We start from the raw sequence: 110,324 nt of genomic DNA, 5'->3' as shown, positions 1-110,324 counted from the left end.
GACTGGCCGGATCTTGATCCCGAGAGGCGAGAACATCTTGCTGCAATCGCGGATTTCGAGCGGATCGGAGCCAGTTTCGTTTCGCATGACCATAACGATCTCGACAATCCGGCTGTGGCCGCCCTGAAAAATCGCGGCATTCCGGTTCTGACCTGGACGATACGCACGACCGAAGAAGAGAAGGCTGCCCGCCGGGTTGCCGACAATATCACGTTCGAGGGCTACTTGCCGGAGGGAAGATGAACGGTGTGAAGACGATGATCGTCACGGGGGGCTCGCGCGGGATTGGCCGGGCAGTCGCCCTGCTGGCTGCCGAGCGCGGCTGGAACGTCGCCATCAGCTGGCGCAACGATACCGAGGCGGCGCAGGACGTGCTGGCCCAGATCCGCGCCAAGGGGCGCAGGGCAACTGGCGTACAAGGTGATGTCGCGAACGAGGCCGATGTCCTTGCGCTTTTCGACGCGGCCGAAGCCGAGCTTGGCCGCATCGATTCCGTGGTCGTGAATGCGGGGATGCTTTCGCAGGCGATGCCGCTTGCCGAAATGAGCCTTGATCGGATGCAGCGTGTGATCGACGTGAACGTGATCGGCGCGCTGCTGACCGCACGCGAGGCGGCGCGACGGCTGAAGCGCGGCAAGGATGAACCTTCCGGCTCGATCGTCCTGATCAGCTCGGCCGCAGCGCGGTTGGGGGGCGCGGGCGAATATGTCGACTATGCCGCAAGCAAGGGCGCCATCGACAGCCTGAATATCGGGCTCGCCAAGGAACTCGCCCCTGACAATATTCGCGTGAACGCCATCCGGCCCGGGCTGATCGAGACCGAAATCCACGCATCGGGTGGAAACCCGGACCGCGCCCGGACATTGTCGTCGGGCGTGCCGATGGGCAGGCCGGGCAGCGCCGAGGAAGTTGCAGAGGCAATTCTGTGGCTGGCTGATGAGCAGGCTAGCTATGTCACGGGAACTAACCTGGAAGTGACTGGCGGTCGCTGACAAAGCCGAATACCGGGGCTATCGTCTGCCCATGAGCGAACTCAGCGTTTCCGTCCTGTCCGGCATATCCGGAATCGAAGCCGGCATCTGGGATGGGTGCGGGGCGGGGGAAAACCCGTTCACCACCCACCGCTTCCTTTTGGCGCTCGAGGATTCGGGGTCGGTCGGGACGGGAACGGGATGGCATCCGAGCCACCTTGTCGCACGGCTGGACGGTGCTGTCTCGGGCGTGGCGCCCTGTTATCTCAAGACCCATAGCCAGGGCGAATACATCTTCGACCATGCCTGGGCGCAGGCCTATTCGCGGGCGGGCGGGGAATACTATCCCAAGCTGCAATGCGCCGTGCCCTTTACCCCGGTCACGGGGCCTCGGCTTATATCGGACAATACCGCCGTCCAGGGCGCGTTGCTGCAGGCGATGGCACAGGTGGCGAAACAGTCGCATCTGTCGGGTGTCCATGTCACATTCTGCACCGAGGCCGAAGCCGAACTGGGGCGCGAGGTCGGCTATCTTGTCCGCGCAAGCGAACAGTTTCACTGGCAGAACAGGGGCTATGGCAGCTTCGAGGACTTTCTGGCCGATCTTTCATCGCGCAAGCGTAAGGCGATCCGCAAGGAACGGGAACGGGCCCAATCCTTTGGCGGCACGATCCGAAGCCTGCGCGGCGACGACATCCTGCCGGCGCATTGGGACGCCTTCTGGCGCTTTTACCAGGACACGGGCGGCCGCAAATGGGGGCAGCCCTATCTGACACGTGCGTTTTTCGAACGGCTTCACGAAACGATGCGCGACGATTGTGTGCTGATCATGGCCGAACGGGACGGCAGGCCGGTCGCCGGGGCGCTGAACCTGCTGGGCCCGGACGCGATTTATGGCCGCTATTGGGGCTGCATCGAGGACCATCCCTTCCTGCATTTCGAACTGTGCTACCATCGCGCCATCGACTGGGCGATCGAAAACGGAATCTCTCGGGTCGAGGCGGGTGCGCAGGGCGAACACAAGCTGGCCCGAGGCTATCTGCCCAGCCAGACCCATTCCCTGCACTGGCTGGCCGATCAGGGCTTCCACGCAGCAATTGACGATTACCTTCTGCGCGAACGCAACGCCGTCAGCCAGGAAATGGCCTTGCTGACCGAACTGGGGCCATTCCGCAGGGGAGAGCGCAGCCGCTAGCGGCGCTGCAAGGCACGGAAAGCTGCGGATGCGGCCCATCCCGCCGCCATGGCAAGGGCAAGGGACATCAGCCCGTAGACAAATGGTTGTTCCCAGGCCAGCCGATAAAGCCAGCGTTCCAGACCGACCTTGCGGACCTCGATCGGTGCCCGGAACGTGTCGATGACCTTCCCTTCGCGCAGAAGAAAGATCCTGGTCGCGTAAAGCCCCTCGGTCAGGTTTGCTGGCAGCCTGACATCGGCGCGAAAAAGCGTCTGCTCGGCAAGCACAACGGCGCCGTTGTCCAGCCGGTATTGATCATGGGATTCGCGAAGGCGAACCAGCGCCTCGGTATAGGGCACGACGTCATCCACATCGGACACGCCGGCAAAAGCACGGATCGCCAGCGGCACCGAGATTCGGAAGCGATTGTCCTGATCCCGGTCCAGGATCTGGTCCAGCGGGCCTGTCGTGGCCACGACGTAGAAATTCGGCGCCGCGGCAACGCTGACCTTGCCGGTGTTCATCCAGATGCCAAAGCGGCGCTCCTTGTGACGGACTGTGACCGAGCGGGCGGGACCCTCGACGGTGACGATCACATCGAGCCCGGAAGTGGGGATCGGCTGTTCACGCTTGATCGCGCCGTAGATGATGATGTCAGACCCGTCGAAGCTCGTGGTGATGTCCACGTCCTCGCGCGAGAGACCGGCGACGATCGTTTCCGCCGGCTCGGCTGGTTCCTGCGCGCCAAGCGGCAGCGCAATGGCCATGAGCATGATGAACGCGCGCAGGATCATCTGAGTATCCCCGGCGTCAGTGAATAAAGCTCATCCGGGCGCAGGAAGAGATCAAGCGCCAGCCTTCCGCAAACCGCGAGCACGAGCAGCGCAAGCAGGATCCGCAATTGCTCAGCCCGCAACTTCGCCCCGAGCGAGGTTCCGATCTGCGCACCGATCACGCCGCCGACGATCAGCAGGACTGCCAGCATGATATCGACGGTGTTCGACGACACCGCATGCATCAGCGTGGTGTAGGCGGAAAGGAAAGTGATCTGGAACAGGGATGTCCCGATGACGACCTTGGTCGGCATTCCAAGCAGGTAAATCATCGCCGGCACCATGATGAAGCCGCCGCCCACACCCATGATCGCGCCGAGCACGCCGACGGCCGCGCCGACCATCAGGACGGGGATCACGCTGATATAAAGCCCCGAGGCCCGGAATTTCGTCTTCAGCGGCCAGCGATGAACCCAACCATGCTGATGCCGACGCATCGGCTTGATCGGTCCGCTCTGTCTCGTTCGCCTGAGGGAGCGCAGACTTTCCTGCAGCATCATCGCGCCGATCAGACCCAGAAACAGCACATAGCAAAGCTGCACGACCAGATCGACCTGACCGAGGCGCGACAGCATGTTGAACAGCAGGACACCAACCGTTGAGCCGACAAGCCCGCCGGCCAACAGAACCCAACCCATCCGGAAGTCCACGGTCTTGCGTTTCACATGCGCAAGCACACCCGAGAACGAGGACGCCACGACCTGGTTCGCCCCGGTCGCCACTGCGATCGCCGGCGGTATGCCGATGAAGAACAGAAGGGGCGTAATCAGAAAGCCGCCGCCGACGCCGAAAAGTCCGGACATGAGTCCGACGACTCCACCAAGTCCGACAAGGGTGAAGGCATTGACCGCCACCTCGGCAATGGGAAGAAAAATCTGCATGACCTGCCCGGCTTTTGCCCGATCTGATCCTGCCCTCCCCACTGGCTCGCGTCAAACATTCGTCTTGCTCGCGCAGCGGGTTGTCGCAAGGCTGTGGCGCAGATAAGCATGCTGCTGACAGGGATGTGAAGACGACTGCAACGAACTGACAGGCCCGTCGCGCATGGGTCAGGTCGGGCGAGTTGTGGTATCTGTAGAATATGGGGGAAAAATGCGGATCCTGATCACCAATGATGACGGCATCAATGCGCCGGGACTGGTGACCCTTGCCGAGATCGCGGCCGAAATCGCTGGCCCCGAAGGCGAGGTCTGGACCGTGGCTCCTGCCTTCGAGCAATCTAGTGTCGCCCATTGCATCAGCTATGTCCACCCGACGCTGATTGCGGAACTGGGGCCGCGGCGGTTTGCCGCCGAAGGCTCGCCCGCCGATTGCGTCCTTGCGGCGCTTGGCGACGTGATGCGGGACAATCCGCCGGATCTCGTGCTTTCAGGCGTCAATCGCGGCAACAATTCGGGCGAGAACGTGATGTATTCCGGCACGGTCGGCGGAGCGATGGAAGCCGCGCTGCAAGGGCTTCCCGCGATCGCGCTGTCGCAATACATGGGGCAGAGAACGCATGGCTTGTCCGATCCGTTCGAGGCGGCGCGCAAACATGGGCCACGCCTGATCCGCCAGCTTCTCGATCACGGAGACTGGACTTCGGACGCCGATTTCCGACTTTTCTACAATATCAATTTTCCACCTTGCGACGCGTCCTCGGTCCGGGGGGTACGGGTTGCACCTCAGGGGCGCCGCGAGGGTTTGCGTTTTGAATCCGAGCCCTATCATGCGCCGAACGGCCGACGCTTCCTGTGGGTTCTGGGTGGCTCGCAAACCTCGCCCGCGACGCCTGGAAGCGATGTCGATGCGAATATGCGGGACTACATTTCGCTGACGCCGATGCGCCCAGATCTGACCTGCCATGCCAGCCTCGAGGCATTGCGGGCGATGGAAGAGGGCTGATCACGGCGATGAGCGAAGAGCCCGAGATCGCTGAACGGAAAATGCGCTTTCTCTTCGCGTTGCGACAGCGTGGCGTGACCGATCCGCGCGTGCTCGAGGCGATGGAGCGCATCGACCGGGGCGAGTTTGTCCGTGGTCATTTTGAAGATCGCGCCTATGACGACACGCCGCTGCCGATACCTTGCGGACAGACTATCAGCCAGCCGTCGGTCGTGGGCTTGATGACCCAGGCCCTGGATGTCGGTCCGCGCGACAAGGTGCTCGAGATCGGAACCGGATCGGGATACCAGGCCGCGATCCTGTCGCTTCTGTGCCGCAGGGTCTACACGCTTGATCGCCATCGCCGGCTCGTCACAGAGGCCGAGGCAATCTTCCGGCATTTCGGCCTGTCGAACATCACCGCCATGGTGGCGGACGGCTCGCGCGGTTTACCCGAACAGGCCCCCTTTGATCGCATCATGGTGACTGCAGCCGCCGAAGACCCGCCGGGCCCGCTCTTGGCGCAACTCAAGATCGGCGGTATCATGGTCGTGCCGGTGGGCCAGTCGGATGCGGTTCAGACCTTGATCCGTGTCCGTCGGACAGAAACCGCCTTTGAATACGACGAATTGCGGCAGGTGCGCTTCGTGCCGCTGGTCGAGGGGTTGGGACATACATGACCCCCTTCCGCGCAGAGTGAGGAACGGGCAGATGGCGAGACTGACGAGACCGGCCATGGCGGCTGGGTTTCTTTCAATCCTTTCAGCATGCAGTCCACAGGGCGGCATAAACCTGAGCAGTTTCGATCCCGATCTGCGCAGCTTCGGGGGGGGCGGGTTGGACACCGCCTCGGCTGCGTCGACCGCGGCGGCCCGACCCACGCCTGACAGTCGCGGGATCATTTCCTATCCCGGCTACCAGGTCGCGATCGCCCAGCCCGGCGACACGGTATCGACCATTGCCGGCCGGCTGGGGCTGAACGCGGCAGAGCTTGGCCGTTACAACGCGGTCGACGCCGGAGCGCCGCTCAATCCCGGAGCGGTCGTGGCCCTGCCGCGGCGCGTCGCAACGGGAACCGCAGTGGCTGCCGCGACGACCTCCACGACAGGTCAGGTCAGCGATCCCTTTGCCGGGCAGGGGATCAAGAGCCCGAATGTCACCCTGCCCGCTGGACAGGGCAAGGCAGTCGCCTCGACCACCCTTCCGGCTTCTAGCCAGCCGCGCCAGCATGTCGTGGCCTCGGGTGAAACCGCATGGTCGATTGCGCGAAAATACCAGGTTTCGGTCAATGATCTTGCATCGTGGAACGGCTTGCCTTCCAACATGTCGGTTCGTGTCGGGCAACGGTTGCTGATCCCGGTCGCCGGACAACCCGCAAGAACCGCAGCGCAGACCGTCACGGCACCAGGGGTCGGAAGCCCGACTCCGGAGCCGCCTTCCTCAACCGAGCCGCTGCCAGCCGAAAAGACGCAGCCTGCAAATGCCCCGGTGGCCAAGCCCGAAGGCAATGATCTGGGCAAGACCCGCACGGCGGCATCCGGCAACAGCCGCTTCCGCATGCCGGCGAATGGCGCGATCATGAGGGTCTATGAAAAGGGCAAGAACGAGGGGATCGATATCTCGGCTGCCCCCGGCAGCGCGGTTGTTGCGGCCGGATCGGGGACGGTCGCGGCGGTCACCCGAGATGTGGACCAGGTTCCCATCATCGTGATCCGCCATGATGGCAACCTGATGACCGTCTATGCCGGTCTCGACAATGTCGCGGTCACGAAGGGCCAGACCGTCAGCAGCGGGGCGACGCTTGGCAAGGTTCGCAGCCAGGGCGTCGTCCATTTCGAGGTCCGCAACGGTTTCGACAGCGTAGACCCCGAGAAGTATTTGAATTGAACCAAAGCGGCCTCCGAGCAGTCGGGAGCCGCTTTCCTGCTGGTTCGGGCGCCTAGAGTTCGGCCCGATCTTCGGCGCAAAGATCTCTGACGACCTCTTCGATTTCCTGACGGACGAGACGGCGGAGGTTGCGGCTGAGAATGTCGCCCATATCCCCCGTCAGTTCGTGGCGCACCGCTTCTCGGACGAGGTGGCGAAGGTCGAGGGTGGCGGGGCCCGCGGCGGTGAACAGGTTGACGAGCCCGGCTTCAGCGAGATCGGGCGTCAGGGGTGGCGGCGCGCGGTCGACGTCGGGCGGAGCCGATCCTTGGTCAAGCTGAGACAGCTCACGCCTATCGACGGTCGGGGCCGGATCGGCGCGTGACTGGCCGATCATGCGCGCAAGGGCCGCTTCGGCCTCAAGCAACTCGGCTTCGTCTTCGGGTGACAGCGGCAGATCGTGGAATTCTTCGGCCCGAGGGGTCGCGGGCAAATCCAGCCTCGCAGATCGCATGTCGGACGATGCGGTTTCACCGCCCTGCCGGTCAGGACTTGGCGCGCCGTTTCGCTTGGCGGATATGCTGGCCAATTTCAGGCGCGGCTCTGCATCTGGCTCGGCTTGAAGGGAGCTTGGTGAAAAAGCGGCGGATCTGGCGTTCTCGACGGCAGGAATGCGCGAATTGGTCTCGTGGGGGACCGCGCTGTCGAGGGCGATCAGTCGGCGGATCGAGGCGAGGACATTGTTGACGTCAACGGCCGCGCCGGGGTGGTGCACGGCGTCATGCGACATCGCACCCACCCTTCATTTCCGGTGCCGCTGGGGTCTTCTTATTCCTTGCCGATGGCGCGAAGCACGCGGTCCAGGCTTTGGCCCTGCCTGCTGGTGAAGGGCGCGTCGCGAACCGCATTGTAGTAGGCCGATGGGTCATAGGTCGGGATTCCCAGTTTCAGGTTTTCTACCGTCAACAGACCCATAGCGGACAAAAGTTGATAATGAGCTAACTGCAGATTGGCTTCAGCGGTAATCTTGTTCGCGCTCGCCTCGAGAACCACCTGCTCGGCATCCAGAACATCCAGCGTCGTCCGCGCGCCAAGCGTCGCTTCTTCGCGAACGCCATTATAGGCCTGCCTTGCGGCCACGATCTGTCGGTCGATAGAGCGGATCTGGGCCCGGGCCACGTCGATGCCCGCCCAGGCCGTCCCGACCGCCTGATCCACCTGGCGTGCGACGTTGAGAAGTGAAGACCGTGCCGCGTCGCGTTGCGCCATCGCCTGACGGTGGCGTGCCGGAAGGCGACCGCCGGAATAGATTGTCTGCGACATGCTGAGCGACAGGCTGCCGACATCAGTGGTCGACGACACGCCGCCCGAACTGATCGACTTGCTGCGCGAGGTGGAAAGCCCGGCGCTTCCAGTCAGTTCCGGATTGCGTTCGGCGGCTGCCGCCGCAACGCCTAGTTCGGAGGCCGCAGCTTCGCGCTTGGCTTGCTGGATAAGCGGATGCGTGCGTTGGGCGATCTCGCGGGCCGAAGGCAGCGAGGCGGGTAGTTTCGGCGAAGGCGGCGGGGGCGCAAGCTGGCCGGGGGCCCTGCCGGTTGCGGCGCGGTAATTTTCGCGGGCGATGGCCAGATCACCTTCAGCCGTGGCAAGGCTGGCATTGGCTTCTGCCAGGGCGGCATCGGCCTGTGACACGTCGGTCTGGGTGATCTCACCAACCTCGAACCGGTCTGCGGCCGCCCGGCGTTCTTCGCCGATCACGCGGACCGAGTTGTTCTGCAGCTCGACCTGCTCGGTCGCGCTTCGCACGTCGAGATAGGCCTGCACCGCACCCAGCAGCACATCCTGTTCGACGCCGACGAGCGCAGCGCGGGTCGCAAGAACGGATTCCTTGGCGATATCAATCGCGATCGCGCTGCGACCCCAATCGTAAAGCGTCATCTGCGCTTGAAGCGACAGGCTGGCCGAGTTCGCGTCGAAACCCTCGATGTTCTGGTAGGTATAATCCGCCACCCATTGAATGATGGGTCGAAGCGCCGACAGCGCGATCGCGGCATCTTCATCGGCGGCGCGCAAGACGGCGCGATTCTGTTCGAGAAGCGCCGAATGGCGATAGGCCGCCACCATGGCATCGGCCAATGTCTCGGCCTTGGCAGGCAGGGCCACGGCCCCTGCGAGCAACAGCGCGATCACCGGTTGACGGAGAAACTTGAGCGTGCTGCGAAACATGGACCTGCCCCTGCCTTGTTATGACGTGCTTATAGCACGAATCCGCGGGTCTTGGCGAAGCCCGGCAATACCGGAGCACCCGCATTGAAAGCAAAGCGCCAGTTGATGCTCCCGTCAACCTTTCGTCCAATTCGGACGACGCCCAAGTTGCCTTCGCGAAACACCGCGACGATCCGCCCGCCATCGCGAAGCTGATCGGCAATCGCCTCTGGCAGCACCTCGATGGCGCCCTCGATCAGGATCGCGTCATACGGGGCTTGGCTCGCGTAACCAGCGGCAAGGGTGCCCGGCACGACGACGACATTATAGATTTCCTCGGCCGAAAGGCGCGACTGAGCCTCGGCTGCCGTTGTCTCATCTTCTTCGACGGCGACCACGGCTTCGGCGATCCGGGCGATCAGCGCGGCGGTGTAGCCATAGGCGGCGGCGATGTTCAGGACGAGGTCGCTGGTCTGCAGATCGAGCACTTCGAGCATCTTGCCCAGCGTCCGCGGCTCGAGAAGGACGCGGTCGGCAGACAGATCGATGTTCTCGCCGGCATAGGCGACATCACGGCGTCCCTCGGGCACGAACTGCTCACGCGGGACATGAAGCATCGCCTCGATGACGGGATAGCTGGTCACATCGTTCGGGCGGACCTGGCTATCAACCATCTGGGTACGGCGCTGCGCGAAATTGTTCATTTGGCGAACCCTGCTTGCGGTTGGCGGTGAGTGCCTATTGCCATGAAAGATTGCCATGGGCAACGCCGCGCGGCGCAAGGCGGCACAACAAGCGGCGGGAAGTTTCGGATTTGCCCCTCGGCGGGGCGACAATGGGGCGATCATCTAATCACGCGCCTGCCACTCCATCACCATCTGGGTCTGGGTGACGATCGCTGCGACCTTGCCGTCGCCTCGTGAGATCGTCGTCTGCCAGATCATGGTCTTGCGCCCCTTGTGTAGCGCCACGCATCGGCCAATCGCGACATCGCCGATCCGGATGGGACGCAGGAAATTCGTCTTGCTTTCCAGTGTCGTCGTCGCCTGACCCTGCCCCAGGTTGATCGTCGCCGCCGTGCCGCCCAGATTGTCGGCGAAACCCATGATCGCCCCGCCGTGCAGGACGCCATTGCGGTTCGACAGCTCTCTTGTGGCGGTCATTTCTGCCCGGACCTCATCACGATCCGCCGAAATCATCCGGATGCCTAGAAACCGTGAAAATTCTGGCTGATCGGCTGCCAGATGCGCCCTGCCCTGTTCATCCATGCCCTGTCTCTTTTCGGTGACATGCTGGGACAGGGCCGCGCAAGGGTCAAGCCAGCTCAGAATTGATCTGGCATAGCTTGAAGAGCTATCTGGGGCTGAGCCTCGCGTGCAGGCAACAGCGTCGCGCCCTGCGAAAGCCAGCGATGGGCAAAAGAAAGCTTGCTTCGGGTCATGTCCGTCAGGACAAAGGGATAAACGTCAGGGTTGTCCAGAGCGCGATTGATCTCGTTCACAGCCAGGGCGACCGCTGTCGCGGTGGTCAGCAAGCGGTCCGCGTCGGTATCGGCATAGGCATCATAGCCCTGCGCCGGGATGTCCGGTCCGCTGAGCCCGGTCGCCATCAGGCTGTCGGTCATGTCCACAAGGTGCAGGATATGCGCCGCGGTTTCCGCCCAGTCCTCGTGCGGATGCATTGTGGCGTATTCGCTGATATGCGTTTCCCCGGGATCCTTGGGATTGGCGTAATGCGCCTGAAGGGCTTCGCCGTAATCCGCTCGTTCATCCCCGAAAAGGGGCCGGAACTCGTCCAGGAATCCTGGCAAGACAGCGAGTCGCTCGAACAGGAAATGTGCGATCTCGTGGCGCATGTGCCCGATCATCGACCGGTAAAGCTCACCCAGTTGCTGCTGGCGTTCGGCCCGGATGGCATCGTCCGCCTCGACGACATTGATCGTGATGACGCCGTCAGCATGGCCCATGGTCACGCCGACTTCGCTTTGGCCGGCGTGTTCCGACAGCATTCGGAAAACGGGGCGTGGCCCGTCATCGGACGTGGTGAACCAGTTCCAGCGCGCCAGATTGGCCAGTACCCAGCGCTTGGCCGCCTCGCTTCTGGACAGAAGGTCCAGGTTGCCCTGGACAGAAAGATCGGGAATCGTGCTTGTCATGGCGCAGGAGCGACACAGCCCGCCTTCACTATCCGCACGCCAGTTGCAGGCGATGTCCTGATGCCGCGAGCAGATCTGCACATTCGTCGTGAAACGCCCGGTGTCGGGATCGAAAGCCAAAGGGGTTCCGCATGAACACAGGGTGTTGTGAAAGTAGACACGTTGTCCGCAACCGGGGCAATCAAGATGTTGCATGATGCACTAGCTCTTTGTTTTCAGCCGGGATTGGGAAAACTCCATTGTTCCGCGATACCGGTCGTGCTTGCCTGAACCTGTAGCCGGAACCAGGATTTCGGAATGATCCCACGCACAAACCTTCCTGATGGTGAGATGGTTCCCGCGCTTGGGCAAGGGACCTGGATGATGGCCGAGCATCCGGCCCGGCGCGCCTCCGAAATCGCGGCGTTGCGCAGGGGGCTGGATCTGGGCATGTCCCTGATCGATACGGCCGAGATGTATGCCGAAGGCGCAGCCGAAACACTGGTCGCCGAGGCGATCGGAGATCGGCGCGACGAGGTGTTCCTTGTCACCAAGGTCTATCCCTGGAACGCGTCAGAGGGTGAATTGCCCTTGGCTTGCGCGCGAAGTCTCAGGCGGCTGGGAACGGACCGGATCGACCTATATCTTTTGCACTGGCGAGGCGATGTGCCGCTGGCCGAAACGGTCGAGGCAATGGAAAGGCTGCGCGACGCCGGTCATATCCGACACTGGGGCGTCAGCAACTTCACGGTCGCGGATATGGACGAACTGCTCGCGGCCGGTGGCGGGCGCTGCGCGACGAACCAGATCCTCTACAATCTTGGCCGAAGGGGACCTGAACTGGACCTGCTGCCATGGCTGGGCAGCCGCGGTATCCCGGCGATGGCCTATAGCCCGATCGAGCAGGGCCGATTGGCGGGTCACGCCGAGCTGGCGCGGCTTGGGGCGGGGCTTGGGCTGACGGCTGGCCAGATCGCTTTGGCATGGGTTCTGAACCGACAGGGGATAATCGCCATTCCCAGATCGGGCAGTCCAGAACATGTGTCGCAGAACCAGCAGGCGGCCGCCCTTGGCCTGACCCGAGACGTGGTTTCCGAGCTGGACAGGATTTTTGCCGCCCCGGCATCGCCGGTGCCACTTGAGATGATCTGACTGCGCGCCATTGACCTTGGGCACGAGAAGGCTTTTCTTGCCGGGAAATTTGCCCCAGCGGGGGCCGTGACGTCGGAGGTGTCTTCATGCTCAAGGGAATCGATCAACGGATTTCGCCCGAGCTACTTTATGTGCTGGCCCAGATGGGTCATGGAGACGATCTGGCGATCGTGGACATGAACTTCCCTGCAGCTGCAATCGCTCGAAACCTTCCTTACAGCCAGGTGCTCACGATCGGGGCGCGCATGCCGCAGGCCGCCGGGCTCGTCATGGGGCTGATGCCGCTCGATACCTTCGTGCCCGCGGCGGCGACCACCATGCAGGTCGTGGACGACCCGGATTCCGTTCCCGAGGCGGTGGCGGAATTGATCCCGTTCGTCGAACGTGCGGGATCAGCCCTTCAATCGGTGGATCGTTTCGGGTTCTACGAGTTCGCCCGAAACAGCTTCGCCATCCTGCAGACGCAGGACGCGCGGCTTTATGCGAATGTCATTCTCAAGAAAGGCGTCCTGCCGGGCAAGTGACGGGTGCCGAAGTTTGCGCTTTAGCAGGCCGGAACCGGTTCTGGCCTGCCCTTCAGGTCCAGTCCGCGTGCGGTAGGGGCGTGCCATGTCTTGGTATGCATGACCGCGCCCGAGGGATTTGTCCCGATATGAGAGCCGCCGGTGCCGCCACTCCACCCGGTCGAGCCGGAATTCGAAGGGGCGGTTCCGTCGGCGGTTGCGGCCTCTTGCGTCGCGGGCTCGGCCATCGAGGCGGCGGAGGGGCAATCGACGGTGGTTTCCGCGCGCATCGGCGTGTCGGCAGGTGTCGTCGGAACGGTCTGCGCCATCAGGGGCAGGGCGGTCGCGCCGCACAGGAAAGCGGTCAGGAAGAGATGGGACAGTCGTTGGCTGGTCATTGGAAATCCTCCTGCCATGCCAACGACCGCCATTCGACTCGGGTTCCCGCGCGGGCTCTCAGATAACGGTGATCCCGGCGCTTCCCTCTGCGGCAGAACCGACGATCGCGGCCAGCGGGAAGCCTGCGGCGCGGATGTCGGCAAGCACGGACTTGGCGGCTTCGGGAGCGCAGGCGACCAGAAGTCCCCCAGAAGTTTGCGGATCGGTGAGGATCGCCTTTTGCCAGTCGTCCAGACCTTCGGGCAGCGTGACTTCGGACCCGTAGGCTGCCCAGTTCCGTGTCGAGGCGCCGGTGAAAAACCCAGCCTTTGCAAGCTCGGCTGTGCGGCTGAGCAGAGGCAGGCTGCCCAGATCGATCTGCAGGCGCAACCCTGCGCCTCGAGCGATCTCAAGCCCATGTCCAAGAATGCCGAAACCGGTCACGTCGGTGATCGCATGAACATCGGCGCGCTTGGCCAACTCCACCCCGACCCTGTTCAAGGTTGTCGCGCTGGCGACCATCTCGGCCAGTCCAGAGGTATCCAGCGCCTCTTTCTTGATCGCGGCGGAATAGATCCCGACACCCAGCCCCTTGGTCAGGATCAGCGCATCGCCCGGCTTGGCATCGGCATTGCGGCGCAATTCCGACGGGTGGCACAGGCCGATCACGGCAAGCCCATAGATCGGCTCGGGCGCGTCGATCGAATGGCCTCCTGCGACCGGAATGCCTGCCTCGTCACAGATTTCCCGGCCGCCTTCCAGGATCTTGCGGATCTGCTCGGGGGCGAGCTTGTCGATCGGCATGCCGAGGATCGCCAAGGCCATGATCGGGCGTCCGCCCATGGCATAGATGTCCGAAATGGCGTTTGTCGCGGCGATCCGACCGAAATCGCGCGGGTCATCCACCATGGGCATGAAGAAATCTGTCGTGGCGATCACGCAGGTATTGTCGTCCACCTGCCAGACAGCCGCATCGTCCGAGGTTTCGGTTCCGACCAGAAGCTGAGGGAAGGCGTGGGCAACCGGCTGGCCCGCCAGCAAATCGCGCAGGACCGAAGGCGCAAGCTTGCAGCCGCAGCCACCACCATGGGCAAGCGAGGTCAGTCTGGGGTGTTCGTTCATGTCGTCACTTCCTTGTTGCGCCGCCGATCCGTCAGCCTGCGCACGGTAACGTAGAAGGCCGGTACCATGAAGATGCCAAGGAACGTGGCCGAGATCATCCCGCCCATGACCCCGATCCCGATGGAGTTCTGCGCCCCTGCGCCTGCGCCCTTGGCGATGGCCAAGGGCAGAACGCCGAGAATGAAGGCCAGGGATGTCATCAGGATAGGCCGCAAGCGCTGGCGTGCGGCTTCGATGGCCGCCTCGATTGCGCTCCGGCCGGCGTCCTGTAGCTCGCGGGCGAATTCGACGATCAGGATGGCGTTCTTGGCTGCCAACCCGATCGTGGTGAGGATGCCGACCTTGAAATAGACGTCATTGGCCTGACCAAGGCTCAGCGCGGCGACGACAGCGCCAAATACGCCGACAGGCACGGCCAGCATTACCGAAAACGGGATCGACCAGCTTTCGTAAAGCGCGGCCAATGACAGGAAGACCACCAGGGCCGAAAGTGCGAAAAGGAAGGGTGCCTGGTTTCCGGCCTGCCGTTCCTGATAGGACAGATCGGTCCAGGCCAGGCCGTAGCCGCCCGGCAGATCGGCCACGAGTTCCTCCATCGCGTCCATGGCCGATCCCGAACTGACGCCCGGCGCGGGCTGTCCCTCGACCGAGATCGCGTCGATGCCGTCTATGCGCGACAGGCGCGGTTCGACCGGTTCCCAGCGCGTCGACATGAAGGCGCTGAACGGGACCATGTCACCGTCCGAATTTCGGGCATACCAGCGGTCCACGTCCTCGGGCTGCATCCGGTTGTCGGCACGCGCCTGCACGACGACAGGGCGCAATTGCGCGCCTAGCGCGAAGTCATTGACCTCCTTGCCGGCGAAGATGGTGGAAAGCATCGAGTTCACCGCCGGCACCGAAACCCCGAAGCTTTCCGCTTTTTGCTGGTCGATGTCGATGCGCAGCGCAGCTTCGTCTTCCGAGCCGCCGCCTTCGGTATTCTGAACGCGACCATCGGCAGCGGCGTTCTGCTCAAGCAGTTCGGCCGCGGCGGTCAGGGCCTCGATCCCGCCCCCCGACTGGTCAAGCAGGTAGAAGGTGAAGCCGGACGAGTTCCCCAACCTTGGGATCGCTGGCGGTTGCATGAAGACGATCCGACCGGCGCGATGAGCCGCGAAACGGGCATTCGCACGCTGCGCGACGGCCGAAGCGGAAAGCCTGCTGTCGCCGCGCAATGCAAAATCGCGCAACTTCACGAAGATCATCGCCTGGTTCTGCGCCGTGCCGGAATAGCCGAATCCCATGGCCACGAAGACGGATTCCACCGCATCCCTCTCTTCGTTGAGCATGTATTCCTCGATTTGCTCGACCACGGCGGCAGTCTGTTGCGCCGTCGAGCCCTCGGTCAGGGTGATGCGCGATTGCAGAACGCCCTGGTCTTCGGTGGGGATGAAGGTCGTGGTCATCCGGTTGAACAGATCGAAGGCTCCGTAGCCGATACCCGCGAGCACGAGCAGCATCAGAAAGGGGCGCCGCAGCGTGCGACGCACCGTGGATGAATAGCCGCGCGTGATCCGATCGAAGCCCGCATTGAACCAGCGGGCCGGCGCGAAGCGTGCCGTGCCGTGACCGGGGCGCAAAAGGCTTGCGCACATCGCGGGCGTCAGGATCAGCGCGACCAGAAGCGACAGGACCATCGCGGTGATGATCGTGACCGAAAACTGGCGATAGATGACCCCTGTCGAGCCGGCCATGAAGCCCATCGGCAGGAAAACCGCCGACAGCACAAGTGCAATCCCGACGAGCGCCCCGCTGATCTGGCCCATACTCTTTTCCGTCGCCTCTACGGGGCCAAGACCTTCCTCGGACATGACCCGTTCGACGTTTTCGACCACGACAATGGCGTCATCGACCAACAGTCCGATCGCGAGCACCATCGCGAACATCGTCAGCGTGTTCACCGAGTATCCCAAGGCAGCCAGCATGCCGAACGTGCCCAAAAGAACCACCGGGATGGCGATGATCGGGATCAGCGTCGCGCGCCAGTTCTGCAGGAACAGCAGGATCACCAGGAAGACCAGGGCGATGGCTTCCAGAAGGGTGTGATAAACCTTTTCGATCGAAAGCTCGACGAAGGGGGCGGTGTCATAGGCGATGTGGATTTCGACCCCTTCGGGCAGGGCGTTCCTCAGCGCCTCGAGCGTCGCGCGCACGCCATTCGCCGTTTCGACCGCATTCGCGCCCGTGGCGAGGTTCACCGCGAAGCCCGAGGCATTCATTCCGTTATAGCGCGAATCCCTGCCATAGCTGGTCTGGCCGATCTCGATTTCCGCCACATCGCCCAATCGGACAGCGGCACCGTCCGACCCTGTCTTGAGCAGGATGTTGCGGAAGTCGTCGACCGAGCTCAACTGGCTTTGCGCAGTGACGGTCGCGGTGAATTGCTGCCCCGGAACGACCGGTTGGCTTCCCAGATCGCCAACCGAGACGGTGCTGTTCTGTTCTGCAACGGCTGTCGTGATATCTGTCGGGGTCAGCTGGAACTGCGCCAGCCTCAGCGGGTCCATCCAGATCCGCATGGCGTAGCCCGAGCCGAAGACGTTGACGCCGCCGACGCCGTCGGTCCTCTTGACCGGACCTTCCACCACCTGCTCAAGCAGGTTGCCAAGCTCGATCGTGGAATGCTCGCCCCTGGTCGACACGAGCGAGCCGACCATCAGGATCGACGAGGACGAGCGCGAGACGGTCACCCCGTCCGACTGCACCGGCGAGGGCAGGCGCCCTTCGACAGACCGAACCTTGGACTGGACCTCGTTCAGGGCGTCGACCGGATCGACGCTGTCGTCGAAGGTGAGCGTGATGGATGCGCGGCCTTGGGACGATGTGGAAACTGCGTAGATAAGGCCGTCCAGCCCCGTCAGCGCGTCCTCGATCGGCGTCGTGACGGAATTCTGCACCGCGCGCGCCGTGGCGCCGGAATAATTGGCCGTGATGCGGATCGTGGTCGGGGCGATGTCGGGATATTGCGAGACAGGCAGCCCAAGCAGCGACCACCCTCCGATCAACATGGTCACGATCGCGAGAACCCAGGCGAAGACCGGGCGATGAATGAAGAAATGCGCCATCAGTTGGTGCCCGCGTCCTGTGCGCCTGATCTGGCGGCCGGGTTGTTTTCGTCATCACCTGCGGCATTCTCGGCAGACTTGGCATCCCGCACGACGCCCTGATCGTCGATGACGACCGGGACGGTGGTCACCTCGGCGCCGGCGCGCAGGTTGTTCAGCCCATCCAGCACCAATTCTTCGCCGGGCGTGAGCCCCTGGGTCACGATCCAGCTGTTGCGATAGGTGCCCTGCTCGCTCAGGGTGATTTGCTGGGCCTTGCCCTCGCGCACGACAAAGGCGGTCAGCGTCCCGTCGGACGACCGTCGCGTTGCCCGCTGCGGAACGAGAACGGCGCGCGTGGAGCCCAGTGTCATTTCGACCCGCAGGAACTGGCCAGGCAAAATCAGGCGGTCGGGATTGTCGAATTGCAGCCTGATCGGGACTGTTCCCGTCGTTGGCGAAACCAGGATGCCGGGGCTGACGATCCTTCCGGCCCCCTGGAACTCCTCGCCGGTTTCCAGTGTCAGGTGCGCTTGCACCTCGCGATTGCGAACCAACTCGCCCGCGTTGAATTTTGCGCGGTTGCGCAGAATGCTCGCGCTTGATTGCGAGACGTCGACATAGACCGGGTCAAGCTGGGTAATGGTGGTCAGAGCCTCCGACTGGTTGGCCGTCACCAGATCGCCAACGGAAACCTCGGCGACATCCGCCATGCCGTCGATGGGGCTGACGATCTGGGTTCGGTCAAGGGAGAGCTGGGCCGAATCGCGGGCGGCCTCAGCCGATTTCAGATCGGCTTCGGCCTGTTTCAGGGCCACTTCCGCCGCTGCGCGGTCCACGGCCGAGACCCCCGATCCTTCGAGCCGGCGATAGCGTGTGACGGTGTTTTGGGCTTCAGTGAGCTTTGCTTCCGCGCCGGCGACCCCGGCCTCTGCTGCCGTCAGCGCGGCGGCGAGCGTTTCGGGATCGATGCGAAACAGCACGTCACCGGTCTTGACCGGCTTGGCCGGATCATACGTGACTTCGAGAATTTCGCCGCCAACCTGAGGGCGGATGGTGGTCTGCTGAAATGCGATGGCGCGGCCCGGCAGGGTGATCGTATAAGGCACCTCTTCCTCGGCTGCCGTCATGACGCCCACGGCACTGGGGCCTTGGCTGCCCCTGCGGCCCTGCTGGGCCCATGCTGGCGTCATCACCAATCCCGAAATGAGCAGCAATGCTGCGCATTTCGGCATCATCTTGCCGAATATCATCTGCCGTTCCCTGCGCTTAGGTTTATCTGGACTGTCTAGCCGCAGAACCCCAATGGCAAGTAAACGACGTACTTCGCGGCGATCACGGATTCGCCAGCAAGATGCGCGGCAGGTCAGAAATCGACGCAGATGCCCTTTTTCTCGTAATCGCCATAGCGCACGGGCTCGGGGCCATCGCGGCCACCCAGCTCGACGGGAAGGTCCAGGGCCTTGGCGTTGCGGCGGCGTTCCTCGGCCTCGGCCAGGGCGCGTTGCGCAGCGGGCGGCAGTTCCTTGCGGTCGGTCATGGCGGTTTTCCCTGCATCACGCTAGATCTGAGCAATCTAGGCAAGGGGATGCATTTGGACAAGACGCGCAAGAATCAACGCGGCGACGCGGCCCGGTTGGGCGCGCTGAAACTTCTGGCGGCGGTCGAAGATGGCGCGACCCTGGACGAGGCCGCGGATCTGCTTGAAGAGATGAGCCCGGCCGAGCTTGCACGGGCGCGCCGGCTTGCGCGCGCGGCGCTGCGTCACGGGTCGCGGGTGGATGCGCTTCTGGCCCCGATGCTGGCACGACGCCCCCGGCCCGAGATCAGGCGGGTGCTTCGTCTTGCCTCGACCGAGCTCCTGGTTCTTGGCGAGGCCCCGCACGGCGTGGTGAACGAAGCGGTCAAGATCTGTCGCGGCCTGGGTGGCAAGGGTCAGGCAGCGTCAGGGATGGTGAATGCGGTGCTGCGCAAGGTCGCGTCGTCGGCGGAAGCCTGGGCCGGTTTACAGCCGCAGCCCATGCCTGACTGGCTTCGCGCGCCCGTGGTTGCGCGCTGGGGCGACGATGTGGCGCGTGCCATCGAGGCGGCACATGAGGCAGGCGCGCCGCTGGATCTGACGGCCAAGTCCGGAACAGCCCCCGGTGAGAAGTTGCCGACCGGCTCGTTTCGCCTGCCTTCGGGTACTCAGATCAGTGCGCTTGAGGGCTATGCGGACGGCAACTGGTGGGTCCAGGATGCCGCGGCCGCCATGGCGGTCCGCATTCTCGATCCGAAACCCGGCGAGAGGATCGCGGACCTTTGCGCGGCTCCGGGTGGCAAGACCCTTCAGCTCGCGGCCGCGGGGGCCGATGTGACGGCGCTGGACATTTCAGAATCGCGCCTGGGCCGCGTCGCTGAAAACCTTGAGCGCTGTGGTCTTTCTGCCCGTCTGATCGCCGGCGACGCCTTGGACTGGCGGCCTGACGCGCCGCTGGATGGGATCTTGCTGGATGCACCCTGTTCGGCAACCGGAACCATTCGACGTCATCCCGAACTGCCATTGATCCGCGACGGATCCGCCGTCGCAGGCCTGGCCGCGCTGCAGTCGAAGCTGATCGATCATGCGCTTGATCTGTTGAGCCCGGGCGGCAGGCTGGTCTTTGCCACCTGCTCGCTCCTTCCGCAGGAAGGCGAGGATCAACTCGAAGCGGTTCTGGCCCGCCATCCCGAAGTAACCGTCGAGCCGGTCAGGGCCGAAGGGATCGAGCCGGGTTGGCTGAGCGAGCGCGGTGCCTTGCGGCTACGACCCGACCTGTGGCCGGAACGCGGCGGCATGGATGGGTTCTTCATCGCGTGCTTGCGGAAATCCGATTAGAAGTCCTAAGCTTGTCGGGTTCCAGCGAATGCGACGACCATGAATGACACGCCTTCTCCCCGGGGATTCCTGCGCCGGCCCGAGCCCAAGGCCATCGGCCATTCCGGCCGCGGTGAGCAGATTGTCGGAGGAAAGCTGCATCTTGGCGGTATCACGCTGACCGGCGAGTTCTTCGAGAATGAAATGCCCGCATCGGTTGCGGCCGAATTGCAGGGTTTCGGCTGGCTTGATGACCTGGCGGCGGTGGGGTCGCCCAAGGCGCGATCGGTTGCCCAGCACCATGTGCTGACCTGGCTTCGCCGTCACCGCGTCCCGCATGCGGATGCCCCCGAATGGGCGCCCGCCATCGCTGGGCGGCGGCTTCTGCATTGGATTTTCCACGCCGGAATGATCCTGCCCGGACTTGATCGCGATGGGGCCGAGCCGTTCTTCCGGTCGCTTGACCAGCACCTGACCCATTTGCGGGCCACGTGGTACGAATGTCCCGATGGATTGCCGCGGCTCGAGGCGCTGGCGGGGCTCGCGGTTGGCGCCATGTCGTTGCGCGACCGCCAGACCGTCGCGGCGCCTGCGCTGATTGCGCTTGCCGAAGAAGCCGATGCCATGGGCGTAGAGACGCTGTCGGAATCGCGTGCGCCCGAAACCCTGCTCGAGGCGATGGCGCTTTTGGTCTGGGCACAGGAAGTCGCCGATGAAGCCGGGATCGAATCGCCCCCAGAACTTCGCGCAATCATAGCCGAGATCGCGCCGATCCTGCGCGCCCTGCGCCATGCCGACGGCAGCTTGCCGCGTTTTCACGGCGGGGGCAGGGGCGCCGCCGGGCGGCTGGATCGCTGCCTGCGTGCAGCCGAGGGGCCGGCCCTGCCGGCGCATGGATTGGCGATGGGGTTTGCCCGGATGGCGCGGGGGCGAACCACCCTGATCCTTGACGCCGCCTCGCCCCCCGGCGGCCCGGCTGCCGTGCGCGCGCATGCCTCGACCCTCGCCTTCGAACTGACCGTGGCGCGCCAGCCATTGATCGTGAATTGCGGGCCCGGCGACGGTTTCGGAGCGCTCTGGTCGAAGGCGAGCCGTGCGACCCCCTGCCATTCGGCGCTATGTCTCGAAGGGCTGTCGTCTTCGCGGTTGAACCCAAACCGCCAGGAGGGGGAGCCGGACATCCTGACCGAGCGCCCGTCGCTGGTCTGGGCGGGAGACTGCGATTCCCTTGGTAACCTGACCGCACCGGATTGCGGTCCTGCGCATTCCCCCGAACCCGCGCATCTGCTTTCTGGTCACGACGGCTGGCTCGACAGCCATGGCCTGACTTGCCTGCGCGAGCTTTGGCTCGCGCCCGATGGTGGCAGCCTGCAGGGCGAGGATTCGCTTGCCGCGCTTGATGCGACGGCACAGGCCAAGCTTGAGCATGGCAGGACCGAAGAGGGTCTCGCCTTCGACATCCGCTTCCATGTTCACCCGGATATCGAGCTGCGCCAGCAGGGCGAGGAGATCCACCTGAACCTGCTCGGAGGCGAGCATTGGCTGTTCAGCCATGACGGTGTCGGGAAGGTCCGGCTTGAGGCGAGCTGCCTGCTCGACCGCAGTCTGGCCGACCCCCGCCCGGCGCGCCAGATCGTGCTTTCGGCACGTTTACACGGCCGCGCGATCCAGATCGGCTGGACCTTGGCGCGTTCCGGCGCTAGGTGACGGTCAAAATCCGCGATCCATTACGGGGCCCCGACCGATGACCGACCGCATTCCGCTGAAGCGCGCGCTGATTTCCGTTTCCGACAAGACCGGCCTGATCGACTTTGCCCGCGCGCTTGCCTCGCGCGGCGTCGAACTGCTTTCGACCGGCGGTACCGCCAAGGCGCTGCGCGAAGCCGGCCTGTCGGTGGTCGACGTGGCGCACGTCACCGGCTTTCCCGAAATGATGGACGGCCGGGTGAAGACGCTGCATCCGGTCGTGCATGGCGGTCTGCTGGCGCTGCGCGACAACGCCGAACACATGGCCGCAGCCGATGCGCATGGCATCGGCATGATCGACCTCTTGGTCGTGAACCTTTACCCCTTCGAAGAGACCGTCGCGAAGGGTGCCGATTACGACGATTGCATCGAGAATATCGATATCGGCGGCCCGGCAATGATCCGCGCCGCGTCCAAGAACCACGCCTTCGTCACCGTCGTCGTCGATGTCCAGGACTATGCCGCCGTGCTGGCCGAACTCGATGCCAATGATGGCACCACCCGCTATGCCTTCCGCCAGCGCCAGGCGCAGATCGCCTATGCCCGCACCGCGGCCTATGACGCGGCGGTCTCGGCCTGGATGGCCCAGGCCATCGGCGAGGAAAACCCGCGCCGCCGCAGCTTCTCGGGCGAGCTGGCGCAGGGCCTGCGCTATGGCGAGAACCCGCACCAGTCCGCCGCCTTCTACAAGGATGGCTCGGAGCGTCCGGGCGTTGCCACCGCCAAGCAATGGCAGGGCAAGGAGCTTTCCTACAACAATATCAACGACACCGACGCCGCTTTCGAACTGGTCGCGGAATTCGACCCGGCCGAAGGCCCGGCCGTCGCGATCATCAAGCACGCCAATCCCTGCGGCGTCGCCCGTGGCGCGACCGCCGTCGAGGCCTATCGTCGCGCCTATGACTGCGACCGCACCTCGGCCTTTGGCGGCATCGTCGCGCTGAACTGCACGCTGGACGCCGACACCGCCCGCGCCATCACCGAGATCTTCACCGAGGTCGTCATCGCCCCCGATGCGACCGACGAGGCGCGCGAGATCTTTGCCGCCAAGAAGAACCTGCGCCTGCTGACCACCGGCGGCCTGCCCGATGCGGCGGCGGCGGGGACGTCCTTCCGCCAGGTGGCGGGCGGCTTCCTTGTGCAGGGCCGCGACAATGGCCGCGTCAAGCGCGAAGACCTGAAGGTCGTGACCCAGCGCCAGCCCTCGGCCGAGGAGCTGGACGACCTGCTCTTCGCCTGGACCGTCGCCAAGCACGTCAAGTCGAACGCCATCGTCTATGTCAAGGACGGCGCGACCGTGGGCGTCGGCGCGGGCCAGATGAGCCGCGTCGATTCGACCCGCATCGGCAAGCGCAAGTCCGAGGACATGGCCGAGGCCCTGGGCCGGACCGAGGCGCTGACGACCGGTTCGGCGGTGTCGTCCGATGCCTTCTTCCCCTTTGCCGACGGAATCGAGGCGCTGGCTGAAGCGGGCGCCAAGGCGGTGATCCAACCCGGCGGCTCGATGCGTGACGCCGAGGTGATCGAGGCGGCAGACCGTCTGGGTCTGGCCATGGTCTTCACCGGCCAGCGACATTTCCGCCACTGATGACCGGGACACCCGCGACCCCCAAGCCGCGGAAGTCTCCGGCGGCGACGCGCAAGTCCGGTGCTCGCAAGCGGGCACCGGAGCCTCCGGTCTGGCGCAAGGTTGCCGTTACGGCTGGGCTTATCTTTGTTCTGGACCAGGCGCTGAAATACCTGGTCGTGCACGTCCTCCGGCTGGACCAGATCCGCGAATTGGACGTCATCGACCCCTGGCTGAACCTGCGCATGGCCTGGAACCAGGGCATGAATTTCGGGCTCTTTTCCAGCGAAGTGGACCTGACCCGCTGGATCCTGATCGCCATTGCGCTTGCCGTTTGCCTTTGGGTCGGCGTCTGGGTCATGCGCGCGAAGCCATCGCGGCTGGCACAGATTTCCGCAGGCTTCCTGATTGGCGGCGCCTTGGGAAATGTCGTCGATCGGATGGTCTATGGGGCGGTGGCCGATTTCCTGAACATGTCGCTGCCGGGCTGGCGAAACCCCTACAGCTTCAACGTCGCGGATATCGCGATCTTCATCGGTGCGCTGGGTCTGGTGCTTCAGCCGCCCGAGAAGAAGTCCGAGCGGGACAAGCGAAAGGTCAGCCCCAGGCCGCCCACGACGCCGAAGGCACAGAAAGCCCCCGCTAAGTCGCGCGCGACCTCGCCGACAGGGGACCGCGATGAGACGTCTTCAGCCCGACAGGTTGCCTCATCGGATCAGCTGTCCCTGGATCTGTCGCCAACGCAACCGCAGACAGGTGACAAGCCCCGTGACGAGGGCGGCAATTCACGCTAAGAACGGCGGGATAAGAAGGTGAGGGACGGAATATGCGGGCGATCGCGGTGACATTGACAATGCTGGGGCTGGCCGCCTGCAGCACTGACCCGCACCTGATGAACACGTCCGCGGGACGATCCAGCCCGGATGAATTCGCGATCCTGCCGACCAAGCCGCTTTCCATGCCGCCGGATCTGAACGTGCTGCCATCCCCCACTCCGGGTGGAAGCAATATCACCGATCCGACACCCGAGTCGGATGCGGTTGCGGCGCTTGGCGGAAACCCGGCAGCCTTGTCGGCTCAGGGGATCGGTTCGGCAGATGCCGCCTTGGTCAACCAAGCCTCGCGATTTGGACGCGATCCCGCCATCCGCATCACGACTGCGCGCGAGGATCTGGAATGGCGCAGCCGCCATTCCCGCCGCCTGCTTGAGATCCTGGCCCGGACCGACGTCTATTACCGTGCCTATGAGCCGATGACGCTTGACAGCTGGGCAGAACAGGAACGCTGGCGTCCGACAGGTGTGCAGCTGCCGGCCGCACCGCCGCTGATCCAGAAGGGCGGGCTTCCGCCCGATGCGCAAGAGGCTGCCGACAACCTCCTGAAGTGATCGTGACTGACTGATCACGGTGAGATGACGGGCTGCTGACTTGCGCGGCAGTCCTGCTCGGGGCAGGGTCTTGCAGCGACCCGGAACCGGAGCCTGCCCATGAATATCCTCAAGTGCCTTTCGCCCCTTGCGCTGGTGCTGGCCACGACACCTGCACTGGCCGAAATGCCAAAGGGAATCAGTCATTTCAAACTGGACAATGGCCTCGAGGCCGTGGTGATCGAGGATCATCGCGCGCCTGTGGTCGTCCAGATGGTCTGGTACAAGATCGGCTCTGCCGATGAAAAGGCGGGAAAATCCGGGATCGCGCATTATCTCGAACACCTGATGTTCAAGGGAACGGACAAGCTGGGGCCGGGTGAGCTGTCCAAGACGGTGACCGCGAATGGCGGCATGGACAATGCCTTCACAAGCTATGACTACACCGCCTATTTCCAGCGGATCGCGGCCGATCGCCTGCCGCTGATCATGGAAATGGAATCCGATCGGATGGAGAACCTCAGGATCGGCGAGGATGACTGGCAAGCCGAGCGGATGGTGGTTCTCGAGGAACGCTCGCAGCGCACGGACAGCGATCCGGGGGCGCAATTCGCCGAGGAACGCAGCGCTGTCCAGTTCTACAATCACCCCTATGGTCGCCCCGTCATCGGCTGGCGACAGGAAATGGAGGGCCTGACCCGCGATGACGCCATCGCCTGGTATGATGCTCATTACGCGCCCAATGACGCGGTGCTGATCATCGCGGGCGATGTGACCGCCGAGAAGGCGCGCGAACTGGCCGAGAAATATTACGGTCCGATCCCGCCCAAGGCTGGTTCGACCCGCACTGCCCGCCCGCAGGAGCCTGAACACAGGTCTGCACGCCGGATGGAACGCAGCGACCCGCGCGTCGCCCAGCCCGTCATGATCCGCTCGACCCTTGCGCCCGAGCGCAATCCTGGCGAACAGAAGCAAGCGGCGGCTTTGGATGTGTTGTCCGAACTGCTTGCCGGTTCGTCGCAGACCTCGTTTCTGGCCCGCGAACTGGTTCTGACCGGAAAGGCGCTTTACGTGAACGCCTCCTATGACGGGCTGACGGTCGATCCGACCACCTTCGCCCTGTCCCTGATCCCGGCACCCGGCGTGAGCAATGCCGATGCCGAGGCCGCGCTGGATGCAGCGCTCGGGAAATTCCTGCAGGAAGGTCCCGATCCCACCCAACTGGAAAGGGTCAAGACTCAGATCCGGGCCTCGCGCATCTATGCTCAGGATTCCGCGCATGGCCGCGCCTATGATTATGGTCAGGGCCTGTCGATCGGCCTTTCGGTTGAAGATGTGAACGAATGGCCCGACATCCTGGCCGAGGTCAGCGTGGAGGATGTCCGCGCTGCCGCCAAGCTGGTGCTCGATGATCCGGCGACCCTCACGGCCTGGCTGCTTCCCGAAAAGCCTGCCACCGCCAATGCCGCAACCGCCATTCCTGCTGCCGCCCATGCCGAGGAAGTCCAATGATCCGCGCGATTGCCACTTTCGTCTTTGTCGCGCTCGCGTCGCTTCCGGCTCGTGCCATCGAGATTCAGCAGATCACCTCTCCGGGCGGGATCAAGGCGTGGCTGGTCGAGGATCATTCCATTCCCTTCACCGCGCTGTCGATGATGTTCAAGGGAGGCGCGAGCCTCGATGCCCCGGACAAGCGCGGCGCGATCGCTCTGATGACGGCGCTGCTCGAGGAAGGCTCGGGCGAGATGGACTCGGTCCAATATGCCGAGGCGGTCGAGGCTCTGGGCGCCATCAGTCGCTTCGATGTGGGCGACGATGCGTTGACCGTCAATGCGCGAGCTTTGACCGAGAATCGCGATGACGCCGCCGAGCTGCTGCGCCAGGCGCTGGCCGATCCCCGTTTCGATGCGGATGCCGTCGAGCGGGTGCGCTCACAGATGCAATCCGTCATCCGCAGCGAGGCAACGGACCCGAATGCGATTGCGAACAAGGAGCTCGCGCGTCAGGCTTGGGGCGAACACCCCTATGGCAGTTCGGTGAACGGGACCGAAGAATCGGTTGCCGGTTTGACCCGTGACGATCTGGTGGATGCAAAAAACCGCGTCCTTGCGCGTGACCGGGTGGTCGTGGCGGCCGCCGGCGACATAACGGCCGAGGATCTCGGCGAACTGATCGACCACATCCTGGGCGGTTTGCCGGAAAAGGGTTCGGCCCCCCTGCCCGAACCGGCGAAACTGCTTCTGACCGGCGGGACCACTGTCATCGACTGGGACAGCCCACAGACCGTGGTCACCTTTGCCCAGCCGGGTATTCCCATGTCGGACCCGGATTACTTCGCGGCGCATGTGGCGGATCACATTCTGGGCGGCGGGGGGTTCTCGTCCCGGCTCATGGAGGAGATCCGGGAAAAGCGCGGCCTGACCTATGGCGTGGGAACCGGCCTTTCGAACGGCGTCTATGGCGAAACCTGGATGGGTGGCATGGCCAGTGCGAATGGCAAGGTCGCCGAGGCCGTGTCATTGATCCGAACGGAATGGGATCGCCTGGCCGAGGGCGGCGTCACAGATGGTGAATTGAATGACGCCAAGACCTATCTGACCGGGGAATATCCGCTGCGGTTCAATGGCAATACGAAGATCGCGAGCATCCTTGCCGGGATGCAGCTGATCGGCCTGCCGGCGGATTACGTCAACACCCGCAATTCGAAGATCGAGGCGGTGACCGCCGAGGATGTCGAGCGCGTCTCGAAGCGGTTGCTGCATTCCGATCAAATTCGCTTCGTGCTTGTCGGAAGACCCGACGGCATGGACGTCGGAAATTGACGAATCCTTCCCCCCACGGGTCGGAGGTGCTAGATCTGGGGGTATGAACAGCCAGCCCCCCAACATGCATCAGGAAGCGCGCCCGGTCATCCGTCAACTCGACGAAGCTGCAGCCAACCGCATCGCGGCGGGCGAAGTCGTCGAACGTCCCGCCTCGGCGGTCAAGGAACTGGTCGAAAACGCTTTGGATGCCGGGGCAAGCCGGGTCGAGATCGCCATTTCCAAGGGCGGCAAGGCCCTGATCCGGGTCACGGATGATGGCTGCGGCATGACGGCCGAAGACCTGCCCCTGGCCCTGTCGCGCCATGCCACGTCAAAAATCGACGGAAGCGATCTTCTGGACATCCGCAGCTTTGGCTTTCGGGGCGAGGCGCTGCCCAGCCTTGGCGCGGTGGGGCGGTTGACCGTCACGAGCCGGGCGGCTGGCTTCGACGGAGCCGAAATCGGCGTTTCTGGCGGGCGGATCAGCCCCGTCAAGCCTGCTGCGGGCAATCGAGGAACGGCGGTCGAACTGCGTGACCTGTTCTTTGCCACGCCCGCGCGCTTGAAGTTCCTGCGAACGGATCGCGCTGAAACTCAGGCCGTGGTCGAGGTCGTGCGCCGGCTTGCGATGGCAGAGCCCTATGTCGGCTTCACCCTGATCGACGAGGATGAAGGTCGCACCCTGTTCCGCGCCGATGCGGAGCAGGGTGAGCTTTTCGGCGCGCTTCAGACCCGTCTTACGCGGATCATGGGTCGGGATTTCATCGAGAATGCATTGCCGATCGACGCCAGCCGCGACGGCATCACGCTGACCGGATTCGCCGCGCTGCCGACCTATTCTCGTGGTGCGGCGGTTGCCCAGCATCTTTTTGTCAACGGCCGCCCGGTCAGGGACAAGCTGCTGACCGGAGCGCTTCGGGCCGGTTACATGGATGTGCTGCCGTCCGGCCGTTACCCGGCTGTCGTACTGTTCGTTTCCTGCGAGCCGCATCAGGTCGACGTAAACGTGCATCCGGCCAAGGCCGAGGTTCGTTTTCGCGAACCCGACATGGCGCGCGGTCTGGTCGTCTCGGCCCTGCGCCATGCCTTGGCGCGGGCGGGGCATCGCTCTTCCACGACGGTCGCGACCGCCGCATTGGGTGTGGCCCGGACTGAACCGACCCTTGGGAATTTGACCGTATCGGGCGCGTATCAGGGCGACTACCGGCCTGTCTTCGATCGTCCATCGCCTCAGGCCATCGCCGCGAGCCTTTCATTCCAGGCCCCCGGTTTTGCCGAAATGCCCGCGGCCCGGGTCGAACCCGATGAGGCCGCGCCGTCGGTCGATGCCCCGCTGGGGGCCGCACGCGCGCAACTGCACGAGAACTGGATCATCGCCCAGACGGGCGAAGGCATCGTGATCGTAGATCAACATGCCGCGCATGAGCGGCTGGTCTATGAACGGCTGAAGGCTCAGGCCGAAATGAACGGCATTGCCCGCCAGGCCCTTCTGATCCCCGAGATTGTCGAGCTTGCCGAAGGGGACGCCGCCCGCATCCTGGGCGTCGCGGACGAACTGGCCGAGCTTGGACTTGTCATCGAGCCCTTCGGCGGCGGGGCCGTCGCCGTGCGCGAAGTACCTGCGCTGATCAAGCGTATCAACGCACCGGCCCTGATCCGCGACATTCTCGATGATCTCGCCGACCAGGGAAGCTCGGAACGGCTACGTGCGCGCGTTGACGCCGTTCTTTCGTCTATGGCCTGCCACGGCTCGGTCCGGTCTGGCCGCAGGATGAACGCGGATGAGATGAACGCACTTTTGCGGGAAATGGAGAGGACCCCGAAATCCGGCCAGTGCAATCACGGCCGGCCCACCTGGATCGAACTCAAGCTCACGGATATCGAACGGCTCTTCGGTCGCTAGTTGACGTGGCACACGGCTGGCGCGACACTTGCGCAGAGGAGATCCCGTCATGCTGGAAATCAGTCCCGAAAAGATCGCCCATGTCATTATCCGCGCCCGCGAATACGACAGCGGCGTGAATGCTTGGGCCCATAATGGCCAGCGCGCCGGTCATGGAACCAGAGCCGAGCTTGCCGAGTTCATCGCTGGCCTGAATGACGACGAAAAGGCAAGCCTTGTTGCCGTCATGTGGATCGGGCGGGATACGTTCACCGCAGATGATCTTGCCGAGGCGATCGAGACTGCCAAGCTCGAGAAACGCTCTCCGACCGAAAGCTACCTGATGGGCGAACCGCAACTGGCCGACTATCTCGAAGCCGGGATGGATGCATTGGGCATTTCCCCCGAGGCGGCCGAGGACGACCTGCAGCACCCGGTCTGATCCCCGGTTCGATCAGCGCGACAGGCGGATGAACTTGCCGTCTTCCGCGTCGGTCAGAACGACGATCGACCCGTCGGGTGCAACCGCCACGTCCCTGATCCTGCCCATCCCTTTGGCGATCTGCTGTTCGGCGAAAACGCGGTCATCCTTTAGCCTGAGCCGGAAGAGGGCTTCGGAGTTCAGCCCCCCGACCAGCAGATCGCCCTGAAGATCAGGGAACATATCGCCCCGGTAAAAGGCCGCGCCGCCCGGCGCGATACTGGGGTCCCAGTAATAGATCGGCTGTTCCATCCCCTCGTGCTGGGTGATCCCGTCTCCGAACGGCTCACCATCGTAATCCTGGCCATAGGTGATGATGGGCCAGCCGTAATTCCGGCCGGGCTCGGGCTTGTTGACCTCGTCGCCGCCCATCGGCCCATGCTCGATTGTCCAAAGCCTGCCCTGATCGTCTAGGTCTGCCGCTTGTGGATTGCGATGGCCCCAGGACCATATCTCGGGCTTACCTCCACCTTCGAAGAACGGGTTTCCCTTGACGCCCTTACCGGTTTGCGCGTCGATCCGCAGAACCTTGCCGATGACGGTATTCACGTCCTGCGCGGACATGCGAATATCTTCGTTCTCGCGATCACCCGATGTCAGAAAAAGATGGCCTTCATTGTCGGGAACCAGACGTGCGCCGAAATGCAGGGTCGGGCCCCATAGCGGTTCTTCCTGAAAGATGATCCGAGCATCCTCGATGGCATCGCCGCTTTCGGAAAGCACGCCAGTCCCGACGGTGAGTGTCGCATTGTCACGGGGGGCGGGATTCCAGAAGCTCCACCAGATCTGACGGGTCGCAGCAAAGTCCTTTGCCACTGCGACATCGAGCAATTCACCCTCGACCATGTCGAGCCCTTTCAGCGGCTCGGAAAGCTTTCCGTCGCGAAAGAGCCGCATCCGGCCCGGCTTCTCGGTGATCAGCCAGCCGCCGTCCGGAAGCAGCGCCAGGCCCCAGGGCTTCTCGAGCCCAGTAGCAAGGATTTCCTGCTTGGCGTGAATTCCGACGCGCAGCACCGGCGCGCGCGTCTGGTTCTTGAATGCGGGGGTCTGCCATTCAGCATGCGGCGGATTTGCGTACAGGGTCTGCCCGAGGGTGGGTGAACCAGCCAACCCTGCAAGGAGGATGAGCGTGCTGAGATGTTTCATGATCGCGTTCCTTCCGTTGCCTCGGTTTTCCCCGGCGCTTCGGACAGTCCGCAAATGGCAGCGGCAACCTGTCCTGATGGGCGCTCAGATCCGTGAACTGTGTTCGTCGTAAAGCTCGCCGGCGCGCGCCCATGCGCCATCATCGATTCGGTCAAGGTCGCGCAGGACCGGAAGCAACTGGGCAGCGAAATCCACCGAACTTTCCAACGGCAGTAGAGAGGGAAGGTTGTCGATGGCCATCACGTCAAGCGGCGGATGCTCGGCAACGCGCAGCACGGGGTGGGACCAATCGGTGACGTGGTCATATACCTTGACCGGATTGAACTCGCTGGTCGGGTCGCAGGCGACATCCCCGATCACTGTCAGGCTGCGGCCCGGATCGACCGCGTCAGGCGCAACGAAAACTGGCGTCTCGGGCTGGGCGAGGATGCAGTTTATGAACAGGTCGTGCATGAGAATCTCGGGGAAGGGCGCACCTCGGGCTGTCTCGGCCATGTCCCATCGGGTTACCTTGACGCCCATGCGGGTCAACAGGTCAGACGCTCCGCTGCCGACGCGGCCGAGCGCCCCGATGACGATCGCGCTGGGACGTGGCAGGCCGGTGGCATCCAGATCGGCCCGCAACGTGTCGGTCATTCCGATCTGCGAGCCATAGACCCCGACCGGTCCGCAGATCCGGCCCCGTTTCTGAGCCGCCCATGCCATGAGCGATACCGCCGCGCCAGCGAACCCGGCCCAGTAACCGAATGCAGCAAGACGGCGTCCGTTGGTTTCGGTCAGGTATTCGAGATCGTAAAGCCTGCCATTGCCCGCCTTGAAGCGATGCAGAAGCGCGCGTCCGGCAGGCTGGCCCTTGTAGGCATGGCCGAACATGATGTGGCGATGTGAAAGCGGCGTATCGGCCTCGGGCAACTCCTTCAGCCCAAAGATGATCGCATCCGAAGGGGCTCCCGGCCAGCTTCCCTCGGGCGCCGCCTCGGCTCCTGCCGAGATGTAATCCGCCATGGGAATGATGCGATGGGCGCTTTCTTCCATTGTTATCTTGAAGCCGCGCCCAACCAGATCGCGGACCCCGTCGGGTGTGATGCCGACGCGACGTTCGTTTGGACGGCTTTCTGCCCTGACCCAGAGATGCACCATTCTTGTCCTCGTTTTCCTTTGGACTAGGGAAAGGCTGCCGTTGCGGCAAGCGGGGGACGACGCGCGCCCAGATAGGGGCCTTGGGCTGCCGCATCGATGCGCGCGACTGCCGAGGCAATGGGCTCGACCACCACGCTCATCGTCCATGCCGTCGCATGGATCATTCGTTCGCTGTCCAGCGCCAGCGCGACATGCCCGGGCCAGAACAGCAGATCGTTGCGACGAATCTCGTCCTCGACCACGGCGAAGGCCGCTTCCTGCATGTCGCTGTCGCCTGGACAGGGGATGGCGCAGGCCGTCAGCGCAGCCTGGGCGAGGCCGGAACAGTCGATGCCGAAGCGGCTGTTGCCGCCCCACAGATAGGGTGTGCCGATCAGCATTTCCGCGACTAAGGCCGGGTCCTTTGCCGGTGCGTCCGTGACATGCTGGGCTGGCACCCAACCCCCTTGAGACAGCAGGGCGAAACCGTTGCGCATCTCGGTGACCGACAGCCTAGCGCCAAGCGACAGCGATCCAAGCTCGGGGGTTTTCATGTCGGGCTCGGGGTAGACATGGCTTGCCGGCGCGCTCAGCCGATGCGTGATGGGCGTGTCCGATCCCGCCAGAGCCGTGCTGCGAACCCATCCGCAATACCCGTCCGCGACAGCCTGAACGAAGGCCCAGTCCTGTCTCTGCTCGATGATCAGAAGATCTGCGCCAAAAATTACCTGGCGGTCGCGCGCGGCTTCCGGCGCACGGCAGAGATCCGCCACGGAAACGGCAAGGCGGGCGGGATGTCCGGAAGTGTATTCGGGACGCTCCAACGTGCCCCGCAAATCCTCGAGCGCGATCCGATCTGTCGCCGGGGTCAGTCGGCGGTCGGTTGCCTGCGGCTTCGAGAGCATCGCGTCGCTCATGACAGGATCTCCGGCAAGGCGTTCAGGATCGCACGCATGCCCTGGCCCGCGCCGCCCTTGGGCCTTCCCGGTGCCGCAGTGGGCTGCCAGCCGTAAATGTCGAAATGGACGTAGTGGCGGGCTTTGTCGGTGAAGCGACGCAGGAAGAGCGCTGCCGTGATCGCTCCGGCGAACCCGCCGCCCGGAGCGTTGTCGAGATCTGCGATCGCGGGTTCGATCATCGATTCATATGGTTCCCAGAACGGCATTCGCCAGACCGGATCCGCGCAATCCCTGCCAGAGTTCTGGATCGCCGCAGCGATCACATCATCATCGCAGAAGAAAGGTGGCAGATCCGGACCCAGCGCGACCCGGGCCGCGCCGGTCAACGTCGCCATCGAGATCAGAAGCTCTGGCCTCTCCTCATCGGCAAGGGCAAGCGCATCGGCAAGAACAAGGCGACCTTCGGCATCGGTATTGTTCACCTCGACCGTCAGGCCCTTGCGGCTGGTCAGGATGTCTCCCGGACGGAAGGCGTTGGCGGATATGGCATTTTCCACCGCAGGGATCAGAACGCGCAACCTCATGTTCCGGGTCAGGCCAAGTCGCGCCAGCGTTTCGGCAAGGCCCAAGACGTTTGCCGCCCCGCCCATGTCCTTTTTCATGATGGCCATCGACGAGGGTGGCTTGATGTCGAGCCCGCCGGTGTCGAAGCAGACGCCTTTGCCGACCAGCGTCAACTGGGGCCCAGAGCCGGGGAAGACCAGATCGATCAGCCGGGGCTCCTGCGCCGCTGCGCGACCGACAGCGTGGATCATCGGGAAGTCCTGCGCCAGCAAGGCTTCGCCCTTCGTGATCGAGACACTGGCCCCGTGACGTTCGGCCAGCTCGCAAGCTGCGCGTTCAAGTTCGTCAGGCCCCATGTCGGAGGCCGGCGTGTTGATCAGGTCGCGCGCCAGATATTCGCCGGCCGCCAGCGCGATGACGCGGTCGCCATCGACGCCCTGCGGACAGACGAGGCGTGCGGCCGGCGGCTCGGCCTTCTTGTAGCGGGCAAAGCGATATTGCGCCAAAAGCCAGCCAAGCGCGGCGGTTTCGCCATCCATATCCTCGGGCATCTGCGCGATGTGCCAATCGCCCGCAGGCAGAGCCTCGGCGGCCTTGGCCAAGACGTAGCGGTCCCGAAAGGCGCGTTCCGCTGAACCGATCCCGTAAACCGCGCCAGCGATCTTTCCATCCGGCGTCGGCAATAGGCAAAGCTGCCCCGCGCGACCCGAAAAACCCTGCGCCTTGGCCCAGATCTTTGCCATTTCGCCTGCTTCGGCAGGCAGCGCAGGGCCGTCATCGCCGGGGCGAACCAGCCAGATCGGCAGGCTTTCGGCTGATTGCGGGGCGAATTCGGGTAGCTCGGTCATGGGGCAGGCCTGTCCTTGTCGATACCGGCAAGGTAGCGCGGACAGGGCTGGCCGCAAGCCCTGCTTCAGTTTGCCTCCTGCGTGGGATCATCCCAGATCCGAGTGAGGCACTGGCTTCCGATCCGGTGAAGGCGTGCGCAGGTCGCCCCCAATGCCCCCAGATCCCGCTGTTCCGCGCTGCTGCCCACATCAATGGCCACACCGGCCAGGGTGACAAGCCCCAGTTGCCAGGCGAGACGCGAAAGTCGGTCGGCATCGGCGACAACATCCGCCAATTCCCCTTCACCGGCAGCCGCAAGCGTCCTGTTCATCGCAAGAGCCAATTGCTCAAGAGCCAGGCCGATGACCTGCGAGGCGACGGTTTCGCCCAGTTCCGTCACGATCGTTTCCAGCCGTTGCTTGTCGATCAGCACCCGCTCTTCTACTGCAAGCTGCGCGATTGCGGCCATTTTCCACCTCGAACTCGGTACATTCTGGTTGCGGAAACTGTCATCTATCCATCAAGAAATGGTTGAGAGCGGATCGCTAAACCTCTCGAACTTTATCGGTCTTGGGTGCTATGTAGCGCCCAAACGGGATTAGAGGACGTCATGAAACAGGCCCGACCGCTGCCCCAATACCTTGTCCAGCGCTTCCAAGGCTGGCGTGCAACAACCTTTGGCGAAAACCGCAGCTGGTATCGCCGCCTCGCCGAAGGCGGCCAGCATCCGCGCGCGATGGTCATCGCCTGTTGCGATTCGCGTGTGCATGTCACTTCGATCTTCGGCGCCGACACGGGCGAGTTCTTCATTCACCGCAACATCGCGAACCTCGTTCCACCCTACATGCCGGATGGTCAGCAGCACGGCACCTCGGCCGCAGTGGAATATGCGGTCAATGCGCTCAAGGTCGCGCATCTGGTTGTCGTGGGCCACACCAATTGCGGTGGTGTCGCGGGCTGCCACGCGATGTGCTCGGGCCATGCCCCGGAGCTTGAGGAAAAGACGAGCTTCGTCGGTCGCTGGATGGACATTCTGCGACCTGGATATGAGCGGGTGAAGGATCTGCCTGCCGAGAACCAGATCGGCGAACTTGAAAGACAGGCCGTGCTGATTTCTCTCGAGAACCTGATGACCTTCCCCTTCGTACGGGCAAATGTCGAGGCAGGAAACCTGTCCTTGCATGGCGTGGTCCACGACATTGCCGAAGGCACGCTGAAGGAATTCGATCCTGTGAGCGAAGGTTTCTCGCTCGTCGGCTGAAACCATGTCGAAAGGGCTGGGGCGGGCTGATATGGATCACCGGCAAATGCCGAGAGGATGATCCATGACCGCCCTGCCCACCGCCGATGACATTGCCCATCTGGATGCGACCGATCCGCTGGCCGATCTGCGCCGGCGTTTCATGCTGCCCGATGGCGAGATCTATCTGGACGGGAACTCCCTGGGTGTGGCCAGCCATGATGCGATGGCCGCGCTTGATATGGCCGCCCGCAAGGAATGGGCGCAGGACCTGATCCGCAGTTGGAACTCGGCCGGATGGTTCGATCTTCCGGTCGAGCTGGGCGACAGGATCGGCGCGCTGATCGGTGCGGGGCCCGGCCAGACGGTCGTTTCGGACACGACCTCGATCAATGTCTACAAGGCCCTTCACGCTGCGATCGGACTGCGCGAGGGGCGCAATGTCATCGTCGCCGAGGCGGGCAGCTTTCCGACTGATCTTTACATGGCCGAGGGCGTGATCTCGACGCTTCCGGGCATGTCCCTGAGACTGGAAGGGCGCGAGGCCGATCGCATCGAGGACCTGATCGACGACCATGTCGCGGTCGTGCTGGTCAATCAGGTGAACTACCGGACAGGCGCGCTGCGGGACGTGACGGAACTGACCCGTATTGCCCATGGGGCGGGGGCCGTGGTGGTTTGGGACCTGTGCCATTCGGCGGGCGCGCTGCCGGTCGAGCTAGATGCGTCGGGCGCAGATTTCGCGGTTGGCTGCACATACAAGTATCTCAACGGTGGTCCGGGAGCACCGGCCTTCATCTATGTTGCGCGACGGCATCTTGGCCAAGTGGATCAGCCGCTGAGCGGCTGGTGGGGACATGCACGCCCCTTTGCATTCGAGACCGGATATGACGGAGATCCAGGAATTCGACGCTTCCAATGTGGCACCCAACCGATCTTGTCGATGCGGGCGCTGAAGGGCGCGCTGGATATATGGGACGGGGTAGACATGCACGCGGTTCGCGCCAAGAGCATGGCGTTGACCGATCTGTTCATCCGGCTGGTCGAGGGGAAGTGCTCGGGGCTCGGTCTCACGCTCACCAGCCCTCGCGATCCGCAGGAGCGAGGCAGCCAGGTCGCCTTCGCGCATGACGATGCCTACCAGGTGATGCAGGCGCTGATCGAGCGGGGGGTTATCGGTGATTTCCGGGCGCCCGATGTGCTGCGATTTGGCTTCACGCCGCTTTACCTCAGCTTTGCCGATGTCGCCCGGGCGGCCGATGTGCTGATGGAAGTGCTGGAAAGCGGGTCCTGGCGGGATGAACGGTTTGCGGTCCGCGCTGCGGTCACCTGACCTTTCCGGATGTTCCGGGGCGAACTGAGGCGCGCCCCGGCATATCTCGCTAGGTCTCAGCTCTGGGTTGCCCAGCTCACCGTCTGGGGCCGCGCCTTGGCGACTGCGGCGACAAGCATGCCGGTGATCCCGGCCTTGAGCAGGTCCCCCGGCACGAATGCGGTGACCAGGCCGAGACATTCGATGATGCTCTTGCCAAGGCCGATCGACATTCCAACAACGCCAAAGGCGTAAAGCACGACAATCCCGCCAAGGACCGAGCCGATCGCGGCCCGCAGACCGTTCGGGCGGATGCCGACATGTTCGACGAAAAGTCCAGTCACATAGGCCGCAAAGGGGAAGCCGATCAGGAAGCCCGCAGTTGGAGCCATGAGCGTACCCAGCCCTCCACGACCACCGGCCAGAAGCGGCAATCCGATGACGACGAGGATCACGAAGAGCAGCATCGACAGGAAGCCGCGCTTTGCTCCCAGAACCGCACCTGCCAACATGACGCCCATGCTTTGGGCGGTCACGGGAACGCCAAAGGCCAGGGTGATCTTGGGCACGAGGCCCAGGGCGGCGATCAGCGCCGCGAATAGCGCGATCTGCGCGACATTTCTTTCCAAGTCAGTTCTCCTCATCGGGGATTAGGCCACCCCGCGCGCGCAGGGATTCGGCAAGGTGGTCGGCATCGTCCAGGGCCAAGAGCGCCATCGGCAATACGATATGCCAGTTTGCGCGACGTGGCGAGCGGGCGCGCCATGCGTCAAGCAGCAGGCGGCCCTTGGTGACCAGCGTGGGCGTGAACCGGATGACAAGCGGGATCGCCGCCTCGATGACACCTGTCGGCAGGCCGATGCGGCGCAATGGGCGGAACAGGCGGTGGATCACGTCGGTCATCTCGCTGAGCGTCGTCGTCATTGTGACGAGGTTGGCCAGTGCCACGGCGGTCGTCATGCGCAGCGCCGTGCGGATGCCCTCGGGCCAGTTGCCGGCGAAGGCATGCCAGGCCAAAAGCAGCGCGACGAAGGGCCAGATCACCCATAGCTGTCGAAGCCCGTGGCGCATGAAGATCGACCCCGGCAGCGCGTAAAGCGCAAGCGCTGCGACGAGTCCCGCCGCCTGAAGCCGCAGGTCCGGCACGAGAAACAAGACAGTCGAGACGATAGCAAGCGCGGCAAGTTTGGCCGTGGCCGGCCAGGCGTGGGCCCTTGTCCTAACCGGCGATGTCAGCGAGATCATCCCGGCCCCCTTCGCGGATCATCTCGGCCTCGAACTCGGCCAGCAGGGCGGGGCCACCATCGGCGCGGATGCTGCCCTTGTCGAGCCAGCAGATCCGCCCATATCCGGCCAGGTCTCGCGGTTCATGCGAGATGTGCAGCAGTCGGGCGCCGCAGCCGTCGAGATGGCGCGAAAGCTGAATGCGCGTCGGGATGTCGAGCCCGGCAAAGGGCTCGTCAAGGATCAGCCAGCGCGGTCCCATAGCCAGAACCGCCATGATGCACAGAAGATGCTTCTGCCCCTGGGACAGCGCTTCGGTACTGGCGTCGAGCCATTGTTCCTTGCCAAAGCGCGTCAATGTCCTGACGGTTTCTTCGCGGGCCTCGGCCTTGCTTCGGCCAAGCTGGCGCAGGCCAAAACTGATCTCCTCGGCGACGGTCGGAAAGATGATCTGGTGCTCGGGATTCTGGAACAGGATACCCACCGTCGCGATTGCCGCGCGACGGTCCTTCAGGACATCGACACCCTCGATCAGCACACGGCCTTCGCAAGGCTCGATCAGGCCGGCAAGCAGGCGTGCCAGGGTGCTTTTGCCCGATCCGTTGCGACCGATGATCCCGATATGCGATTGGACCAGGTCAAGCGAAATCCCCCGAAGCACCCGACGCGTGCCGATATCATGGGACAAGCCCTGAACCTGAATGCCTGAACCGGCTTGCATGTCGCGCCTCACGGGAGGGTTTGTCAGAATCGCGAACCCCTCTAACATCTTTGCAGCCCATTGAAACCCGGATCACCGATGGAGGCTCCGTATGAGCTGGAATCCCGCACTTGAACCTGGTTGCCCCGACGAGGTGTCTCTGGACAGCATCGAAACGCTGATCGTTCCCCGCGCGCGAGATCTTGGCAGCTTCGAGGTCATGCGAGCATTGCCCGCGCCCAAGCGGCAGATGGTCGGGCCCTTCATCTTCTTCGATCAGGCCGGACCGGCAGAATTCCTGACGGGGCAGGGGGTCGATGTCCGTCCGCATCCCCATATCGGGCTTGGGACGGTGACCTATCTCTACCAGGGCGATTTCCACCATCGCGACAGTATTGGCTCGGATCAGGTCATTCTTCCGGGCGAGGTGAACTGGATGATCGCGGGCAAGGGTGTGACCCATTCGGAACGCACCAGCGAGGACGGAAGAAAGGGGCCCCATTCGCTGTTCGGCATCCAGACCTGGATCGCCCTGCCGGAAAGCCATGAGGATATGGACCCCGCCTTCGAGCATCACGAAAAATCGGCATTGCCCGAGCTTGCCGATGGCGGCGTTCAGGCGCGACTGATCCTGGGACGGGCCTATGGCGAGACGGCGCCCGTGAAGATGTATTCCGAGACGTTCTATCTGGACGTGGTTCTTGCGCCCGGCGCGCGGTTCCCGCTGCCTGACGATCATGAGGATCGCGGCATCTATGTCACTGAAGGGTCGATCCTGATCTCGGGTCAGGAATTCCCGGCGGGGCGAATGATGGTCTTTCGTCCCGGCGACCGGATCACCGTGGCGGGCGGGGAAAGCGGCGCACGGATCATGACGCTGGGCGGCGAGACGCTGAACGGGCCACGCTATATCTGGTGGAACTTCGTCGCATCGTCGCGTGACCGGATCGAGCACGCCAAGGAGGAATGGCGGGCCGCAAACTGGGGGCAGGGGCAGTTTCGGCTGCCATGGGGGGATGATCGCGAATACATACCCCTGCCGTGAAGATCAGGGCCGGAACAGCACCTTGCCGGATTTGCCTGCCGTCAACGAAGCCGTCACCGCCTCGCGGGCCTGGTCCAGCCCGTAGATCCCGTCAACTGGCAGCAGCAGCTTGCCTTCGGCGACCTGGGTAATCAGTTCGCCCATCAGTCGGGCCATGTCGGCACGCGGAAGCGTCTCATTGACCTTCGCGGCCCAGAAGCCCTTCACGGTCGCCTGCTTGAAGATCAGGTCGCCGGAGGAAATCTCCATCCCGCCATCGGTCATGTTTCCGAAGGATACGAGCAGAGCTTTCTCACCCAGCAAGCCCAGCATCTCGCCGCTGGCCTTGCCGCCGATCGAATCTACGCCTGCCCGGATCGATGCGCCCTTCGTCATCTCGCGGACACGATCCTGCCAGCCTTCGGTCTCGGTCGAGATGACATGGCCGATCCCGAGTGCCTCCATCTCGGAGATGGCCGCGTCACGGCGCACAAGGCTGATGACGTTGACGCCTCGTGCAGCGCCCAGCATCGCGACAGCCTTGCCGACGGCGCCGTTCGCGGTGTTCTGGATCACCCAGTCGCCCGGCTCAACTCCCATGAACTCGATGAGAGTGATCGCGCTGAACGGCATGGCGATGATCTGGGCACCTTGCTCATCCGTGATGGCGTCGGGCAGGGGGATCAGGCTGGCGGCCGGTGCAAGGAAATACTCGGCCCATGTACCATGGACTCCCGCAACTGCGATCCGCTGGCCGATGGCGATGCCCTCGACGCCTGCTCCCAATGCGTCGACGGTGCCGACCGCTTCAGATCCGCCGATCGCGGGCAGTTCAGGCTTGTAGCCATAGTTGCCGCGCACGGTCCAAAGGTCGTGATTGTGGATCGGAGAAAGGATGGTGCGGACCCGAACCTGCCCCTCGGCGGGCTCGGGAAGGGGGCTTTCGCCCAGAGAAAGCACTTCGGCCGGCTCGCCGAAGGTCGAATGAATGGCACTGCGCATGGCAATCTCCTTGGATATTTACCGCCTTGGGCGGTCAGTCATCATTGTCGCAATCAAGCAGGCGCTCGGTCGCGAAAAGGGCATGTTCGAAGGGCGCGGGGCTGCGCGTCAGACGCGCGAGCAGGGCCGCGCCGAGCCACATCTGATATAGCGTCTGGGCCAGCGCCGTCGGCTTGATGCCCGGACCGAGCGAGCCGTCCTTGCGTCCTTCGCGGATCACCTCGGCAAGGCGCATGACAAGCGCGTCGGCTCCGTCACTCAGGACATGGCGCATGTTTTCGGAAAGGTCCGAAACCTCTGCCGCCAGCTTGACCACAAGGCAATCCTCGGCCCAGCCCGGCTGACCGACATCCCTGTCATCGGCAATCCAGCCGGTGAAGTAGCGCATCAAGCGTTCTCGCCCCGAGCCCTCTGCAAGCAGCGGCTCAAGCTTCTTGGCGTAATCCTGAATATAGTCTTGCAGAAGTGCGACGCCGAAAGCCTCTTTCGACGCGAAATAGTGATAGAACGAGCCCTTCGGCACATTTGATGCTGCCAGGATTTCCTGAAGGCCAAGCGCCGCGAAGCCCTTCTTTTGCACCAGCCGATGGCCGTTCTGCAGGATGTTCAGCCGGGTTGTCTCGGATTTCTTCGCTATCGACATGAAGACTGGTTAGCAAGAATTAGACCGGTCGTCTATAAAAAATTAGACCGATCGTCTAGATCATGTCCAACGCGTTGGGCATGTGACGCCGTTTCATGTGAAACGGGTCGATCCGGAATCGCACTCATCGGGGCAAGCGTTCCATTCGCGGATCTCGGCCACTGCTCGATGCGGGCAAGGCGCCATGAATTTGTTCGACACTGCTGCAACCATCCGGGCGTTCGTGTCGTTGATCCGCAAAAGGGAATGTCAGCTCGGAAGGGAGTTTGCGAAATGAATTCCATTATTTATCTCGTGGGTCTGGTGGTCGTGGTTCTGTTCATCCTGTCGATGCTCGGCCTGACCTGATGGAAGGAGCCGCACCGGACCCGGAACGCGGCCATGTGGACTGGAGCGCGGTCCTGGCCGGTGCGCTGATCGCCCTTGGAGCGGCGGTCGTTTTGACAACTCTGGCGGCGGGGCTCGCCCTTGCAGCTTTGCCGCTTGGAGATGTTGCGGGGATAAGGCCCGTCTGGGCCATCCTTGCTGCGTTGGCATTGGTGGTGTCCCTGCTCGGTCCCTATTTTCTGGGTGGTTATATTGCCGGGCGAATGCGACGCCGTTCGGTTGCCAGCCCGCAGCGCGAAACGGCCATGCGGGACGGTGTGGGCGGGCTTGCCGTTTGGGCGATCGGTCTGATCCTTTCCCTTTTGCTTGCAGCCGGGCTGGTCGGGGGTGCGGTTCGTGGGCTCGCCAATTCGGTCGAAGCTGTCCTCGTAGAAGCTGGCGCCGCGGTCGATGCTGTGATCGAAAGGGCGGGGGGTGTCGGCGGGGCGATTGAAGATCTGGCCGGCAAGGCGCGCGAAGCGCTGCCAGGGACGCCGGAACTGCCCTCGCCTCAAGATGCACTGCCGGAAAGCCTTCAGTCGGGCGCGATCGACTATATTGTCGACCGCCTGCTGCGCCCTGACGAGAGGCAGTCCATCCCGCAGATCCAACGTGAGGAAATCGCCGAGTTTCGCCGACAAGTCGCCGCGATCCTGTTTCAAGTCGTGCGGAGCGGCGACATCAGCAGCGAAGACGAAGGTTTTCTCCGCCGTCGTCTGAGCGAATTGACCGGGCTTGCGCAAGAAACGGCTTCCGCCCGCATCGAGGATGCCGTTGCGCGCGCTCGGGACATCAGGGCCGAGGCCGCCGCGAAGGTGGAGAATGCAAAGGCGCGGGCTGACCAGTTGCGCGGCGAGGCCGAGGAAAGAATTGCTCAGGCCAAGGAAAAGGCGGCATCCCTTGTCGCCACGCTGCGACTGGCGGCGGTTTTCGCTTCACTTCTGTTGGTCGTCTCGGCCTGCCTCGCGGCAGGCGCGGCCTGGTTCGGCGCGATCCGTGGCGGTCGCGTCCGGGATCGGATCGCAGCAGGTCTTTGAGGCGAAGCCCCGGTCACTCTACGATGTCGGGGGGCATATCTTCAGATCAGTTTTCCACTCCGCGCAGAGACTTGTCAGTTCGCGCGGCAAGGGACGATCGGTGAAGACTGTATCGATCTCGGACAGGCTGGCGATCCGCGCCGGCGCTGGTCGTCCCAGCTTCGAGTGATCGGTGACGAGAAAGCTTTTCCTCGCCTGACGCAGGATCGCGCGGCTGACCCGCACCTCGGCCAGATCGAAATCCAGCAGGTCGCCGTCGAGATCCAGCGCAGAAGTTCCGATGACCGCATAGTCGACCTTGAACTGTTCGAAGAACTGCGTCGTCAGTTCCCCTACCAGACCGCCATCCGAGCGGCGCAACGCCCCCCCCGCGACCATGATCTCGCAGCCTGGATTGGCAAGCAGGATATTGGCCACGTTCATGTTGTTGGTGACGACCGTGATATTCGAATGATGGATCAGGGCCTGGGCGACCGCTTCGGTTGTCGTGCCCAGGTTCAGGATCAGGCTGCAATTGTCCGGGATGTCGGCAGCACACGCAGCGGCGATAGCAGCCTTGGCTTCCGCATTCATGCGCCGCCGCGCCTCGTAGCCCAGATTGACCGTTCCCGCACGGGGTACGGCGCCGCCATGCACACGATCAAGAAGGCCGGCTTCGGCCATTTCGCCCAGATCGCGGCGAATGGTTTGCAGTGTCACCTCGAAGCGCAGGGCAAGATCCTCGACCAGGACGCGACCTTCGGTCCGCGCCAGTTCGAGTATTTCGCCTTGTCGGATGCTCAATGCCACGCGCCTCCCTCCGTCATCGCACCTCACCTCGAACGGACTTTAGATCTTTCGCGAATATGCGCAAGATGATCATAACGCGCATCCAGATGTTCGTTTTTCATCATACCGCAATATAAACGAATATTCTTGTTGACCTGTGAGTGATCCCGGGTGCAGCCTCGTTGTTGCGAGGTTGGGAGGCTTCGTCGGAGGAATCGGTGTCAAACAAGGCGGGATCGGTCAGCGATCTTTTCATCATTGGTGGCGGGATAAACGGCTGCGGGATCGCGCGCGATGCGGTCGGGCGCGGGCTTTCCGTGACTTTGGCCGAAATGGGCGATCTGGCGCAGGCCACATCGTCGGCCTCGACCAAGCTGTTCCACGGCGGGCTGCGCTATCTTGAGTTCTTCGAGTTTCGCCTTGTCCGCGAAGCCCTTGAGGAACGCGAGACATTGCTCGAGGCCATGCCCCATATCAGCTGGCCCATGCGCTTCGTTCTGCCCTATTCGCCGGACATGCGCTTTGAAAGCGACACGCCGACATCCCGCTTGCTTGGGGTCGCGATGCCGTGGATGCGGGGGCGTCGCCCGGCTTGGCTGATCCGGCTGGGCCTGTTTCTTTACGACAACCTGGGCGGGCGGAAGATCCTTCCGGGAACGCGCCGTCTCGATCTCGTGGCGGACCCGCTAGGTCAGCCGCTCAGGCCGGGTTTTCGTCTTGGCTGGGAATATTCCGATTGCTGGGTGCAGGATGCGCGGCTGGTTGTTCTCAATGCGCGCGATGCCGAGGCGCGTGGGGCGCGGGTCCTGACCCGGACCCGTGTCACCCGAGCCGAACGGGCAGAGGGCATGTGGCAGATCTCCACGGAGGGCCCCGAGGGTCCCAGAAGCTTTCAGGCTCGCGCGCTCGTCAATGCGTCGGGCCCATGGGTCGAAGACGTTGTTCGAAATGTTGCCCATATCTCGACGTCCGAGGGCGTTCGGCTGGTGCGGGGCAGCCACATCGTCGTGCCACGGCTGTATGACCATGACCGCTGCTATTTCTTCCAGGGGACGGATGGCAGGATCATCTTTGCCATCCCCTTCGAACAGGAATTCACCCTGATCGGCACCACCGACATGGATCACAAGGGACCTCCGGGAGAGGCTCGCTGCACGAACGAAGAGCGCGACTACCTTTGTGCCTTCGCGAGCCGATATTTCGCCGCGGCCGTCACGCCCGATCAGGTGGTCTGGACCTATTCCGGGGTGCGGCCGCTTTACAACGACGGCGCGAAATCGGCGACCGCAGCCACGCGGGACTATGTGCTCAGCCTGAACGAGGATGGCGCGCCGCTTCTGAACGTCTTCGGTGGAAAGATCACGACATATCGACGGCTTGCGGAAAGCGCCATGGCGAAGCTCGTGCCGCATTTTCCGCAGGCAGGCTCGGCCTGGACGGCGCGTGTCCCGCTGCCTGGCGGCGACTTCCCGGTCGAGGGTGTGGCCGAGCTTTCGGCGCGCATCGCCCGGACCTATCCGTTTCTTGCACCCGCAGAAGTCCAGCGACTGCTGCGCACCCATGGCACCGAAACCTTCGAGATCCTGGGCGAGGCGCAAAGCCGCGAGGAGCTGGGTCGCGATTTCGGTGCGGGGCTGAGCGAAGCCGAGGTTCGCTGGTTCCAGTCTCGCGAATACGCCCGCACCGCCGAGGATATCGTCTGGCGGCGCACCAAGCTGGGTTTGAAGATGACGGACGAACAGATCGATGGGCTGGCCCGATGGCTTGCCGATCAGGCCGCCGACGCGGCCGAATGAAGGAGAGGCAATGACGCTGGAGTTGAAAGCGGTGTCACGAAGGGTTGGGGGAAAGACGCACATCTACCCCACCAGCCTGACATTGCAGAATGGCACGATGAACGTGCTGCTGGGGCCGACCCTTTCGGGCAAGACGAGCCTGATGCGGCTGATGGCGGGGCTGGACCAGCCGTCCTCGGGGCGTGTCTTCTGGAATGGTGAGGATGTGACCGGAAGGCGAGTGCAGGACCGCGGTGTCGCCATGGTTTATCAGCAGTTCATCAATTATCCCGGCCTGACGGTCTACGAAAACATCGCTTCGCCCCTGCGCATTCTCGGCCGGGCCAAGGACGAGATCGACAACAAGGTGCGCGAGACTGCCGAGATGCTGCACCTGACGCCGATGCTTGCCCGCAAGCCGCTGGAACTGTCGGGCGGGCAGCAGCAACGCTGCGCGCTGGCGCGGGCCCTGGTCAAGGGCGCGGGCCTCGTGCTTCTGGACGAGCCGCTGGCCAATCTCGACTACAAGCTGCGCGAGGAATTGCGCGTCGAGATCCCCCGCATTTTCGAGGCCTCGGGCGCGATCTTCGTCTATGCCACGACCGAACCCGAAGAGGCGCTGCTTCTTGGCGGCAATACGGCGACAATGTGGGAAGGTCGGGTGACGCAATTCGGCCCGACGCCGCGTGTCTATCGCGAACCGGTCGATGCGATCACCGCCCGCGTCTTCAGCGATCCGCCGATGAATTTCACCCCCGTCCGCAAGGGCAGTGCGAGACTGAGCTTTGGCGAGGGCGTCCCAGCCCCGGCCGAAGGCGCATTCGCGGTCGCGGATGGCGACTATCTGGCGGGCTTCCGTGCCAACCATCTGTCGATGGACCGGCATGTTCCGGATGCGCTGGAGTTTCGCTGCAAGGTGCTGGTGACCGAAATCACCGGCGCGCAGAGCTTCATCCATGTCGCGCATGGCGAGGAAAGCTGGATCGCGCTGGTCGAGGGCGTGCATGACATGGCGCGAGGGCAGGAGATCTCGCTCTGGCTCGATCCGCGGCATGTCTACCTGTTCGACGGCGACGGGCGGTTGGCCGCCCGCGCTGCCTATGCGAATGCAGCCTGAGGGAGAGGGCCATGGCACAGATCACGCTCAAGAACCTTGCCCACAGCTACAATGCGAACCCGCAATCCGAGTCGGATTACGCGCTGAAGGAAATGAACCATGTCTGGCAGGACGGCGGCGCCTATGCGCTGCTCGGTTCCTCGGGCTGTGGCAAGACGACGCTTCTGAACATCATCTCGGGGCTTTTGCGCCCCAGCCAGGGGCGCATCCTGTTCGGGGACGCGGACGTGACCGACGCCCCGACGACAGAGCGCAATATCGCCCAGGTGTTCCAGTTCCCGGTCGTCTACGACACCATGACGGTACGCGATAACCTGGCGTTTCCTCTGCGCAACCGCGGCAAGGATGCGGCCTATATCGCGGCTCGCGTCGAGGAGATCGCGCAGATGATCGGCATGGAGGCGATGCTGTCGCGCAAGGCGCAGGGTCTGACGGCCGATGCAAAGCAGAAGATCAGTCTTGGCCGAGGCATGGTGCGCGAGGATGTGAACGCGATCCTTTTCGATGAGCCGCTGACCGTCATCGACCCACATATGAAATGGGAGCTGCGCACCCAACTCAAGCAGCTGCACCGCCAGTTCGGCCACACGATGATCTATGTCACCCATGACCAGACCGAGGCGCTGACCTTCGCCGACAAGGTCGTCGTCATGTATGATGGCCGCGTTGTCCAGATGGGCACGCCCGAGGAACTGTTCGATGCGCCGGCCCACAGCTTCGTCGGCTATTTCATCGGCTCGCCGGGGATGAATTTCATCGACGCGCAGGTCGAAGGGCGTCACGCCAGGCTGGCCGGCGGCGCGGTTGTCGATCTCGGTGCCGAATTCGGCGCTGTCGCGGGGCGCCAGCAGATCGGCATCCGACCGGAGCACGTCGTCCTGACCGAACGTGACGGCCTTCCCCTGAAGATCCGCCGCGTCGAGGATGTCGGGCGCCACCGTATCATAAGGGGAGAAGTGGCGGGCACCGAGTTCAATGTCGTCGTGCCCGAGGGTGTCGCGCTGCCTCAGGGCCAGCCCCATGTCAGCTTCGCCCCCGGAAAAACCGGCGTCTACGCGGATGATTGGCGCGTGAGCCCGAAATCTCTGGAAAGGGCCGCCTGATGCAGAAGATCCAGAACAACAAGGCCTGGTTTCTCGTCCTTCCGGTGCTGGTGCTGGTTGCGTTCTCGGCGGTCATTCCGCTGATGACGGTCGTGAACTACGCCTTCAACGACACGTTCGGGAACAACGCCTTTTTCTGGGCCGGTCTTGAATGGTTCGACGAGATGATCCATTCCGACCGGCTGCACGCGGCGCTTGGGCGGCAGGCGCTGTTTTCCGCGATCATCCTCGCGATCGAGGTGCCTTTGGGCATTTTCGTCGCGCTGAACATGCCCAAGAAGGGCTTCTGGTCCAGTCTCGTGCTGGTCCTGATGGCGCTGCCCTTGCTTATCCCCTTCAACGTCGTCGGCACGATCTGGCAGATTTTCGGCCGCGTGGACATTGGTCTGCTGGGCCATACGCTTGAGGCCATCGGGCTTGACTACAATTACGTCAACGATCCGCTCGATGCCTGGCTCACGGTCATCGTCATGGACGTCTGGCATTGGACCAGCCTTGTCGCGCTGCTTTGCTATGCGGGTCTTCAGTCAATCCCGCAGGCCTATTACCAGGCCGCCAAGATCGACCAGGCCAGCCGCTGGGCCGTCTTTCGCTATATCGAGCTGCCCAAGATGAAGGGTGTGCTGCTGATCGCCGTGCTGCTGCGCTTCATGGACAGCTTCATGATCTATACCGAACCATTTGTCGTCACCGGCGGGGGGCCGGGCAACTCGACCACCTTCCTGTCGATCGACCTCGTGAAGATGGCGGTGGGGCAATTCGACCTGGGTCCGGCGGCGGCCTTCAGCCTGATGTATTTCCTGGTCATCCTGCTGGTCAGCTGGGTCTTTTACACCGTCATGACCAACATGGACAAAGCGGAGGCCGGGCAATGAAGGCACGCTATTCCGGCGTCGTGATGACGCTTTACCTGCTGTTCCTGATGATCCCGATCTACTGGCTCGTGAACATGAGCCTGAAGAACAATGCCGAGATCACCGGGACCTTCTCGCTGTACCCGCACAATCTGACCTTCCGCAACTACCGGACCATCCTGACCGACCCGAGTTGGTACATGGGATACGTGAACTCGATCATCTACGTGGTGATGAACACGGTCATCTCGATCACGGTGGCGCTGCCCGCTGCCTATGCCTTCAGCCGCTACAGCTTCATCGGGGACAAGCACCTGTTCTTCTGGTTGCTGACGAACCGGATGGCGCCACCTGCGGTCTTCGCGCTGCCCTTTTTCCAGCTTTATTCCTCGATCGGGCTTTTCGACACGCATATCGCGGTTGCCCTGGCGCATTGCCTTTTCAACGTGCCTTTGGCGGTCTGGATCCTGGAAGGGTTCATGCGGGGGGTGCCCAAGGAAATCGACGAGACGGCCTATATCGACGGCTATTCCTTTCCGCGCTTCTTCGTGAAGATCTTCATGCCGCTGATCGCGTCTGGCATCGGGGTGGCTGCATTTTTCTGCTTCATGTTCTCCTGGGTCGAATTGTTGCTGTCGCGCACCCTGACAAGCGTGAATGCAAAGCCCATCGCCGCCACGATGACGCGCACAGTCTCGGCTTCGGGGATGGATTGGGGCGTGCTTGCCGCCGCGGGTGTTCTGACGATCGTGCCGGGCGCCTTGGTCATCTGGTTCGTGCGCAACTACATTGCCAAGGGCTTTGCCCTGGGGAGGGTCTGATGAGCGACGCTGCAATCGACAAGGACTCCCGCACCCCCTGGCCTGCCGTCTATATGACCGCCGCCATCGTGCTGGGGGCGGTGCTGGCCTTCCTGCTCTGGGCCGTGCCGGTCAGGGATGGGGCCAGGCAATGGACCGCGCCGATGATCGCCGGTGGCTGGATGGCCTGGACCTTCCCGGTTGCGCTGTTCTTCTGGACCATTGCCAGCCTGCTCGTGATCTTCACGATCCTTGCTGTCCGCTTCCCCGAGACGCCGCGCGCTGGGGTTCTCAGGATCGAGACGACGCGCGGCGACCGGCTTTTCATAACTCTGCTTGGCTCTGCCTTCATCTGCCTTGGCTGGCTGTTCCTTGCCGGGCCTCCGGTCTGGTGGGGGCTGGGGCTCAGTCTTGCCTATGCCGCGGCGGTGTTCCGCTGGGTTTGAATGCCGCGGCGGTCCCGGCAGGCCGCGCGGAAAAAACTGACGTCTCATAAGGGAGGAAAACATGAGACCGATTAGAAGGACGACGGCCATGGCGCTTGCGCTCATGGTCATGGGAGGGGCACCGGCCTGGGCCGACATGGAGGCAGCCAAGCAGTTCCTCGATGCCGAGATCGGGGATCTTTCGACGCTGTCCCGCGCCGATCAGGAAGCCGAGATGCAATGGTTCATCGACGCCGCGCAACCGCTGGCCGGAATGGATATCAAGGTCGTCTCGGAAACGATCACGACGCATGAATACGAAGCCAAGGTGCTGGCCCCGGCCTTCACCGCGATCACCGGGATCAAGATCACCCATGACCTGATCGGCGAAGGCGACGTCGTCGAGAAGCTGCAGACCCAGATGCAGACCGGCGAGAACGTCTATGACGCCTATGTCAACGACTCTGACCTGATCGGCACCCATTGGCGTTATCAGCAGGCGCGCTCGCTGACGAAGTGGATGGAGGAAGAGGGCAAGGATGTCACCAGCCCCACGCTGGACCTTGACGACTTCATCGGGCTGAAGTTCACCACTGCGCCCGACGGTGACCTCTATCAGCTTCCCGATCAGCAATTCGCGAACCTCTACTGGTTCCGCTATGACTGGTTCAACGATCAGAAGACCAAGGACGATTTCAAGGCCAAGTATGGCTATGACCTTGGCGTCCCGGTGAACTGGTCCGCCTATGAGGACATTGCCGAATTCTTCACCGGCCGCGACATGTCCTATATCGAGGGTGGCCCGGCAAAGGCCTGGGGCAACATGGACTACGGCAAGAAGGACCCGAGCCTTGGCTGGCGTTACACCGACGCCTGGATGTCCATGGCCGGCATGGGTGACAAGGGTGAACCGAATGGCTTGCCCGTCGACGAATGGGGCATCCGGGTCGATGAGAACAGCCGACCCGTCGGCTCATGCGTGGCGCGGGGCGGTGCCACCAATGACGCGGCGGCCGTCTATGCCGTGACCAAGGCTATCGAATGGCTGCAGAAATACACCCCTCCGGAAGCGCAGGGCATGACCTTTGGCGAGGCGGGGCCGGTTCCGGCGCGTGGCGATATCGCCCAGCAGATGTTCTGGTACACCGCCTTTACCGCCGACATGGTCAAGGAAGGCACCGCCGTGGTGAATGCCGACGGCACACCGAAATGGCGCATGGCCCCAAGCCCGCACGGCGCCTATTGGTCGGAAGGCACCAAGATCGGCTACCAGGACGTTGGGTCGTGGACTCTGCTGAAATCGACGCCGGTAGATCGCGCGCAGGCCGCATGGCTCTATGCGCAATTCGTCACCTCGAAAACGGTCGATGTGAAGAAGTCACATGTCGGGCTGACCTTCATCCGGGAATCGACGATTCAGGACAAGTCCTTCACCGAGCGGGCGCCCAAGCTGGGCGGTCTGGTCGAATTCTACCGCTCGCCCGCGCGCGTGCAATGGTCGCCGACCGGAACGAATATCCCCGACTATCCGAAGCTCGCTCAGCTGTGGTGGCAGAATATCGGTGATGCCATGTCCGGCGCGAAATCCCCGCAAGAGGCTTTGGATGCGCTTTGCGCCGAACAGGAACGCGTGCTGGAACGTCTGGAACGCGCCGGTGTTCAGGGCGACCTTGGTCCCAAGCTGAATGAGGAAAAGGACCCCCAGGAATGGCTGGACGCCGAGGGTTCTCCGGTGGCGATGCTCGAAAACGAGAAGCCGCAGGGCGAGACGATCTCCTATGACGAACTGATCAAATCCTGGCAGTGATGCCGGACGGGGCGGCGCTCGGGCGCTGCCCCTTCACGCTGACCCGGCAGGCGGGGGCAAGGCTTGCCCCGGCCGACCGGATTGTGAAAACGCGGACCCGCCATGACCTTTCTTCTTGCAATCGACCAGGGGACGACCTCGTCCCGCGCCATTCTCTTTGATACCGAGCTGCGCCTTGTCGCCTCGGCGCAAGAGGAGTTTCCCCAGCATTTTCCATCCTCGGGCTGGGTCGAACACGATGCTTCCGACCTTTGGGCCACGGTCGCGGCAACGGCGCGCGCGGCCATCGAGAAGGCCGGAACCGGGGCATCGCGGATTGCCGCGATCGGCATCACGAACCAGCGCGAGACCGTCGTGCTTTGGGATCGCCGCACCGGTCGCGCATTGCATCGCGCGATCGTCTGGCAGGACCGGCGCACGGCGGATCTGTGCGAAAGGCTGAAGGCCGAAGGACATGAGCCGATGATTTCGGCGCGAACCGGTCTGCTGCTCGACCCCTATTTCTCGGGGACGAAGCTTGCATGGCTTCTGGAACATGTCGAAGGCGCGCGGGCTCGTGCCGAAGCCGGCGAGCTTGCCTTTGGCACGGTGGACAGCTGGCTGATCTGGAACCTGACCGGTGGCAAGGTCCATGCGACCGATGCCACCAACGCCGCCCGGACGCTTCTCTACAACATCGCCGAGAATCGCTGGGACGATGATATCTGCGCGCTTTTGAATATTCCGATGCGGCTGCTACCGGAGGTGCGCGACTGCGCCGATGACTTCGGCGTGACGAGGGCCGACCTTTTCGGGCACGAGATCCCGATCCTTGGCGTCGCAGGCGACCAGCAGGCCGCTACCGTCGGACAGGCGTGCTTTCAGCCGGGCATGATGAAATCGACCTACGGGACGGGCTGTTTCGCCCTTCTGAATACGGGGGCGGATCTGGTTCCGTCGCAGAACCGGCTGCTTAGCACAATTGCCTATCGGCTCGACGGCAAGACGACCTATGCGCTGGAAGGCTCGATCTTCATCGCGGGCGCCGTGGTGCAATGGCTTCGCGACGGGCTGAAGATCATTCGCGCCGCCTCGGAAACCCAGCCGTTGGCCCAACAGGCAGACCCATCGCAGGATGTGGTGATGGTTCCCGCATTCACGGGCCTGGGCGCGCCCTATTGGCGACCTGATTGTCGCGGCGCGATTTTCGGCCTGACGCGGAATTCGGGACCGTCCGAATTCGCCCGCGCGGCACTGGAAAGCGTGGGCTACCAGACCCGCGATCTTCTGGAGGCGATGCGTGCCGACTGGGCTTCGGCGGGTGAGGCGGTGCTGAGGGTCGATGGCGGGATGGCGGCCAGTGACTGGTCGATGCAGTTTCTCTCGGACATCATTGGTGCGCCGGTCGATCGTCCCAAGGTGACCGAGACAACGGCACTGGGCGCGGCCTATCTCGCGGGCCTCCGTGCCGGGCTTTGCCCGCCCCCGGATGAGATCGCCGGCAAATGGGCGCTGGACCGCCGTTTCGAGCCGAAGATGGATGACAGCCTCAGGCAGGCGAAGTATGCCCGATGGAGGAAGGCCGTCGCGGCCACGATGGAGGCTGCATGAATTCCTTTGGCTTTGCCCTGCCGGGCCGCGTGATGTTCGGTCGGGGCGAGGCGCAAAAGGCGCCCGGGCTGATCCGGTCCTGTGGCGCACGTGGTGTGTTGGTCCATGGCGCCGATGCCGGCCGTGCCGCTTGGCTGGTGCAAGCCTTGCGGGGAGAGGGGGCCGAGGTCCTGACCCTGGCCTGCGGATCGGAACCTACTCTTTCGATGCTCGAGGACGCGCTGGCACAGGCGAAGGGATTCCGCCCCGATTGGGTCGCGGGCTTGGGCGGTGGCGCGGCGCTTGATCTCGGCAAGGCATTGGCCGGTTTGATCCCCGCGCCGGGCGGGATCATGGATCACCTGGAGGTCGTCGGCCGCGGCCTGCCTTTGGCCGCGGCGCCCTTGCCCTATATCGCCTTGCCGACCACTGCCGGAACCGGGGCCGAGGCGACGCGCAACGCCGTGATCGGTTTGCCGGAACATGGCCGCAAGGTTTCGATCCGGGACGAACGGATGCTGCCGCGCATTGCCATCGTGGACCCGGCCCTGACAGACAATTGTCCGCAAGCCGTGACGCTCGCCTCGGGGCTCGATGCCATCGCCCAGGTGATCGAACCATATCTTTCGGCAAGGGCGACGCCCTTTACCGATGCGCTGGTGCGCCCTGTGATTGCCCCGGGCCTGCGCGCGCTGGCGCGGCTGATGCAAGCCGAGGATGCCGATGCGCGTGATGCGCTGGCCTGGACAAGCCTTTGCGGCGGGATTGCGCTCGCCAATGGCGGTCTGGGTGCAGTTCATGGCCTTGCGGGCGTGATCGGTGGCGTGACCCCCGCCGCGCATGGAGCGATCTGCGGCGCATTGCTTGGACCCGTGCTTGACATGAACCGTCGCCTGGTTGCCGACAAGGCCCGGATCGACGAGGTCTGCGGCCTCATCTCCGGCGTGCTGGGGGGCAGTGCCGCCGACGCGCCGCGCACCCTGTTCGAATGGACGCGAGACCGCGGTTTGCCGGGGCTTGAGGCGCAGGGGCTTTCCCGGGCGCAGCATGCATCGGTCGCCGAGGCGTCCCTGTCCAGTTCCTCGATGAAGGGCAATCCTGCCGTTCCGACGATCGACGAGCTGCAGGCCGTAATGCTGGCCGCAAGCTAGGCCGTTCCACTCAGCGACAGGACGACAGGACGAAAGCGACAGCGCCCAAAAGCGGCATCGCCTTGTCGTATTCCTGCCTTGTCCCGGAAGCCCGTTTCTCCAGAAAGGGTTTCCGGATGGAGCAGGGTCCGGAATGGTGCTAGGCGCTCGGTCCGAAAGCTGTGATCTGGTTCGTCGCTGCGCCTTCGCATGCGTGCTGCCCGAGGGCGAGCACCGGACGGGGAACGGGACGGTGGACGGAAGGAGTAGATAGGCATGAGCGCAGAACTGATTGATGGCAAGGCCTTTGCGGCTCGGATTCGGGGCGATGTCGCGTCGGGCGTGGCGCGTCTGAAGGGGCAGGGCATCGTGCCGGGCCTTGCCGTGGTGCTTGTGGGCGAGGACCCGGCCTCGGAGGTCTATGTCCGGAACAAGGGCATCCAGACCCGCGAGGCGGGGATGAATTCCTGGGAACACAAGCTTCCGGCCGAGACCACGCAGGATGCCTTGATGGCGAAGGTGGCCGATCTCAATGCCGATCCGGCGGTGCACGGGATCCTGGTGCAGCTGCCGCTGCCGGGCCATCTTGATGCCGATGCGGTGATCAACGCGATCGCGCCGGGCAAGGATGTGGACGGGTTCCATGTCCTGAACGTGGGGCTTCTCGGCACCGGGCAGAAATCGATGGTGCCCTGCACGCCGCTGGGCTGCCTGATGATGCTGCGCGACCGGCTGGGCGATCTTTCCGGGCTGAACGCGGTCGTGGTCGGGCGCTCGAACATCGTCGGCAAGCCGATGGCGCAGCTGCTTTTGGGTGACAGCTGCACGGTGACGATCGCCCATAGCCGCACCAAGGATCTGGCCGAACTCTGCCGCCGCGCGGATATCCTGGTCGCGGCGGTGGGGCGCCCGCGGATGATCCCCGGCGACTGGATCAAGCCCGGCGCGACCGTGATCGACGTCGGCATCAACCGCATCGAGGAAGACGGCCGCACCCGGCTGGTCGGCGATGTGGACTTCGACAGTGCGGCCAGGGTCGCGGGCGCGATCACCCCGGTGCCGGGCGGTGTCGGGCCGATGACCATCGCCTGCCTTCTGGCCAATACGCTGACCGCCTGCTGCCGGGCGAATGGCCTGCCCGAACCCGAGGGCCTGACGGCCTGAGAATGACCGCCCGGGGATGATCGCCCCAGGCATGATCGCCCCAGGGATGACCGCCCCCCGAGCGCCGATCCTTGTGCCCGGGGGCGTCGCCCCCCGCCCGGCGCGGCCCTCGATGGGGCGCGCAGGGCGCCCTCCTCCCCGGCGGGGGAATGAACCAGGCAAAGGCGAAGACCCGCCTGCGCGCGAAAGACAGTGGAGACCCGGATGACGAAATACTGCCTGACTGTCACCTGCCCCTCGACGCGGGGCATCGTGGCGGCGATCTCGACCTATCTTGCCGGCCAGGGCTGCAACATCACCGACAGCTCGCAATTCGACGATGCCGAGACCGGGCGCTTCTTCATGCGGGTCAGCTTCGTCTCGGAAGCGGGCACCGGGCTCGAGCAGCTGACCCAGGGCCTCGACGAGGCCGCCCGCGCCTTCGGCATGAGCTATGCCTTCCATGACGAGACCGAGAAGATGAAGGTCATCATCATGGTCTCGCGCTTCGGCCATTGCCTGAACGACCTGCTCTATCGCTGGCGCATCGGCGCCCTGCCGATCGACATCGTGGCGGTGATCTCGAACCACATGGATTACCAGAAGGTGGTGGTGAACCACGACATTCCCTTCCACTGCATCAAGGTGACCCGCGAGAACAAGCCCGAGGCCGAGGCCCGGATCATGGCCCTGGTCGAGGAAACCGGGGCCGAGCTGATCGTGCTGGCGCGCTACATGCAGGTGCTCTCGGATGAGATGTGCCGCAAGATGTCGGGCCGGATCATCAACATCCACCATTCGTTCCTGCCCAGCTTCAAGGGCGCCAATCCCTACAAGCAGGCCTTCGAGCGCGGCGTGAAGCTGATCGGCGCGACCAGCCATTACGTCACCGGCGATCTCGACGAGGGCCCGATCATCGAGCAGGACATCATCCGCGTCACCCATGCCCAGTCGCCCGAGGACTATGTCTCGCTCGGCCGCGACGTCGAAAGCCAGGTCCTCGCCCGCGCCATCCACGCCCATATCCACCGCCGCGCATTCCTCAACGGAAACAAGACCGTCGTCTTCCCCGCATCCCCAGGTTCATACGCCAGCGAAAGAATGGGCTGAGCCAGTGCTCTGGCGATGGACAGTCGCACTTGAAAAAAGGGCCCCGCGGGGGCCCTTTTCTTCTTGTTCCGTGCGATGGATCAGAAGTCCATCTTCACGCCAAGCGTGACGGTCCGGCCCGGAGCGTAAAGCGGGTCGATCTCGCGGGTGCCGCGAACGCGCTGCACATAGCTTGAGCGTTCGTAATAGTCGCGATCGAAGACGTTATCGATGTTCAGGTGAACGGCGACGTTTTCATAGTTCCCGGGCCGCCATTCGCCATGGAGGTTGAGCACGGTGTAGGAACCGTGGTCCGAGAAACCGGCCTCTTCCATCAGGTCGCTCGACAGATCTCCGGCCCATTCGACCGTGCCGCCGACCTTCATGTTGTACTGCGCGATCTCCTGATCGACGAAGAGCGTCGCCATGTCTCCGATCGGCATGACGGTACCGCCGTCGGGCAGGACTTCTTCGCCGTTCTGGGTCAGGTCGGCCTTGGTGAAGCTGGCACCGACGCGACCGCTGCCCCAGCTGTAGTTGCCCTGCATCGTAAAGCCCTTGCTGCGGTATTCATCCGCATTGGTCAAGTAACCGACCGAGGTGTCATATTCCCCGAGCCCGTCAAGTCGGGTGTCGAAGAAAGTCAGGTTTCCGGTCCAGTTTCCGCGGTTCGCGTTCAGGCCCAGCTTGACATTCGTCGACGTCGCCGCTTCGAAATCGGGATCGGTCGTGAAGGCGTCATTGCGCGCGTGCAGCAGGCCGTATTCGCCGATGTCGAAGCCGAGCCAGGTCCGCGACGCGCCAGCGAAGACTTCGTAGCCGTCCGAGAACTCGTACGAGGCGGTGCCGTTCACGCTGGCGCCGGTATCCGAATAGCTGTTGTTGTCCCAGTCGGTATAGCGCTGGTGATCGAGGCGAAGGCCGGTCGAAAGGTCGATGCCGTTCTCGAATTCGAAGCGACCCTGCACGAAGGCGCCGATCTGCGTTGTTTCGAGATTGAAGGGGCGCGTCCGCGTTGCCGAATGGTCGCCGTAATTGTCGACCCTGTAGTCGTCATTCTGCCAGTCGATGCCTGCGGTGATCCGGCCCTGCCCCAGCGTATAGGTGTTCTTCATCACGCCCCCGATGGTGGTGGATTCCAGATCCATGTCACCGTTGGGGAAATCCGAGCCGTTGACCGGATCGATCAGGTCGCCCGTCACATAGTTGTTGCGCCAGTACTCGTTGCGGCTGACATAGAGCATTGCCTCCGGGTCCCACGCGTCGGTCGGTGCGGTGCTGCTGTATTTCAGGCTCAGCGTGTTGCGCGTGACCTTCAGGGGGTATGTGTTTCGGTCGATGCCGGTCCCGTAAAGGTCCATGTTCATCTTGATGACGCGATCGGCGTCGTCTTGGCTGTATTCATAGCCCAGTTCGACGCGGTGGGTTTCGAATTCGTAACCCAGCTTTGTCAGAACGCCCTGGGTCGCCGGCGCCGTGCCGTCCATTTCCAGACCGGCGCCGCTTTCGTAATTCTCGCCATCCGCGGCATGGACCATCGCGAACCAGTCGAAGCCCCCGTAGACGCCGAAACCCGCAAGGCTGCCGTCGAAACCGCGCCCGTTCGAGCCGTAGGAAAGGCCCACCCGACCGCCATGCGTGCGGCCGTCGGTCAAAAGGTCCCTCGCGCCGACGGTTTCATACCGGACCGCACCTGCGGCTGCGCCGAATCCGGCATCCGCGGCCGCCGCGCCGGCCTCGATCTCGACGGATTTCAGGAAGGCCGGGTCAACGACGTTCGATCCGGTATGGTGCCAGCTGGTGACGCCCTGCGGGACGCCGTCGACGCTGACCGCGAGGTTCGACTGTTCCATGCCGAAGACATGGATACGCTTCGACGGGCCGGCGCCGCCGGAAACGGTGACCGCAGAATCACGCGAAAACAGTTCGGATACATCGGCGGGCTGCAGCGTCTCGATATCTTCTGCAGTGACGACGACGCCGCCGGTCGCCTCGACATTTTCCTGTCCATCCGCAACGAGGGTGATCGGCTGCAGAGTGATCTTCCCGGCTTCGATTTCGGCATTGTCAGCTGCGCCGCCCGAGATCTGCTGCGCCGAAAGACCTGTCGCGAGGGCGAGCGAAGACACCCCCGCGAGCAAAAGAATGCTGCGGATTTTCATTGGTTTGCCTTGATTCCAGTTCAGATTGAGTTGGACCTAGCGAACTCGGAATGTGATTCACAAGTGAAATAGTCGGAAATTATCCGAAGCGGCTTGATGACGATGTGGGAATTGTTGCATTAATGCAGCAGTCTGGCCGAGGCAGATTGCGATCGTTGTTTCGGTCGAGAGGTCTAAGGGCTGGCATGTGCCCGGCAAAAAGCGGTAAGGCTCGGCCAACCTCGTCAAGACAATCAGGCACCGTCATGAGCATCCAGCTTTACCAAAACGACCTGCCGGACGATCTGGAGCTCGGCCCCGTCGTCGCGATCGATACCGAAACCATGGGCCTGGATCAGCGTCGAGACAGGCTTTGTCTGGTGCAGCTTTCCGCGGGGGACGGCGACGCCCATCTCGTGCAGATCGCGAGGGGACAGGACAGCGCGCCGAACCTCGTACGCCTGCTGGCCGATCCCGAAGTTTTGAAGCTGTTCCACTTTGGCCGTTTCGACATAGCCGCGCTGGAGGCAGCCTTCGGTGTCGTCACTGCTCCGGTCTGGTGCACCAAGATCGCCTCGAAGATGATCCGCACCTTTACCGATCGGCATGGCCTGAAATATCTGCTGAGCGAATTGGTGGGCGCCGATATCTCGAAGCAACAGCAAACCAGTGATTGGGGTGCCGAGTCCTTGACGGATGCGCAGCTGGAATATGCCGCGTCCGATGTGCTGTATCTGCACCGGCTGAAGGCCGAGCTTGAAAAACGGCTGGAACGCGAGGGCCGACTGGGACTTGCGCAGGCCTGTTTCGATTTCCTTCCCGCCCGCGCCCATCTTGATCTGTTGGGCTGGGGGGATGAAAACGATATCTTTCACCATTAGATGACGGCCATGAGCGCATATCTTGATACAGCCCGCCGCGTGATCCGGGCCGAAACCGAAGGGATGCTGGCCTTGGCGGAGAGCCTTGGCGACAGCTTCGAAAAGGCCATCCAAACGATCCTTGCCGCGAAGGGCCGGGTTATCGTGTCGGGCATGGGAAAGTCCGGCCATGTGGGACGAAAGATCGCTGCGACGCTGGCGTCGACCGGAACGCCCGCCCAGTTCGTTCATCCCGGTGAGGCGAGCCACGGTGATCTGGGCATGGTCACCGAAAGCGACGTGGCGCTGGTCCTGTCAAATAGCGGCGAAACCCCCGAGCTGGCAGATCTGATCGCGCATACCAGGCGTTTCAGCATTCCCCTGATCGGCGTGGCAAGCCGCGCGGAATCGACATTGCTGCGACAGTCGGATGTGGCGCTCGTGCTGCCAGCGGCACCCGAGGCTTGCGGGTCAGGCATCGTGCCGACGACCTCGACGACCATGACCATGGCGCTTGGCGATGCTCTGGCGATTGCATTGATGGAGCATCGCAAGTTCACCCCAGACCATTTCCGCACCTTCCATCCGGGCGGAAAACTGGGTGCGCGGCTGTCGCGCGTCGGGGACATGATGCATCGTGCGATCCCGCTAGTGACCGAGGATGCGCCAATGTCCGAGGCGCTGCTCGTGATCAGCCAGAAGGGCTTTGGGGTGACCGGCGTCGTCGATGCGCAGGGCCAGCTAAGCGGAATAATCACCGACGGTGACTTGCGCAGGCACATGGACGGGCTCCTGGCGCACAAGGCGAGCGAGGTGATGACGGCGAACCCGCGCTGCATAGGCCCCGACAGCCTCGCGGAATCAGCCTTGGCCGAAATGCAGGGACGCAAGATCACCAGCCTGTTCGTCATCGACAAGGGGATGCCGGTTGGCCTGCTGCACATCCACGATTTCCTGCGAACCGGGATCGTCTGAGCCATGTTGCGGTCGTGCATCGTCGCCTGGTTGCGGGTGCTGCTGCCGCTGACCGCGCTCGCAATCCTGTCGGTGCTGTTCCTGCTCGCGCGCAAGCCAGAGCCCGACCTGACGATTCCCTATGCGAACGTGGACCCGCAGGAACTGGCCGAGCGTCAGGCGGTGACCAATCCGACCTATTCCGGCGTGACCTCGAATGGTTCGCAGCTGACGATATCGGGCACCGAGGCGACCCCTGGCAGCGGACAGGATGAGGGGCTGGTCAGCTCCGTTCGCATGACGTTGCGGGCCAGGGACGGGCGCGCCGCGGATATCAGCGCCGGCACGGCCGAGATCGTCGGCGATGATCTTTCGCTGAGGGACGGGGTGCGAATGACGACTGCCGATGGCTGGGTTGTGACCGCGCCAGAATTTCAAGCCTCGATCGTGGAAGGCACCGTCGAGGCCGAGCGCGAGGTGAACGTTCTGGCGCCATTCGGCAACATGACGGCCGGCCGGATGGAGTTGCGTCCGAAGAATCAGGATGACCCCGATCAGGTTCTTGATTTGAAGGGCGGAGTCCGGATGATATACCGCCCATGACCCATGCTTTCCGGGACCTTCCGGGCTGGTCGGGTCGCCACTGGTGGCAGCGGAAAGGAAGACGCATGACCCGGTTTGGCCTGCTGCCATTCGTGATCTCGCTTGGGATTGCCTCGATTGCCTCGGCCCAGACGACGGGTTTCGGCAATGCTCAGGACGTGAAGGCCCCGGTCGAGGTGACGGCCGATTCGCTGCAGGTCGACCAGCAGACCGGTCTTGCCGTCTTTTCCGGAAACGTTCTGATCGGGCAGGGAGGCATGCGCCTTTCGGCGGATCGCGTGACCGTCACCTATTCCAGCGACAGCCGCGACCGGATCAGCGCGCTGAAGGCCGAGGGCAATGTCACGCTCGCCAGTGGCTCGGACGCCGCCGAAGCGAAAACCGCCGATTACGACGTCGAATCCGGCAATGTCGTGCTGAGGGGGGATGTTTTGCTGACTCAGGGTCAGAACGTGCTTGCGGGTGAAACCGTGACCGTGAACCTGGCGACCGGTTCGGCGAGCGCAGCCGGAAGGGTGCGCAGCGTCCTGCAGCCCGGAGGCAACTGATGTCCGGGCAAAACAAAGCCGAAAGCGGACTTTTGGTTCGCGGATTGCGCAAATCCTATCGCAATCGTCCCGTCATCCGCGAAGTCGGGCTGACTCTCGACCGGGGTGAGGTGGTTGCCCTTCTGGGTCCGAACGGTTCCGGCAAGACGACCTGCTTTTACTGTGTCGCGGGGCTGGTCGCGCCCGATTCGGGGCAGGTGCTGATCGACGGGCAGGATGCAACGACCTTGCCGATGTATCGCCGAGCCCAGATGGGAATCGGTTATCTTCCTCAGGAAATGTCGATCTTTCGCGGGCTCACGGTCGAGCAGAACATTACGGCCGTTCTCGAGCTTGTTTGCAGGGATGCCCATCACCGGCGCGATCGGCTGGAAACCTTGCTGGGCGAATTCTCGATCGAGCATCTGCGCAATGCCTCTGCGATGGCCCTGTCAGGCGGGGAGCGCAGGCGCGTCGAGATCGCGCGCTGTCTGGCCGCCAATCCTTCCTACTTGCTGCTTGATGAACCCTTTGCGGGCGTCGACCCGATTGCCGTGGGCGAAATCCGTGCCCTTGTCCACGACCTGAAAAGCCGCGGCATCGGTGTGCTGATCACCGATCACAATGTCCGCGAGACACTCGAGATCGTGGATCGTGCCTATATCCTGCATGACGGTCATGTCCTGAAATCGGGAACGACCTCCGAGATCGTTGACGACCCTCAGGTCCGCCGGGTCTATCTTGGCGAAACTTTCCGCATGCACTGATCCGCCATGTCGGGCCTGCGACATCTCGCGCCCGTTGACAGGAACGTCAGGCTATCACCAAATGGGAATATGGCGGGGCATATTCAGCCCGCCTGCGAACCCGGTCGGCTATGCCGCGGGCGGCGTTCAGTCAAGGCCGGGCAACCGAAAGGACGGACCAACATGCGCTATCAGATCAGCGGAAAACAGATTGACGTCGGGGATGCTCTCTCGACGCATGTGAAAACCGAGTTGGGCGAGACGATAGACAAATATTCCCAGCGTCCGACGGACGCGACCGTCATTTTTTCCCGCAACGCGCATGAATTCATTTGTGACGCCGTGGTGCATCTTTCGACCGGGCTGAACGTGCAGGCCAAGGGTGCCTCGACCGAGATCTATGCGGCCTTTGACCAGTGTAAGGAACGGATGGACAAGCAGCTGCGCCGCTACAAGCGTCGCCTCAAGGACCATCACAAGGACAGGACCGAGCCGGTTGCCTTCGAACAGGCGGGCATGTATGTCCTTGCCGCCGACGAGGACGATTGGGAATCGCAGGGGGATGGACTGCAGCCCATGATCATCGCCGAGATGGAAACGCGTGTTCCCACGCTGTCCGTCGGAGAAGCGGTGATGCAGATGGAGTTGGCCGGCTCACCTCTTCTGGTGTTCCGCAATGAAAAACATGGGGGCGTGAACGTGGTCCACCGTCGGGAAGACGGGAACGTGGGCTGGATCGATCCCCGCAACTTGGGCTAGACTGGGTATCAGAGCAGTCTGGTAAATGAATTGTCCCGGTCGCGAAATCCGTGACCGGGACTTGGACAATTTCGGGCAACATGCAAATCAGCGACATTCTATCACCCTCCGCAGTGCGGACGATGACCCAGAGCACGAGCAAGAAGAGGCTGTTCCAGGAAATCGCCGAGCAGGCGCGAAGCGTCTACGGCGTTGACGCCGCCCAGACCTTGGATGCATTGCAGGAACGGGAATCGCTGGGCCCTACCGGCGTGGGTCACGGTGTTGCGCTTCCGCATGCCCGGCTGCATGGTCTGGATCGCGTCGTGGGCCTGTTCCTGCGTCTTGAAAAGCCCTTGGATTTCGATGCCGTCGACCGACAGCCGGTGGACCTGATCTTTGCCCTTCTCGCCCCGAAAAGTTCGGGCGTCGACCATCTCAAGGCTCTGGCACTGGTTTCCCGGACTTTGCGCGATCAGGATCTGCGCGGAAAGCTACGCGCCAATGACGATCCGGTCGCCCTGCACGCGATGTTGTCCGCCGCACCTGGCATCAAGGCCGCTTGACAGGGTGAAATAGGCCTGGATCCGTGCTAGAGTGCCTTCCACCAAAAAGGGGGAGTTGGTGCAATGACCAGGCATATTGCTGACAAGACGCACGAAACTGGCTCTGGCCGCGTGCGCAACTACACCCGGCAAGAGCGCGAATCCGCACAGCATCCATCGATCAGAGCGCTGCATTCCCGCCCGAAGAAGACTGCGGGCAAGGAGGATGCCGCGAGTGGACGCCGCGTTGCAGAATACGCCAGGATCGAACGCGGACATACCGTCTGATCCGGGAAATCACATGCGGGAATGCAAACCGGCCGCGCCATGATGGCGCGGCCGGTCTGGTGTCACGGGATCGCTCGGATCAGGCGCGGACCAGCGTTTCGTAATCCGCGGCGATGTCGCGGGTCAACTGGCCGACCTGGAAATGCCAGTCTCCGATTTGGCCGACCGGGGTCACTTCGGCAGCGGTGCCAGTCAGGAAGCATTCCTGGAAGCCGTCCAGTTCTTCGGGCTTGATGCGGCGCTCGTGCACGGTAACGCCCTTGTCTTTCAGCATCTGCACGATGGTCTGGCGGGTGATGCCGTTCAGGAAGCGGTCGGCCAGCGGGGTGTGGACTTCGCCATCCTTGATGAAGAAGACGTTCGCGCCGGTGGCTTCGGCAACATAGCCTTCCCAGTCCATGAACAGCGCATCCGAGCAACCCTTGGCCTCGGCCGCGTGCTTGGACATGGTGCAGATCATGTAAAGACCGGCGGCCTTGGCGGCGGTCGGGATGGTTTCCGGGCTCGGGCGTTTCCATTTCGCGATATCGAGCTTGGCGCCCTGCCATTTCGCATCGCCGTAATAGTTGCCCCATTCCCAGGCCGCGATGGCCAAGCGCACCGGGTTGCGTGAGGCGGAGACGCCCATATCCTCACCCGATCCCCGCCACATCACGGCACGCACATAGGCATCGGTGAAGCCGTTCGCCGCAAGGACCGCTTCCTTTGCCGCGTCGATTTCCTCGGCCGTATACGGCGATTCCATATCGAGCAGGCGGGCCGATTCGATCAGTCGAAGCGAATGCTCATGGCCCTTGAAAATCTTGCCGCTATAGCAGCGCTCGCCCTCGAATACCGAGCTTGCGTAATGCAGGCCGTGGGTCAGAATGTGAACATTGGCATCGCGCCATTCCACAAGCTTGCCATCCATCCAGATTTTGCCGTCACGATCGTCGTAAGCGCCTGCCATTTTGTCCTCCGGCCGGTCTGTTTTTCAGATTGTTGCGCCATCTTGCCAGTATCCGCATATAAAGTTGCGCAACTCAGGGTTTGAGCTATCCATTGGTGATTGGAAAGTCAACAAGTCTGACGTAATAAGAGCCATGCAATACGGGGAAACCATGCAGAACAAAGTCGGCATTGCACCCGTCGGTGGTGAGAATCTCCTGTTTCTGACGGATGAGCAACTGCGCCGAGGCATCGAGGCGATGTTCTTCGCCTACCGGGCCTTCACTGCCGATCCGGACCTGATCCTGGCCGACATGGACTATGGTCGCGCCCACCACCGCGCGCTGCATTTCATCCACCGCGAGCCCGGACTGACGGTGACGGCGCTGCTGGATGTTCTGGGCGTGACCAAGCAATCGCTGAACCGTGTCCTTCGGACGCTCATCGAAGATGGGCTGGTCGAAAGCCGTGTCGGTCATCGCGACCGGCGCGAGCGGCAGCTTTTCCTGAGCGAGAAGGGGGCGTCCCTGGAGCGTCGCCTGTCCGAGACGCAGCGTGCCCGGATGCGTGCCGCGTATCGGGCGGCCGGCCCCCAGGCCGTCGCCGGCTTTCGTCTGGTGCTTGAGGCAATGATGGACCGTGATACCCTGCGGCAATTCAATGCCCTGAAGGATCTCTCAGACCCGAAATGACACACCAAGACCAGCCCCAGGCCCATATCCTGGTCGTCGACGATGATGAGCGGATCCGCAGCCTGCTGCGGCGCTTTCTGGTGCGAAGCGGCTTTCTTGTCTCGACCGCGCGCGATGCCGCCCATGCCCGGCGGTTGCTGTCTGGGCTTGATTTCGATCTCATCGTCCTGGATGTCATGATGCCGGGCGAGGACGGGTTTTCGCTGACGCGCGACCTGCGTCAGCGCATGACCACGCCGATCCTGCTTCTGACCGCCAAGGGCGAAACGGAGGACCGGATTTCGGGGCTGGAAAGCGGTGCCGACGATTACCTGCCCAAGCCCTTCGAACCGCGCGAGTTGCTCTTGCGGATCGCGGCCATCCTGCGCCGGGTTCCGGCAACCGAGAGCAAGGGCCCGAAGTTCCTCTCCATCGGTCATCTGCGCTATGATGCGGACAAGGGCGAGCTTTGGCAGGGGGAACTGCCCCTGCGTCTGACCGGCACCGAACAGGCGCTGCTGCGGCGCCTGGCCGATACGCCCCGCCAGGCGGTCAGCCGATCCGAACTGATCGAGGATCTGGGACGAAGCCCATCGGATGAGGCTGGCGAGAACTCCGAGCGGGCGATTGACGTCCAGATCACGCGTCTGCGGCGCAAGATCGAGCCCGACCCGAAAGAGCCGCGCTACCTGCAGACCGTGCGAGGAACGGGCTACATGCTGGTGCCGGACTGAACCATGCTTCGGCGCGATGCGAAAAGGGGCCCCAGGGCCCCTTTTGCTTGTGATTGACCTCAGACCAGTGCGCCGTGGCAGTGCTTGAACTTCTGCCCCGAACCACACGGACAGGGATCGTTTCGGGAAGGGTTGCCCCAGGTGCTCGGGTCGGTTTCCTCAAATCCTGCGACGCGGCCTGAAACCTCGCCGCCCTCGGCCTCTTCGTGTTCGGGCTGCATCTGCGCCTGCGAGGCAGCCATCTGCTGCTGGTAGTCGCGCATCATCTGTTCGCGTTCCGCATCGGACAGCGGGCGGATGCGCGCCAGTTGCTGGGTTACGTCGAAGCGCAGCCCATCAAGCATGGTCTCGAACAGCTGGAAGGCTTCGGTCTTGTATTCCGACAGCGGGTCGCGCTGCGCATAGCCGCGGAAGCCCACGACCGAGCGCAGATGTTCCAGCGTCACGAGATGCTCGCGCCATTTCGCGTCGATCTGTTGCAGAAGCACCTGCTTTTCGATCTGGCGCATGTTGTCGATGCCGAACTGTTCGGCCTTCTGGGCCATGTAGCCGTCGACCTCGCGCTGGATGCGCTCACGCATACCCTCTTGGTCAACGCCATCTTCGCTGGCCCATTCCTTCACGGGAAGATCCATGTTGAGCCGATCGACGATGGCGGCCTTAAGACCTTCGATGTTCCATTGCTCGGCATAAGCGCGCGGCGGCAGGAATTCGTCGACGATATCGTCGATCACCTGGTGGCGCATGTCGGCTGCAACCTCGTCGACCTCTTCGGTGTGCATGATCTCGAGACGCTGGCTGAAGATCGCCTTGCGCTGGTCATTCATCACGTCGTCGAATTTCAGAAGCTGCTTGCGGATGTCGAAGTTGCGGCCCTCGACTTTCGCCTGGGCGCGTTCCAGCGACTTGTTGACCCAAGGGTGAACGATCGCCTCGCCATCCTTCATGCCCAGCGTCGAAAGCACCTTGTCCAGACGCTCGGAACCGAAAATCCGCATCAGGTCGTCTTCCAGCGACAGGAAGAACAGCGAGCGTCCGGGGTCCCCCTGGCGGCCCGACCGGCCGCGCAGCTGGTTGTCGATGCGGCGGCTTTCATGGCGTTCCGTGGCCAGCACGAAAAGCCCGCCTGCATCCAGAACGGCCTGTTTGTCATTGGCGTGTTCGGCTTCGATCCGGGCGCGCAACTCGTCGGGGTTTGCTTCGGGATCGGCGGCCAGAGCCTGCATGACCTTCATTTCGACATTGCCACCCAACTGGATGTCGGTCCCACGGCCAGCCATGTTGGTGGCGATGGTCACGGCACCCAGCTTGCCTGCCTCGGCGACGATATGGGCCTCGGCCTCATGCTGACGCGCGTTCAGGACGTTGTGCGGGATGCCGGCCTGGGTCAGCATCTGGGACAGCATCTCGGACTTTTCGATCGAGGTGGTGCCGACCAGCATGGGCTGACCCTTGGCATGGGCTTCCTTGATCGCCTCCAGCACGGCCGCGTATTTCTCGGTCGCGGTGCGGTAGACGCGGTCATGTTCGTCGATCCGCTGGATCGGGCGGTTGGTCGGGACCTCGACGACGCCCAGCTTGTAGATCTCGGCGAACTCCTCGGCCTCGGTCGCGGCGGTGCCGGTCATGCCACCCAGTTTTCCGTAGAGGCGGAAGTAGTTCTGGAAGGTGACAGAGGCCAGCGTCACGTTCTCGGGCTGGATCTGGACGCCTTCCTTGGCCTCGATCGCCTGGTGCAAGCCATCGGACAGGCGGCGGCCCTTCATCATCCGGCCGGTGAATTCGTCGATCAGGACGATCTCATCGTCACGCACGATGTATTGCTGATCGCGATGGAACAGCTTGTGGGCGCGCATCGCCTGATTGGCGTGGTGGACGATCGTCGTGGATTCGGGATCGTAAAGCGTCTGCCCCTCGGGCAGCACGCCCGCTGCCTGAAGGCGCTTTTCAAGGAACTCGTTGCCTTCCTCGGTGAAGGTGGCGTTGCGTGCCTTTTCGTCCAGCTTGAAATGCTCGGGCGTCAGTTCGGGCATGAACGCATCGAGCGTGCGGTAAAGATCGCTGCGGTCCTGCGAAGGGCCCGAGATGATCAGCGGTGTCCGCGCCTCGTCGATCAGGATCGAATCGACCTCGTCGACGATCGCGAAGAAATGGCCGCGCTGGACCATCTGGTCGATCGAGCCCTTCATGTTGTCGCGCAGGTAGTCGAAGCCCAGTTCGTTGTTCGTGGCATAGGTCACGTCGGCCTTGTAGGCGTCGCGCTTTTCCTCGTCCTGCTGGAAGGGATATACGACACCCGTGGTCATGCCGAGATGGGCAAAGACCTTGCCCATCCATTCGGCGTCCCGTTTGGCGAGGTAGTCGTTCACGGTCACGACATGAACGCCCTTGCCCGCAAGTGCGTTGAGGTAAGCCGGGAAGGTCGCGACCAGCGTCTTGCCTTCGCCCGTCTTCATTTCGGCGATGTTTCCCTGATGCAGGAAGATCCCGCCCATGAGCTGGGTGTCGAAGGCGCGCAGGCCAAGCGCGCGGCGCGCACCCTCGCGGCAGTTCGCAAACGCCTCGGGCAGGAGTTTGTCGAGGTCTTCGCCAGCTTGTGCCCGACCCTGCAATTCGCGGGTCTTTCCGATCAGGTCCGCGTCGGACATCGCACGGAAGCTATCCTCCAACGCGTTGATCTGGGCGACCAGCGGCCGGACAGATTTTACCTTGCGGTCGTTGGGGGTACCAAAGACCAGTTTCGCCAAGTTTCCGATGCCGAGCATGTGAGCCTTCAAAATCGCGTATCTGGGGTGCGCGGGACGTTCCGCCCACTTGCCGCCACCATTCGCCATGCCCTATCACATGGGCCGGAAAAATGGCGACGGGCGCGCATTTTCGGTTGAGCCGGATGTAGGCCCCATATGCCTTACTGTCAACGCTTGCGCCGGTTCAGCGCTGCGTTGGGGCTAGAAATGAACCACTCCCAGGAAAGGGAATAGGATGCTGAAATCGCTTCTTGCCGCCACGGCTCTGGTCTCCGTCTCCATCGGTGCCGCCCCTGCCTTTGCAGAGGATGCCGATACCGTCGTTGCAACCGTCAACGGTGAAACGATCACGCTGGGTCAGTTGATCGCCATGCGGCAGGGGTTGGATGCGCAATCCGTGCAGGGGCTGCCTGACACCGCCTTGTGGGATCTGATGCTGGACCAGATGATCCGCCAGACCGCCGTAGCACAGGTTGCGGCCAAGGATCTGAGCAAGCGAGACGAGATCGGTCTTGAGATCGAACGGCGTGCCTATCTTGCCGGTTCGGCGCTCGAGAAGGTGGCCGAGGCCGAGCCGAGCGAAGAAGAGCTGAAGACCGCATATGAGCAGGTTTTCGGCGGAGAATCCGAACCCAGGGTCGAATACAATGCGGCCCACATCCTGGTGAACACCAAGGAAGAGGCGGAAGAAATCGCAAAACAGCTTGAGGAAGGTGGAGATTTCGGTGCGATTGCGGCCGAGAAATCGACCGATCCTGGTTCGGGACCGAACAAGGGTGACCTGGGCTGGTTCCAGCCCGAACAGATGGTTCAGCCTTTTGCAGATGCCGTGAAGAAGCTGAAAAAGGATGAGGTCTCCGAGCCCGTCGAAACGCAGTTCGGCTGGCACGTCATCAAGCTGGTCGATCAGCGCGATGTGACCCCGCCCGCGATGGAAGAGGTCAAGGATCAACTGGTGGTCCAGATCCGTCGTGACAAGGTTCAGGCCGAGATCGAGAAGCGTGTCGCCGAAGCCAAGGTCGAGAAGACCGAAGGGCTCAGCCCCGAACTGCTGAAGAAGACTGAGCTTCTGGAGGAGTGAGCCGTGGTAAAATCTGGCAAGCAGAGTGAATCCGAACGGCTGAAGAAACTGAAGAAGAAACTTCAGAAGTTGAAAAAGACCGCGCTCGAGTTCGAAGCCTCGGTCGAAAGCAGGATCGATTCGAAGTCGAAAAAGGGCAAATCGGTTTCGCCGTTGGCCCCCAAGAGTTTTCCGGAACTTCCTGTGATCCGCGGTGTCGAGTTCGCCTCGGGTGCGGCGGGCGTGAAATACAAGGGCCGGACCGACGTGATGCTGGCGCGCCTTGCGCCGGGAACGGCGATTGCCGGGGCTTTCACCAAGTCCTCGACCCGGGCGGCCAGCGTGCTTGACTGCCAGGCCAAGCTTGCGGGCAAACAGGATCTGAGCCAGGGCGCTGCGATCATCGTGAACTCGGGCAACGCCAATGCCTTTACCGGGCGGAACGGGCAGGATTCGGTCGACAAGGTGACGGGCGGGGTCGCCTCTGTTCTGTCGATCCCGCGCAGCCGCGTCTTTTCGTCATCGACCGGCGTGATCGGAGAGCCGCTGCCGGCCGACCGGATCACCGCCATCATCGGTGATCTTGGCGCCAACCTTAGTGAGGACGGCGCTGCCGCTGCGGCAAATGCCATCATGACCACAGACACCTTTCCGAAAGGGGCCAAGGCAAGCTTCAAGGCCGAAGGCGGCACGATCAATATCGTCGGCATCGCAAAGGGCTCGGGCATGATCGCGCCCGACATGGCGACGATGCTGGTCTACATCTTTACGGATGCGATGGTCGAACCGGGACTGTTGCAGCGCCTGTTGTCAAAGCAGCTCGAAACGACGTTCAACGCCATCACGGTGGACAGCGACACGTCCACCTCGGATGCGCTGATCCTGGCCGCGACGGGCAAGTCCGAGGCCGAACCGATCACGGACATGCGCTCAGCGACCGCGCGGGCGTTCACGAAGGCGCTTGGCGAGGTGATGACGGACCTGGCGCACCAGGTCGTGAAGGACGGTGAGGGCGCGACGAAATTCGTCGAGGTCAATGTCACCGGTGCGGCGAGTGTTCAGGACGCGCATCGCGTCGCCATGGCCATCGCAAACTCTCCGTTGGTCAAGACCGCGATCGCGGGCGAGGATGCGAATTGGGGGCGCGTGGTCATGGCCGTCGGCAAGTCGGGGGCGCAGGCCGATCGTGATCGCCTGACCATTCGCTTCGGCGACATGATCCTGGCCGAGAATGGCTGGCGCGCTCCGTCCTATGATGAGGCGGCGGCCAGCGCCTATATGAAGCAGGATCACCTGGTTCTCGGCGTCGACCTTGGCCTGGGCAAGGCCAAGCGCACGGTCTGGACCTGCGACCTCACCCATGGCTATATCGACATCAACGCCGATTACCGTTCATGAAGGTGGTTCTTGTGGCGGCCGTGGCCCTGATCGACAGGGACGGCCGCGTGCTTCTTGCGCAGCGCCCCGAGGGTAAGTCGCTCGCCGGTCTGTGGGAATTTCCGGGAGGCAAGGTCGAACCCGGAGAAACGCCCGAGGCGGCTCTGATCCGCGAACTGGAAGAAGAGCTGGGCATCAGGACCTGGAACTCCTGCCTGGCCCCGCTGACCTTTGCCAGCCACAGCTATGAAAGCTTCCACCTTCTCATGCCGCTCTACGCCTGCCGCAAGTGGGAGGGCGTTCCAATCCCGCAAGAGGGTCAGAGCATAACCTGGGTGAATGCATCTAATTTGCGCGATTACCCCATGCCACCGGCCGATATCCCCTTGATTCCTGTCCTCAGAGACTGGATATGAAGCTCATGAACAACAGAAACCGCACAGAATTTTTATTCTGCCGGGCTGTTACACAAAATTAGTTAAAACTTAACGATTTTGTGGCAACAATGAAATTGTGAGTAGGAGGGAGCCGGACATGATTCGCACCATTACGATAGGTAGCTGCATCTCTGTCCAAGGAGTCTTTGAGCGTCAGGGGTCGAACGGCAACATCGTTGTGCGCGTCGGGACCAAGACCTACGAAGGCAAGCCCGTGCTGGCTGCATAAGCAAGCAGGCATTTGCAGTACCATGAAATCGAAACGGGGTCTCCATCAGGGGGCCCCGTTTCCATTTCGGCGCGCAGAGAAGCGCGCATATCCATTCCACTCGACAGATCATGTTAAAAAGGGCGAGCGCAAAATGCGCCCGCCCTTCCATTCCGTCCCTTGCGCAGCCGATCAGAGCTGTCGCTGGACTTCTTCCCGTTCGAAGATCTCGATGACATCGCCCTTGCGAATATCGTCGTAATTCTCGAAAGCCATGCCGCATTCCTGACCGGACTGGACTTCCTTGACCTCGTCCTTGAAGCGCTTGAGCGTCTTCAGCGTGCCTTCGTGGATCACCACGTTGTCGCGCAGCAGGCGAACACCGGCCGAACGACGGGCCACGCCCTCGGTGACAAGGCAGCCTGCGACGGTGCCGACGCCCGAGACCCGGAAGGTTTCCTTGATCTCGGCATAGCCGATGAAGTTCTCGCGCACTTCGGCCGAAAGCAGGCCCGAGGCCGCCGCTTTGATGTCGTCGACCAGATCGTAGATGATCGAGTAATAGCGGATCTCGACACCTTTCTGGTTCGCGGCATTGCGGGCCGGCGCATTGGCGCGGACGTTGAAGCCGATGACCGGGGCCTGGCTCGCTTCGGCCAGACCGATATCCGATTCGGTGATCGCGCCGACGCCGTAATGCAGCACGCGCACACGGACTTCGTCGTTGCCGATCTTTTCCAGCGCCTGAACGATCGCTTCGGCGGAACCCTGCACGTCGGCTTTGACGACGACCGGAAGCTCGGCGACGTTCTGGTCGGCTTTGGCCTTCGCCAGCATCTGGTCGAGCGTGATCGCGGCACCAGCGGCAGCGCGTTTGTCCTTGGCAGCCTGCTCGCGGTAATCCGCGATCTCGCGGGCCTGTGCCTCGGTCGAGACGACGTTGAGCACGTCACCCGCTTCCGGCGTGCCGTTCAGGCCCAGGACCTCGACGGGAACCGAAGGAGCGGCTTCGTCGACACGCTCGCCCTGATCGTTGATCAGCGCACGCACCTTGCCCCATTGCTCGCCGACCACGAAGATGTCGCCGCGCTTCAGGGTGCCGTTTTGCACCAGAACCGTCGCGACCGGGCCGCGGCCCACATCCAGCTTGGCCTCGATCACGGCACCGGAAGCGGCGCGTTCGGGGTTCGCCGTCAGTTCGAGGATCTCGGCTTGCAGCGCGATGGCCTCCAGAAGGTTGTCCAGGCCTTGACCGGTCTTGGCCGAAACCTCGACATCCTGCACGTCGCCCGACATCGCCTCGACGACGACTTCGTGCTGCAGCAGGGCCGTGCGGACCTTTTGCGGATCGGCGGCCGGCTTGTCGACCTTGTTGATCGCCACGATCATCGGCACCTTGGCTGCCTTGGCGTGGTTGATCGCCTCGACCGTCTGCGGCATCACCGCGTCATCGGCGGCAACGACAAGAACGACGATATCCGTCACCTGCGCACCGCGGGCGCGCATCGAGGTGAAGGCGGCGTGGCCGGGCGTATCGAGGAAGGTCAGCACGGCACCGGATTCAGTCTTCACCTGATAGGCACCGATATGCTGGGTGATGCCCCCGGCTTCGCCCGAAACGACGTTCGCCTTGCGGATCGCGTCCAGAAGCGAGGTTTTGCCGTGGTCGACATGGCCCATGATCGTCACGACCGGCGGGCGGGACTGCAGGTCCTCCGGCTTGTCCTCGACCTGGTCGATGACCTGTTCGACATCCGAATCCGACACGCGGACGGCGCGATGGCCGAATTCGTCGATGACCAGTTCGGCGGTATCGGCGTCGACGGCCTGGTTCGCGGTGACCATCATGCCCATGCGCATCAGCGATTTGATGACATCAGGGGTGCGCTCGGCCATCCGGTTCGCCAGTTCGGAAACCAGGATCGTCTCGGGCAGCTGCACTTCGCGCACCTGCTTTTCCTGACGCTGATTGCCGCCCATGGCCTTCTGACGGGCTTTTTCCTGCTTGCGCTTCATCGCGGCAAGACTGCGCTGCCGCCCGCCTTCGCCGTCCAGAGCCTGGGTCAGCGACAGCTTGCCGGTGCGGCGGCTGTCGTCGCGGCCCTTGTTGCGGTTGTCGCGATCATCGGTGCTGCGCGTGTCGCGCTCCCGCTCGGTCTTGCGCGGCGTGGTCGGCGCGACGCCCTTGGTTTCGGCACGTGCGGCGGCGGCCTCGACTGACGCGCGGTCGGTCGGGGCAGGGCGCGTCTCGGTCTTGGGCTTCGAGACCTCGGCCTTCTTCTGGGCGCGAAGTTCGGCTTCGCGGGCGCGGCGTTCGTCCTCTTCGGCCTTCAGCCGAAGCGCTTCCTCGCGCTCACGCTCTTCGCGTTCCTTGGCTTCCATCTCGAGGCGGCGACGCTCGCGCTCTTCCTCGCGGGCCTTTTCCTCGGCCTCGCGTTGGGCGGCCTCTTCGACCTCGCGGGCCTTGGCGGCGCGCAGGGCGGCCAGACGGCGCTCCATCTCGGCATCCGAGATGCCGGCGGGGCGCTTCGAAGGATCGCCGCCGACAGCAGAAGGAGAGCCCGAACGCGAACCGCCCGCTGCCGCACCGGATTTGCCCGGCACGACGACGCGCTTGCGTTTGACCTCGACCGCGACATTATGGGTCCGACCGTGGCTGAAGCTTTGCTTCACTTGGCCAGAACGACCGGAGCCGCCACCAAGACCCAGGGGTTTCTTTCCGTCAGTATCGCTCATTCCGATCTTCATTCCTTCCCGGCGGAAACACCGCCGTCATGCCCGCGCAGACCCGTCAGTCTGCTCGCGTCCCTGATCAACATGTCGGTCAGGCGCCCCGGCGCAAGCGCGCTGTGTATGACATGATCGCGCCCAAAGGACAAACCCAATTCTGATGCGGTGAGGCAGCCGAACCAACGCCCGCCGGGCGGGGTCCAGAGCTTGCCTTTGCCGCGGTCCGATCCGTCACTGGCCTGAAGCAGGACTTTTGCCCTGCCGCCTGCCAGCCAGTCCTTGACCTTTTCGAAACCGGCCACTGCCAGGCCGGCCTTGCGAGCCAGCGAAAGCGTGTCGGTCACACGTTTTGCAAGCCCTGTCTCGATCATCTCGAGCAATTCTGGCGGAGCAGAGACCTGCGCCTTTGCTCCGCGCGAGAACATGCCCTTTGCCGCGGCCTTGTCCAAGGCATTTTTGTCGGCAATCACCCAAAAGCCACGTCCAGGTAGCTTTTCGGCCAGGTCAGGCACGACGATCGCGTCGGGGCCGGCCACAAAGCGGATCAGACCCGCCTTGGGTTGGGTCTCGCCCGTCACGATGCAGCGCCGTTCGGGCGTCTCGCGGTCCTTTGTCCGGCCCCCGCGTGTCATCTGTCTCCCGGGGCGTTACACCCCGGCCTCCTTGTCTTCGGTTACCTCAGCCTCTTCGGCTGATTCCATTTCGGTCGGATCGACCCAGCCCAGCATCACGCGGGCGGTCATCACCATGGTCTGCGCCTCTTCCAGAGACACCTCGAAGGGTTCGAGGATGCCTTCGTCCTTGACGCGCTGGCCGTTCTGCGTGGTCCAGCCGCCGGCCAGTTCCCAGTCGGCGCAGGTCGCAAAGTCTTCCAGCGTCTTCACGTCGTCCTTTGCCAGGGCCTCGACCATTTGCGGGGTCAGTCCCTCGAACTGGATCAGGCTGTCCTCGGCACCAAGCGCGCGGGCATTTTCAAGTGCGGCGCGGCTTGCAGCCTCAAGGTTTTCACGAGCGCGGGTCTGAAGCTCCTCGGCGGTGCCTTCGTCGACGCCCTCGATCGAGGTCAGTTCGTCCAGGTCCACATAGGCGACCTCTTCGAGGTTCGTGAAGCCTTCGGCCACCAGAAGCTGGGCAAAGAACTCGTCCAGATCCAGAACGTCCATGAACAGCTTCGTGCGGGCGTTGAACTCTGCCTGACGACGCTTCGATTCCTCTTCCTCGGTCAGGATGTCGATGTCCAGACCGGTGAGCTGCGAAGCCAGACGCACGTTCTGACCACGACGGCCGATCGCAAGGCTTAGTTGTTCATCGGGGACGACAACTTCAATACGCGCGGCGTCTTCATCGAACACGACTTTCGCCACTTCGGCCGGTTGCAGCGCGTTCACGAGGAAGGTCGCCTGGTCGTCCGACCACGGAATGATGTCGATCTTTTCGCCCTGAAGCTCACCCACGACGGCCTGAACGCGGCTGCCGCGCATGCCGACGCAAGCGCCGACCGGGTCGATCGAGTTGTCGTAGCTGATCACGGCGATCTTCGCGCGCGAGCCCGGATCACGGGCCACGGCCTTGATTTCGATCACGCCGTCATAGATTTCCGGCACTTCCATCTTGAACAATTCGGCCATGAACTGCGGATCGGTGCGCGACAGGAAGATCTGCGGGCCACGGCTTTCGCGACGCACATCCTTGACATAGGCCCGGATGCGGTCGTTGGGGCGATAGCTTTCGCGGCCGATCTTCTCGTTGCGGCGCAGGATGGCTTCACCACGGCCCACATCGACGATGATGTTGCCATATTCCTCGCGCTTGACGACGCCGTTGATGATGGTCCCGGCGCGGTCCTTGAATTCTTCGTACTGGCGATCCCGTTCGGCCTCGCGAACCTTCTGCAGGATGACCTGCTTGGCCGATTGCGCGGCGATGCGGCCCAGTTCGACCGGCGGAACCTGATCGACGATCTCGTCGCCGACCTGCGGGTTGGCCAGGTAGGGCTCGGCCTGCTTGACGGTCAGTTGCGCCTGATAGTTCTCGACCGCGTCATCCTCGACCACGGTGCGTACGCGGGTGAAGGTGGCATTGCCGGTCTTGCGATCGATATGGACGCGAATGTCCATTTCGCTGCCGTAGCGCGACTTGGCGGCGCGAGCCAAGCTGTCTTCCATCGCCTGGATCACCAGATCGGGGTCGATCATCTTCTCGCGGGCGACCGCCTCGGCGGTCTGCAAGAGCTCAAGCTGGTTGGCAGAGGTGATGGCCATTCCTCACTCCTTCGCGTCGGCGTTGGTTTCGCCGGCTTCTGTTTCGATCTCGTCAAAGGCGGATTCGTCGAGATTTTCGATCTGAACGCCCGCTTCCTTTTTTTGCCGCAGCATTTCGGCAATCAGTTCATCCGTCAGAAGAAGCTTCGCGTCCGACAGCCAGTCGAAGTTAAGACCGATCGTGTGAATCGCTCCGGCCTCTTCGATATTGATCAGCACCTCGTCGCCCTCGACACCGGCCAGCGTGCCCTTGAAGCGTTTGCGCCCGTCGATCTGCTGGTTGGTTTCAAGCCGGACCTCGTAGCCTTCGAAGGTTTCGAAATCCTTGAGCCGGGTCAGCGGCCGGTCGATGCCGGGGCTGCTGACCTCAAGGTGATAATTGTCTTCAAGCGGGTCCTCGACATCAAGCACGGCGCTGACGGCGGTCGAGATATCGGCACAGTCATCGACATTGATGCCGCCCTCGGGCCGGTCGGCCATGATCTGCAGCGTCGAGGTCTTGCCGCCCTGCAGGCGAATGCGGACGAGTTCGAATCCCAGATCCTCGATCACCGGCGAGATGATCTCGGCCAGGCGCCGGTCGATGGCGGTCTTGGCAATGAGGTCGGTCATGATCGGTATCCCAAAACAAAAAAAGCGGGCCTGAGCGGCCCGCACGTCTTATCGGTGGGCAGGTTTTGGACACCTGCGCCGCTGTTGAGGGTCATATAGGCGCAGTCTTGGCGTTTTGCAAGGAAAAGCCGCGCATGATTGCGATCTATCGCCGGCGGTTCATTCGCCAGATGCTGAAATTCAGTGCGGCGGCAAGGCAGAGCCAGATCAGATAGGGCAGCAAAAGCACCCCTGCCCAGACATCCAGCCCAAAGGCCAGAACAGTCAGTCGCGCCACGACAAGCCACAGAATGACAATCACCGCCATCGCCCAACCCGTGCGATGCGCACCGAAAAACACCGGCGTCCACAAGGTGTTGAGCGCGATCTGCGCCGCCCAGAGTGCCATCGCCATATCCGATCCAGGCAGCGGGGCCAGTCGGGCGGCGGCCCAGGCGATCAGAATGTAGATCGAGGTCCAGGCGACAGGAAAGGCCCAGCGAGGCGGGGTGAAACCCGGCTTCTTCAGCCCGTCATACCAAGCGCCGGGCTGAAAGATGATCCCAGTGGCGCCAGCGGCCGCGCAGGCAATCAGGAAGGTCAGGAACAGCATGTTTCACCGTCAGGCTACGCGACCGCTTCGGCGGGTCGCATCTCGCAAACCGTCCATCACACGCACAAGTTCCGCAGCGATTCGCGGCTCACTCAGCGCGTGGCCAGATGCGGGCACGATGCGAAGCTCGGCATTCTCCCAACCCTCGGCCAGTTCCCAGGCTGTCTGGGGCGGGCAGACCATGTCATAGCGACCCTGCACGATGAAGGCAGGCAGATGTTCGATCAGGTGGCGGTCGCGCAGCAATTGGCCTTCGTCGAGAAAACAGCCATGAGCAAAATAGTGGTTTTCGAGCCGGGCGAAGGTGCGGGCATAATCCGGCGGGGCATGGCCCGCGCCCGAGATTTCAAGACCGGCCAGCGAATTTTCCCATTGCAGCCACGGCAGCGAATAGCGGATTTCCTGCCCCCGGTCGTTGCTGAATAGCCTGCTGTGATAGGCCATGATTAAGTCGTCGCGTTCCGCCACCGGAATGGGCTTCAGGAAATCGGCCCAGCGGTCCGGGAAGAAACGGGCAACGCCGCCGCCGTAAAACCAGTCAAGCTCGGCGCGCCGGCCCAGGAACACCCCGCGCAGCACCAGGGCAAGCGCTGCCTCTGGGTGAGCCTGGGCATAGGCAAGCGCAAGCGTGGCACCCCAGCTGCCGCCAAAAAGGATGGCCTTTCCGATGCCGAGTTCGCGGCGGATCTGCTCGATATCCGAAACCAGGTGGCGCGTGGTGTTCGCCGCAACCTCGGCATGGGGGCGGGATCTTCCGCAGCCACGCTGGTCGAACAGGATCGCGCGGTAATGCTTGGGGTCGAAGAAGCGGCGCATATAGGGGCTGCAGCCACCGCCTGGCCCCCCATGCAGAACGATTACCGGAACGCCTTCCGGATGGCCGCTTTGCTCGACGTGAATAATATGCCCATCACCGACGTCGATCTGACGCTGGTCGAAGGGTTCGACCATCGGGTGCAGCTTCCCCTGCGACGGATTGCCGCCGATTTGCCCTGCCAATCTGTCCATTCCCCGACTATATAACGGCCCGAAGGCGCCCGCCATACGAAGGACGGCCAGATGAACGAAAGACCGCAAACCAGCAGTATCGACCCGGCCGAGGTCGCGAAATTCCAGGCTATGGCACAGGAATGGTGGGACCCGCATGGCAAGTTCAAGCCATTGCACATGCTCAACCCGACGCGGCTGGACTATGTCACGACCCAGATTGCGGCGCAGTTCGGGCGTGACCGCAATACGGAGCTTCCCTTCGAGGGACTGACGGTGCTGGATATCGGCTGCGGCGGGGGGCTGATGTCCGAACCGCTGGCGCGGCTGGGCGCGACGGTCACCGGTGCCGATGCGGCCGAGGGAAATATCGCGATCGCCGCGCTTCACGCCAAAGAGCAGGGTCTGGCGATCGATTACCGCGCCACCACGTCCGAGGCGCTGCTGGCCGAGGGCCAGAGCTACGATATCGTCATGGCTCTCGAGATCGTCGAGCATGTCGCCGAGCCTTCGGAGTTCATTGCATCCTGCCGCGACCTCGTGAGGCCGGGAGGGATGTTGATTCAGTCCACGCTGAACCGCACGATGCGCAGCTTTGGAGCGGCGATCATCGGTGCCGAATGGGTGATGCGCTGGCTGCCCAAGGGCACGCATGACTGGCATCGCTTCATCACCCCCGACGAGCTTGCCGCCATGACCGAGGCCACCGGCCTCAGGGTCGTCGACCGCTGCGGGATGGTCTTCAACCCGTTGGGATGGAGCTGGTCGCTGTCGCATCGCGACCTGTCGGTGAATTACGCTATGACGGCGCTGCGCGCCGAGTGAGCTACGCCTAGCGTTCTTCCTGCCGCAATGCCTCTTCAAGCTGGCGGCGCAGCAGGCGCAGCACAGGCAGGGCCGCCCGGACCCGGTCCGAGCCGATTTCGCGTACGACATCGCCGATTCGCGGCATGAATGCCGCCAGCGCGGCGTCTCTTGCCGCGCGACCTGCCGGGCTGATCGAGACGAACTTGCGCCGCGCATCGTCCCAGTCTGGCCTGATATGGATATGCCCCGCCCATTCCAAACGCGATAGCGTGTTGGTCATGGCTCCACGCGTGACATGAAATGCTTCGGCCAGTTCGGCCGGGCTGCGCTCGACGCCCAGATGCGCGAGCAGGTTCAGAACCGAGAAATGAGAAATCTGCATGCCCTTGGGCAGGGCCTTTCCGATCAGGTCGCGGGCGAGCTGGTCGGCGATGAAAACTTCGGAAAACAGGCTCGCGGCCAGCGAGTCGGCCGAAGCCTCGGTGCTGGTGGGAGGGTGTTCCACGGGCTTGCCAGGCATTTGTCTCTCATGGTCCCGAGTATACTCGGTCGTGCGTCAGGGATGGAATGCGGGACCGTGCCCCGACAACGGCGGCAGGGTCAAGCACAACTAGCGAAACGCCACGTTCGGTTCCAGCATCCGTGATGATCTTTCCCCAAGGGTCCACGGCAAGGGAATGGCCATGGCTGCGTCGCGGCTTGCGCTCGGGGGAAAGATGATTGCCATGCAGGCCGGTTTGCGCCGGGGCCAGCACGTAACAGCCGGTCTCGATCGCCCGCGCCCGCAGCAGCACTTCCCAATGAGCCGCCCCCGTCGTGTCGTTGAACGCGGCAGGGACGGTCAGCACCTGCGCACCCGCCTTGGCAAGGTCCCGGTAAAGATGGGGAAAGCGCAGATCGTAGCAGACCGTCATCCCCACGGGCCACGGCCCGTCGGCCAGGACCGCCCGCGCGCCGGGCCGAAAAGCCGAGGATTCGCGATAGGATTCGGTCTCTGATACGGTGACGTCGAACATGTGCAGCTTGTCGTAGCTCGCGCGGATTTCTCCGTCGGGGGCGATCATGAAGCTGCGATTGGCGAAGCGGTTGTCGCCGCCATCGCCGGTCTTGAGCGAAAGCGAGCCGATCAGCAGCCAGACGCCCAGTTCGCGCGCCTCGGCGCGCAGGGCCGCCAGGGTCGGGTCATTGTCCTGAGTGCAAAGGACCCGCTCCTGCGTCGCGCGGTCGGCATTGAGGATGTTCGTCGCCTCGGGCGTCAGGACGAAACTGGCGCCGCGCCCGGCGGCCTCGCGGATCAGCGCGCGGGTATCGTCGAGGTTGCGTTCGGGGTCATCCGAAACACAAAGCTGGACCAGTCCCGCCGTGATCGGCGCAAGGCTCATGCAGCAAGGCCAAGAAGCGCGTCGAGTTTTCCCTGACGGTCCAGCAGGTGAATATCGTCGCTGCCGCCCACATGCTGGCCGTCGATGAAGATCTGGGGAACGCTGCGGCGACCGCCAGCCCGCTGCGTCATCGCTACACGCAGGTCGGGATCACGGCTGACATCGGTTTCCTCGTAGGCGACGCCCTTGCCTTTCAGAAGCGTCTTCGCGGCAATGCAATAGGGGCAGGTGGGGGTGGTATAGATCTCGACCTTGGCCATTTCACAACTTTCGGAGTTTCGTGTTCAGCCCCTATCTAGGCATCCTTGACCGCTCGCGCCAGAACCACGACCGATATCGGACCGGAGCCGGCGGCGCGAAGCACATCTGCAGCGGTTGCAAGGGTCGCGCCCGAGGTCATCACGTCATCGACAAGCAGGATCGCGCGGCCTTCGATCTCGGACGAATACTTGCGTTCAAGTCCGAACGCGTCCTCGACATTGGCGAAGCGGTCCCGAACGCTGCCATGATCCTGCATCGGGGTGTGTCGCAGCCGCCTCAGCGCATAGGGCAGATGTTCAAGGCTGTGAACTCGCGCCACGCGGTCTGCAAGCAGCGCGGCCTGATTGTATTTTCTGCGCAGCAGGCGCCGGATGTGGACCGGAACCGGGATCACAAGCATATCGGGTCGGACAAGAGGCGCGGCGGCTCGGGCAACCCAGTCGCCCAGCGTCGGCACGATATCCAGCCGGTCGCCGTGCTTGAGCATGAGCGTGAGCTTCCGTCCGGTGCCTTCATAGACCATGGCAGCGCGACCGCGCACCCAGGGATGCGAAATGTGCAGGCATTCGTCGCAGACCAGTGGGCCGGATTCCTCTTCGTCGTCAACCCCATCCCCGGGAAGGGGAATGCCGCAACGCGAACAGGCCGAACCGCTGATGAAACTGGCCTCGTTCCAGCATGAAGGGCAAAGCCCGCCTTCCTCGGACACCGTCTCGCCGCAGCAGAGGCAGTGCGGGGGAAAGATCATCCGCAATCCGCCTTTCATCAGATCCAGAAGCCCCTTATTGTGCGCGACCATGACGATTGCTCGCAAAAACCCTGTAACTTCATTGATCGACCGAGCCGCGCTTCTGCGCAATCGCAGCCGTGCAGATCGTCTGGGACCTGTCGATTTTCTGCATCGCCTGGTTGCGGACGAAATCGAGGACAGGCTGGCCGAGGTGAACCGCTCATTTGGCGATGTGGCGATCGTCACCGGGATGCCTGCCTTCTGGGCCGATGCCTTTCCTGGCGCGAAGATCGTCGAAGACAGCCCCGAGCTTGACCTTGAACCCGGCGCGCATGATCTGGTGATCCATGCCATGGCCCTGCATTGGGCCGAGGACCCGGTTGGCCAGATCGCGCAATGCGCGCGCGCCCTGCGAGCCGATGGGCTGTTCATCGCCGCATGCCCGGGCGGGCGGACGCTTGGCGAATTGCGCGACGTCCTGACCCGCGCCGAAGCCGAGGTCGCCGCGGGCTTGTCGCCCCGGATACTGCCGATGGGTGAGATCAGGGACCTGGGCGCGCTTCTGAACCGCGGTGGGCTTTCCCTGCCGGTGGCCGACCAGATCACGCAGACGGTGAGCTATCGAAACCTGTTCCATCTGGCGAGCGACCTGCGCGGCATGGCAGAGGTCAACGCCCTCGCCGGCCGCATGCGTCGCCCGACGCGCCGAGACGTTCTGTTACGCGCCGCCCAGATCTATTCCGAAGATTATCCGGATCCTGATGATCCGCAGCGTATTCGCGCGACATTCGACCTGGTTTTTCTGACCGGATGGGCACCTGACGAAAGCCAGCAGAAGCCGCTTCGCCCCGGCTCGGCCAAGATGTCGCTGGCCGATGCGCTATCCAGCCTGAGAAAGAGCCACGAATGACCCTTGTTGAACATGCCCCGGCCAATCACCCGAAAGTTCCGACGCGCCGTATCGGCGTGTTGGTCGCCAATCTGGGAACGCCGGACGGGACGGATTACTGGTCGATGCGGCGCTATCTGAATGAGTTCCTGTCGGATAAGCGCGTCATCGATCTGCCGCGATGGAAATGGCAGCCTATCCTGCAGGGGATCGTTCTGACGAAGCGGCCCTTCAGCTCGGGGGCGAATTACAAGACGATCTGGAATGAAGAGGCCAATGAAAGCCCGCTCATGACGATCACGAAAGAGCAGGTCGCCGGCCTGCGCGAACGCGCGGCTGCCCTTTGGGGCGACCGGGTCATCGTTGATTACTGCATGCGCTACGGCAATCCCTCGACCGAGGCGGTGGTCGATCGGCTGGTCAAGGCAGGCTGCGACCGGATCCTGTTCTTCCCGCTCTATCCGCAATATGCCGGCGCGACCTCGGCGACGGCGAATGACCAGTTCTTCCGCGCGCTGATGAAGCAGACCTGGCAGCCCTCATCCAGGACAGTCGCGCCTTATTTCGACCGGCCCGACTATATCGAGGCACTCGCGGCCTCGGTGCAGCGCACGCTGGGCGGTCGGACCCCGCGCAAGCTCGTGGCCAGCTATCACGGCATGCCCAAACGCTACCTGATGCAGGGCGACCCCTACCATTGTCAGTGCCAGAAGACATCGCGCCTCCTGGGTGAGCGACTGGGCTGGGCGCCAGACGTCATCGACACGACCTTCCAGTCGGTCTTTGGCCGCGAAGAATGGCTGCGCCCCTATACGGTCGAGCATGTCGCCGAGCTTGCGAAGCGGGGGATCACCGAAATCGCCGTGATCTCGCCCGCCTTTTCGGCCGATTGCATCGAGACGCTCGAGGAAATCCAGGGCGAGATCCGCGAGGCGTTCATCCATGCCGGGGGCAAGGAGTTCACCTATGTTCCCTGCCTGAACGCCGAGCCCGATCATCTGAACGTTCTGACGACCATCATCACCGAAAATCTCAGCGGCTGGATCTGATCGGGGTTTTCAGGCGTGATAAAGGCCCCTGATGGGGCCTTTTTTGTCTTCGCGCGATAGGCCTTAGATCAGCAGCACCTGCGTGCCGACCGTGGTCAGGTCGTAAAGCTGCTGGATATGTTCGTTGTAAAGTCCGATGCAGCCATTGGACGACTTACGGCCGATCTTGCGCGTGTCGTGCGTGCCGTGGATACGGTAATATTGCCAGCTCAGCCACAGCGCATGCGTGCCGAGCGGGTTGTCGGGGCCGGCCGGCACAAAGTCGGGCCATTCGGGGTTGCGCTTCTTCATCTCGGGGGTCGGTGACCAGGTCGGGCCCTTCACCTTCTTGATGATCTCGGTCCGACCGGTGCGGGTCAGATCGGCGCTGACCGGGACCGAGGTCGGGAACAGCTTGTAGACCGATTGGTCTTCGGACCAGTAGTGAAGGGCGCGCGAGGTCAGGTCGACCAGGATCGCACCATTGGTCAGGTTGCTGAAATAGGGCTGCCAGTCCTGCATCCGGAAGCTTGAGATGTTGCGACGCGAATCCTGCGTGTTGTCAAATTGCACCATGCCCGCGTCCGGCGTGGCGCCGCCGCCCGTGCCTTGCAGCGCCTGGCCGGTATAGGGATCCATCGACTGGGCGAGGGCGGGTGCGGCCAATCCGGCTGCGCCGAGCGCCACCGAGCTGGACAGAAACCTCCGGCGCGAGACCGGATTCGTCTTGTTGATCATGTTTCGCTCCTGAACATTTCTTGGGCCACGCGAAGTGGCCGACACTGCCCGATTTGAGATGAGTTTTCCAACTGGCGGAATTACGCCTGCCGCGCCATTCTTGCAATTCAAACTCCTGTCATTGTCGCATCTGCGCCGCAGTCTGTTGCGCTCACGCAATCTTGGGTTTGAAGGGTGGGCCGGGCTTTTGTATGGCTGGCGCAAAATCTCTTGCGGGACAGAAAAGACATGCTGAAATTATCGACCCTTGCGCTGGTCTCGGTCCTGGCACTCACGGCCTGCCAGTCGCAGCAGCCGCAGCTCGGCCCCGATGGCCAGCCGCTGCCCGTCGCCTACAAGATCACGGCGCGCGAAGAGGCTGAAATTCCCGGCCGCGTCGCTGGCCAGGTCAACGCATTGCGCGCCAATGTCGGCGCCGCACCGTTGACCCAAAGCCCGATGCTGGACGTGGCAGCCAAGGCGCATTCCCGCGACATGGCCGCGCAGAACCGTGCCTGGCATTTCGGTTCGGACGGCTCGTCCCCGCTCGACCGGATCCGCCGTCAGGGCTACGTGGGCCATCTGATCGGTGAGAACATCTCGGAGACGTATGAGAACGAGATCACCACTCTGAACGCATGGATGCAGAATCGCGACACGCGCGACGTCATCATGGACCCGCGCGCCACCGAATTCGGTATCGGCTGGTATCAGGAGCCCTCGGGCAAAATCTGGTGGACCCTCCTGACCGGGTCGAACACGACCTACAGCCCGATGGCCGCAGGTGGCTTCAACGTGGCATCTGCGCCCGGCCTCTGATCCGGCGAAACGCAAAGAAAAGGCCCCGGAAGAAATTCCGGGGCTCTTGTCATTCTGCAGCCCGTACCGAAGCCTGATCGAGGCCGCAACAACCGGCAGATCAGGGATAGATGAAGATCGGAACGCCAGGACCAAGCATGGCGTAGATCTCCTCGATCTCTTCATCCGACACGGCGATGCAACCGGCAGTCCAATCCGGACGGTTCAGGGCACGCCCTTCCGGGCCGAGACCGTGGATCATGATGTCGCCACCCGGGCGCAGGCCCGCCATCGCGGCGCGTGCGACATCGGTGCTTGATGGATACGAGATCCCCAGCGACAGGTGGTATCGGCTGCGGGGGTTCTTCCGGTCGATGAAATAAAGTCCTTCTGGCGTACGACCGTCGCCTTCGTACTGCTTTGGACCCACGGGCTGGTTGCCAAGGTCGATCTCGTATGAACGCAGGACGGACTGCCCGCTGACAAGATACATCTTGCGATCGGCTTTCTTCACGACCACCTGCGTGACGGGTGGCCCCTGATAGGATTTGAACTTGCTGCTCGGAGGTTGACTGCTATCGCCCCCGCCGCAGCTGGCGACCAGCCACAACGTAACGATCGCGATCGATGCGCGAATTGACCGTATCATCACTGCCCTCAACGTGCCTCTGCACGATTTCGTTGGGCCGTCGATACCATACAGGGCGCAAGCGCGCTAGCGTCGGCGAATTTCTGCCACCGTTTCGACATGCGGGGACCATCTAAACTGGTCGACCACGAAAATACGGGAAATCATAAGGTTCGACTCGGCAAGAATCCGCGCGTCGCGGGCAAAAGTGACGGGATCGCAACTGACCCAAGCCAAACGATCGGCAGATGACTGCGCGATTTGCCGTGCCTGGGCTTCGGCTCCTGCTCGCGGGGGGTCGATCACGATCGCGTCATATGCCAACTCGTCGGGCAGCAGGGGGCGGCGGGCAAGATCGCGAACCTCGGTCGTGATTCGATGCAAGCCCTGGGCATGACGGGCCCCCGCCTCGAGTGCGGCGAGTGGCGCTGCGAGTCCTTCAACGGCATGCACCTCGGCCCTTTCGGCCATGGGAAGCGAGAAAGTCCCACATCCGGCGAACAGATCCAACACGCGGTCCGCGCCGCGAATGATGTCGCGGATGCTGGCCAAAAGCGCGGCCTCGCCCTCGGCGGTGGCCTGCAGGAAGCTGCCGGGTGGCGTGACCACCTGAGCGCGACCAAAGACCAGTGCAGGTGGACGGCGGGTGATCGATTGCTCGTCCCAAGTAAGCCGGCCCAGATCCGCGTCGGATGCGAGTGCCGCCAGTTGTTCGAACAGGGCGGGCTCAAGCGGCTTGCCGCCCGTCACGGCAACATCCAGCCCCGCCGTGGTTTCGGTCACGGTCAGAGACAGCTCGCCAGCGCGCGATCCTCCGGCGATCACGATCTTACGGAGCATCGGCAATGCCGATACGATCGCAGGCCGCAACACCTGGCATTGGGCAAGATCGACGATGACATCTGATGCGCGGGCGTGGAAACCCAAAAGCGCGCCCTTTTTCGTCCGCTTACCCGAAAGCACCGCGCGCCTGCGAGATTGCGGCGGAGAAACATGCACACCCGCGACGGGCGCGGACAATCCTTGCGCCCGCAGGGCTTCCTTGACGACGCCGACCTTCCAGGATTTCACGAAATCATCCGAGCCGTGCATCAGCGAACAGCCGCCGCAGGCGCGGTAATGCGGGCAGGCGGGTCGCACCCGGTCGGCCGAAGGGGACAGGATGCGCGGGGCGGTTATGCGTCCGTCCTGGGCGTCGCCCTCGATTTCCTCGCCCGGCAGCGTCAGCGCGGCAAGGGCACGTTGCCCAGATGCAATGGCCACACCATCGCCCTTGCGGCCCAGCCGCTCGACAGTCCAGATCGTCACTCGGCGGCCTCGGTCGTCTCGTCTTCGTCGGTTCCAAGGAACCCGCCCGACTGGCGATTCCAGTAGCGCGCATAGGTTCCACCCAGCGCCAGCAGCTCGGCATGGCTGCCTTGCTCGACAATCCGACCGGATTCAAGCACGACAATGCGATCCAGTTCGGCAATCGTCGAGAGCCGGTGCGCAATCGCCAGAACGGTCTTGCCCTGCATGGCGCGGTGGAGCGCGTCCTGAACCTGCGCCTCGACCTCGCTGTCAAGCGCACTGGTCGCCTCATCAAGGATCAGGATCGGCGCATCCTTGAGCAGGGCACGCGCCAGGGCGATACGCTGGCGCTGCCCGCCCGAGAGCTTTACCCCACGCTCACCCAGATGCGCCTCATATCCCTTGCGCCCGGCATGGTCGCGCAGCTTCAGGATGAAGTCATGCGCCTCGGCGGCCTTGGCGGCGGCCACGATTTCCTCTTCGCTCGCGTCCGGACGACCGTAAAGGATGTTCTCGCGCGCCGAGCGGTTGAACATCGCCGTTTCCTGCGTGACCATCGCGATATTGCTGCGCAGGCTTTCCTGGGTGACGGACCTCAGGTCGTGACCGTCGATCCTGAGCACGCCCGCTTCGACATCATAAAGACGCAAGAGCAGCGACACCATCGTCGACTTGCCCGCGCCCGAGGCCCCGACAATCCCCAGCTTTTCCCCCGGCCCGATCACAAGATTCATGTCGCGGATTCCACCATCGTCGTGGCCATAGGCGAAATCCACATGATCGAAGTCGATCCGTCCCTCGACGCGGCCAAGTTCTATGGCGTCGGGTGCATCCGTCAGGCTGTGTGGCGGCGACAGCGTCTTCATGCCGTCTTCGACCTCGCCGACACTGCCCCATACGCCCATCAGCGCCATGCTGACCCATCCGGTCATCTGGGCAAGACGCATCGCGATCGCGCCAGACGCGGCGATGTCACCCGCAGTCGCCATCCCTTCGCGCCAAAGCAGCATCGTGCCGCCCACCAGGATGACGGGAAGGGCTCCCGCAATGGTCATCAGCGAAAGGCGGAACCAGGTCGAGACGCGCCCGAAATCCAGCGCGCGTTCGCGAAACCCGGCCATGGCGCCAAGGGCGACGCGATCTTCGTGCTCGGCATGGGCAAAAAGCTTGACCGTCTTGATGTTTGTGATTGTGTCGACGACCTGCCCGGTGACCAGCGCCCGCGCCGAAGCGCGGCTGGCCGATCGTAAGCGTATCCGGGGCAGGAAGAAGCGGATCAGCAGGACATAGGCGCCGAGCCAGACGAGCAGCGCGAGCGCGCCCCATCCATCCACGGAAACCAGAAAGGCCGCCGAACCCAGCACCGAGGCAAGGGCAAAGGCCACCACATTGACCATTTCCGACGCGACATCGGTAACGGCGCGGGCGGTCTGCATCTGTTTCTGTGCGATCCGGCCGGCAAAATCATTGTCGAAGAAGGTAACCGAGTGGCCCATCGTCCAGCGATGCAGGCGCGAAAGTACCAGGGGCAGGACATTCGGGCCGATGATGACGCTGGAACTCGCCGTCGAGAGGCCGAAGATCGCGGGCCGGATCAGCAGGAAGAACGCGACGAAACCGAGGATCAGCCAGCCCTGCTGGCTCCAGAATTGATCGGCAGGGGTGGAAACGACGGCATCGACGACCGAGCCCAGAAGCACGGCGGACAGCACATCGGCGATGCCGCCCATGGCCGAGAAGACCGCAGCCAGCCCCAGGCCGGACCAGGCACCGGACAGGCACCAGCGGAAGAAGGCGATCAGCGTGCGCGGCGGCGGGCCTTCGGCGGGGCGGAAGGCATCTATCATCCGGGCGAAATAGTGGTGCATCCTGTTCACCCTTTCATCACATCCGAGCGCCCGAGCGCGATCAGTTTCAGCGCCTCGGGATCAAGCTTGAAGCCGCTGGCAAGGAAGGCTGCATCTGCACGTCTGAGCGCCTCGCCCAGTTCGGGTCCGGCAAGTTCGGGCATGAGATCCCCCGCGGCAATCGGCAGGCGAGCAGAAGCGGCTTGCGCGATATCGTCTTCCCATTCGGCCCGGGGGGTTGCGCCCCTGGCCATCGAGATGAGCGCGGCCGAACGGGCGATCTGGGCGCCGAACCGATAGGCGGCCTCGGGCAGGGGCAGCGCCAAGGAAGCCGTCAGGCGTTCATGAAAGCGGGCTTCATCGCGGGAAAGCCGCAGGGCGCAATCGGGGTCGGTCGCCCCCAGCAGGGCAAGTCTGCGCTGCCAATCCGCTGGCGCGCCAATAGCCTGTTCGACCGCGACCAGTGCGGCAAGATGGCCAGGATCGGCGCCGTGCAGGATATGGGCCAGAACCCCGGCATCGCGCATCAGGGTCACGGCCTCGGTCGGGTCGGGGGCCGAAAGCAGCTTGCGCGTTTCCGCCCCGATGCGTTCGCGGGAAATCCCGTCGAGTCCGCCCGCCAGTTCCGCGCAGGCCCCCAGCGCTTCGGCATCGGCTGCGCCTTTTGCACCGTACCAGGCATGGAAGCGGTAAAATCGCAGGATGCGCAGGAAATCCTCGCGGATGCGCTCGCGCGGGGCGCCCACGAACCGCAAGCGGCGGGCTGCAAGATCGGGCAGGCCGCCGACCGGGTCCAGGACCAGCCCCGAGGCATCGGCATAAAGCGCGTTCATGGTGAAATCGCGACGATGGGCGTCTTCGTCGATCCGGTCCGAATAGGCGACGATCGCGCGACGGCCATCTGTCTCGACGTCGCGGCGAAAGGTGGTCACTTCGAACCCCGTGCCGTCGACGACGACGGTGATGGTGCCGTGCTCGATGCCTGTCGGAACGGCGCGCAGCCCGGCTGCCTCGCACAGGCGACGGGTTTCGTCGGGGCGTGCGCTGGTCGCGATATCCACATCCGAGGTCGGCTGACCCAACAACGCGTTCCTGACCGCTCCGCCGACGACCAGCGCCTGATGGCCTGCGCCTGTGAGGGCGGAAAGCACCCGGCCCAGTGCCGGGTCATGCAGGAAAGGGGCGTCGATGCGGGTCGTCATGCCGTCATCCGCAATGCGAGCGAATGCAGGACGCGCGCCGTCGCGCCCCAGATGTAATAAGGTCCGTAGGGGGCGACATAGTAAGACCGCCAGCCGCCCCGCCAACGACGCCGTTCGATCCGGTAGCTGTCAGGGTCGGCGATATGGGCAAATGGCACCGAAAAGACTTCCTCGACCTCTTCGGCCTCCGGCTTGGCGCAGAAATCGCCCTGTATCAGCCCAAGAACGGCCGTCATCGCAAAGTTCGTCACGGTGCGATGCGGCGGCAGGGTGCCCAGGATATCGACCTGCGCAGGGTCAAGCCCGATCTCTTCATGCGCTTCGCGCAGCGCGGCCGCGATCTCGTTGGCATCGCCCGGATCGACCTTTCCGCCGGGCAGGGCGATCTGGCCGGGATGATGCCGAAGACTGCTCGCTCGCTTCGTCATGATCAGACGGCCGTGGCGGTCAAAGGCCGCCAGGACCCCTGCCGGCCGAAGCTCGACGGGGGTCGCATAGGCTGGGTTCAGATCATAATCGGAAGAGGGCACTGCCGGCACCGACAAGGCCCTCAGTAGACGTTCGCGCAGCAGATCTTGCGGCGCGCTCAGCATGTCACTGCGCCGCTTGCTGGGACGGTGGCAGCGGCTTGCCATTTTCGTCAATCGTGGCCTCGAAACCCAGGCTGCGCGGATCGAACTCGTAGCGGGCGCCGCAGAACTGGCAATCGGCGGTGACAAGACCCTCATCATTGGTCATGTGGCCGATATCCTTGGCCGAGTAGATCGAGAGTGTACCCCGCACCCGGTCAGGACTGCACGAACAGCCGAAATGCAAACCCTGCCGGTCGAAGACCATCGGCTGTTCCTCGTGGAACAAACGAGTGAGCAGGTTGGGCAGCGGCAGCGTCTCATCGACCAGTTCGATCGCCTCGACGGTGGACATCAGCATGATCGTGCGGTTCCAGTCTTCGGACTGCGCGCCCTGCAGGATGTCGGCGGCTTCGATCTCGGCACCGTCCGGTGAGGGAACCTGCGGCTGCGCGGGCAGCGTCTGGACCATGATACCCCCGGCGCGCCAATGCTCGTCGGATTGGCCGGGAAGCCGGGCGCGGCCCACCGTCAATTCGAACCGCGTCGGCAATTGCTCGGATTGTTGGAAGTAGTTCTGCGCGCAGGCGGCAAGCGAGCCGCCGGCCAGCGGGGTCAGGCCCTGATAGGGGGTCGTTCCCTCGCCCTGGTCGATCAGAACCGCGAAATAGCCTTCGCCAATCTGCGCAAAGCCGGGTCCCTCGGGCGCAAGCCTTTCGGCATCGAAACTGGCCCAGGCGCGAATACGGGCCGGGCCGCCCTCGGTCTCGGGCGCGTAATAGTCTGTGGCGATGGTGCGGATCGCACCATTGCCGCGCACCTGCAGCGACAGCTTCCAGCGCAGCTTGATCGTCGGGCCGATCAGGGCGGTCAGCGTAACCAGTTCGGCCACCATCGCACTGACGGCGACGGGATAGTCGTGACGCGACAGGATATGTTCCAGGATTGGACCCAGCCGGGTCAGGCGGCCGCGAACGCCCGAGATATCCAGCTGAAAGGGCAACACGCTGTCGTCCCAGGAAAGATCCTTCGTATGAGCCATGATTCGTCCTTCGGAATGATGGGCGCGACCTGCCTTCCAGGCGGCGCGCGTTGCCCCCAATATAAGGCCTGAGCGAAAAAGCCCAAGGGGGTTCGGGTTCCGCACTGGCCCGGGCGGCAGCTTCCTGCGGCATCGGCTCCGGTTGCGCCAGACCGCCATCCGAGATAACGGGACGCGCAAGACACGCGCGAGTCGCTTGAGTCCTCGCGCAGTCACAGCCCCAGCGCAGTTTCAGGAAGGACGTGCCATGAGCTTCGATCGCCGCATCAAGATCGCCCCTTCGATCCTCTCGGCCGATTTCGCGAATTTCGGCCAGGAAATCCAGGCAATCGAGTCGCAGGGTGCCGATTGGGTCCATGTCGACGTGATGGACGGGCATTTCGTGCCGAACATCACTTTCGGCCCGGCGACCTGCAAGGCCATTCGGCCCCACATCAAGGGCGTGATGGATGTCCACCTCATGATCTCGCCGGTAGACAGCTATATCGATGCCTTCGCCCAATCCGGCGCAGACTTCATCACCGCCCATCTCGAGGCGGGCCCGCATATCCACCGCACGCTGCAGGCGATCCGTGCAACGGGCGCGAAGGCCGGTCTTGCGCTGAACCCCGGCACCCCGGTCGAAGCGGCCAAGGGATTGCTTGACGACGTCGATCTGGTCTGCGTCATGACCGTGAACCCTGGATTTGGCGGCCAGAAATTCATCATGAGCCAGATTGAGAAGATCCGGTCGCTGCGCAGCATGATCGGCGACCGTCCGGTACATATCGAGATTGACGGCGGTGTCGATCCGAATACCGCGCCCCTGGTGGCCGAGGCGGGCGCCGATGTTCTGGTCGCCGGTTCCGCGGTCTTCAAGGGCGGGTCGGTGTCGAACAGCGCGCCCTATGGCGAGAACATCCGCGCGATCCGCGCCGCGGCCGAGGCCGTGCTGCGTTGATCCCGGTTCCGAGCGGGACTAGGCTTGGCTGGTCCTGACCGGAGAGACGAGTTTGACAATCAGCGCGGGAATCTGCCCTTGATCTGGCGTGGCGCAACGGCGCTTGCGGGATTGGCTCTTCGGGGCGGCTCGCTGCTTTCGGGCCCGGATCTGCGCGAAAGACTGGCGCTTTCCGGCCCGCCGATTACACCCGGGGGCATCTGGCTGCACGCCGCCAGCGTGGGCGAGCTTAACTCGGCCCGCGTCCTGGCAAAGGCCATGGCCGCCGAGCGCCCGCTGACCATCACGACGAACAGCACAACCGGACGCGCCTTGGCGGGCAAGCTGGGCTATCCGGCGACGCTGGCACCGCTTGACGTTCCCCAGGCAGTTGCACGTTTTCTGGCCCGGGTCGAACCTTCCGTGCTGGTCACGGTGGAAAACGAGCTGTGGCCGAACCGCTCTGCCATGGCTGGTGAGTTGGGCGTGGCGCAAGTGGTGGTTGGCGCGCGCATCTCTGAACGATCGGCCGCGCGCTGGGCGAAGGTGCCGTGGCTGATCGGGCCGATGCTGAAGCGTATCGACGTGCTTTCCGCCCAGGACGAGGCGAGCGAGGAGCGCCTGCTTCGACTCGGGCTTCCAAGTCGCGCGGTGGCAGGGCGGCTCAACCTGAAATTGCTGGGGCCTGCCAAGGTGACCCCGCCCGAGGACGGCCCGATGCGTGCGCGGACGGTTCTTGCGGCATCGACACATGAAGGCGAGGACGAGATCGTGCTCGATGCCTATCTCTCCGCACGGGCTGCGATCCCGGATCTGCGATTCATCCTTGCGCCGCGCCATCCCGAACGCGGCGGTGCCATTGCCGCGATGCTGGCGGCCCGGGGGCTGGAATTTGGGCGGCGCAGCAGGGGGGATGGAAGAGAAGCGCAGATCCTTCTGGCGGACACGCTGGGAGAGATGGCCGATTGGTATGCCGCCGCCGGCATCTGCATCACTTGCGGTTCCTTTACCGATCGGGGCGGCCACACCCCATGGGAGCCCGCGGCTTCGCGGTGCGCGATCCTTTACGGCCCGAACGTATCGAACCATGCCCCTGACTACCGTGACCTTGCCGGGGCGGGTGCTGCGATGCGCTGTGATCCGGGTGATCTGGCCCTGCGGCTTTCCGCCCTGGCCCAAGACGTGCCCGCGCAGCGTCGCATGGGGCAAGCGGCTCGTGCGCTACTGCTGGAACGCGCGGGTGATCCGTCCCCGCTGATATCGCGAATTCGCAGCTTCGCTCGCGGCAGTCTTGCATAAGGTCGTGACAGGACTGATATCGGGGGCGAAAGGGTGAAGAGATGATCCGATATGAGCTGCGTTGCGAAAATGGCCATGAGTTTGATGGCTGGTTCCGTTCTTCTGACGGTTTCGATGACCTGAAGAAGGCCGGACAGGTGTCCTGCGCGATCTGCGGCTCGGTGTCGGTTGAAAAGGCCCTGATGGCACCGCGCGTCGCCAATCCCGGCGCCGGGCCTGACCTTCAGTCTCCGCGCAACCCGGTCGAGCAGGCGATCGAGAAGCTGCGCGATCATGTCGAGGCGAATTCGCACTATGTCGGCATGTCCTTTGCCGCCGAGGCTCGGGCCATGCACGATGGCAAGGTGCCTGAACGCGCCATCCACGGTGAGGCGCGGCTGGAGGACGCAAAGAAGCTGATCGAGGATGGCATTCCCGTCGCTCCGTTGCCGTTCCGTGCGCGCCAGCGTGCCAACTGAAGATGGATGGGCGATGTTCGTTCGGTCCTTTCCCAAAGAACCGGGCGGTAACAATCGCGGCCTCAATCGTTTTTCGTTGAACGGTTCGGGGCAAGATGTCACCATTCCGTCATGATGAACGCGCCACTTGGGACAGGCTGGCAACAGGATCAGGTCACATTTGACCGGGTCGAGCTTGGTATCATCCTTTCGCTTTACGGCCGCATGGTGTCGGCCGGCGAATGGCGCGACTACGCGCTTTCTTTCCTGCGCGAGGTTGCGGTGTTCTCGGTCTTTCGCCGCGCGGCCGAGCATCCCCTTTACCGCATCGAAAAGCGGCCAAAGCTGCGGCAGGCCCAGGGGCAATACGCCGTGATCGGCATGGACGGACGCATCCTGAAGCGCGGCCAGGATCTCGCGATGGTGCTGCGTGTGTTGGAAAAGAAGCTGATCCGCTCGATCGACTGACCCAGACGGCGACGCGCCTTATCCCGCAGGCTTGATCTTGTCCGCGGTGCCGCGAGCGAAGGAATCGAGCCGCCCCTTGGCCGCATCCTGCGTGTTGACGATGCCGGCCACCATTGCCTCGGCATAGGCCGCGTCTAGCCCGGACATGTTCTGCATGTGAGAAATGGCGGAGCAGACCGCAAAGTTCGACAGCGGCGTATTCTGAGCCGCAATGCGGGCCAACTCGTATGCCTTGGCCTCGCTGTCCGCCACACGATACTGGGCCAGCCCGACCGAGACGGCCTCGTCGCCGGAATACAGCCGGCCGGTCAGCATCATGTCGACCATCCGCGCCTTGCCGATCAGCGCAGGAACGCGAATGGTGGCGCCGCCGCCCGTGAACAGCCCGCGCTGCCCCTCGGGCAGGCCGAAATACGTCGTCTCGTCCATCACCCGGATATGCACGGATGAGGCAAGCTCCAACCCGCCGCCCACAACCGCGCCCTTCAGCGCCGCGATCACGGGAAGCCCCGCATATTCGATCTTGTTGAACGCCTCGTGCCAGCGCAGGCAAATGCGCATGAATTCCGCGGGGCTGCGCTCGGCGCGACCATGTTCGACCAGATCCAGTCCGGCGCAGAAATGCGGCCCTTCGGCGCGCAGCACGACGGCACGCGCGCCCGAGGACGGAAGCGCGGTGAAGACCCCGATCAGTTCCTCGATGGTCTGGGCATCCAAGGCGTTGCGCTTGGCAGGGCGATTGAGCGTGACAGTCGCGATGCCCTCTTCATCCATGTCGAAGAGCAGGTTGGTCAGGCGAAGTTCCGAGATGCCAAGCATGGTCTAGCCTTTCGTGATCCAGTGAATGACAGCGGGCAAGGTCGCGATGCTCGCTGCCGTCGAAATGAGAATGGCGGTCGACACACGATGGGCCGCCACTCCGAAATGTTGAGCCAGGATATAGACGTTTCCGGCAACGGGCAGGCTGGCTGCGGCGATCATCACGCCAGCCGCAAAGGGCTCCACGCTGAACAGGAAGAGCGCCGCGATGGCCACCGCCAAGGGATGCAGGATCAGCTTGGCCGAGCTGAGCCAGATTGCCGGGCCCAGCCTTTCGGCGGATTTTCCGGCGAGGCTCGCGCCGATGGCGAAAAGCGCACCGGGTGTGGCAGCTGCCCCCAGCAGCGCGAGGAATTCGTCCAACGGCGCCGGCATCGGCAGATGCAGACGCGCCCAGAGCAACCCCGCGACCATCGAGACGATCATCGGGTTCGCGGCGATCCCGCGGGCCAGCGGACGGATCGCCGCGACGGTGATGCGTCCCTGCCGCGCCCCGGTGATCAGCAGGGTGACGAGCGTCGAGAAGACCACGAGGTCGATCGTCAGCACCATCAGGATCGGACCGATTGCCTGTTCACCCAAGAGCACGGCCAACATGGGAACGCCCAGAAACCCGGTATTCCCGATCATGGCGGTATGGGCCTCCATGGCGGCCTCGGCCAGCGGAAGACGGCGCCAGAACGCCACACCCAGTGCCAGCGCCCAGACCGCCAGAGAGCCGCAAAGATAGGCCAGCACGAAGGCCGGATCGAACAGGCTTTCCACATCCACGCTTGCGGCGAAACGGAAGAGCATGGCCGAGAGCGCGAAATAGAACACGAATTTCGTGAGCCATCCCGTCGCCTGTTCGGGAAAGAACCGCGTCCATCCGGCAAGCCAGCCGGTTCCAATCAGAAGAAAGAACGGTAAGGTTTTCAGGAAGATCTCAAGCATCCGGCCCGCGCTCGACAAGAAACTCGGTCGCGCCGCAGACAAGCGGCGTCATGGAAATCAGAAGATGCCCGGATTCGGCGCAGAAATGCGGCACGTCGACCAAGGCGGCGCGATCGGTTGCCACAAGCACGACACGCGTGCCCGGACTGGCCCCGATCAGACCTTTGCGCAGCCTGAGAACGGGAAGAGGGCAAAGCAGATCCCGCGCGTCGATCCGCTTGGTCATGCGGGACCGTCCATCTTGATCTTGCCCGTCTGGATCTTGCTGCGTGCCATACCAGTCCCCCTATGCGGCGTCAGAATATCCCTGGGCGGGGCGGGTGCAAGCGTGGTCCCCGCGAAAAGCCCGCGACCGGAACTCAGGGCATCTCCGCCAGCGGTCCGTAAAGGATCAGCGCAGGGTGCGCGCTCGGGCCTTCGGCTGCAAGCAATGCGGCCAGTCCCTTGACCGTCGTCCGGATCAGCCTCTGGTGAGGATGCCCAATGGCTTCGGCCAACAGGGCCGGGGTGTCCGGGGCCATGCCGTGTCGGATCAGCTCTTCGGCCATTTTCGGGAAGGTGCGCTGCCCCATGAAGACGACGGTGGTTGCATTCCCGTCAGCCAGCGCGGCCCAGTTCTGATCGCCCGGCAGCCCGCCGGTCACATCCGCACCCGTGACGAATTGCAACCGACGCGCCGTCAGGCGGCGGGTCAGAGGGATGCCCGCGACAGCGGCCGCCGCCATGGCCGAGGGCACGCCGGGCACGATCTCGAAGGGGATCTGATGGGCACGAAGCGCGGCTATTTCTTCCTCAAGCCGTCCAAAGATGCCCGAGTCGCCCGATTTCAGGCGGACGACCTTGCGTCCGGCGCTCGCGTGTTCGACCAGCAGCGCATTGACATGTTCCTGCTTGGCGGAAGGGCGGCCGGCGCGTTTGCCGACTGCAATGCGCTCGGCCTGAGATCCGGCGCGCTCCAGCACCGGCCCCGAGGCCAGATCGTCGTAAAGCACCACATCGGCCGCTTCGAGGCGCAGGATGGCGCGCATCGTCAGCAACTCGGGGTCACCGGGCCCCGAGGAAACGAAACTGACCATGCCCTTCGGATCACTCATGTTTCCGCGATGCGGCAAAATCCTCGGCATGGCAAGGGGGCATCAAGGTCATCGGGCGACAAGATAGGCGACTTGCCGCATCGTCCCGCATTTGCCATATAGCCCGCAACCGCGACCCTGGGGATTCAATCCATGTTCCGAGCCCGTCATCTTCTGGGGATCGAGCCTCTCGCCCCGGCCGAAATCACCACGCTCCTTGATCTTGCCGAAACCTATGTCGACCTGAACCGACGCACGGTGAAACATTCCGATGCCTTGGCAGGCATGACGCAGATCAACATGTTCTTCGAGAACTCGACGCGCACCCAGTCCAGCTTCGAGCTGGCGGGCAAGCGGCTTGGGGCCGACGTCATGAACATGTCGATGCAGACCAGTTCGGTGAAAAAGGGCGAGACGCTCATCGACACCGCGATGACGCTGAACGCCATGCATCCCGACCTGCTGGTGGTGCGCCACCCGCAATCGGGGGCGGTGGACCTGCTTGCGCAAAAGGTGAATTGCGCCGTCCTGAACGCGGGCGACGGCCGACACGAGCATCCGACCCAGGCACTGCTGGACGGTCTGACCATCCGCCGCGCCAAGGGGAGGCTGCACCGCCTGACCGTGGCGATCTGCGGCGACATCGCCCATAGCCGTGTCGCGCGTTCGAACCTGTTCCTGCTGGGCAAGATGGAGAACCGCCTGCGCCTTGTCGGCCCGGCGACCCTGATGCCCGCGGGGGCGCGCGACTGGGGTTGCGAAGTCTATGAGGACATGCGCGAGGGGCTCAAGGGCGCCGATGTCGTGATGATGCTGCGCCTGCAAAAGGAACGCATGGATGGGGGCTTCATCCCGTCCGAGCGCGAATATTACCATCGCTGGGGGCTCGACGCCGAAAAGCTGGCTCTTGCGGCAGATGATGCGATCGTCATGCATCCCGGCCCGATGAACCGGGGCGTCGAAATCGACGGTACCATCGCCGATGACATCAACCGATCCGTCATCCAGGACCAGGTGGAAATGGGCGTGGCCGTTCGCATGGCCGCGATGGACCTTCTGGCGCGCAACCTTCGTGCCGATCGCGGCGCGAAAGCCTCGGAGATGATGGCATGATCCTGCATTTCGAAAATGCCCGCCTGATTGATCCCGAGGCACAAGGCGTCGAAGAAACCACGATGACCGTGTGCGATGGGCGGATCGACGCGATCGGCGCCGAGGCTCCGGAAGGGGCCGAGCTGTTCGATTGCGCCGGCAAGCATCTGGCCCCCGGTCTTGTCGATTGGGGCGTGAAGATCGGTGAGCCGGGTGAACGCCACAAGGAAAGCTTCCGCAGCGCCGGTCTGGCGGCTGCGGCCGGAGGGGTCACGACCGTCATTGCGCGTCCCGACACGAACCCACCCATCGACACGCCGGAATCCCTTGAATTCGTGACTCGTCGTGCCGCGGATGCGCCGGTCAACATCCGCCACATGGCAGCGCTGACCCATGCCCGCGAGGGCCGCGAGATGGTCGAGATGTCCTTTCTGCAGGATGCCGGCGCGGTGGCCTTCACCGACGGTGTCCGCGTCGTTGCTGACACGCGGCTCATGTCGCGCTGCATGACCTATGCGCGCGGACTGAACGCGCTGATCGTGGGGCATCCGCAGGAGCCGGGCCTGTCCAAGGGGACGGCCGCCACTTCGGGCAAGTTCGCCTCGCTTTACGGCCTTCCTGCCGTCTCGCCCATGGCCGAGGTGATGGGGTTGGACCGCGATCTTGCATTGGTTGCCATGACCGGATCGCGCTACCACGCTGACCAGGTCACGGTCGCCGCCAGCCTGCCAGCGCTGCGCCGCGCGCGCGAAGCGGGTCATGACGTTTCGGCCGGAGTCTCGATCCATCACCTGACGCTGAACGAATTCGATGTGGGCGATTACCGCACCTTCTTCCGCTTCACCCCGCCCCTGCGATCCGAGGACGACCGGATGGCGCTGGTCGAGGCGGTGGCCGAAGGCGTAATCGACGTGATCGCCAGCTTCCACACGCCGCAGGACGAGGAATCAAAGCGCCTGCCCTTTGCCGAGGCGGCCCCCGGCGCGGTCGGGCTGCAGACGCTTCTGCCCGCAGCCTTGCGTCTTTACCATTCCGGCGGGCTGAGCCTGCCCCAGCTTTGGCGTGCCATGTCGCTGAACCCCGCAAGACGTCTGGGGCTGGAGGCCGGTCGGGTCTCGGTCGGCGCGCCTGCGGATCTGGTGCTGTTCGACCCGCATGCGCCCTTCGTGCTTGATCGGTTCACTTTGCTGTCGAAGTCCAAGAACACGCCATTTGACGGTGCGCGGATGCAGGGCAAGGTTCTTGGGACCTGGGTCGCCGGGAACAGGGTGTTCGGAGAGGCCGCATGAGCCTGATCCTCTGGATTATCATCGGCTATCTGCTGGGCGCGATCCCCTTCGGGATGGTGATTGCCCGCGCGCTTGGGCTGGGCGATCTGCGCCAGATCGGCTCGGGCAATATCGGTGCGACCAATGTGCTGCGGACCGGCAACAAGCCAGCGGCGCTAGCGACCCTTCTGCTGGATTCCGGCAAGGGCGCAATCGCCGTTCTGCTGGCGCGCTGGCTGGCCGGGCCGGAAGCCGCGATGCTTGCGGGCGCGGCGGCCTTCCTTGGCCATCTCTATCCGGTATGGCTGGGGTTCAAGGGCGGCAAGGGGGTCGCCACCTTTCTGGGCACCGTGATCGCGCTGGACTGGCGGCTTGGGCTTGCGGCCTGTGCGGTCTGGTTGGTCACGGCGCTGATCGGTCGCATCTCATCGCTCTCCGCGCTGGTTGCGGCGGCGGTTACGCCTGTGCTCGGGCTCTGGCTGGACGGCCCACGCATGGGGGCCGTAACGGGTTTCATGGTGGTGCTGATCTACATACGCCACCGTGCGAACATCCGCCGCATCATGTCGGGCACCGAACCGAAAATCGGCAAGAAAGGCTAGGCGTTCGAGCGGCTTGCGCCGCCCTCGCTTACCGGGTCGGAACCGGGGTTTCGCCCGAATAGTCGTAAAAGCCGCGACCGGTCTTGCGCCCAAGCCACCCGGCCTCGACGTATTTCACCAAAAGCGGGCAGGGCCGGTACTTGGTATCGGCCAATCCGTCATGCAGGACGTTCATGATGGCAAGGCAGGTGTCCAGGCCGATGAAATCGGCCAGCTCCAGCGGACCCATCGGGTGGTTCGCGCCCAATTTCATCGATTCGTCGATGGATTTGACCGAGCCCACCCCTTCGTAAAGCGTATAGACCGCCTCGTTGATCATCGGGATCAGGATGCGGTTCACGATGAAAGCCGGGAAGTCTTCGGCCCGCGTCGAGGTCTTGCCGATCTTTTCGACCACTTCGACGAGCTGGCTGAAGGTCTCCTCGCTGGTGGCAATGCCGCGGATCAGCTCGACCAGTTGCATGACCGGAACGGGGTTCATGAAATGAACGCCCATGAAACGCTCGGGCCGGTCGGTTCGGCTGGCCAGGCGGGTGATCGAAATCGACGAGGTATTCGAGGCAAGGATCGTCTCGGGCTTCAGATGCGGCACGAGATCCTCGAAGATCGCGTGCTTGACCGTCTCCCGTTCGGTCGCGGCCTCGATGACGAGATCGCATTGGCCCAGGTCCGCAAGCTGCAAGGTGGTCTTTATGCGCCCAAGCGCCGCGTCCTTGTCCGCGGCCGAGATCTTCTCGCGGCTGACCTGCCGGTCGAGGTTCTTGCCGATCAAGGCCACGGCCTTGTCCATCGCATCGCGCGAGATGTCGGTCATCAGCACGTCATATCCGGCCAGCGCGAAGACATGCGCGATGCCGTTGCCCATCTGACCGGCGCCAATAACGCCAACGGATTTTATCGCCATGTCTCGGCCCCCTGCAGCTTTCGCAGGGACGATAGGGGCAAGTCACGCGCCGGTTCAACGCAAAAACCGCCCGGGAGACCGGGCGGCTTTCGAATTGTCGACTGTCCGCACTGCGCCGGATCAGAGCTTTTCGGTCAGTTCCGGAACGGTGGTGAAAAGATCGCCGACCAGTCCGAAATCGGCGACTTGGAAGATCGGGGCCTCTTCGTCCTTGTTGATTGCGACGATGACCTTCGAATCCTTCATGCCGGCAAGGTGCTGGATCGCGCCCGAGATACCCACCGCGACGTAAAGATCCGGAGCCACGACCTTGCCGGTCTGGCCAACCTGCCAGTCGTTCGGGGCATATCCCGAATCGACTGCCGCGCGCGAGGCGCCGACGGCGGCACCGAGCTTGTCGGCGAGCTTCTCGATGATCTCGAAGCTTTCCTTGGAGCCCAGGCCACGGCCGCCCGAGACGACGCGCTTGGCCGAGGTCAGTTCGGGGCGGTCGCTTTCGGCGACCTCGTCGGCAAGCCAGGTCGACAGTGCCGGATCGGTGGCGGCTGCCGTCTCGGAAACGGCCGCTGCACCGCCTTCTCCGGCAGCGTCGAAGCTGGCCGTACGGATGGTGAAGACCTTCTTCGCATCCTTCGACTTTACGGTCTGGATGGCGTTTCCGGCATAGACCGGGCGCTCGAACGTATCGGCATCGATCACTGCCGAGACGTCCGAGATCACCATGGCGTCAAGCAGCGCCGCGACCCGGGGCATGACGTTCTTGGCATCGGTCGTCGCCGGAGCGGCGATATGCGAATAATCGCCCGCAAGGCTGACCAGCAGCGCGGCGGTCGGCTCGGCCAGGCGGTGGCCATAAAGAGCGTTTTCCGCGACCAGGACCTTGGCAACGCCGGCGATCTTGGCGGCCTCGGCGGCAGCGGCCTGTGCCGATGCACCAGCGCAAAGGACGGTCACGTCGCCCAGCGATTTCACGGCTCCGACCGCTTTCGAGGTCGCGTCGCGATTCAGTTCGCCATTGGTGACTTCACCCAGCAGAAGAACGGCCATCAGATCACCCCCGCTTCTTTCAGTTTCGAGACAAGCTCATCGACCGAGCCGACCTTGATGCCGGCCTTGCGGCCCTCGGGCTCGCGGGTCGAGACGATTTCCAGGCGCGGGCTGACATCGACGCCGAAATCGGCGGCGGTCTTTTCCTCCAGCGGCTTCTTTTTCGCCTTCATGATGTTCGGAAGCGACGCGTAACGCGGCTCGTTCAGGCGCAGGTCGGCAGTGACGACGGCAGGAAGCGCCACTTCGATCGTCTGCAGGCCGCCATCGACTTCGCGCGTGACCTTGGCCTTGCCGCCGGCGATCTCGAGCTTCGAGGCGAAGGTCGCCTGACCCCAGCCCAGCAGCGCGCCCAGCATCTGGCCCGTGGCGTTCATGTCGTTGTCGATCGCCTGCTTGCCGGCGATGACCAGCTCGGCGCCTTCGGCCTCGGCCACTTTCGCCAGGATCTTGGCGACGGCCAGCGGCTCGATGTCAGTCGCAACTTCTTCCGCGGCGACGACCAGGATCGCCCGGTCCGCGCCCATCGCGAGCGCCGTGCGCAGGGTTTCCTGCGCCTGCTTCACGCCGATCGAAACCGCGATCACTTCCGACGCGATGCTCTGTTCCTTCAGACGGATCGCTTCCTCGACGGCGATCTCGTCGAACGGGTTCATCGACATCTTGACGTTGGCAAGATCGACACCGGAACCGTCAGCCTTCACGCGGGCCTTAACGTTGTAGTCGATCACGCGTTTCACTGGCACGAGAACCTTCATTGGTCTCTCTCCCTTTTGGTTGCGTCACCTGTTCGGCGAATTTGTTAACGGGCTGGTCCGGGCAATGACAGGGTAAAAGCGACGCCGTTACGTCGCTTTGTCCTAATCATTGTTACGGTCTGGCTAGCGGCTGGCGCCCGGCACCCAGAGGATGTCCCGTTCGCCGTTGTCATTTGCGATCCGACCCGCCACGAAAAGCCAATCAGACAGGCGGTTCAGATACTTGATCGCCGCCGGGTTGGTGTCCCCGGTTGCCGCAAGGGCACATGCCGAACGCTCGGCGCGGCGCGCCACGGTGCGGCAGATGTGCAGATGTGCTGCCAGGGGCGTCCCGCCCGGCAGGATGAAGCTGCGCAAGGGGGCGAGATCGGCGTTCATCGCGTCGATTTCGCTTTCCAGCCGTGACACCTGCGAATCGATGATGCGCAGGACCGGATAGGGGGCCTCGGCGTCCTCATGCATGCGCGGGCGCGACAGGTCGGCGCCAAGATCAAAAAGGTCGTTCTGGATGGTGGCGATCTTTTCGGCCAGCTCGTCCTTGGCATGGAGGCGGGCGATACCCAAGGTCGCATTGAGTTCATCGACCGTGCCATAGGCTTCGACCCGCGCATCATGTTTCGGAACGCGTTCGCCATTCGACAGGGCTGTGTCGCCCTTGTCGCCGGTGCGGGTGTAGATCTTGCTCAGGACGACCATCAGTGGCCCCTCACCCAAAGGTAAAGCAGGAATACCGCTACGGCGATGGCCTGGGCGATGATGCGCCAGCGCATGAGCCGATTGCCGTTCTTGCGGTTGAATTCGCCGCCCTTGGCAAATCCCCCGATGCCGGTGGCTAGGATCGCCACGACGGCGAGGCAGCAGATGCCCAGCAGGATGAGAATGGTCTTGTCATGCATCGCGGTGCCTTTCGGTTGGAGCCTAGCTGCGACGTGCGAACCAGTCCAGAGCGCGTGTCGAAAGCAGGCGTCGCCCGATCCCCGACAGGTAGGTGGGGGTCGTGACATAGTAGCGCGGGCGCGGGTTCACATCTTCCAGAGCCATGGCGATTCGCGCGCTGACCGCAGCGGGGGGGAGTTCGAACCGGTCCTTTTTCGCGGCAGGCTCGTAGAGCCGCCTGAGCAGGGTGGCGCGATACTGTTCGGCCCTTGGGCTGGCCTGCCAGTCGATCCAGCGCTCGAAATGCGGGATAGAGTTCAGTCGGATCTTCGTTGCGATGGGCCCCGGCTCGATCAGCACGAACCTCACCCCGGTGTCGGCCATTTCGACGCGCAGGACATCCGTCAGTCCTTCCATTGCGAACTTGGTCGCGACATAGGCGCCGCGCCACGGGATGCCGACAAGACCCAGGACCGAGCTGATATTGACGACCCGCCCCCCATGCTGGCGGAAATGCGGCAGGAGCCGGACGGTCAGATCATGCGTGCCGAACAGATTGGCCTCGAAGATGGCGCGAAGCGCGCCGCGCGGCAGATCCTCGCTCGCGCCGGGAATGGCGAAGGCGGCGTTATTCACCAGCGCGTCGATCCGCCCCAGCGACAGGGCGGTTTGCGCGGCCCGGGCCACGCTGTCCTCATCGGCAAGTTCCAGCGGGACGACGTCGAATCCTTCTGCGCGACGGGCCTCGATGTCCTGCGGCTTGCGGCAAGTGGTGATGACGCGCCAGCCGCGTGCCCTCATGTGCCGTGCAGCATCCAGCCCGATGCCCGAGGAACAGCCGGTGATCAGAACGGTCTTCATCTATCGCCCCTTGTTGCGGCACGGTTCTGCGCGAAGCGGGGCGTTCGCGCAATACGCGCATTTCCGGCTGGACCGAAGGCGCGCGCGGGAATATTCAACCGGTCATGTCCGATGATCCGAACATTCCCGATCCCAACGCGGATCAGACCACGTCCGAACCGTTGTCGCGCGCCATTGGCGAGCGATACCTGACCTATGCGCTCAGCACGATCATGCACCGGGCGCTGCCCGATGCGCGGGACGGGCTGAAGCCGGTACATCGTCGCATCCTTTTCGCGATGCGCGAATTGCGGCTGTCGCCCAACGGGGCGTTCCGGAAATCCGCCAAGATCACCGGCGACGTGATGGGGAATTATCACCCGCATGGCGATACCGCGATCTATGACGCCATGGCGCGTCTCGCGCAGCCCTTTGCCATGCGTTACCCGCTGGTCGACGGGCAAGGAAACTTCGGCAATATCGACGGCGACAACCCTGCCGCCGCGCGCTACACCGAGGCGCGCCTGACAGCCGCATCAGACGCGCTGATGGAAGGACTGGCCGAGAACTCGGTCGATTTCCGTCCGAATTACGATGGCACTCTGGAAGAGCCGGTCGTCCTTCCGGCGGCCTTCCCGAACCTGCTGTGCAACGGTGCCTCGGGGATCGCGGTCGGCATGGCGACGAACATCCCTCCGCACAATCTGCACGAGGTGATCGACGCCTGCCTGCACCTGATCAAGGCACCGGACGCGCGGGACGACACACTGATTTCGATCATGCCCGGCCCTGATTTTCCGACTGGCGGCGTGCTGGTCGAAAGCCGCGAGACGATCGCCGAGGCCTATCGCACCGGGCGGGGCAGCCTTCGCCTGCGCGCGCGCTGGGAACGCGAGGATCTGGGGCGCGGCAACTACCAGATCGTCGTCACCGAGATCCCGTATCAGGTCCAGAAATCCAAGCTGATCGAACGTCTGGCCGAGCTGATCCAGACGAAGAAGATCCCGATCCTTGCGGATGTGCGCGACGAATCCGCCGAGGATGTCCGCATCGTGCTGGAACCTCGCGCCCGGACCGTCGATCCCGATCAACTCATGGCGGCGCTTTTCCGGGTTTCGGATCTTGAGATCCGCTTCGGACTGAACATGAACGTGCTGATCGACGGACGTGTGCCCAAGGTCTGTTCGCTCAAGGAGGTCCTGCGCGCCTTCCTCGATCACCGTCGCGAGGTGCTGTTGCGCCGTGCCAATCACCGGCTCGACAAGATCGCGGCGCGCCTCGAGGTGCTGGAAGGCTACATGATCGCCTTCCTGAACCTTGATCGCGTGATCGAGATCATCCGCTACGAGGATGATCCGAAATCGGTGATGATGGCCGAGTTCAAGCTTTCCGACGTTCAGGTCGAGGCGATCCTGAACATGCGCCTGCGTGCCTTGCGCAGGCTTGAAGAGATCGAATTGCGCGCCGAGCACGAGAACCTGACCAAGGAACGCGAAGGCCTGATGGCCATGCTTGCGGACGAAGGCGCGCAATGGTCGAAGATTGCCGAAGAGCTGCGCGAGACGCGGGGCAAGTTCGGCAAGTCCGCCCCCGGTGGCCTACGTCGGACCGAGATCGGTGAGGCGGGTGAAGCTGCCGTGATCGACATGGATTCGATGATCGAGCGCGAGCCGATCACCGTCATCCTGTCGAAGATGGGCTGGATACGCGCCATGAAAGGCCACCAGCCGCTGGATGCCGAGGTCAAGTTCAAGGATGGCGATGGCCCATTCATGGCCCTGCATGCCGAGACGACCGACAAGCTGATCGTCTATGGCGCGAATGGCCGTTTCTACACGCTGGCTGCCAACAATCTTCCGGGCGGGCGTGGCATGGGCGAGCCGCTTCGCCTGATGATCGACCTGCCGAATGACGTGGCGGTGATCGACATGTTCCCGTGGCGCGACGGGGTGCGATACCTGGTGGCCTCGAAAGCCGGGGACGGGTTCATCGTTGCCTCTGCCGATATCCTGGCCCAGACGCGTGCGGGCAAGCAGGTGCTGAACGGCGATGCGCTGCTGTGCCGCCCTGTCAGCGGGGACCATGTCGTCACTGTCGGCGAGAATCGCAAGTTGCTGGTCTTCCCCCTGGACGAATTGCCCGAGATGGGGCGCGGCAAGGGTGTCCGGTTGCAGAAGTTCAAGGATGGCGGTCTGTCCGACGCGATCTGCATCACTCTGGCGGATGGCCTGCGCTGGCAGGAAAGTGGCGGTCGGACGCGCACTGAACCTGACCTGACACAATGGTTGGGCAAAAGATCCGGCGCAGGTTACATGGCGCCGCGCGGCTTTCCACGCGACAACAAGTTCAACTGAATGCCAGCTGATTGAATAAGGGGCCGGTAGACCCGGCCCCGTTCGTTCAGCTGCTGGCCTTGGGCTTCAGGATGATCGTCGTTCCATCCTGGGGCGTGGTCGAGGCGGATTGGTCAGCCTTTGTCTTGCTGTAAGGGCAGGCCGCGAGCGGAAGGGCGGCCATCGACAAGACCAAGGCGGCGGCGGCGATGATTTTCGTCATGTCGTCGTGCTCCTTGGGATCGAGGCACGGTTGGCGAAAACAGACGTCACCCGTGCACGGTTCGCCTAGCAAGGCTGGCACGCGTTAACGATTCGATCAATTCCGCGACCTAGCGATCACGAACCTGTTTGCGACCCGTGAGCATGGGCCTGACCAGATCCTCGCGCTTCCAGAAGCGGTAGAAGAGGATCACGGCAACATGCACAAGCACCAGGACAAGGACCAGGTTCGCGCCAAACTCATGCCAGCCGACCGCCCTGGAGCGGGTGGCAGGTTCGACTAAACCCGCGAGCGGACCGACATTGATGAAATCATCGGGGTCCGAGATGAGCCCGGTCGTCACTTGCGCGGCCAGGGCCGCGAGCATCGCTATGACCGAAAGAGCCCCGAGCGGATTGTGGCCTGGCCAATAGCTGGGTTCGCGCATGAAGATCCCTCGCAGGTAACCCGCGATCGCGGCGGGGCCACGTAGAAAATGCGAGAAACGGGCAGGGGCCGGGCCGACGAAACCCCAGATCAGGCGAAAGATGAGAAGTCCGGTCACGACATAGCCACACCAGAAATGCAGCGTCATCTGGGCTGGGCCGAACTGGCCGAGACACCACGAGAGGATGACGAAGACCGCGAGCGACCAGTGAAAGCCGCGAAGGAAAGGGTCCCACAGGGTGACCTCGCGTGGCGCGCCGACTTTCTCGTCGCAACGGGCGGGGCGGGGCATCAGCTCTTTTCGCGATAGCTGTCATGGCAGGCCTTGCAGGCCGCGCCCAGCTTGCCGACAACGGGGCCGACCTGGTCCTGGCCGCCCTTCACCGCTTCTGCCGCACCCGCTGCGGCCTCGACCAGCCCGGCGAACTTGGCCTTGAAATCGTCCATGTCGGTCCAGATTTCCGCCTTTGCCGCGCTGCCCTCGACCTGGCCCGAGGCGCTGCCTTCGACGAAGAGGCCGGGAAGATCGTAATGGGTAAGGGCTTCGATATTCGCGGCCGCGCGACTGGCGGCTGCCTCGTCATAGGCAACATCGCCCTTGGCCATGCCAGCCAGGGTCGACATGTTCATCGACAGCATCGCGTAATAGCCATGCCGTGCCTCGACGGCTTGCTTGATGGCGTCATCCGCATTGGCGATCATTGGTTGAAGCAGCGGGAAAGTGGCAATGGCGGCGGCGGTCAGCATCTGGCGCATGTCGTCTGTCCTTTCTGGCGGCATTGGCAGGAAATCACATCCCGAGATTTGCACAGCGTTCTGCCGCTGCCAACGCGACTTGTGTTGCCATTGTCGTGATCGGATTACAGGGGCGGATGGGCCAACCCGGGGACAGGGTTTGCGCGGCCTGCTGCCGTGCTTGCGCTTTTTTCGGACAGTCCCACTTACCCACTGGCGCGGAAACAAGCAGTCGTGTTGTCGCTAACGGCTGGCTATGGTTTCAAGTTGAGAAGTTCTGCGATGCAGCGCAACCTGAAATGGACGGGGCCCGCATCCCCGCCACCCCGAGCCGCACGGGGTCTTCATGGCAGTGCCGCCGTTCTTGCTACGTCTCTCCTCCCTCCGCGTGGGCAAGAACGGCGGCCTCTTTCTCTCTAGGCGCGCCGCTCCAGAAGGCAGCAGTCGGCAATCCAGCCGTGCCTTTCATGGGCTTGCCTTCGCAGCCTGATGATTTCGGCTCCGACCGCGCCGAGTGGCCCCTGCCTCAGCATCTGTTCCGGCATGCCAAGATAGGCGCCCCACCAGATCTTGACGCCTTCAGGGTCGATTTCCTGCAACGCATTCTCATCATTCTGAATGACGATGATGCGGCTTACGGATTCGGGCCAGCCGTGTTCGCGCAACTGCCGACCGGTGACG

Annotated in this window: 114 protein-coding genes (2 of these 114 cut by a window edge); 57 read left to right on the top strand and 57 right to left on the bottom strand. The window is 63.3% G+C overall.

Going from position 1 to position 110,324, the window contains the following annotated elements; genetic code table 11:
• The 3 genes in view from RGQ15_RS03805 to RGQ15_RS03795 are tightly spaced (at most 31 nt apart) and all read left to right on the top strand, a layout consistent with a single transcriptional unit that may run on beyond the window.
• On the top strand, nucleotides 1–243 hold the 3' end of the coding sequence (locus RGQ15_RS03805; RefSeq protein ID WP_311158896.1) for a glycerophosphodiester phosphodiesterase family protein. 513 nt of this gene lie to the left of the window's left edge; only the last 243 of its 756 coding nucleotides appear in the window; the start codon falls outside the window, past its left edge; its stop codon occupies nucleotides 241–243.
• A complete protein-coding gene (locus RGQ15_RS03800; RefSeq protein WP_311158895.1) occupies nucleotides 240–992 on the top strand; it encodes an SDR family oxidoreductase in 753 nt (250 codons plus the stop codon). The genes RGQ15_RS03805 and RGQ15_RS03800 overlap by 4 nt, the downstream gene beginning before the upstream one ends.
• A gap of 31 nt (nucleotides 993–1,023) precedes the next feature.
• Nucleotides 1,024–2,166, top strand: coding sequence for a GNAT family N-acetyltransferase (locus tag RGQ15_RS03795; protein WP_311158894.1), 1,143 nt, complete (start codon nucleotides 1,024–1,026; stop codon nucleotides 2,164–2,166).
• Here the strand turns inward: RGQ15_RS03795 and RGQ15_RS03790 are convergent.
• Nucleotides 2,163–2,942 (bottom strand): TIGR02186 family protein, encoded by a 780-nt coding sequence (locus RGQ15_RS03790; protein WP_311158893.1) that lies wholly within the window; start codon nucleotides 2,940–2,942, stop codon nucleotides 2,163–2,165. The two genes, RGQ15_RS03795 and RGQ15_RS03790, sit on opposite strands and share 4 nt — an antisense overlap.
• Nucleotides 2,939–3,862 carry a sulfite exporter TauE/SafE family protein gene (locus tag RGQ15_RS03785; RefSeq protein ID WP_311158892.1) on the bottom strand — a complete coding sequence of 308 codons (924 nt, stop codon included), beginning with the start codon at nucleotides 3,860–3,862 and terminating at the stop codon, nucleotides 2,939–2,941. The genes RGQ15_RS03790 and RGQ15_RS03785 overlap by 4 nt, the downstream gene beginning before the upstream one ends.
• Nucleotides 3,863–4,073: 211 nt before the next feature.
• Here RGQ15_RS03785 and surE point away from each other — a divergent pair, with 211 nt between their 5' ends.
• The 3 genes from surE to RGQ15_RS03770 are packed head-to-tail and all read left to right on the top strand — an operon-like array spanning nucleotide 4,074 to nucleotide 6,731.
• Nucleotides 4,074–4,865 (top strand): 5'/3'-nucleotidase SurE, encoded by a 792-nt coding sequence (surE, locus tag RGQ15_RS03780; RefSeq protein ID WP_311158891.1) that lies wholly within the window; start codon nucleotides 4,074–4,076, stop codon nucleotides 4,863–4,865.
• A gap of 8 nt (nucleotides 4,866–4,873) precedes the next feature.
• Nucleotides 4,874–5,524, top strand: a complete 651-nt coding sequence (locus RGQ15_RS03775; RefSeq protein ID WP_409201300.1) for a protein-L-isoaspartate(D-aspartate) O-methyltransferase — start codon at nucleotides 4,874–4,876, stop codon at nucleotides 5,522–5,524.
• A 31-nt stretch (nucleotides 5,525–5,555) separates the two neighbouring features.
• Nucleotides 5,556–6,731 carry a LysM peptidoglycan-binding domain-containing protein gene (locus RGQ15_RS03770; protein ID WP_311158890.1) on the top strand — a complete coding sequence of 392 codons (1,176 nt, stop codon included), beginning with the start codon at nucleotides 5,556–5,558 and terminating at the stop codon, nucleotides 6,729–6,731.
• A gap of 52 nt (nucleotides 6,732–6,783) precedes the next feature.
• Here RGQ15_RS03770 and RGQ15_RS03765 read toward each other — a convergent pair whose 3' ends face one another.
• The 5 genes from RGQ15_RS03765 to RGQ15_RS03745 all read right to left on the bottom strand — a co-directional run bounded on the left by RGQ15_RS03765 (nucleotide 6,784) and on the right by RGQ15_RS03745 (nucleotide 11,190).
• Nucleotides 6,784–7,500 carry a hypothetical protein gene (locus RGQ15_RS03765; RefSeq protein WP_311158889.1) on the bottom strand — a complete coding sequence of 239 codons (717 nt, stop codon included), beginning with the start codon at nucleotides 7,498–7,500 and terminating at the stop codon, nucleotides 6,784–6,786.
• 38 nt (nucleotides 7,501–7,538) lie between these two features.
• A complete protein-coding gene (locus tag RGQ15_RS03760; protein ID WP_311158888.1) occupies nucleotides 7,539–8,936 on the bottom strand; it encodes a TolC family outer membrane protein in 1,398 nt (465 codons plus the stop codon).
• 29 nt (nucleotides 8,937–8,965) lie between these two features.
• Complete coding sequence (locus tag RGQ15_RS03755; RefSeq protein WP_311158887.1) at nucleotides 8,966–9,619, bottom strand: protein-L-isoaspartate O-methyltransferase family protein; 654 nt, start codon at nucleotides 9,617–9,619, stop codon at nucleotides 8,966–8,968.
• Nucleotides 9,620–9,763: 144 nt separating this feature from the next.
• Nucleotides 9,764–10,183 (bottom strand): PaaI family thioesterase, encoded by a 420-nt coding sequence (locus RGQ15_RS03750; RefSeq protein ID WP_311158886.1) that lies wholly within the window; start codon nucleotides 10,181–10,183, stop codon nucleotides 9,764–9,766.
• Between the two features lie 56 nt (nucleotides 10,184–10,239).
• Entirely contained in the window at nucleotides 10,240–11,190 is a 951-nt protein-coding gene (locus tag RGQ15_RS03745) for a zinc-binding metallopeptidase family protein (protein ID WP_311158885.1), read from the bottom strand.
• A gap of 177 nt (nucleotides 11,191–11,367) precedes the next feature.
• On the opposite strand from RGQ15_RS03745, the gene RGQ15_RS03740 reads away from it, so the two are divergent.
• On the top strand, nucleotides 11,368–12,201 hold the full coding sequence (locus RGQ15_RS03740; RefSeq protein ID WP_311158884.1) for an aldo/keto reductase: 834 nt from the start codon (nucleotides 11,368–11,370) through the stop codon (nucleotides 12,199–12,201).
• Nucleotides 12,202–12,287: 86 nt separating this feature from the next.
• The gene (locus tag RGQ15_RS03735; RefSeq protein ID WP_311158883.1) at nucleotides 12,288–12,725 is read left to right on the top strand and encodes an RbsD/FucU family protein; all 438 of its coding nucleotides are present in this window, start codon (nucleotides 12,288–12,290) and stop codon (nucleotides 12,723–12,725) included.
• A gap of 20 nt (nucleotides 12,726–12,745) precedes the next feature.
• On the opposite strand, the gene RGQ15_RS03730 is transcribed toward RGQ15_RS03735, so the two are convergent.
• From RGQ15_RS03730 to RGQ15_RS03710, 5 genes are all read right to left on the bottom strand, one after another.
• Complete coding sequence (locus RGQ15_RS03730; protein ID WP_311158882.1) at nucleotides 12,746–13,102, bottom strand: hypothetical protein; 357 nt, start codon at nucleotides 13,100–13,102, stop codon at nucleotides 12,746–12,748.
• A gap of 58 nt (nucleotides 13,103–13,160) precedes the next feature.
• A complete protein-coding gene (selD, locus tag RGQ15_RS03725; RefSeq protein WP_311158881.1) occupies nucleotides 13,161–14,204 on the bottom strand; it encodes a selenide, water dikinase SelD in 1,044 nt (347 codons plus the stop codon).
• The gene (locus tag RGQ15_RS03720) at nucleotides 14,201–17,311 is read right to left on the bottom strand and encodes an efflux RND transporter permease subunit (RefSeq protein ID WP_311158880.1); all 3,111 of its coding nucleotides are present in this window, start codon (nucleotides 17,309–17,311) and stop codon (nucleotides 14,201–14,203) included. The genes selD and RGQ15_RS03720 overlap by 4 nt, the downstream gene beginning before the upstream one ends.
• Nucleotides 17,311–18,543: an efflux RND transporter periplasmic adaptor subunit gene (locus RGQ15_RS03715; RefSeq protein WP_311158879.1), complete on the bottom strand. Its 1,233-nt coding sequence runs from the start codon at nucleotides 18,541–18,543 to the stop codon at nucleotides 17,311–17,313. The genes RGQ15_RS03720 and RGQ15_RS03715 overlap by 1 nt, the downstream gene beginning before the upstream one ends.
• Nucleotides 18,544–18,656: 113 nt before the next feature.
• On the bottom strand, nucleotides 18,657–18,830 hold the full coding sequence (locus RGQ15_RS03710) for a DUF1674 domain-containing protein (RefSeq protein ID WP_311158878.1): 174 nt from the start codon (nucleotides 18,828–18,830) through the stop codon (nucleotides 18,657–18,659).
• Nucleotides 18,831–18,878: 48 nt separating this feature from the next.
• On the opposite strand from RGQ15_RS03710, the gene RGQ15_RS03705 reads away from it, so the two are divergent.
• The 9 genes from RGQ15_RS03705 (at nucleotide 18,879) to RGQ15_RS03665 (ending at nucleotide 29,933) form a co-directional block, all read left to right on the top strand.
• A complete protein-coding gene (locus RGQ15_RS03705) occupies nucleotides 18,879–20,147 on the top strand; it encodes an RsmB/NOP family class I SAM-dependent RNA methyltransferase (protein ID WP_311158877.1) in 1,269 nt (422 codons plus the stop codon).
• Between the two features lie 39 nt (nucleotides 20,148–20,186).
• Nucleotides 20,187–21,833 (top strand): heparinase II/III family protein, encoded by a 1,647-nt coding sequence (locus RGQ15_RS03700; RefSeq protein ID WP_311158876.1) that lies wholly within the window; start codon nucleotides 20,187–20,189, stop codon nucleotides 21,831–21,833.
• Nucleotides 21,834–21,870: 37 nt separating this feature from the next.
• Entirely contained in the window at nucleotides 21,871–23,460 is a 1,590-nt protein-coding gene (purH, locus tag RGQ15_RS03695; RefSeq protein ID WP_311158875.1) for a bifunctional phosphoribosylaminoimidazolecarboxamide formyltransferase/IMP cyclohydrolase, read from the top strand.
• Nucleotides 23,460–24,233, top strand: a complete 774-nt coding sequence (gene lspA / locus RGQ15_RS03690) for a signal peptidase II (protein WP_311158874.1) — start codon at nucleotides 23,460–23,462, stop codon at nucleotides 24,231–24,233. Before purH ends, lspA begins: the two co-directional genes overlap by 1 nt.
• Nucleotides 24,234–24,265: 32 nt before the next feature.
• Nucleotides 24,266–24,826, top strand: a complete 561-nt coding sequence (locus tag RGQ15_RS03685; protein ID WP_311158873.1) for a DUF3035 domain-containing protein — start codon at nucleotides 24,266–24,268, stop codon at nucleotides 24,824–24,826.
• Between the two features lie 99 nt (nucleotides 24,827–24,925).
• Nucleotides 24,926–26,317, top strand: coding sequence for a M16 family metallopeptidase (locus RGQ15_RS03680; protein WP_311158872.1), 1,392 nt, complete (start codon nucleotides 24,926–24,928; stop codon nucleotides 26,315–26,317).
• Nucleotides 26,314–27,627 (top strand): M16 family metallopeptidase, encoded by a 1,314-nt coding sequence (locus RGQ15_RS03675; protein ID WP_311158871.1) that lies wholly within the window; start codon nucleotides 26,314–26,316, stop codon nucleotides 27,625–27,627. The genes RGQ15_RS03680 and RGQ15_RS03675 overlap by 4 nt, the downstream gene beginning before the upstream one ends.
• 43 nt (nucleotides 27,628–27,670) lie before the next feature.
• The gene (gene mutL, locus RGQ15_RS03670) at nucleotides 27,671–29,512 is read left to right on the top strand and encodes a DNA mismatch repair endonuclease MutL (RefSeq protein ID WP_311158869.1); all 1,842 of its coding nucleotides are present in this window, start codon (nucleotides 27,671–27,673) and stop codon (nucleotides 29,510–29,512) included.
• Nucleotides 29,513–29,561: 49 nt separating this feature from the next.
• A complete protein-coding gene (locus tag RGQ15_RS03665) occupies nucleotides 29,562–29,933 on the top strand; it encodes a DUF3775 domain-containing protein (RefSeq protein ID WP_311158868.1) in 372 nt (123 codons plus the stop codon).
• Nucleotides 29,934–29,945: 12 nt separating this feature from the next.
• On the opposite strand, the gene RGQ15_RS03660 is transcribed toward RGQ15_RS03665, so the two are convergent.
• From RGQ15_RS03660 to RGQ15_RS03640, 5 genes are all read right to left on the bottom strand, one after another.
• Complete coding sequence (locus RGQ15_RS03660; RefSeq protein WP_311158867.1) at nucleotides 29,946–31,118, bottom strand: PQQ-dependent sugar dehydrogenase; 1,173 nt, start codon at nucleotides 31,116–31,118, stop codon at nucleotides 29,946–29,948.
• Between the two features lie 84 nt (nucleotides 31,119–31,202).
• Entirely contained in the window at nucleotides 31,203–32,258 is a 1,056-nt protein-coding gene (locus RGQ15_RS03655) for a saccharopine dehydrogenase (protein ID WP_311158866.1), read from the bottom strand.
• A gap of 23 nt (nucleotides 32,259–32,281) precedes the next feature.
• Nucleotides 32,282–33,154, bottom strand: a complete 873-nt coding sequence (locus tag RGQ15_RS03650; protein WP_311158865.1) for a C40 family peptidase — start codon at nucleotides 33,152–33,154, stop codon at nucleotides 32,282–32,284.
• The gene (locus RGQ15_RS03645; RefSeq protein WP_311158864.1) at nucleotides 33,151–34,548 is read right to left on the bottom strand and encodes a leucyl aminopeptidase family protein; all 1,398 of its coding nucleotides are present in this window, start codon (nucleotides 34,546–34,548) and stop codon (nucleotides 33,151–33,153) included. Before RGQ15_RS03645 ends, RGQ15_RS03650 begins: the two co-directional genes overlap by 4 nt.
• A gap of 65 nt (nucleotides 34,549–34,613) precedes the next feature.
• On the bottom strand, nucleotides 34,614–34,997 hold the full coding sequence (locus RGQ15_RS03640) for a hypothetical protein (protein WP_311158863.1): 384 nt from the start codon (nucleotides 34,995–34,997) through the stop codon (nucleotides 34,614–34,616).
• Between the two features lie 141 nt (nucleotides 34,998–35,138).
• On the opposite strand from RGQ15_RS03640, the gene RGQ15_RS03635 reads away from it, so the two are divergent.
• Together RGQ15_RS03635 and kynU are read left to right on the top strand one after the other, a co-directional pair.
• A complete protein-coding gene (locus tag RGQ15_RS03635; protein WP_311158862.1) occupies nucleotides 35,139–35,789 on the top strand; it encodes a carbonic anhydrase in 651 nt (216 codons plus the stop codon).
• Nucleotides 35,790–35,853: 64 nt separating this feature from the next.
• Nucleotides 35,854–37,101, top strand: a complete 1,248-nt coding sequence (gene kynU, locus RGQ15_RS03630) for a kynureninase (protein WP_311158861.1) — start codon at nucleotides 35,854–35,856, stop codon at nucleotides 37,099–37,101.
• A 56-nt stretch (nucleotides 37,102–37,157) separates the two neighbouring features.
• On the opposite strand, the gene RGQ15_RS03625 is transcribed toward kynU, so the two are convergent.
• The 3 genes from RGQ15_RS03625 to RGQ15_RS03615 are packed head-to-tail and all read right to left on the bottom strand — an operon-like array spanning nucleotide 37,158 to nucleotide 39,025.
• Complete coding sequence (locus tag RGQ15_RS03625; protein WP_311158860.1) at nucleotides 37,158–37,709, bottom strand: biotin transporter BioY; 552 nt, start codon at nucleotides 37,707–37,709, stop codon at nucleotides 37,158–37,160.
• A 1-nt stretch (nucleotide 37,710) separates the two neighbouring features.
• On the bottom strand, nucleotides 37,711–38,325 hold the full coding sequence (locus tag RGQ15_RS03620) for an energy-coupling factor transporter transmembrane component T family protein (RefSeq protein ID WP_311158859.1): 615 nt from the start codon (nucleotides 38,323–38,325) through the stop codon (nucleotides 37,711–37,713).
• The gene (locus RGQ15_RS03615; protein ID WP_311158858.1) at nucleotides 38,300–39,025 is read right to left on the bottom strand and encodes an energy-coupling factor ABC transporter ATP-binding protein; all 726 of its coding nucleotides are present in this window, start codon (nucleotides 39,023–39,025) and stop codon (nucleotides 38,300–38,302) included. The genes RGQ15_RS03620 and RGQ15_RS03615 overlap by 26 nt, the downstream gene beginning before the upstream one ends.
• Before the next feature lie 91 nt (nucleotides 39,026–39,116).
• Between RGQ15_RS03615 and RGQ15_RS03610 the strand changes: the two genes are divergently transcribed.
• Entirely contained in the window at nucleotides 39,117–40,049 is a 933-nt protein-coding gene (locus tag RGQ15_RS03610; protein WP_311158857.1) for a pirin family protein, read from the top strand.
• A 3-nt stretch (nucleotides 40,050–40,052) separates the two neighbouring features.
• On the opposite strand, the gene RGQ15_RS03605 is transcribed toward RGQ15_RS03610, so the two are convergent.
• On the bottom strand, nucleotides 40,053–41,030 hold the full coding sequence (locus tag RGQ15_RS03605) for a zinc-binding dehydrogenase (protein ID WP_311158856.1): 978 nt from the start codon (nucleotides 41,028–41,030) through the stop codon (nucleotides 40,053–40,055).
• Nucleotides 41,031–41,064: 34 nt separating this feature from the next.
• Nucleotides 41,065–41,673 carry a TetR/AcrR family transcriptional regulator gene (locus RGQ15_RS03600; protein ID WP_311158855.1) on the bottom strand — a complete coding sequence of 203 codons (609 nt, stop codon included), beginning with the start codon at nucleotides 41,671–41,673 and terminating at the stop codon, nucleotides 41,065–41,067.
• A gap of 347 nt (nucleotides 41,674–42,020) precedes the next feature.
• On the opposite strand from RGQ15_RS03600, the gene RGQ15_RS03595 reads away from it, so the two are divergent.
• Nucleotides 42,021–43,076, top strand: coding sequence for a coiled-coil domain-containing protein (locus RGQ15_RS03595; RefSeq protein ID WP_311158854.1), 1,056 nt, complete (start codon nucleotides 42,021–42,023; stop codon nucleotides 43,074–43,076).
• An 18-nt stretch (nucleotides 43,077–43,094) separates the two neighbouring features.
• Here the strand turns inward: RGQ15_RS03595 and RGQ15_RS03590 are convergent, their stop codons facing one another.
• The gene (locus RGQ15_RS03590; RefSeq protein WP_311158853.1) at nucleotides 43,095–43,865 is read right to left on the bottom strand and encodes a DeoR/GlpR family DNA-binding transcription regulator; all 771 of its coding nucleotides are present in this window, start codon (nucleotides 43,863–43,865) and stop codon (nucleotides 43,095–43,097) included.
• A gap of 197 nt (nucleotides 43,866–44,062) precedes the next feature.
• Here RGQ15_RS03590 and glpD point away from each other — a divergent pair, with 197 nt between their 5' ends.
• The 11 genes from glpD (at nucleotide 44,063) to purU (ending at nucleotide 56,677) form a co-directional block, all read left to right on the top strand.
• Nucleotides 44,063–45,640: a glycerol-3-phosphate dehydrogenase gene (gene glpD / locus RGQ15_RS03585; protein WP_311158852.1), complete on the top strand. Its 1,578-nt coding sequence runs from the start codon at nucleotides 44,063–44,065 to the stop codon at nucleotides 45,638–45,640.
• A 10-nt stretch (nucleotides 45,641–45,650) separates the two neighbouring features.
• Nucleotides 45,651–46,736: an ABC transporter ATP-binding protein gene (locus RGQ15_RS03580; protein WP_311158851.1), complete on the top strand. Its 1,086-nt coding sequence runs from the start codon at nucleotides 45,651–45,653 to the stop codon at nucleotides 46,734–46,736.
• Between the two features lie 11 nt (nucleotides 46,737–46,747).
• Nucleotides 46,748–47,839 carry an ABC transporter ATP-binding protein gene (locus tag RGQ15_RS03575; protein WP_311158850.1) on the top strand — a complete coding sequence of 364 codons (1,092 nt, stop codon included), beginning with the start codon at nucleotides 46,748–46,750 and terminating at the stop codon, nucleotides 47,837–47,839.
• On the top strand, nucleotides 47,839–48,714 hold the full coding sequence (locus tag RGQ15_RS03570; protein WP_311158849.1) for a carbohydrate ABC transporter permease: 876 nt from the start codon (nucleotides 47,839–47,841) through the stop codon (nucleotides 48,712–48,714). The genes RGQ15_RS03575 and RGQ15_RS03570 overlap by 1 nt, the downstream gene beginning before the upstream one ends.
• A complete protein-coding gene (locus RGQ15_RS03565) occupies nucleotides 48,711–49,514 on the top strand; it encodes a carbohydrate ABC transporter permease (protein WP_311158847.1) in 804 nt (267 codons plus the stop codon). The genes RGQ15_RS03570 and RGQ15_RS03565 overlap by 4 nt, the downstream gene beginning before the upstream one ends.
• Nucleotides 49,514–49,939: a DUF2160 domain-containing protein gene (locus RGQ15_RS03560; protein WP_311158846.1), complete on the top strand. Its 426-nt coding sequence runs from the start codon at nucleotides 49,514–49,516 to the stop codon at nucleotides 49,937–49,939. The genes RGQ15_RS03565 and RGQ15_RS03560 overlap by 1 nt, the downstream gene beginning before the upstream one ends.
• Before the next feature lie 61 nt (nucleotides 49,940–50,000).
• On the top strand, nucleotides 50,001–51,725 hold the full coding sequence (locus RGQ15_RS03555; protein ID WP_311158845.1) for an ABC transporter substrate-binding protein: 1,725 nt from the start codon (nucleotides 50,001–50,003) through the stop codon (nucleotides 51,723–51,725).
• 102 nt (nucleotides 51,726–51,827) lie between these two features.
• A complete protein-coding gene (glpK, locus tag RGQ15_RS03550) occupies nucleotides 51,828–53,315 on the top strand; it encodes a glycerol kinase GlpK (RefSeq protein WP_311158844.1) in 1,488 nt (495 codons plus the stop codon).
• Nucleotides 53,312–54,445, top strand: coding sequence for an iron-containing alcohol dehydrogenase (locus tag RGQ15_RS03545; protein WP_311158843.1), 1,134 nt, complete (start codon nucleotides 53,312–53,314; stop codon nucleotides 54,443–54,445). The genes glpK and RGQ15_RS03545 overlap by 4 nt, the downstream gene beginning before the upstream one ends.
• A 255-nt stretch (nucleotides 54,446–54,700) precedes the next feature.
• On the top strand, nucleotides 54,701–55,588 hold the full coding sequence (gene folD, locus RGQ15_RS03540; protein ID WP_311158842.1) for a bifunctional methylenetetrahydrofolate dehydrogenase/methenyltetrahydrofolate cyclohydrolase FolD: 888 nt from the start codon (nucleotides 54,701–54,703) through the stop codon (nucleotides 55,586–55,588).
• Between the two features lie 204 nt (nucleotides 55,589–55,792).
• A complete protein-coding gene (gene purU, locus RGQ15_RS03535; protein ID WP_311158841.1) occupies nucleotides 55,793–56,677 on the top strand; it encodes a formyltetrahydrofolate deformylase in 885 nt (294 codons plus the stop codon).
• Nucleotides 56,678–56,757: 80 nt separating this feature from the next.
• Here purU and RGQ15_RS03530 read toward each other — a convergent pair whose 3' ends face one another.
• On the bottom strand, nucleotides 56,758–58,818 hold the full coding sequence (locus RGQ15_RS03530) for a TonB-dependent receptor domain-containing protein (protein WP_311158840.1): 2,061 nt from the start codon (nucleotides 58,816–58,818) through the stop codon (nucleotides 56,758–56,760).
• A gap of 245 nt (nucleotides 58,819–59,063) precedes the next feature.
• Between RGQ15_RS03530 and RGQ15_RS03525 the strand changes: the two genes are divergently transcribed.
• From RGQ15_RS03525 to RGQ15_RS03490, 8 genes are all read left to right on the top strand, one after another.
• Entirely contained in the window at nucleotides 59,064–59,678 is a 615-nt protein-coding gene (locus tag RGQ15_RS03525) for a ribonuclease D (RefSeq protein ID WP_311158839.1), read from the top strand.
• Nucleotides 59,679–59,687: 9 nt separating this feature from the next.
• The gene (locus RGQ15_RS03520) at nucleotides 59,688–60,632 is read left to right on the top strand and encodes a KpsF/GutQ family sugar-phosphate isomerase (protein ID WP_409201299.1); all 945 of its coding nucleotides are present in this window, start codon (nucleotides 59,688–59,690) and stop codon (nucleotides 60,630–60,632) included.
• A gap of 3 nt (nucleotides 60,633–60,635) precedes the next feature.
• Nucleotides 60,636–61,214 (top strand): LPS export ABC transporter periplasmic protein LptC, encoded by a 579-nt coding sequence (gene lptC / locus RGQ15_RS03515; RefSeq protein WP_311158837.1) that lies wholly within the window; start codon nucleotides 60,636–60,638, stop codon nucleotides 61,212–61,214.
• A 65-nt stretch (nucleotides 61,215–61,279) separates the two neighbouring features.
• Entirely contained in the window at nucleotides 61,280–61,762 is a 483-nt protein-coding gene (gene lptA, locus RGQ15_RS03510) for a lipopolysaccharide transport periplasmic protein LptA (protein WP_311158836.1), read from the top strand.
• A complete protein-coding gene (gene lptB, locus RGQ15_RS03505) occupies nucleotides 61,762–62,508 on the top strand; it encodes an LPS export ABC transporter ATP-binding protein (RefSeq protein ID WP_311158835.1) in 747 nt (248 codons plus the stop codon). Before lptA ends, lptB begins: the two co-directional genes overlap by 1 nt.
• A 162-nt stretch (nucleotides 62,509–62,670) precedes the next feature.
• A complete protein-coding gene (hpf, locus tag RGQ15_RS03500; RefSeq protein WP_311158834.1) occupies nucleotides 62,671–63,246 on the top strand; it encodes a ribosome hibernation-promoting factor, HPF/YfiA family in 576 nt (191 codons plus the stop codon).
• 80 nt (nucleotides 63,247–63,326) lie between these two features.
• Entirely contained in the window at nucleotides 63,327–63,791 is a 465-nt protein-coding gene (locus RGQ15_RS03495) for a PTS sugar transporter subunit IIA (protein ID WP_311158833.1), read from the top strand.
• Nucleotides 63,792–63,854: 63 nt separating this feature from the next.
• Nucleotides 63,855–64,058 carry a hypothetical protein gene (locus tag RGQ15_RS03490; protein WP_311158832.1) on the top strand — a complete coding sequence of 68 codons (204 nt, stop codon included), beginning with the start codon at nucleotides 63,855–63,857 and terminating at the stop codon, nucleotides 64,056–64,058.
• 79 nt (nucleotides 64,059–64,137) lie between these two features.
• On the opposite strand, the gene RGQ15_RS03485 is transcribed toward RGQ15_RS03490, so the two are convergent.
• Nucleotides 64,138–65,007, bottom strand: coding sequence for a branched-chain amino acid aminotransferase (locus RGQ15_RS03485; RefSeq protein WP_311158831.1), 870 nt, complete (start codon nucleotides 65,005–65,007; stop codon nucleotides 64,138–64,140).
• Nucleotides 65,008–65,158: 151 nt separating this feature from the next.
• Here RGQ15_RS03485 and RGQ15_RS03480 point away from each other — a divergent pair, with 151 nt between their 5' ends.
• Both RGQ15_RS03480 and RGQ15_RS03475 read left to right on the top strand, forming a co-directional pair.
• On the top strand, nucleotides 65,159–65,677 hold the full coding sequence (locus RGQ15_RS03480) for a MarR family winged helix-turn-helix transcriptional regulator (protein WP_311158830.1): 519 nt from the start codon (nucleotides 65,159–65,161) through the stop codon (nucleotides 65,675–65,677).
• On the top strand, nucleotides 65,674–66,390 hold the full coding sequence (locus RGQ15_RS03475) for a response regulator (protein WP_311158829.1): 717 nt from the start codon (nucleotides 65,674–65,676) through the stop codon (nucleotides 66,388–66,390). Before RGQ15_RS03480 ends, RGQ15_RS03475 begins: the two co-directional genes overlap by 4 nt.
• Nucleotides 66,391–66,449: 59 nt before the next feature.
• On the opposite strand, the gene secA is transcribed toward RGQ15_RS03475, so the two are convergent.
• Nucleotides 66,450–69,155, bottom strand: coding sequence for a preprotein translocase subunit SecA (gene secA, locus RGQ15_RS03470; protein WP_311158828.1), 2,706 nt, complete (start codon nucleotides 69,153–69,155; stop codon nucleotides 66,450–66,452).
• Between the two features lie 217 nt (nucleotides 69,156–69,372).
• Here secA and RGQ15_RS03465 point away from each other — a divergent pair, with 217 nt between their 5' ends.
• From RGQ15_RS03465 to mutT, 3 genes are read left to right on the top strand one after another with little or no spacing between them, the layout of a single operon-like run.
• Entirely contained in the window at nucleotides 69,373–70,218 is an 846-nt protein-coding gene (locus RGQ15_RS03465) for a peptidylprolyl isomerase (protein WP_311158827.1), read from the top strand.
• Between the two features lie 3 nt (nucleotides 70,219–70,221).
• Entirely contained in the window at nucleotides 70,222–71,595 is a 1,374-nt protein-coding gene (argJ, locus tag RGQ15_RS03460; protein WP_409201298.1) for a bifunctional glutamate N-acetyltransferase/amino-acid acetyltransferase ArgJ, read from the top strand.
• Nucleotides 71,592–71,990 carry an 8-oxo-dGTP diphosphatase MutT gene (mutT, locus tag RGQ15_RS03455; protein WP_311158826.1) on the top strand — a complete coding sequence of 133 codons (399 nt, stop codon included), beginning with the start codon at nucleotides 71,592–71,594 and terminating at the stop codon, nucleotides 71,988–71,990. The genes argJ and mutT overlap by 4 nt, the downstream gene beginning before the upstream one ends.
• A 421-nt stretch (nucleotides 71,991–72,411) precedes the next feature.
• On the opposite strand, the gene infB is transcribed toward mutT, so the two are convergent.
• From infB to pip, 6 genes are all read right to left on the bottom strand, one after another.
• Nucleotides 72,412–74,955, bottom strand: coding sequence for a translation initiation factor IF-2 (gene infB, locus RGQ15_RS03450; protein ID WP_311158825.1), 2,544 nt, complete (start codon nucleotides 74,953–74,955; stop codon nucleotides 72,412–72,414).
• An 8-nt stretch (nucleotides 74,956–74,963) separates the two neighbouring features.
• Nucleotides 74,964–75,581 (bottom strand): RNA-binding protein, encoded by a 618-nt coding sequence (locus tag RGQ15_RS03445; RefSeq protein WP_311158824.1) that lies wholly within the window; start codon nucleotides 75,579–75,581, stop codon nucleotides 74,964–74,966.
• A gap of 15 nt (nucleotides 75,582–75,596) precedes the next feature.
• On the bottom strand, nucleotides 75,597–77,210 hold the full coding sequence (gene nusA, locus RGQ15_RS03440) for a transcription termination factor NusA (RefSeq protein ID WP_311158823.1): 1,614 nt from the start codon (nucleotides 77,208–77,210) through the stop codon (nucleotides 75,597–75,599).
• 3 nt (nucleotides 77,211–77,213) lie between these two features.
• On the bottom strand, nucleotides 77,214–77,822 hold the full coding sequence (gene rimP, locus RGQ15_RS03435) for a ribosome maturation factor RimP (protein WP_311158822.1): 609 nt from the start codon (nucleotides 77,820–77,822) through the stop codon (nucleotides 77,214–77,216).
• Nucleotides 77,823–77,967: 145 nt separating this feature from the next.
• Nucleotides 77,968–78,414 carry a tryptophan-rich sensory protein TspO gene (tspO, locus tag RGQ15_RS03430; RefSeq protein WP_311158821.1) on the bottom strand — a complete coding sequence of 149 codons (447 nt, stop codon included), beginning with the start codon at nucleotides 78,412–78,414 and terminating at the stop codon, nucleotides 77,968–77,970.
• Nucleotides 78,415–78,423: 9 nt separating this feature from the next.
• The gene (gene pip, locus RGQ15_RS03425) at nucleotides 78,424–79,422 is read right to left on the bottom strand and encodes a prolyl aminopeptidase (protein WP_311158820.1); all 999 of its coding nucleotides are present in this window, start codon (nucleotides 79,420–79,422) and stop codon (nucleotides 78,424–78,426) included.
• Nucleotides 79,423–79,473: 51 nt separating this feature from the next.
• Between pip and ubiG the strand changes: the two genes are divergently transcribed.
• Nucleotides 79,474–80,226, top strand: coding sequence for a bifunctional 2-polyprenyl-6-hydroxyphenol methylase/3-demethylubiquinol 3-O-methyltransferase UbiG (gene ubiG, locus RGQ15_RS03420; RefSeq protein ID WP_311158819.1), 753 nt, complete (start codon nucleotides 79,474–79,476; stop codon nucleotides 80,224–80,226).
• Between the two features lie 7 nt (nucleotides 80,227–80,233).
• Here ubiG and RGQ15_RS03415 read toward each other — a convergent pair whose 3' ends face one another.
• Genes RGQ15_RS03415 through RGQ15_RS03400 form a run of 4 tightly spaced genes read right to left on the bottom strand, consistent with a single transcriptional unit; the run spans nucleotide 80,234 to nucleotide 82,650 of the window.
• Nucleotides 80,234–80,728 carry a MarR family winged helix-turn-helix transcriptional regulator gene (locus RGQ15_RS03415; RefSeq protein ID WP_311158818.1) on the bottom strand — a complete coding sequence of 165 codons (495 nt, stop codon included), beginning with the start codon at nucleotides 80,726–80,728 and terminating at the stop codon, nucleotides 80,234–80,236.
• A gap of 7 nt (nucleotides 80,729–80,735) precedes the next feature.
• A complete protein-coding gene (locus RGQ15_RS03410; protein ID WP_409201329.1) occupies nucleotides 80,736–81,575 on the bottom strand; it encodes a carbon-nitrogen hydrolase family protein in 840 nt (279 codons plus the stop codon).
• Between the two features lie 11 nt (nucleotides 81,576–81,586).
• Nucleotides 81,587–81,850, bottom strand: coding sequence for a glutaredoxin 3 (gene grxC, locus RGQ15_RS03405; RefSeq protein WP_311158816.1), 264 nt, complete (start codon nucleotides 81,848–81,850; stop codon nucleotides 81,587–81,589).
• Between the two features lie 35 nt (nucleotides 81,851–81,885).
• Nucleotides 81,886–82,650 (bottom strand): ComF family protein, encoded by a 765-nt coding sequence (locus RGQ15_RS03400; protein ID WP_311158815.1) that lies wholly within the window; start codon nucleotides 82,648–82,650, stop codon nucleotides 81,886–81,888.
• Between RGQ15_RS03400 and RGQ15_RS03395 the strand changes: the two genes are divergently transcribed.
• Together RGQ15_RS03395 and hemH are read left to right on the top strand one after the other, a co-directional pair.
• Nucleotides 82,649–83,491, top strand: coding sequence for a methyltransferase domain-containing protein (locus RGQ15_RS03395; RefSeq protein WP_311158814.1), 843 nt, complete (start codon nucleotides 82,649–82,651; stop codon nucleotides 83,489–83,491). The two genes, RGQ15_RS03400 and RGQ15_RS03395, sit on opposite strands and share 2 nt — an antisense overlap.
• Nucleotides 83,488–84,519: a ferrochelatase gene (hemH, locus tag RGQ15_RS03390; protein WP_311158812.1), complete on the top strand. Its 1,032-nt coding sequence runs from the start codon at nucleotides 83,488–83,490 to the stop codon at nucleotides 84,517–84,519. Before RGQ15_RS03395 ends, hemH begins: the two co-directional genes overlap by 4 nt.
• Before the next feature lie 63 nt (nucleotides 84,520–84,582).
• On the opposite strand, the gene RGQ15_RS03385 is transcribed toward hemH, so the two are convergent.
• Nucleotides 84,583–85,236, bottom strand: a complete 654-nt coding sequence (locus tag RGQ15_RS03385) for a L,D-transpeptidase (protein ID WP_311158811.1) — start codon at nucleotides 85,234–85,236, stop codon at nucleotides 84,583–84,585.
• Nucleotides 85,237–85,464: 228 nt separating this feature from the next.
• On the opposite strand from RGQ15_RS03385, the gene dalA reads away from it, so the two are divergent.
• Nucleotides 85,465–86,034: a divisome-associated lipoprotein DalA gene (gene dalA / locus RGQ15_RS03380; protein ID WP_311158810.1), complete on the top strand. Its 570-nt coding sequence runs from the start codon at nucleotides 85,465–85,467 to the stop codon at nucleotides 86,032–86,034.
• Nucleotides 86,035–86,134: 100 nt separating this feature from the next.
• Here dalA and RGQ15_RS03375 read toward each other — a convergent pair whose 3' ends face one another.
• The 6 genes from RGQ15_RS03375 to hslO all read right to left on the bottom strand — a co-directional run bounded on the left by RGQ15_RS03375 (nucleotide 86,135) and on the right by hslO (nucleotide 92,591).
• Complete coding sequence (locus RGQ15_RS03375) at nucleotides 86,135–86,662, bottom strand: L,D-transpeptidase family protein (protein WP_311158809.1); 528 nt, start codon at nucleotides 86,660–86,662, stop codon at nucleotides 86,135–86,137.
• A 66-nt stretch (nucleotides 86,663–86,728) separates the two neighbouring features.
• On the bottom strand, nucleotides 86,729–87,949 hold the full coding sequence (locus tag RGQ15_RS03370) for a class I SAM-dependent RNA methyltransferase (protein WP_311158808.1): 1,221 nt from the start codon (nucleotides 87,947–87,949) through the stop codon (nucleotides 86,729–86,731).
• Nucleotides 87,946–89,799, bottom strand: coding sequence for an ABC transporter ATP-binding protein (locus tag RGQ15_RS03365; RefSeq protein ID WP_311158807.1), 1,854 nt, complete (start codon nucleotides 89,797–89,799; stop codon nucleotides 87,946–87,948). The genes RGQ15_RS03370 and RGQ15_RS03365 overlap by 4 nt, the downstream gene beginning before the upstream one ends.
• Before the next feature lie 5 nt (nucleotides 89,800–89,804).
• On the bottom strand, nucleotides 89,805–90,980 hold the full coding sequence (locus tag RGQ15_RS03360) for a CCA tRNA nucleotidyltransferase (protein ID WP_311158806.1): 1,176 nt from the start codon (nucleotides 90,978–90,980) through the stop codon (nucleotides 89,805–89,807).
• The gene (locus RGQ15_RS03355; RefSeq protein WP_311158805.1) at nucleotides 90,977–91,573 is read right to left on the bottom strand and encodes a CoA pyrophosphatase; all 597 of its coding nucleotides are present in this window, start codon (nucleotides 91,571–91,573) and stop codon (nucleotides 90,977–90,979) included. The genes RGQ15_RS03360 and RGQ15_RS03355 overlap by 4 nt, the downstream gene beginning before the upstream one ends.
• Before the next feature lies 1 nt (nucleotide 91,574).
• Nucleotides 91,575–92,591, bottom strand: a complete 1,017-nt coding sequence (gene hslO, locus RGQ15_RS03350) for an Hsp33 family molecular chaperone HslO (protein WP_311158804.1) — start codon at nucleotides 92,589–92,591, stop codon at nucleotides 91,575–91,577.
• Between the two features lie 247 nt (nucleotides 92,592–92,838).
• Here hslO and rpe point away from each other — a divergent pair, with 247 nt between their 5' ends.
• From rpe to RGQ15_RS03330, 4 genes are all read left to right on the top strand, one after another.
• Nucleotides 92,839–93,531, top strand: a complete 693-nt coding sequence (gene rpe / locus RGQ15_RS03345) for a ribulose-phosphate 3-epimerase (protein ID WP_311158803.1) — start codon at nucleotides 92,839–92,841, stop codon at nucleotides 93,529–93,531.
• Nucleotides 93,532–93,609: 78 nt separating this feature from the next.
• Nucleotides 93,610–94,809, top strand: coding sequence for a 3-deoxy-D-manno-octulosonic acid transferase (locus tag RGQ15_RS03340; RefSeq protein WP_311158802.1), 1,200 nt, complete (start codon nucleotides 93,610–93,612; stop codon nucleotides 94,807–94,809).
• Between the two features lie 41 nt (nucleotides 94,810–94,850).
• Nucleotides 94,851–95,267: a DUF1178 family protein gene (locus tag RGQ15_RS03335; protein ID WP_311158801.1), complete on the top strand. Its 417-nt coding sequence runs from the start codon at nucleotides 94,851–94,853 to the stop codon at nucleotides 95,265–95,267.
• Nucleotides 95,268–95,378: 111 nt separating this feature from the next.
• The gene (locus RGQ15_RS03330; RefSeq protein ID WP_311158800.1) at nucleotides 95,379–95,714 is read left to right on the top strand and encodes a DUF2794 domain-containing protein; all 336 of its coding nucleotides are present in this window, start codon (nucleotides 95,379–95,381) and stop codon (nucleotides 95,712–95,714) included.
• Nucleotides 95,715–95,732: 18 nt separating this feature from the next.
• On the opposite strand, the gene RGQ15_RS03325 is transcribed toward RGQ15_RS03330, so the two are convergent.
• From RGQ15_RS03325 to cobA, 4 genes are all read right to left on the bottom strand, one after another.
• Nucleotides 95,733–96,533, bottom strand: a complete 801-nt coding sequence (locus RGQ15_RS03325; protein WP_311158799.1) for a crotonase/enoyl-CoA hydratase family protein — start codon at nucleotides 96,531–96,533, stop codon at nucleotides 95,733–95,735.
• A gap of 3 nt (nucleotides 96,534–96,536) precedes the next feature.
• Nucleotides 96,537–97,466: an AEC family transporter gene (locus RGQ15_RS03320; protein ID WP_311158798.1), complete on the bottom strand. Its 930-nt coding sequence runs from the start codon at nucleotides 97,464–97,466 to the stop codon at nucleotides 96,537–96,539.
• Nucleotides 97,459–97,692, bottom strand: coding sequence for a sulfurtransferase TusA family protein (locus RGQ15_RS03315; RefSeq protein WP_311158797.1), 234 nt, complete (start codon nucleotides 97,690–97,692; stop codon nucleotides 97,459–97,461). The genes RGQ15_RS03320 and RGQ15_RS03315 overlap by 8 nt, the downstream gene beginning before the upstream one ends.
• Before the next feature lie 133 nt (nucleotides 97,693–97,825).
• A complete protein-coding gene (gene cobA / locus RGQ15_RS03310; protein ID WP_311158796.1) occupies nucleotides 97,826–98,560 on the bottom strand; it encodes a uroporphyrinogen-III C-methyltransferase in 735 nt (244 codons plus the stop codon).
• A gap of 132 nt (nucleotides 98,561–98,692) precedes the next feature.
• On the opposite strand from cobA, the gene RGQ15_RS03305 reads away from it, so the two are divergent.
• The 3 genes from RGQ15_RS03305 to plsY are packed head-to-tail and all read left to right on the top strand — an operon-like array spanning nucleotide 98,693 to nucleotide 101,501.
• Nucleotides 98,693–99,652: an aspartate carbamoyltransferase catalytic subunit gene (locus tag RGQ15_RS03305; protein ID WP_311158795.1), complete on the top strand. Its 960-nt coding sequence runs from the start codon at nucleotides 98,693–98,695 to the stop codon at nucleotides 99,650–99,652.
• Nucleotides 99,649–100,920, top strand: a complete 1,272-nt coding sequence (pyrC, locus tag RGQ15_RS03300) for a dihydroorotase (protein ID WP_311158794.1) — start codon at nucleotides 99,649–99,651, stop codon at nucleotides 100,918–100,920. Before RGQ15_RS03305 ends, pyrC begins: the two co-directional genes overlap by 4 nt.
• Nucleotides 100,917–101,501, top strand: coding sequence for a glycerol-3-phosphate 1-O-acyltransferase PlsY (gene plsY, locus RGQ15_RS03295; RefSeq protein ID WP_311158793.1), 585 nt, complete (start codon nucleotides 100,917–100,919; stop codon nucleotides 101,499–101,501). The genes pyrC and plsY overlap by 4 nt, the downstream gene beginning before the upstream one ends.
• 28 nt (nucleotides 101,502–101,529) lie before the next feature.
• Here plsY and RGQ15_RS03290 read toward each other — a convergent pair whose 3' ends face one another.
• The 6 genes from RGQ15_RS03290 to RGQ15_RS03265 form a co-directional block, all read right to left on the bottom strand.
• Entirely contained in the window at nucleotides 101,530–102,405 is an 876-nt protein-coding gene (locus RGQ15_RS03290) for a 3-hydroxybutyryl-CoA dehydrogenase (protein ID WP_311158792.1), read from the bottom strand.
• Nucleotides 102,406–102,525: 120 nt separating this feature from the next.
• Nucleotides 102,526–103,452, bottom strand: coding sequence for an electron transfer flavoprotein subunit alpha/FixB family protein (locus RGQ15_RS03285; protein WP_311158791.1), 927 nt, complete (start codon nucleotides 103,450–103,452; stop codon nucleotides 102,526–102,528).
• Complete coding sequence (locus RGQ15_RS03280; protein WP_311158790.1) at nucleotides 103,452–104,210, bottom strand: electron transfer flavoprotein subunit beta/FixA family protein; 759 nt, start codon at nucleotides 104,208–104,210, stop codon at nucleotides 103,452–103,454. The genes RGQ15_RS03285 and RGQ15_RS03280 overlap by 1 nt, the downstream gene beginning before the upstream one ends.
• 123 nt (nucleotides 104,211–104,333) lie before the next feature.
• The gene (locus RGQ15_RS03275) at nucleotides 104,334–104,906 is read right to left on the bottom strand and encodes a cob(I)yrinic acid a,c-diamide adenosyltransferase (protein ID WP_311158789.1); all 573 of its coding nucleotides are present in this window, start codon (nucleotides 104,904–104,906) and stop codon (nucleotides 104,334–104,336) included.
• On the bottom strand, nucleotides 104,906–105,106 hold the full coding sequence (locus RGQ15_RS03270) for a twin transmembrane helix small protein (RefSeq protein WP_311158788.1): 201 nt from the start codon (nucleotides 105,104–105,106) through the stop codon (nucleotides 104,906–104,908). The genes RGQ15_RS03275 and RGQ15_RS03270 overlap by 1 nt, the downstream gene beginning before the upstream one ends.
• 22 nt (nucleotides 105,107–105,128) lie before the next feature.
• Nucleotides 105,129–105,947, bottom strand: coding sequence for an SDR family NAD(P)-dependent oxidoreductase (locus tag RGQ15_RS03265; protein ID WP_311158787.1), 819 nt, complete (start codon nucleotides 105,945–105,947; stop codon nucleotides 105,129–105,131).
• A 104-nt stretch (nucleotides 105,948–106,051) separates the two neighbouring features.
• On the opposite strand from RGQ15_RS03265, the gene parC reads away from it, so the two are divergent.
• Nucleotides 106,052–108,280: a DNA topoisomerase IV subunit A gene (gene parC / locus RGQ15_RS03260; protein WP_311158786.1), complete on the top strand. Its 2,229-nt coding sequence runs from the start codon at nucleotides 106,052–106,054 to the stop codon at nucleotides 108,278–108,280.
• Between the two features lie 46 nt (nucleotides 108,281–108,326).
• Here the strand turns inward: parC and RGQ15_RS03255 are convergent, their stop codons facing one another.
• From RGQ15_RS03255 to RGQ15_RS03240, 4 genes are all read right to left on the bottom strand, one after another.
• Nucleotides 108,327–108,482 carry a hypothetical protein gene (locus tag RGQ15_RS03255; protein WP_311158785.1) on the bottom strand — a complete coding sequence of 52 codons (156 nt, stop codon included), beginning with the start codon at nucleotides 108,480–108,482 and terminating at the stop codon, nucleotides 108,327–108,329.
• A gap of 109 nt (nucleotides 108,483–108,591) precedes the next feature.
• Complete coding sequence (locus tag RGQ15_RS03250) at nucleotides 108,592–109,200, bottom strand: cytochrome b/b6 domain-containing protein (RefSeq protein WP_311158784.1); 609 nt, start codon at nucleotides 109,198–109,200, stop codon at nucleotides 108,592–108,594.
• Nucleotides 109,200–109,664, bottom strand: coding sequence for a c-type cytochrome (locus tag RGQ15_RS03245; RefSeq protein WP_311158783.1), 465 nt, complete (start codon nucleotides 109,662–109,664; stop codon nucleotides 109,200–109,202). The genes RGQ15_RS03250 and RGQ15_RS03245 overlap by 1 nt, the downstream gene beginning before the upstream one ends.
• Nucleotides 109,665–110,059: 395 nt before the next feature.
• Nucleotides 110,060–110,324, bottom strand: the final stretch of a protein-coding gene (locus tag RGQ15_RS03240; protein ID WP_311158782.1) for an SAM-dependent methyltransferase. Its footprint extends 434 nt past the window's final position; the window shows 265 of its 699 coding nt (coding positions 435–699); its start codon lies off the right edge, out of view — the gene reads right to left on this strand; the stop codon is at nucleotides 110,060–110,062.

The organism is Paracoccus sp. MBLB3053, from assembly GCF_031822435.1.
GTDB lineage: Bacteria > Pseudomonadota > Alphaproteobacteria > Rhodobacterales > Rhodobacteraceae > Paracoccus > Paracoccus aurantius.
The sequence above is the reverse complement of the archived record's forward strand: the minus strand, read 5'-3'. Positions and strand labels throughout refer to the sequence as shown.

Coding starts and splice junctions, on each gene's coding strand:
- RGQ15_RS03800 (WP_311158895.1), top strand. CDS start 240: ATGAACGGTGTGAAGACGATGATCGTCACGGGGGGCTCGCGCGGGATT.
- RGQ15_RS03795 (WP_311158894.1), top strand. CDS start 1,024: ATGAGCGAACTCAGCGTTTCCGTCCTGTCCGGCATATCCGGAATCGAA.
- RGQ15_RS03790 (WP_311158893.1), bottom strand. CDS start 2,942: ATGATCCTGCGCGCGTTCATCATGCTCATGGCCATTGCGCTGCCGCTT.
- RGQ15_RS03785 (WP_311158892.1), bottom strand. CDS start 3,862: ATGCAGATTTTTCTTCCCATTGCCGAGGTGGCGGTCAATGCCTTCACC.
- surE (WP_311158891.1), top strand. CDS start 4,074: ATGCGGATCCTGATCACCAATGATGACGGCATCAATGCGCCGGGACTG.
- RGQ15_RS03775 (WP_409201300.1), top strand. CDS start 4,874: ATGAGCGAAGAGCCCGAGATCGCTGAACGGAAAATGCGCTTTCTCTTC.
- RGQ15_RS03770 (WP_311158890.1), top strand. CDS start 5,556: ATGGCGAGACTGACGAGACCGGCCATGGCGGCTGGGTTTCTTTCAATC.
- RGQ15_RS03765 (WP_311158889.1), bottom strand. CDS start 7,500: ATGTCGCATGACGCCGTGCACCACCCCGGCGCGGCCGTTGACGTCAAC.
- RGQ15_RS03760 (WP_311158888.1), bottom strand. CDS start 8,936: ATGTTTCGCAGCACGCTCAAGTTTCTCCGTCAACCGGTGATCGCGCTG.
- RGQ15_RS03755 (WP_311158887.1), bottom strand. CDS start 9,619: ATGAACAATTTCGCGCAGCGCCGTACCCAGATGGTTGATAGCCAGGTC.
- RGQ15_RS03750 (WP_311158886.1), bottom strand. CDS start 10,183: ATGGATGAACAGGGCAGGGCGCATCTGGCAGCCGATCAGCCAGAATTT.
- RGQ15_RS03740 (WP_311158884.1), top strand. CDS start 11,368: ATGATCCCACGCACAAACCTTCCTGATGGTGAGATGGTTCCCGCGCTT.
- RGQ15_RS03735 (WP_311158883.1), top strand. CDS start 12,288: ATGCTCAAGGGAATCGATCAACGGATTTCGCCCGAGCTACTTTATGTG.
- RGQ15_RS03730 (WP_311158882.1), bottom strand. CDS start 13,102: ATGACCAGCCAACGACTGTCCCATCTCTTCCTGACCGCTTTCCTGTGC.
- selD (WP_311158881.1), bottom strand. CDS start 14,204: ATGAACGAACACCCCAGACTGACCTCGCTTGCCCATGGTGGTGGCTGC.
- RGQ15_RS03720 (WP_311158880.1), bottom strand. CDS start 17,311: ATGGCGCATTTCTTCATTCATCGCCCGGTCTTCGCCTGGGTTCTCGCG.
- RGQ15_RS03715 (WP_311158879.1), bottom strand. CDS start 18,543: ATGATATTCGGCAAGATGATGCCGAAATGCGCAGCATTGCTGCTCATT.
- RGQ15_RS03710 (WP_311158878.1), bottom strand. CDS start 18,830: ATGACCGACCGCAAGGAACTGCCGCCCGCTGCGCAACGCGCCCTGGCC.
- RGQ15_RS03705 (WP_311158877.1), top strand. CDS start 18,879: ATGCATTTGGACAAGACGCGCAAGAATCAACGCGGCGACGCGGCCCGG.
- RGQ15_RS03700 (WP_311158876.1), top strand. CDS start 20,187: ATGAATGACACGCCTTCTCCCCGGGGATTCCTGCGCCGGCCCGAGCCC.
- purH (WP_311158875.1), top strand. CDS start 21,871: ATGACCGACCGCATTCCGCTGAAGCGCGCGCTGATTTCCGTTTCCGAC.
- lspA (WP_311158874.1), top strand. CDS start 23,460: ATGACCGGGACACCCGCGACCCCCAAGCCGCGGAAGTCTCCGGCGGCG.
- RGQ15_RS03685 (WP_311158873.1), top strand. CDS start 24,266: ATGCGGGCGATCGCGGTGACATTGACAATGCTGGGGCTGGCCGCCTGC.
- RGQ15_RS03680 (WP_311158872.1), top strand. CDS start 24,926: ATGAATATCCTCAAGTGCCTTTCGCCCCTTGCGCTGGTGCTGGCCACG.
- RGQ15_RS03675 (WP_311158871.1), top strand. CDS start 26,314: ATGATCCGCGCGATTGCCACTTTCGTCTTTGTCGCGCTCGCGTCGCTT.
- mutL (WP_311158869.1), top strand. CDS start 27,671: ATGAACAGCCAGCCCCCCAACATGCATCAGGAAGCGCGCCCGGTCATC.
- RGQ15_RS03665 (WP_311158868.1), top strand. CDS start 29,562: ATGCTGGAAATCAGTCCCGAAAAGATCGCCCATGTCATTATCCGCGCC.
- RGQ15_RS03660 (WP_311158867.1), bottom strand. CDS start 31,118: ATGAAACATCTCAGCACGCTCATCCTCCTTGCAGGGTTGGCTGGTTCA.
- RGQ15_RS03655 (WP_311158866.1), bottom strand. CDS start 32,258: ATGGTGCATCTCTGGGTCAGGGCAGAAAGCCGTCCAAACGAACGTCGC.
- RGQ15_RS03650 (WP_311158865.1), bottom strand. CDS start 33,154: ATGAGCGACGCGATGCTCTCGAAGCCGCAGGCAACCGACCGCCGACTG.
- RGQ15_RS03645 (WP_311158864.1), bottom strand. CDS start 34,548: ATGACCGAGCTACCCGAATTCGCCCCGCAATCAGCCGAAAGCCTGCCG.
- RGQ15_RS03640 (WP_311158863.1), bottom strand. CDS start 34,997: ATGGCCGCAATCGCGCAGCTTGCAGTAGAAGAGCGGGTGCTGATCGAC.
- RGQ15_RS03635 (WP_311158862.1), top strand. CDS start 35,139: ATGAAACAGGCCCGACCGCTGCCCCAATACCTTGTCCAGCGCTTCCAA.
- kynU (WP_311158861.1), top strand. CDS start 35,854: ATGACCGCCCTGCCCACCGCCGATGACATTGCCCATCTGGATGCGACC.
- RGQ15_RS03620 (WP_311158859.1), bottom strand. CDS start 38,325: ATGATCTCGCTGACATCGCCGGTTAGGACAAGGGCCCACGCCTGGCCG.
- RGQ15_RS03615 (WP_311158858.1), bottom strand. CDS start 39,025: ATGCAAGCCGGTTCAGGCATTCAGGTTCAGGGCTTGTCCCATGATATC.
- RGQ15_RS03610 (WP_311158857.1), top strand. CDS start 39,117: ATGAGCTGGAATCCCGCACTTGAACCTGGTTGCCCCGACGAGGTGTCT.
- RGQ15_RS03605 (WP_311158856.1), bottom strand. CDS start 41,030: ATGCGCAGTGCCATTCATTCGACCTTCGGCGAGCCGGCCGAAGTGCTT.
- RGQ15_RS03600 (WP_311158855.1), bottom strand. CDS start 41,673: ATGTCGATAGCGAAGAAATCCGAGACAACCCGGCTGAACATCCTGCAG.
- RGQ15_RS03595 (WP_311158854.1), top strand. CDS start 42,021: ATGGAAGGAGCCGCACCGGACCCGGAACGCGGCCATGTGGACTGGAGC.
- RGQ15_RS03580 (WP_311158851.1), top strand. CDS start 45,651: ATGACGCTGGAGTTGAAAGCGGTGTCACGAAGGGTTGGGGGAAAGACG.
- RGQ15_RS03575 (WP_311158850.1), top strand. CDS start 46,748: ATGGCACAGATCACGCTCAAGAACCTTGCCCACAGCTACAATGCGAAC.
- RGQ15_RS03570 (WP_311158849.1), top strand. CDS start 47,839: ATGCAGAAGATCCAGAACAACAAGGCCTGGTTTCTCGTCCTTCCGGTG.
- RGQ15_RS03565 (WP_311158847.1), top strand. CDS start 48,711: ATGAAGGCACGCTATTCCGGCGTCGTGATGACGCTTTACCTGCTGTTC.
- RGQ15_RS03560 (WP_311158846.1), top strand. CDS start 49,514: ATGAGCGACGCTGCAATCGACAAGGACTCCCGCACCCCCTGGCCTGCC.
- RGQ15_RS03555 (WP_311158845.1), top strand. CDS start 50,001: ATGAGACCGATTAGAAGGACGACGGCCATGGCGCTTGCGCTCATGGTC.
- glpK (WP_311158844.1), top strand. CDS start 51,828: ATGACCTTTCTTCTTGCAATCGACCAGGGGACGACCTCGTCCCGCGCC.
- RGQ15_RS03545 (WP_311158843.1), top strand. CDS start 53,312: ATGAATTCCTTTGGCTTTGCCCTGCCGGGCCGCGTGATGTTCGGTCGG.
- folD (WP_311158842.1), top strand. CDS start 54,701: ATGAGCGCAGAACTGATTGATGGCAAGGCCTTTGCGGCTCGGATTCGG.
- purU (WP_311158841.1), top strand. CDS start 55,793: ATGACGAAATACTGCCTGACTGTCACCTGCCCCTCGACGCGGGGCATC.
- RGQ15_RS03530 (WP_311158840.1), bottom strand. CDS start 58,818: ATGAAAATCCGCAGCATTCTTTTGCTCGCGGGGGTGTCTTCGCTCGCC.
- RGQ15_RS03525 (WP_311158839.1), top strand. CDS start 59,064: ATGAGCATCCAGCTTTACCAAAACGACCTGCCGGACGATCTGGAGCTC.
- RGQ15_RS03520 (WP_409201299.1), top strand. CDS start 59,688: ATGAGCGCATATCTTGATACAGCCCGCCGCGTGATCCGGGCCGAAACC.
- lptC (WP_311158837.1), top strand. CDS start 60,636: ATGTTGCGGTCGTGCATCGTCGCCTGGTTGCGGGTGCTGCTGCCGCTG.
- lptA (WP_311158836.1), top strand. CDS start 61,280: ATGACCCGGTTTGGCCTGCTGCCATTCGTGATCTCGCTTGGGATTGCC.
- lptB (WP_311158835.1), top strand. CDS start 61,762: ATGTCCGGGCAAAACAAAGCCGAAAGCGGACTTTTGGTTCGCGGATTG.
- hpf (WP_311158834.1), top strand. CDS start 62,671: ATGCGCTATCAGATCAGCGGAAAACAGATTGACGTCGGGGATGCTCTC.
- RGQ15_RS03495 (WP_311158833.1), top strand. CDS start 63,327: ATGCAAATCAGCGACATTCTATCACCCTCCGCAGTGCGGACGATGACC.
- RGQ15_RS03490 (WP_311158832.1), top strand. CDS start 63,855: ATGACCAGGCATATTGCTGACAAGACGCACGAAACTGGCTCTGGCCGC.
- RGQ15_RS03485 (WP_311158831.1), bottom strand. CDS start 65,007: ATGGCAGGCGCTTACGACGATCGTGACGGCAAAATCTGGATGGATGGC.
- RGQ15_RS03480 (WP_311158830.1), top strand. CDS start 65,159: ATGCAGAACAAAGTCGGCATTGCACCCGTCGGTGGTGAGAATCTCCTG.
- RGQ15_RS03475 (WP_311158829.1), top strand. CDS start 65,674: ATGACACACCAAGACCAGCCCCAGGCCCATATCCTGGTCGTCGACGAT.
- secA (WP_311158828.1), bottom strand. CDS start 69,155: ATGCTCGGCATCGGAAACTTGGCGAAACTGGTCTTTGGTACCCCCAAC.
- RGQ15_RS03465 (WP_311158827.1), top strand. CDS start 69,373: ATGCTGAAATCGCTTCTTGCCGCCACGGCTCTGGTCTCCGTCTCCATC.
- mutT (WP_311158826.1), top strand. CDS start 71,592: ATGAAGGTGGTTCTTGTGGCGGCCGTGGCCCTGATCGACAGGGACGGC.
- infB (WP_311158825.1), bottom strand. CDS start 74,955: ATGAGCGATACTGACGGAAAGAAACCCCTGGGTCTTGGTGGCGGCTCC.
- RGQ15_RS03445 (WP_311158824.1), bottom strand. CDS start 75,581: ATGACACGCGGGGGCCGGACAAAGGACCGCGAGACGCCCGAACGGCGC.
- nusA (WP_311158823.1), bottom strand. CDS start 77,210: ATGGCCATCACCTCTGCCAACCAGCTTGAGCTCTTGCAGACCGCCGAG.
- rimP (WP_311158822.1), bottom strand. CDS start 77,822: ATGACCGACCTCATTGCCAAGACCGCCATCGACCGGCGCCTGGCCGAG.
- tspO (WP_311158821.1), bottom strand. CDS start 78,414: ATGCTGTTCCTGACCTTCCTGATTGCCTGCGCGGCCGCTGGCGCCACT.
- pip (WP_311158820.1), bottom strand. CDS start 79,422: ATGGACAGATTGGCAGGGCAAATCGGCGGCAATCCGTCGCAGGGGAAG.
- ubiG (WP_311158819.1), top strand. CDS start 79,474: ATGAACGAAAGACCGCAAACCAGCAGTATCGACCCGGCCGAGGTCGCG.
- RGQ15_RS03415 (WP_311158818.1), bottom strand. CDS start 80,728: ATGCCTGGCAAGCCCGTGGAACACCCTCCCACCAGCACCGAGGCTTCG.
- grxC (WP_311158816.1), bottom strand. CDS start 81,850: ATGGCCAAGGTCGAGATCTATACCACCCCCACCTGCCCCTATTGCATT.
- RGQ15_RS03395 (WP_311158814.1), top strand. CDS start 82,649: ATGACGATTGCTCGCAAAAACCCTGTAACTTCATTGATCGACCGAGCC.
- RGQ15_RS03400 (WP_311158815.1), bottom strand. CDS start 82,650: ATGGTCGCGCACAATAAGGGGCTTCTGGATCTGATGAAAGGCGGATTG.
- hemH (WP_311158812.1), top strand. CDS start 83,488: ATGACCCTTGTTGAACATGCCCCGGCCAATCACCCGAAAGTTCCGACG.
- RGQ15_RS03385 (WP_311158811.1), bottom strand. CDS start 85,236: ATGATCAACAAGACGAATCCGGTCTCGCGCCGGAGGTTTCTGTCCAGC.
- dalA (WP_311158810.1), top strand. CDS start 85,465: ATGCTGAAATTATCGACCCTTGCGCTGGTCTCGGTCCTGGCACTCACG.
- RGQ15_RS03375 (WP_311158809.1), bottom strand. CDS start 86,662: ATGATACGGTCAATTCGCGCATCGATCGCGATCGTTACGTTGTGGCTG.
- RGQ15_RS03365 (WP_311158807.1), bottom strand. CDS start 89,799: ATGCACCACTATTTCGCCCGGATGATAGATGCCTTCCGCCCCGCCGAA.
- RGQ15_RS03360 (WP_311158806.1), bottom strand. CDS start 90,980: ATGACGACCCGCATCGACGCCCCTTTCCTGCATGACCCGGCACTGGGC.
- RGQ15_RS03355 (WP_311158805.1), bottom strand. CDS start 91,573: ATGCTGAGCGCGCCGCAAGATCTGCTGCGCGAACGTCTACTGAGGGCC.
- hslO (WP_311158804.1), bottom strand. CDS start 92,591: ATGGCTCATACGAAGGATCTTTCCTGGGACGACAGCGTGTTGCCCTTT.
- rpe (WP_311158803.1), top strand. CDS start 92,839: ATGAGCTTCGATCGCCGCATCAAGATCGCCCCTTCGATCCTCTCGGCC.
- RGQ15_RS03335 (WP_311158801.1), top strand. CDS start 94,851: ATGATCCGATATGAGCTGCGTTGCGAAAATGGCCATGAGTTTGATGGC.
- RGQ15_RS03330 (WP_311158800.1), top strand. CDS start 95,379: ATGATGAACGCGCCACTTGGGACAGGCTGGCAACAGGATCAGGTCACA.
- RGQ15_RS03325 (WP_311158799.1), bottom strand. CDS start 96,533: ATGCTTGGCATCTCGGAACTTCGCCTGACCAACCTGCTCTTCGACATG.
- RGQ15_RS03320 (WP_311158798.1), bottom strand. CDS start 97,466: ATGCTTGAGATCTTCCTGAAAACCTTACCGTTCTTTCTTCTGATTGGA.
- RGQ15_RS03315 (WP_311158797.1), bottom strand. CDS start 97,692: ATGACCAAGCGGATCGACGCGCGGGATCTGCTTTGCCCTCTTCCCGTT.
- cobA (WP_311158796.1), bottom strand. CDS start 98,560: ATGAGTGATCCGAAGGGCATGGTCAGTTTCGTTTCCTCGGGGCCCGGT.
- RGQ15_RS03305 (WP_311158795.1), top strand. CDS start 98,693: ATGTTCCGAGCCCGTCATCTTCTGGGGATCGAGCCTCTCGCCCCGGCC.
- pyrC (WP_311158794.1), top strand. CDS start 99,649: ATGATCCTGCATTTCGAAAATGCCCGCCTGATTGATCCCGAGGCACAA.
- plsY (WP_311158793.1), top strand. CDS start 100,917: ATGAGCCTGATCCTCTGGATTATCATCGGCTATCTGCTGGGCGCGATC.
- RGQ15_RS03290 (WP_311158792.1), bottom strand. CDS start 102,405: ATGGCGATAAAATCCGTTGGCGTTATTGGCGCCGGTCAGATGGGCAAC.
- RGQ15_RS03285 (WP_311158791.1), bottom strand. CDS start 103,452: ATGGCCGTTCTTCTGCTGGGTGAAGTCACCAATGGCGAACTGAATCGC.
- RGQ15_RS03280 (WP_311158790.1), bottom strand. CDS start 104,210: ATGAAGGTTCTCGTGCCAGTGAAACGCGTGATCGACTACAACGTTAAG.
- RGQ15_RS03275 (WP_311158789.1), bottom strand. CDS start 104,906: ATGGTCGTCCTGAGCAAGATCTACACCCGCACCGGCGACAAGGGCGAC.
- RGQ15_RS03270 (WP_311158788.1), bottom strand. CDS start 105,106: ATGCATGACAAGACCATTCTCATCCTGCTGGGCATCTGCTGCCTCGCC.
- RGQ15_RS03265 (WP_311158787.1), bottom strand. CDS start 105,947: ATGAAGACCGTTCTGATCACCGGCTGTTCCTCGGGCATCGGGCTGGAT.
- parC (WP_311158786.1), top strand. CDS start 106,052: ATGTCCGATGATCCGAACATTCCCGATCCCAACGCGGATCAGACCACG.
- RGQ15_RS03255 (WP_311158785.1), bottom strand. CDS start 108,482: ATGACGAAAATCATCGCCGCCGCCGCCTTGGTCTTGTCGATGGCCGCC.
- RGQ15_RS03250 (WP_311158784.1), bottom strand. CDS start 109,200: ATGCCCCGCCCCGCCCGTTGCGACGAGAAAGTCGGCGCGCCACGCGAG.
- RGQ15_RS03245 (WP_311158783.1), bottom strand. CDS start 109,664: ATGCGCCAGATGCTGACCGCCGCCGCCATTGCCACTTTCCCGCTGCTT.